Consider the following 115,343-nt stretch of genomic DNA (forward strand, 5'->3'; position numbering starts at 1 on the left):
ACTTGGCTAGGCAAGCCATATCATGGAAAAGGATATAATAAACTGGCTAAAGATGTCTTTTTTCAGGAAATTTTCTATGAACTAGGAATTGAAACCGTCTTTATGCGAATTCGCACGGAAAATACCCGCTCCCAAAAAGCCGCTGAAAAACTCCCTTATATAATAGATGCGAGTGAATCACGAAGCTCCCTTTTTGCAGCTTTAAATGCCTCTGGTGATATGTTTAAACTATATGAGATACCAAAAGATTTATATACTTTGCATACATTAAGAGCTGGAATTACAACCGAGACGAATCAACCATTAGAAGCATAATAGACAGCGGCTGACTAGAATAGGTCAGTCGCTTTTTAATTTCCTAGATAATGAAGTACCCATTCATTATTAGTTTGCATAAGATAGATGAGATTAGAGCTACATGTATTTAAGTATTCGGAAAGGATGAACTTTCAATGTTTCCATGGAATTTCTTTCCCTTCACAAAGGAAATGCAAGCAAAATTTCAAAATATGAAACCTGATGAGATTAATCATTTTGTCCAAAATATGATGGGCAAAGTATTCCAATCGCCTTTTCCTAATGATCGAAATATGAATCAACAAGATTTTATGGCCAATTTTCATCCATTTCAATCCCAAAATGAGTCTGGAACTTCTAATGAGAGTCTTCAATATTCTGTTTTTGAGACACATGAGGATATTTTTATTCGAATCGTAATCGAATCAGAAGAATGGCTGAGAGCTCTAAGGCTAACTCACACTTCCAATTTACTCATTCTTGAACATATTCCTGAATATCAGGATACCCACAAAATACTCTTACCCGCCCTAGTAAAGAGGAAAGGAACGACTGCACGCTTCAAAGATGGAGTGTTAGAGATAAAAATACCTAAAAATATTGACTTTCAGTTCTCGGAAGTCGATATTACCGATCTAAAATAACTTTTTAATCGCCGCCCGCTTACCCCAAATTTATTACATTTTTACTAATTAATTATAATTAATATACAAAAAGGCATATACACGATGAGTCTATTGTAATATCATAATAGGGGTAATATTCAAATTCTTCATACGAAGGGCGGAAATTGGATGGGAGTACGTTTTCTAAAAGTGGCAGGAATATACTTTGTGATTGCAGTTTTATTAGGACTTATTATGGGGATTATTCACAATTTTGCTTTCACATCGATTCATGCACACTTAAATTTACTTGGTTGGGTTTCCATGGCTCTGTTTGGACTTATCTATTTACACTTTCCAACTGCCAGCACATCAAAACTAGCCAACACTCACTTTTGGCTTCACAATTTGGGACTTCCCATTATGCAAGCGTCTCTATTCCTGCAAATTTTAACAGGGAATACTGCTTTAACTCTAGGGATTGTCATCGGGTCCATCTTAGTAGTCGTAGGTGTGTTGCTTTTTGTTATTAATCTTTTTAGAGGGGTTAGCTCGAATCAACCGATTGAATCTACTAAAGATTTAACGATTTAAAAAACAAGGAGAATGGGATGCCATTCTCCTTGTTTTTTTCTGTCTTGTCCGCATTTACTTTTCAGGTTCACTAGGTTGTCCAATGACAAATTCCTTTTTCGGCATATTATGCATATCTTCAGCAGTCACATGGGCAACAATATAATATGTTCCTTCTTCGTTAAAACTTTTCTTTAATTGATATATTCCACTTTTTGTATGTTCTACCTCAATTTTTTCATGGTTGTCGTCTTTGGAACGCCAAATTTCAAACACTACTGAATCTGCATCTGTAACCTCCTTCTCCCCATAAGTTACTTTAGCCTCAAAAGTGACAGGCTCATTAACCTGCCCTTGTTCTGGTTGTATTGAAATTTGCACATCTAAGAAAGCAGGTGCTTTGTCTACTACCTCCTTTTGTTCTGAACAAGCTACTAAAAATCCTGTTAAAATAAAGATTAATAAATAAAACCTTTTCCTGCGATTCATGTCTTCCCCCTTTTTAATTTTATGAATTTTCACTTTTACTAGATAATATAGTTAATATCATTCTTACATAATTACTGACACTCTTGCAAAACATATACTTTAAAACATGGAAAGAGGGAATGAGATGACAACACCCTATCGTTGTCCTAACTGTAGGACGAATAAATCACGTTTTAACTTAATCAAACAAGTTCCACATTCTGTAAAATTGGATCCGAATTCAGGAAATATTCTTGAGGAATATTCAGAAGATACGTTAAGTCCTTTTCACTTAGCTTATAAAGGACCTGAACTAAAAGTTCAATGCGCAGCCTGTGGTTTAATTGAAGAGGAAAAAACTTTTATTAAGTTTGGTGAAATGAAATAAAGAAAAATGAAAGAGTCAAACCTCCGCTTAATCGATCATTATCGTTTAAACGAGAAGTTTGACTCTATGGATTAGCTAATTAATTTGACATTTGATCTTTCAAGACCTCAACTGCTTTTTGTAGCTGTGTATCATTTTTTTCAATATGCTTTCGTAAACTTTCCATTAAGCCGATGGTAGATTCCCCTGTTAAAATACCAGTCACCTCTAAGTTTTTCTGCTCTTGGAATTCCTTAACGGCTTGTTCAGTTTTCTCATCAAAGAATCCATCTTCTCGACCAGGGTTAAACCCTAATGCAGTTAACATTTTTTGAGCCGTTTGTACCTCATTGGATGAAGAAGAAAGCTTTAACTCGGAATCCGGATTAATCATCGTAAGTGAAGCATAATCAGGCAATGTTACTTCCACATCTGGTGCTATGCCTTTCTCATGGATCCAATTCCCTTTTGGTGTTAACCATTTTTCCGTTGTAAATTTCAAGTTTGATCCATCTTTAAAGTTTTGAGCTTTTTGAACGGTTCCTTTCCCGAACGTTTTTTCACCAACTAGTGTAATGTTGGCTGACTCTTTAAACGCCCCTGCTAATATTTCTGATGCACTGGCACTTCCTTTATCTACAACCACAACTAGTGGTACATTTGGATTCTTCTTGCTGCTAGCTGACTTAATTTCTTGTCTATTTCCTTCGCGATCTTCAATTTGTAGAATCATTTCATTATTTGGCAAGAATAGGTTTGCAATCGAAATAGCCTCTTCAAGTAATCCGCCTGGATTTTGACGTAAGTCTAAGATAAGACCTTTCATCCCTTGCGCTTTTAAATCATTTAATGTCTCTATTAATTCATCTGTTGTATTTTCAGAGAATGACGTAATCTGTACTTTTGCAATACCGTCCTCTCCTTCAATCAATTCACCATAAACGGTTTCAATTGGAATCGTATCTCGAACAATCGAAACATCCATTGAATCAGGAATGCCTGGGCGCTCAATTGTAAGTGTGACGGTCGTTCCCTTTTCTCCGCGTATTAATAGGACGGCTTCGGTAGCACTCATGCCCTGAATGCTTTTTCCATCAACACTTAGCACTTTATCATTTGGTTTCAATCCCGCTTTTTCAGCCGGTGATTCTTTGATAGGTGAGACAATTTGAATCAGCCCATTTACCTCTTGAATCTCGGCACCGATTCCTTCAAAGGAGGAAGAGATACTTTCATGGAAGCTTTTTGCCTCCGTTGTGTTCATGTAGTCAGAGTATGGATCATCTAATGCTTGTACCATCCCATTGATCGCACCATTAATTAAGTCTTCACCGTCGACTTCTTCATAATAACCTTTAATTAACGTATCGTACGCTGTATATAACTTAGAAAATTCACTTCGATCGGTTCCGACTGTTACGGCCTTCTCATCTCCAAATGCAAGCGCAAACGTTGTAATACCTGCCGATAAAAAGACAACTAAAAATAACAGCATGATAAAGTGAAATTTTTTCATTCGAACAAACCCTGGTTTATTTTCCTGAGTTTCTCCATTAACCTGTTGTTCATTATCCAAGCATTTTCACCACTTTCAAACAAAAACTGAATATTTCCTAATGATTAGAATACCATTTTAGCCTCTAATTCACAAAGAAAATAACAACATCGGATGGCCAAATTCTAAATTTTCTCCACAATGTTAAAATATTCCTCTAATGTCAATTGACGCTCATAAATTTCTGTTGCTATTTCAACTCCAACATAACGATAATGCCAAGGTTCATATTGATATCCGGTAATAGCTTCCATCCCTTTTGGATAACGGAGAATAAACCCATATTTATGAGCATTTTCCATTAACCATTTGCCTTCAAGGGTATCACCAAATTGCTCTGTTAATAAGAAGTTAGCACTTTGACTCGAAATATCCATCGCAAGTCCTGTTTGATGTTCACTATTTCCAGGGTATGCGGCCACTTTTACTGCCTCATCTTCTCCAAGACGATTAACATGGTTTTGAAAATTGATATTTTGTCGTTCGTACGAACGGTAACCTGATACGGCAAACAACTCAATTCCATCGATTGCTGCAGCCACAAACATTCTTTCTAAAGCCATAGCCGCTTCACGGCGCATATAGCTTTTTTCCACATCTTGATCTCCAAAAGAAAAAACAACATTCGGACGTATAAGATCATCAGGAGAATAATCTTGTGGCAAAGAGAACATCTTATTCACAAGAATTAACATATTATCAGGATTTTGAATCAAACTTTTACCATCTACTTCCATAACTTCATTAAAGAAATGAGACGCTAATGATAGCTCAGACTCAGATTTGCCTTTTTTTCCTTCAATAGGTGTGGTCCTTTCTTCTGTAATTGAACTCTGATCGTTTGAAGCATTGGGATTGATATCACAACCAGAGATTAAGAACATGATGCTTATTGCTAACAATGCTTTCTTCATAAATTACTGTTCCACCCACCATTAAATACTTGTCTTTACTTTAGTTAGTCATAAAAAAAGAGAGCCTTTTGCGCTCTCTTTATTTTGTTACTCTTTTATAGATGAGTCAAGGGCCACAGTAATCATATCATTAAATGTCGTCTGTCTTTCTTCTGCTGACGTAATTTCTCCAGTTAAAATATGATCACTTACCGTTAAAATGGATAGGGCTTTTCGGCCAAATTTTGCTGCTAAAGTAAATAAAGCAGCCGTTTCCATTTCAATCGCCAGAATTCCATATTGCGCCCATTTTTCTAATTCTTGGTTTTCATCGTAAAAAAGATCGGCTGTTAGAACATTTCCGACTTTTAAATTTAACCCTTTTTCAATACCGGTATCATAAGCCTTTTTCAATAAATCGAAGTTTGCTGTAGGTGCATAATCAAAGTTTCCAAAGATTCTTCTGTTCATTTGCGAGTCGGTTGAAGCACTCATGGCTATAATCACATCACGAACCTTTACATCCTTTTGGATTGCCCCACATGTACCCACTCTAATTAAATTTTGAACCCCATAGCTTTCCATCAATTCTGTAATATAAATAGATATCGATGGAACTCCCATTCCTGTGCCTTGAACTGAAATTCGCTTACCTTTGTATGTACCTGTATAACCGAACATATTTCTTACTTCATTATAACATTCAACGTTTTCTAGAAAGGTTTCTGCGATATATTTGGCACGAAGCGGATCCCCTGGCAATAACACCGTTTCAGCAATTTGTCCTTCTTTTGCTCCAATATGGATACTCATTTTAAGTATAGCCTCCTTTTATTTCATGTAAACAATATACCATAATTTTAAAAATAACTTAAAGTCGTATGAAGAGATTTCAACAAGGCAAACTATATATGCCAGTAACCACAGTCATTGGCTGCAAAAAAGCTTTAAGGAGGAGACTAACGATGGGTAAAAAGAATCGTGCTCGAGTCAATTCACCTAAGAAAAATAATCATGTTCCTAAAGAGGCTATTATCGCTGAACAGGAAGCGCACGGGAAAGAGTTTAGCGCAACAGGCGGCAGAAAGAACAATTAATTTAATAAAGGTGTCTGACCTATTAGTCAATGATTCGTTCGATTGACTAAATAGGTCAGACACCCTCTGAATGGTCTAAATAACATGTATTCGATTGATTTTCTTCCAGCCCCCTGGTTTTAATTGATAGTAATATTGCCCTTTACGACCTTCATCAATAAATAAAATATCGCCCGTACCGATGAAACGTCCTGCAAAATCACTTGGTATCCGTTCTTTTATATTAAATTTGGAGAATACTTCATCAAGGCAGTCACGATGTGTCATTCCTTCAACTTCAAGTCGGTACACTTGTTGATACCCCTTTTTCTGTCTAAAAATCGGAGTCTGAAAAATAGTCACATCATATGACTTTTTTCGCGTTTTCATAAATTCTAACAACAATTAGGCTTCCTCCCTCATAATTTTCATCTATATTACTATTAGAGATGGAGCCCTCTAATTCCTTTAAATAAATGAATCTATTTTTTTCCAATTCATTGTTAAAACGGCACAAGCAGCTCCCAAATGGAATTAGCCTGCGCCCTTATAATGTTAGCAATACTTTGTGATTAAGGATTCCAATTGGTTTGTTAATGTCGGCAGATCATTTTGTGTGATGGAAATTCGAACATTTGTCTCATCCATTTCCAATGCTTCTGCCAAAAATCCTCCAAGCCCTCTCGCTTTCCGATCAATTTGGAACCAAAGATCAGCAGTTGTTGCAGAACTAGGGATGAAAACAAGCTCTAGTTCATCTAATCGTCCCCTAAAACTACCTGAAATTGGAACAAACTCAAATTCTTGAATAAACGGCAAGCGTTTGCGCATACGATAGGATGCCTGTTCACACTCTACCTCACGCAAACGGAAACCTAAATCTGAAATACTAGTCAAAACACCATTTAATAAGGCATTGGGTAAAACCTTAATATAATCTTTATCTGTTGGATCAATTGCATTTTTTATATCTAGCCCTGTTGCTACCCAAATCTTTGTTCTTCCGAATGTCACAGGTGTATCAAGTGGCAGTGTGAAGGAGAACGGAATCTCACGACGTTCATTAGCCTTCATCGAAAAAGCAGCTGCCAATCGAAACCTTTCGATGGGAGTTGTCACATAAACTTTTTTATCATCGCTTTCTTTTATATATTGCGTATTAATTGAAATGTAAATATCATCAATTCTTTGGTCTGTTTTACCGCCACGGATCTCAACAATCCCCTTCATCTCTTCCCCTGGCACCATTTGTTCTTGTTCCAGTCTCGTATCAACCGTTGCCGATCCAATCCCCACGCTTGCTAATACTTTATTAAAAAAAGACATCTCCTTTTTCCTCCCTACTCATATATGATGATATGGAAATCTTTTTGAATTTCATCGATTTGTCGATATGGTTCATCAATGGCCAACAGTTTTCGAATGACTTTATGGGCTGTCGCAGATAGACTCAATTCTTCCTCCCAGCTCTTTTCTCTTTTTCCTTGTTCCGGATCATAAGAGGAATATAATAAAAACAGGATAAAATGACCTAATGCATAATAATCACTTATTGGTGCTACTGCTCTTTTTATATGATTAACATGTATCGGTTTAGTCAGATGATTAGAAAATCGGCGTGCAAGTCCAAAGTCAATCAACCGGATTTGCTCCCCGTCCAATAAAACATTCGGGATACGTATATCCCGATGAACGATCCCCTTTGCATGAAGCCACTTAATAATCTGTAGTAATTCATTCCCTATTTGAAATGATTGCTTCTCAGAATAAACTTGTTCTTCGTCGAAGATTAATTGTTCAAACGTTTTTCCCTTTACATACTCCATAGTAAAATAAGGAATTTGATTATGTGCTCCATTGTCAAAAAAGGCGGGAAAATAAGGGTGATGCAACCTCTTTAATAAGGACTGTTCCGCTTGAAAGGACAATCTCCCAGATTGAAATATCCGTTTATGTATTCTCAGACTTTTCAATACGACATATTGTTGTATTTTCCGATCAAGCACAAGATAGCTATTTCCATAGCTACCTCTGCCAAGAAATTCAATGACCTCAAAACGATGATCAATTAAACTCCCATTTTGAAAAGGTTTTTCTATGATATTTGCTGTAGTGTAGAGTATCTCTTTTATAATCATGATAACACCATTATTTAACTACTAAAAAAACTGCTCCTGCTTGAGAAAAAGCCACTGCTTTTACGTCTTTTTTTATAATAACCATGTCCCATATGCGAATGTTTCTTATGGCTATAACGTTTGTAATCACTTGAACTTCTTTTTCCGTAATAAGGTTTTTTGGATGATTGATTCATCAAAGACTTAATGATTTTCTTGAACATACAGTACCTCCCAAAATCAATTTATCCTTTATACGAATGAAGTTTGGATTTCGTTTCACATTTTTATAAAGAATAAAAAAAATAAAAAATGACGGGATGCTCCGTCATTTTGTGTAAATCTATTTTAGAGATCGCGAAATAGTGCCTTTTGCAGCTGCTTCTCGACCTAAATCCTTTTCCTTTTAAATTATTCTTCAGATATTTCTTCATCAATAATACATTTTTCTAATAAATAATCAAATGTAATATCTGCGAGGTCATCCACTTCGTCCTCTGATGGAATATAGCCTCTCTTTAACAACTCTTGAAAGAAAAACTCTGCAATTTCATCGGTATCAATTATGACCTCAATTTCTCTCACAGCGTCGCCCCCTTTTACTAGAAAGTGTATGAGCTCTAGATCACGAATATTCCGAAAATTATTTTTATTAAGAGTCATGTTTATAGGGGACGAGCATACATTGGAATATCAATACTTATTGGAGGGGAAAATACAGATGACAAAGGGATTATATATACTTGAGAGAATTAAAAATGACGTAAACAATGATGATAGTTTAATCCTTTCCTATTTTGATAAGCTTCTACAAACCCATTTTAAATTAGCAATTCTAATTGGAGTTCCTTTATTCATCTATTTGGTTATGGCAAGCCATACTTTGGGGTAATCGATATTAAGAGGATTTCTTATCGTTTTCGGTTAACTTCTTCAACTCTTGAATGACGGCCTTCATAACCTGTACATATTCTTCATCATTAAACCATTCATAAAGGTAACGATAATCATTATAAATGTCTAAGAGACGGTTGATTTTTTCCTGTTTTTTATGACCATCATCAGTGCCATTTGGGTCTTTTTTCTCTAATGAAAGGGGTAGCTCTTTCGTTTCTTGCCCATGATTTTTAATCATATAAAGAAGACCCAATTTCTTCATAAAGGCTTCTGCATGATCAACATCCGCTACTAGGCTCAAATCTCCCTCGCTGGCTTCCATCCATTCCCCATCACCAATTCGGGCTAGTTCATAAACAATATCTTCCCAAGAGCTTTCTTTATAACGCCATATTTCAGTGCGAAAACCGATAATTTTAAAAAAATCATTTTTATGTCCTGTTACTTGCACGATATCGCCAATCAGATATTTATATTCAATATCAATATGTTCCTTTTCTAAAATTTCTCCTTCAAACTCTGACATTAACATTAAACTTTCCTCTTTATATAACTCTTCGCTGCGATTAATTTCGTATACGTAGGTGCCATCGAGCCATTGTACTTTTGTTACCTTTCCAACGGTCCCATAAATGGTGACGACCACAGTATCGCCTATTTGAAATTTTGCTTTTCTTCTTCTTCCCATATCATTCCTCTCCTTATAAATCAAGCCGTAGAGTGTGGTTAAAATAGTATATGCACCTTAACCGCGATATGGAAATATTCTTGAACATTTTCTAAAAAAAATGAGGCATGTGGTTAAATGTTCACCCCATTCCTCCAATAGTGTTACTCGTATGCTATGATTTATGGATCAAATAAAGTTCCCAAGCCTCATCAAAAATTCTCATATTATTTAAGTACGTTCCATTTAACTCTAAATAGGAGCTGATTTGATGATAATCAGATGATGTTTTTGGAAAACTATGGTCATGATAAGCCTCGTTGGCAAATACATGAATTTCATCATTTGGCTTTGGATGACGGTACCTCATTAAAAAATGATAAAAGGATTCAGCCATAAAAAAAACGCTCCTTTCAATTAACCTCATAATTTTTTTACTATAAAGCAAATCCCTCCCTTCGTCCACTGCTTGTGTTTAAAAAATTAATGGGAAAAGAAGCCATTCAATCTCTTGATGGTGATTGTGCTTTATAATCAAGGTAATTTTCTCTAAGCAGATTGAATATTTTCATCAAATCTACTTAAGTGATCGTTGAGGCAAATATCTTCATACCAATTAAACCAGTTTCCTTTAAACCCGTAACACTTTAAATTGCCCGTCTCCCAATAAAGTTTTAACAAAATCTATTTTGACTTGATTAAAATAAACTTTGTCTTTTTCATTAACTAAAAACCAAATTCCATCATGTTCTGTAATCTCATCATTTTCTAAAGCCGACTCTACCAGAGTAAGGCGAAGTTGCGGCCCTCCTCAACCAATCCTCATTGATAAACGGATTAGAGGTTTTTCGTCTTGATCAATAAGGTCTTGTATTTCTGTAGCAATCTTATCCATTGCAGCCTGTGTAATTTTTATCATAACTTATTCCCCCAGAATTTTGTTAACTTTTTTGTTTATTAATTGTTGATTTTATATGAAATATTTATCGACTTTTTACTAATAAGTTAACAGCTTCCTTTACTAACTCTTCTGCACTCTGATCCCCTTGTTCAGTTGCTTTTTGAACACACTCTACTAAATTAGAACTAACAATTACACCGATTGTCCGATCAATGGCTGTTCTAGTTGCAGATAACTGGGTAATCACTTCCTTACAATCTTTATTTTCCTCCATCATTTTTAAAATTCCTCTTAACTGACCTTCAATTCGTTTTACTCTATTTTTCATTTGATTGTTATATTCCACTAGGCATCCTCCATTACATAAATTTCTATTAAAAAAGAAAATATACGAATTATAATATACCCTTGCAGGTATAAAGTCAATAAATCAAAAACATGATTCACGACAAAAAATAGAATATCCAATTTAGGAGTAACTTGGGTGCATTTGAGTTTAGGCATACTTACAAATTAACTCATAAATTAGGATACTCCCTCTTGCCTCCATTGCTAAATCGGCAGTTATAGCCCATTTATTTTCTGGTCTGACTCCTAATAAAGAATCGCCATTTCGGCTCTTTCTCATTTCCATCTGAGAGAACCTCTTTCCTTTCTTGAGAGGCATAGAATTATTCCCCTTTTTTCATGGATACTCCTTTTTCTTTTAATTGGAGTCTAAAAATGATAGCCATTTCAAAATCAATTGGAGCCACTATTTGATTAGCCATTAATGCATACCATAGAGCTCGATACAACGAATACGTATGATTAATATATCTAGAAGGAAAGAGGACTCTCTAAAAAAGAGCAAAGCCAGGGTCACATTATGTGCCTGGCTCTGTGCAGAAGATTATTCTACTGCTTATAAATAAAAGTCAAAGTAATTCCTTTTCAATAGTTTCGGGATCTTCATTAACTCTCGATACGTTATTGACTTTGTTACAATTTTGGTATCAATTAAAAAAAGTTGGTTTTCAATCTCTTTTACAATTGAATCAGTTTGGTAATTAATATTGCAGTCTTGACATATGAATGTAGGTGTTTCTTTTATTTCAATTGCCCGTGTTCCATCCGGCAATTCCCAGTACACAGTGTCTGTACTTAAGACAACATTTTCACTGTTACACCACTGGCATCTCATTGTTGTCCCTCCTTTTGATCATCGTTGGACACATTGGATTCTAGTGCTGTTTCTTTTTTTACTTGTGCTTGAAATTTTTTCTCTTTTAATTGGTCTCGTTTTTCTCGTTTATTTTTTAATGTTTGATGGTCTGGATTTTCTTGGTATGATTTTCGCCGATTAAGCCGTGTTAATCCTTCTGGAATAAGATTGAAATGATGATCGTTCATTAAACCTGCTACTCCGGCCGTGGATTGTTTTTCTCCCATATTCTGATAAACTTGTTTGAAATAGTCTTCTGCACGTCCTGGAATATAATTTTCTGGTTCCGGATAAGTTGTGATGACTCCTTCGAAATTGCGCAACACAACTTTACCTGGACTTTGTGAAATAAGGTAATTTGGCTGGAGTGCAATTTTTCCGCCGCCGCCTGGAGCATCGACGACAAAGGTTGGCACCGCATATCCACTTGTATGCCCGCGCAATCCTTCGATTATTTCAAGACCTTTTGAAACAGGCGCTCTAAAATGGCTAATACCTTCAGACAAATCGCATTGATAAATATAATAAGGTCGGACGCGAATTTTAACGAGGTCATGCATTAATTTTTTCATAATCGGAACGCTGTCATTGATTCCCGCTAAAATCACGGATTGATTCCCAACTGGTACGCCTGCATTTGCCAGCATTTCACACGCCCTTTTTGAATCCTCGGTAATTTCAATCGACGTATTAAAATGAGTGTTTAGCCACACAGGATGATATTTTTTTAATATATTACAGAGGTTTTCGGTAATTCTTTGTGGAAATACAACTGGGGCCCTCGTTCCAATTCGGATAATTTCAACATGGTCAATCGCTCGAAGATTTTTTAAAATGTATTCTAAGATTTGGTCGTTAATCAACAGTCCATCCCCTCCTGAAATAAGGACATCACGGACGACAGGGGTTTGGCGAATATAATCAATAGCAGCATCTAATTGTTTCTTCGGAACCCCCATGCCAATTTGACCGGAGAAACGCCGTCTCGTACAATAGCGGCAATACATCGAACATTGATTGGTGACTAACAAAAGGACCCGGTCCGGATAACGATGAGTGAGACCTAGAACAGGTGAATCCTCATCTTCATAAAGCGGATCCTCCAGATCATATTTTGTTTTATAGATTTCTTTTGAAATGGGAACCGATTGCATACGAATCGGACAGCGTGGATCATCAGAATTCATAAGTGAAGCATAGTACGGAGTAATATTTAATGGAATTGTTTTCGTTGAAATACGTACTCCTTCCTCTTCGTCTGAAGTTAAGTTAATGACCTTTTTTAAGTCCTCTAATGTTCTAATTGTATTTGTTAACTGCCAAATCCAGTCATTCCACTGCTCTTCTGTTACATCCTTCCATAGTTCAATATCTTTCCAGTGTCTATTTGGTTTATATAAAAATGGTTTCACCATGATTCCCCCTCATTTTACATTGGCATCTCTAATGATATACATGCAATTTTCATGCCATAGCAACAAAAAGAAGGAATCACGTCTTTCATATGGGATAAACGCCATTTTTGAGGTTGAATGTCATTTTCATGGAGATATGCGCCATTTTCGAAGACTAATTCACCATTTTTCATTACCTGCCATACCCTTCCCCTGCCATTTTTTCGGCATCTTGTTTCTTTAATTTGTATTGTAGGGTTTGACGAGGGACCTGCAATAGTTTAGCTGCTTGGCGGATATTTCCATTCGCCCGTTCCATCGCTTTTTCAATTAATTGATGTTCGAAATTCGTGAGATATTCTCGAAGCGATAAATCCTTTTGTAAAAAATCGGTAGACTTCTCCACCTTTTTTAATAACATAATAGGCAAGTGATTCTCTCTTAAAACTTCTTCTTCACAAATATTCATCATATATTCAATTGTATTCTTTAATTCTCTTACGTTTCCAGGCCATGAATAAGAGTGGAAAATGCCCTGTACATGAGAATCGACCCCTTTAATCGTTTTATGAAGTTTAATATTAAAACCCTCAATAAAGTAATCAGTCAAATATTGAATGTCCTCCCTTCGTTCACGAAGCGGCGGCAATTCAAACGTGAGTACATTTAATCGATAAAAAAGATCCGACCGCATCTTTTTTTCTTCTAATGCTCTCGTAGGAGAAATATTCATCGCACCGATCACCCGAACATTGGTTGATACTGTTTTTGTACTACCTACTCTCCTCACAAGACCATCTTCTAAAACGCGAAGAAGTTTAGCTTGAAGCTCAATCGGCATCGCATGAATTTCATCTAAAAACAGAGTCCCTTCATCTGCTAATTCAAATAACCCCGGACGATCAACAGCTCCAGTAAAACTGCCTTTAACGGTACCAAATAATAAACTTTCCAAAAGCGATTCAGGAATCGCCGCACAATTCTGAGCGATAAATGGTCCTTCAGAACGGATTGAGGCATGATGAACCCCTTGTACAAATAATTCTTTCCCTGTGCCACTTTCACCAATTACAAGCATCGGTGAGTCTGACTTAGCTAACTTCTCAGCATTTCTTTTAAGCTTAATAAAGGTAGGGTCAATTGTTTTTAAGTCTGAAAATCGGTATGATATCGTATTTAGTATAGAAGGTTTCGGATTCTCTTTTGAAAGTTTAATTTTCCGCTGTACATCAACCAATTTTTCAGACAACATTTTTAAGCGGGTATAATCCTTTGCGATCTCGACTGCTCCGACCAATTCTTTATCAATGAATATTGGAAGGGTTGTATTGATTGTGTCTACTTTGTCTCCATGAAGATTCACATAGGTTTGAGGTTGATTATAAATTGGTTTTTGGGACTTAATTACTTTTAATAATGTGCTAGATTGACTTGTAAGTGAAGGAAAAATGTCCAAAATAGACTTGCCTAACACCTCTTCAACCGTCAACCCATCATGTTCAGCCGCAATCGAATTGTAGAAAATGGTTTCTCCGGCTAGATTTACTGCATGAATCCCTTCATCAATACTTTGTAAGATCGCAGCTAACACTTCATTAGAAATCGATCCATTCTTTGACAATTCGTTCACCTCCAATGCACACCTGCCAAAAAACTGGCAGGGTAGACAAATATTTGGCATGTTAGTTATCTTTAGATAAGTCTTTCACCCACATGTTCATGTTTTCTAGCTTGTCAAATATATAACAATTGTTCATTAAACGGCCACGGTATTGATAGCCAAGTCTATGCAAGACTGCATTCATTCCAAAAGACTGAGCTCGTGCAATTGAAAACGCACAGTAAATCCCTTGTTGTCTTAAATCGGTTTCCAGTTTTTGTATGATTCTCTTCATTAACCCATATTTTCGGTGTTGAGGGAGTGTGGCACAATCTGTCAGCTCTGCATGATGATATAGTAAATTCTTTTCTGTCGAAGCGCAGCTTACTAGCTCTCCATCACATAAAAAGCCGTAATATCTTGTTCCTTCATCCATTGTTTTCTTTATATATTCTGGATCATGTAGTGGGGTTGGATAAATTTTAAATACTTTTTGATACAATTGTGAAAGGTGCTTGGCATCGTTCTTTTCCATTCCTAATAATTGATAGTGACTTGGAATCTTTATCTCTGATTCACTCGTATTTTTAACAGCATGAAGAATCTTATCTTCCATTAGCCAATTTTTACTCTGTCTCCGATCATCGTGATAATACTTAGAAAAATAATACGCATCAGACCCTCTAAAGTAACCTTCTACAAGGGCTTCACATTGAAAACCATGCTGCAATAGAATGGGGAAATGTTCTTTTCTTGCGATAAAGATCAGCTTTTCCTTTTTTAAAAAAGAGATGATTTCCTCAGCTTTGCTTACAACTGCCTTTACATTCCCTCGATAATCGTCAATTCGTATTCGCTTATTGATCGGATCGATATAGACCTCCAATTCATAAGAATTTCCGTTTACTAGCTGAACATAAGCGAGTTCAGACATCCTATCCCTCCCCTTCTAAACCTGTTTGTTGAAAAGATAGACTGACATTTCCCCTTTAGTCAGTCTATCCCACTTATTAATCAATTAAGATTCTCCGCTGCACCACTCTAAAATGGTCAAGGCAATAATTTCTGCTGCTTGGAATACATGATCCAAGATAATATATTCATTGCTGTCATGGGCAACTTCTGTTGTACCTGGACCAAACACAACAACAGGGGTATCCCCGATATTCGATAAAATCCCTCCATCTGTTCCCCATGGTGATGCTTCAATGATCGGCGGATCTCCTTTAATTTTTTGATAAGATCTCGAGATCGTTTGGATAAGTGGGTGACTTTCATCAATCGCTCCAGGCAACCAGTTTCCACCAAACCATTCGATTTTTACCGGATAATGTTGGAACCATTCGTCCTTCTCTCTTAATCTAGCTAAACATGTCTCCATTTCATCCCTGGCCTTCATGAGTGTTTCATTCGGGGCGACCCCCATTCTTCCTTCAATCACAGCCAAGTCGGGGACAGAGGATGGCCACTCTCCACTTTGAATTTTACCAATATTAATGGGTATCGGTATCGGAATTTTGGCATATAAAGGATCCGTAATTTTTTCATTCCGAACTTTCTCTAACTGTAGAATCTCGGAGATGACAACCATCATTTTTTCAATCGCACTTGTGCCTTCATAACGGGTCCCCCCATGGGCAGATTTCCCTTTTACCGTCATACGGAACCACATCGAGCCTTGTTGCTTAGGAAAAACTTTCATGCTGGACGGCTCAGGGATAATGGCTCCATCCGCACGATACCCTCGAAGTACTGCTGCAAGAGTCCCTGCTCCACCGCTTTCCTCTTCAATTACACTTTGAAAAATAACATCCCCTTTAAGCTTAATCCTACTACTTTTAATCGCTTCTATTGCTAATAGGAGAGAAACAGTTCCCCCTTTCATATCAGTTGAACCGCGCCCAAAAAGCCGCCCATCTTGGACAACACCACCATACGGATCCTCTTTCCAATCGTTTAGATCCCCCTCAGGCACAACATCAATATGACCATTTAAAATGATGGAGCGGCCACCACCTGTTCCCTTCCAAACTCCTACCACATTTGGATTCCCATAAAAATGTTTTCGATCACTTGAAAAAATCGGGTGATTAATCAATTCCGAACCACCAATTTCCCATATGTCAAGTGTAAGTCCCATTCGTCGCAACTTTTCAATAATAAGCGCTTGGGCCTTGCTTTCTTCACTACGCACACTTTTTTCTTGAACAAGACGCTGTAATAGTTGGATCCCTTTTAATCGATTTTCTATAAGCCAAGTTTTAATTGCTGCTTCTTGTTGTTCCACACTTGTTTCCCCCTTATAAAGCTAACCGTCTATTTTTTTGATATGATGGTGGAGTTGAAAAGAGCATGCCGTTTTTTCCCTTATTTCTTCAATCGAGGTATTTGAGAAATACTCAAGTAAAGTTAGTCCCTTTTGATTCACTTGAAAAACTGCCAATTCAGTCATGATCAGATCGACAATACCTGCAGAAGTGAGTGGAAGAGTACACTTTTTTACTATTTTGGAATTCCCTTTTTTATCGGTATGATTCATTAAAACAATGACCTTTTTCGCTTTTTGTGCCAGCTCCATGGCTCCCCCCATTCCGGGAATCTTTTTCCCTGGAACAATCCAATTAGCCAAATCACCTTTTTCACTCACTTGGAGACCACCAAGGATCGTTATATCAATAAGCCCTCGACGAATCATGCCAAATGCGGTAGAACTGTCGCAGTAAGAGGCACCAGGTATGACAGTAACAGGGAGTCCTCCAGCATTACAGACATTCTCATCTTCTTCTCCTTTTACTGGGCTCGGTCCCATCCCAACGATTCCATTTTCAGCATGAAACATGACCAATTGATCTTTTTTAATAAAATTAGGTACGAGCGAAGGGATTCCAATTCCTAAGTTAACGACCATTCCATTTTGAATTTCAGCAGCTGCCCTTTTTGCGATTGTATTACGTACCTCTACTCCCACACCCATTTCCAGTTCACTCCTTGTGATGGAACAATATAATCAATAAATACGCCTGAGGTGATGATTTCATCTGGATCTAACTGTCCGATCGGGACAATTTCTTCTACTTCAGCAATGGTTACATCACCTGCCATCGCGACAAGTGGATTTGTATTACGGGCGCTTTTATCATAAATAAGATTTCCAAACGAATCGGCTTTTTTGGCAAAAACAATCGACACATCTGCCGTTAAAGCGCTTTCAATAAGGTAGGTCTTTCCGTTCAAGATATAGGTTGGTTTATTTCGGATTACCATTTCATTATCAATGCCAATATCTGTTAATATCGCAGGAATACCGACTCCACCAGCACGAATTCTTTCCACTAATATACCTTGTGGACAGAATTCAACTTGTAATTTTTCCTCTGTCATCAATTGACCAGCCTTTGGGTTTGAGCCAATATGAGAAACAATGACGCGAGATGCCTGGCCGGCACTAATAATTTTGCCAATTCCTATCGTGGGAAAGCCAGTATCGTTTCCAATTAATGTTAAATTCTTAAGTTTTTTCTCAATCATTCCTTCAATAATTGTTGGTGGGGAGCCAACACCCCCAAATCCCCCAAACATGATGGACATCCCATCATGAAAAAAATTCATGACTGTGTCTATGTTTGAAACTTTACCAAAAGGGTTTTCCATTAAGTCATGTTCCCCCTCTTATCTAGCTCTAATTTCATCTCTTTACAAGTTCTACTCAGTCTATTGATTAGGTCGTTTATCTCTTGTTCAGTAATCGTTAATGGCGGTGAAAGAATAATCGCGTCCCCATGAATGCCATCTAATCCTGATCCAGCAGGATACAACAATAGACCGTTAGTCAAAGCCTTTTTAATAAACATTTGGGTGAATGCTGTCTTGCGAGGAAACGGTTCTTTCGTTTGACGATCTTGAACAAATTCAACTCCGATTAAAAGCCCTCTTCCTCGTATATCTCCAATAAAGGAGTATTGACTTTGTAATTTTTGAAGAGCTGATAGTAAAAGTTGCCCCTTCCGAAAAACGGTTGGAATAATGTTATTTTGTTCGAGATAATTGAGAACAGCCAAAGAGGTGGCACAACTTTGAGGATTTGCACTAAGTGTATGACCACTCATGACTAATTTAGACCCCTTTAAAATTGGGTCCATTACACGATCACTAACAAGCGTTGCAGCGATGGCTGTATACCCAGCGCCCATTCCTTTCCCGAGGGCAACAATATCAGGAACTATATTCCACTGTTCAAAAGCAAACCAAGTTCCTGTTCGGCCGAACCCTGTCATCACTTCATCAGCGATAAAAAGAATGTTATGACGTTCGCAAATCTCTTGAATAATTTTGTAGTAATAAGGCGGTGGTGTAATGGCACCACCTGCTGCACCAATGATAGGTTCTGCGATAAATGCTGCAATCTGGTCTGCACCTATTCTCTTAATGGCCATTTCTAACTCATGTGCACAAGCATATCCGCAGCTTTCAACTGTTTTATTATACGGACAACGGTAACAATAAGGAGGATGAATGGTTGGGAAGTCATGTAAAAGTGGGATAAGTCGCTCTCTTCGACTTGAATGTCCTGACATCGATAAAGCTCCTAGCGTAATTCCGTGATAGCTGACCCATCGCGACAACACTTTAGTTTTCTTGTTCATCCCCTTTTCTTGCCAATGTTGAATCGCGATTTTCATTGCGGTTTCAGTCGCTTCAGAACCACTATTTACAAAAAAGCTCCAATTTAAATCATCTGGTGCAAGTTCGGCGACTTTTTGAGCCAAGCTTTCTGCGGGTACATTCGTAAATTGTGAGCGATAAACGAACGAAACGTCATTGGCCTGTTTTTTCATAGCTTCAATGACCTCAACAACACCATGGCCAATATTCGCTGTAACCGCCCCTGAACTGGCATCTAAATATGATTTTCCATTCACATCGTATAAATAAACCCCTTTACCATACTGGACAGTTGGATAATGTTCACTTAATAACGGTTTGATTAAATAAGAATTTTTCATCCTCTCACTCCATTAATTAGAGATACAATAAGAGCTCATTTTCAGTAACCAAATCATTGGTTATTAATCATTGTATGAGGATTGTAAAGATTTCTTTCATAAAATAAAGGTGCCAGGCTACCATCCGATTGGATGATGCCTGGCACCTCAGGGTTGCTAATTAAAGTTTAAATTTATTTACAGTAGCAAGTTGCGCCAATAATAATTAACAGAATAAACAATACGACAATTAAAGCAAATCCACCGTAATTGCGTCCGCAGGCTACTGGGGATACTGGGGAAAATGCTGGATAGCTATAGTAGCATGTATCATAACTCATTGGACTAGCCACAGGTTCCATATAAGGCATATTCTCCATATAAGGCATATTTGCCACGTGAGGCATGTTTGCCATGTGCGGCATGTTTGCCATATTTTCTCCGTAATGCATATGCATACACTCCTTATTTATTAGGTACTTCCCTAACAACATATGTCCCGAGTCTTGTCCTTGTCTGTGCATCTGCCCATTTCGTTAAAAGTAGTACTTATATTCAAGAAGTTGAAACGGCATCCTAACATTAAGGTCGTGAAAATATCAGGAGGCTACTTACGTTGAGCAAGAAAAAAAGAAATTTTTCCGTTTGGCTTTTGATTATTTCTTTAACTATTGCCATCTTATATTTTTTTTACAGTGAAAACGAAGCAAAAAGTACATATGTTAATGTTTACGAAAAATTATCATCAAAGGAAGATATTCATTACCTTATCGTTGGGGATAGTATCGGACGTGGGGCAGGTGTCGAAAAACGGTCTTTAACATGGTTTAATCAATGGGAAAAGTTAATGAACGAAAAATTTGGTGTTACGTTCAAACGAAATTCAATTGTTCAGAGTGGGGCAACAGCATTTGAAGGGTTATATTTATTCAATCATGCCTCTAATAAGCCTCAGGCTGATTTCATCTTTATCCTATTTGGAGAAAATGATCGGAAATATATGAATGCGAATCAATTTGCTTATTTTTATGAATCCCTATTGAGAGAAATTAAAGGCATTTATCCAGATGCCGAAATGATGACAATTACCGAAAGCTGTTTAACAGATGAGACTTTTGCTCGTGAAATCAAAAAACTTTCAACACAATATCAAACTACCCATATTGATATGCGAATCGCTTTTCAACAATCTCCTTATACAAAAGAACAATTATCAGATGACCTTGTACATCCAAATTATAAAGGTTATCAACTTTATGCAGAGGCTATTTTCAAAACGATAGAAACGAGAAGCGACCACTATAAAAAAGGACAGGAAAGAGTCATTGACAAGCCGGCAACCACAAGATCATTCACAGAAATCAATCAATACAGCAAAATGAACGGTAATTTTATCAGAAAGGCTTCTGATTATTGTACAAATAAAGCTGGCGCTTCGATTTCGTATAAATTCATTGGCGAACATGTTGGTGCTAAAGTACTTGTTGGTCAAGAACAGGGGTATATCGATGTATTTATTGATCAACAGTATATTCGTACTTTGTCTACGAAATGGCCTGTTCAAAAACACCGTGTTTTATATATTGAAAGTCAATTACCAGCCGGTGAACATGAAGTTACTTTTGTTTATTCTAATAAGAATTCAACGCTAAAGAAAAAACAACCTAAGATCCAAATATCATCAATTCTTCTTTATAAATAAAAGGGCATATTGAAAGAGCTTGTTCTCTTTTCAATATACCCTTCTTAAATTTAATTGATTTGCGGGACACCCAATGAAAATATGATCTGATCTTCCTTTAAATTTATTTCCTTTGCTGCAACCGTATAACCACTTTTTAATTTTAGTTGTTGTAGTGACACATATACCTTTTCTTCATCCGGTTGAACTTTAATCCAATCAGGCAATGAACGATTATTTCCAATAAACTGAAGGATAACGGCTGGAGGCAGACTAAGTTTGCCGATCGTCATACCTGTTTGATATAATTCTATATCACCATTTTCGAGTACAACAGGATCAAATGTTAATTTAACCTCTACTTCATTTTGTAAAACAGGAACCCTCCCTGAAAATTCTACTTGATCAGTTAACACAACATTATAGGTTAGATTAGTGCTTTGCTCTTTTTCCAAATAATGTCGTATCACCTTATTAAGATCCTCTTTGTTTGTCTTTATTTGAAACGATACCACTTCTTCCTGTGGCAGTGGTTCAGGAATTTGAGACGTATCTTGTCCCTCGCTTGTCAATAGTTGAAAAATTATAAACAAACTTGCTGCTATCGCTATATTTAACCCTAGTAACAAATAAAATAACCTTTTCCAATTATGTGTTTTCACTTACATTCCCCCAGTATAAACAAGAAAAAGGTCTTTTTTCAAAGACCTACTGTAGTAATTTTATATCGTTTATTATATCATCAGTCGGCATATCAAGTCCCGAATAATCCTTCATTACTTTTCCTTTGGCATCAACTAAATAAAAGCTTGTTCCATGGATGACTTGATCACCAGATTGAGGCTTTTTTACAATCGCTTTAAAAGAATCTATGGCAAATTGTTCAATCTCTTCTTGGGAATAGCCCGTTAGAAAATCCCAATTCGAGTAATCGACTCCAAACATGTTGCCAAATTCAATTAATGCTTCACCTGTGTCAACCGTCGGATCCACACTGAATGAAACAAAATGAACATTTTCTATTCCTTCTTCTTTTACTTGATCTTGCAAAATTTTCATATTAGCTGTCATTGGAAGACAGACATCATCACAATTCGTGAAAATGAAACTGGCCATCCAAACCTTTCCCTCTAAATCTTGCAGACCAAACGATTCCCCTTTGTGATTAGTAAAGTTGAATTTTTCAACTTGATAATTCAAAGGATTTTTAATCGTTGATGAACTACATGCTGTTAATAGGAAAGTGAGCATGACTATATATATGAAAGGAATGCGAAATTTCACAATATTCACCTCTTATCATGTATTCTACTAAATGGATTCGCTATTTTCAAATATTATCACCTAGTTTAAACTAGAATACTAGTGATTATCTGATATATATAGGCACATAAATTTTAAAGGTAGTACCAACCCTTTTTTCACTGCTTACCTGAATTTTCCCACGCATTCTTTCAATGATTTGATAACATACCGTTAATCCCATTCCTGTTCCTTTTTCCTTTAAGGAATAAAATGCGGTACCCAATCGATGCAATTCCTCTTGTGTCATTCCAATCCCTGTATCTGAAATTTCAAAGACACCATAAACTCCTTCTTTATAAAGCTTTATCGAAAGTTCCCCGCCATCTTTTAAAGCTTCAATTCCATTCTTCAATATATTAATTAAGACTTGTTGCAATTCATTGCTGTTTCCTTTAATTGTTACGTTTTCTAAAAGAGGAGTGATCATAATTATATTTTTCGACATTTTTGCATAAGAATTCATTAAGTCTAGAGCTTTTTCGGCTAATTCTTTTCCATTAATCTTTTCCGTCTTTTCCATATCTGGTTTGGCTAATGACAGGTAGTCATTGATAATGGTTTCAGCTCGATTCATCTCTTCTATCATTAAGTGAATATACATGCGTTCTTCTTCACTCATATGCTCCTTAGCGAGAAAGATTTGTAAGAAACCTTTTACAACCGTCATCGGATTTCTGATCTCGTGAGCTACAGATGCAGCCAACTGACCGATGGCATTCATCTTTTCCGCACGTTGCAGCTCTCGAAATACCATTGATTTCTCCATTAATAGATCTAATTGTTTAAATACATCCCTTAAACTATGTAATTCCACTCTCTCCCCATGAACATCGATTCTTTCATTTGTAGTAATGATCTTATCAACTAGATTAGTGAGTTGTTCAGTTATACAATTGAATTGATTTGATAGTTCTGCCAGTTCCGAGTGTTGAGAAACCCGTAGCTTTACATCAAAATTGCCTCGACCAATCTCTTTAAAACCGTGAGTTAATTGTTCGATTGGTTGAATAAACCAAATAAATAACCTTCGAAAGATTAGAAAAAGAACAAAATTAATGATCAGAAATATAACACCAGACATTAAAAGATAGTTTTGTTTAATGGATGTGACTGTTTCTCCTTCGATTTGACCCTCTAAAAAAACAGTCATAAAGACATAAGTACAGATCATTACGAGTAAAGTCGTCAAACACGAAATCATGAGTGTAAGCGAGAGTACCTTTCTAGTTAGAGAGGCATTTGATTGAAAACACTTCATACTTTAATCTCCAATTCATTAAACATTTTCATCAGCGTCCTAGGGCAGCTAGTTTCTGCCTAATTCATTCTTTTCCTTCGACAAACTTTGATAGAACTCCTTCTTTTCTATATTATTTTTACAACTTTTAACTAGTAAGCGGTTACAATATTTACTTTTAAGATTATAATATTAATTAATATATAATAAAGGGAGAGTCAAATTGAGCAAACTATTAATTCAAGAAAGTCCTCTTTTAATTTTACCTTCTTTAGCAAAACAAATTGGATTAAATCAAGCGATAATTCTACAACAAGTTCATTATTGGCTTACGTCTAGCCGTCATAAGTATGAAGGCAGAATATGGATTTATAATTCCTATAGAGAATGGCAATTGCAGTTTCCTTTCTGGTCAGAACAAACCATCGCAAGGGGCATCCGTTCTTTAGAAGAACAGGGCTATTTGCTTTCATCAAATTTTAATCGTATGAAACAAGATAAAACAAAATGGTACACGATTAATTATGAGAAACTAGAACAGTTTACATAAAAAACGCAATGGACAGTTTGATGTCTTCAGTTACACAAATTGGTATTCTGAAAATGTCAAATTGTGGTGATTGTACTATCAATTTGATACTTGGCATACGTCTATTTGTCTTAACCCATGCTATCAATTTGATACAAGCAATACCATAGATTACTTCAGAGATTACTACAGAGAATACTACAGAGAATATATCCACTTACCTGCATTCTAAAATGATAATTAAAAATAAATGAAGACGATTGGCAATCCAAACGTCTTTTTATATTTCGCTAAATTTTTATGGATCATTATCATCTGAACATTTAATAGTTTAAATTCTTTTCATTCATTTGAAATCTATGCTCTTAGGTGCTCGACTGACTCTAATTAACTCTTGCCTATTTTTCCGAGAGTATCAATTCCCTTAGTTGACCTGTAGCCTTTGGCGAAGTAAGGTAAGTTTCGCCTTCACCCACCATATACATAAGAGTACTTTTTTCCCCTTTCTCTCCTAACCATAAATGAATGGCATGGGCAGGAAGTCCTCCTACATATTCTACCATGACGTCGTAATCAGGTTTTGGTTCATCAACATTTGATTGCTGTTTAACTGCGGTTCTTATCGATTTCTCAATCACTCGGATTGATTCTTTATCATTAAAAGAATGATTAATATCTAAATTCATATCACCAATTCCATTTGATTTAGATATGTTGATTTCTTTCACTCTTTCATCTAAAAGAACCATCCTATTTTCTTGATTATTTTGACAACCAACAATAAAAGAAAAACCTACAAGTAAAAGTAAAGAATATAAAACTTTCATGGTCATCTCCTCTAATAATATGCCTTACTAATTATCTGCGAATATTCTAATATCTCATCTCACTTTTTAACTATTACATAATTGACTGTTACACTATTAGTAGAAACTTCTCCCCTCTCGATTTCATTTTAAAAGTGCCAGACCATTATTTCTCATGGATGCTGGCACTTCTATCTAACATTTTTCGTTTGCTTTTTTAGCTATTTAGCTCACAGAGTTACTAAGTTATTGGTGAACTAACTATATTAGGATACACATCATTTAATAATATTAGTAAACTTCTATTCGGCATAATACATAAATCCAACAGCACCTGGGCCTGTATGAGTGCTGATTACTGGCGTCGTTTCTTCAATTCTATCTAATTCATAGCCTGTTTTCTCTTTAATTGCCTGTTGAATCATCAGCGCAAGATCATTTCCATCAGCATGCACTAAACCAACACATTTTATTGCTTTATCTTTAACATCTTCAGCAAAAACCTTTGCAATATATTTGGCTGCTTGAGCATGGCTTCGTACTTTTGCGACAGGTGTATATTCGCCATTTTCTAATGACGCAATCGGTTTTATATTTAATAGGGATCCTAGCATTGCCTTCCCTTTTCCAATCCTTCCTCCTTTTGAAAGGTTTTCTAATGTATCCACAACGATAAATAATCGAGAATTTTGACAAACGTTTTTTAACTTTCCAACAACACTCTCCACTTGATGCCCTTCATTCACCATTTTAGCGGCTTCTAACACTTGAAATGATAACGCTTTAGAAATAAACAATGAATCAACTACCGTTACCTTCGTTTTTGTCATCGCAGCTGCACTTTCTGCTGCTTGAACCGTTCCACTCATTTTACCAGATAAATGAATCGAAATGACTTCATATCCCTCTTCCCCTAAGCGATCGTAAACCTCAAGGAATGAGCCTGCAGATGGTTGAGATGTTTTTGGTAACTCGATTGATTCTAGCATTTTTTTCATAAATTCGGTTGGTGTTATATCAATTCGGTCTCTATATATTTCACCAGCAACACTTATTGTTAAAGGGACAACCTCAATTTGATGTCTGTCAATTTCTTCATTCGTTAAATCACTTGTTGAATCAGTTACAATTTTTATTTTGACCAAATACTACACATCCTTACTAATTACAGTTATATAATGACGATAATCGTTTTACAATGATTAATCAATGGGAATTTATTGAGTGCTTGCAAAAAAATGAGTGAAAAACACCAAGGCGAATTTGATTACATAAAAAAAACGGAAATAGGTTGATTGGAGTTGCTCTCAACCTATTTCCATTATTCCATTACTCTTTAACTAAGTCATCATCAAATCCGTATTTTTTCTCCCATTCTTTTTGCTTTTTCATTTTACGCTTAAAGACAATTTTCGATAAACTCACACTGATTTCATACAAAAGGAGAAGTGGTACTGCTACTAAAAAGTCTGACATAAAATCAGGCGGTGAAATAAATATAGCTATAATAATCAATACAAAGTAAGCATATTTACGAACTTTTGATAGTACATAAGGATTGATTACACCTAAAGATGTTAAGAACATCATGACAACCGGTAATTCAAATAGTACACCAAAAGGAATGGTTGTATTAAAAATAAATCGGAAATATTTTTCAGCAGTAAAGTTTGTTACCATCATTTCTCCGCCAAGTTCTATTAGAAAGCCCATGACAGTTGGGAAAATAACAAAATAACCAAAACTTAATCCTACAATAAAAAGAATGAATAGTGCCGGAACGTAGGATAAAGATATTTTTCTTTCGATTGGTTTTAATGCAGGTTTAATAAAAAGCCAAACTTGTAAAGCCAAAACAGGAATCGTACCTGCGATTCCTATCACGGCTGCAAGCATAAAATAAACCCATAAAATATCACTTGGACCCAATACAATAAGCTTTACTTCAAGATCCTTAACAAACCAATTATAGATTTCTTCCACAAACATAAAGCCGACGATAAAAAACACGATGAAGGCTGCAAGAGTAATAATAAGTCTCGTTCTCAATTCGTCTAAATGATCAATGACATTTAATTCTTTATCTTCCATGCATTTCCCCTGCCAATGTATTCAGTGAATATAATATTAGGTAGAATCTTACATCCATATTTCAACTATCAATTAAAAAAGGTGTAAGAGAAAATCTCACACCTTATTTAGTAACTTCTTTGACTTCTTTTTTGACATCGTCTACTTCGTCCATTACATCACTTGTAAGCTCACGTGTCGATTTTTTAAATTCCTTTAATGTTTGTCCAAATGCACGTCCAATTTCAGGTAGTTTTTTTGGTCCAAATATGATAAGTGCCAATACAAGGATTAGAATTAATCCCGGAATCCCGATATTTGATAACATGTAGAACTTCCCCCTTTGAAGTTAAATCTTACTTATCTTTCTAATTTGATTATATTATAAAAGATCAATAATGGGGAGAAATCAATGAAATCTTCATATAAACTTCATAATTTAAACCTTATTTTAACATGTGTGAGAATTGTCATTTATTTCGACTAAATTGTAGCTTAATAATGTATTTTTAAATTAATAGATTGAACAATTGACTATCATTATTTACCTCTGTATATTTAAAGCCCTTATTCGTCAATCTAGCGATTAAATCACCATAATCTTCTTTATGCTTTAATTCAATCCCGATTAAAACTGGACCACTTTCTTTATTATTTTTCTTTGTGTATTCAAATCTCGTAATATCATCGTTTGGTCCTAACGCATCTAAGAATTCTCTAAGAGCACCGGCACGCTGTGGAAAATCCACGATAAAGTAATGAAGAAGTCCTTCATACAGCATCGAGCGATCTTTCATATCTTGCATCCGACCGATATCATTATTACCCCCACTAATGATCAGGACAACTGTTTTCCCTTTAATTTGCTCTTTATAAAAGTCTAGAGCCGCAACTGTAAGTGCACCCGCTGGTTCTGCAACAATTGCATGTTCATTATATAATTCAAGAATAGAAGAACAAACCTTGCCTTCTGGTACAACAATAATATCCTCTAGTGACTGATCTAGTACGGCTAAGGTTTTTTCACCCACACAAGCTACCGCCGCCCCGTCTACAAAGCTATCAATATGTTGGAGTGGTGTTACTGTATGGTTCTCAATTGATGCTTTCATGGATGGCGCTCCAGCTGGTTCAACTCCAACCATTTTTGTATGTGGAGAAACACTCTTCATATACGTGCTAACCCCTGACATAAGTCCGCCCCCACCAATACTGCCAAAGACGAAATCAATACTATCTTCACAATCTTGTAGAATTTCTACTGCAATCGTACCTTGTCCTGCCATCACCTTTTCATCGTCAAACGGATGGATAAAGGTTCTACCTTCTACTTCAGCACATTGTACAGCTTGATTATAAGATTCATCAAAAGAATCACCGCTTAATACAATCTCAACATATTCACGGCCATGCATTTCCACCGATTGGATTTTCTGTCTTGGCGTTGTTGTAGGCATATAGATTTTTCCGTGAATTTTCAATTTTCGACATGAATACGCAACACCTTGTGCATGATTCCCAGCACTTGCACAAATAACCCCATTGTTCAACTGATCTTCATGCAACATTTTCATTGCATAAAAGGCTCCACGTAATTTAAATGACCGAACTACTTGCAAGTCCTCTCTCTTTAAATAAACATTACAATCATACTTTTCCGATAGCCGTTCGTTTTTTTGCAATGGCGTGTGGGTAACGATATCTTTCAGATGTTGGTATGCAATGAGAATATCCTCCACTTGCAACCATTTCTTTTTTGTTATTTCTTGTTCCATATCTTCACCCTCAATTCATTCAATTCAAGTTTTTAATCATTAAATTATATCATGAAAAGATATAATTTCAATGAAGCCTATTAGAAAGATTAAAAATTTTCATTACACCATTCAAATTGAATGAAAACTTACCATTTTTCAACGATTTTGTGGTATGATAATAATTAAAATAAGTAAAATTTTTTATATATTTAAACGTTATCTTGATTGAATATAATCAACAAGATAAATACTACAGGGGAGGACAGCTTAAATGAGTAAAGTAGAAGAATTAGAATTGGTAGCAGATATGGTCGGTTTGGAGCCAGGGTATGTTATGCAAGAAGCAAACTATTTTTCAACAATTGAAGAAGCGTTTCATTGGCTTTATCTATCAGAAGAAAACCCTCTTCGTCCATACAATAAAGAGGAATTAATCAACGTAATGGCTTCAATTACTATCGAACAAATGCAGGAGTTAGATGCTAATACAGTTGTAGAATACATGGTTCTAAATGATGACCATACCTATTTAACCAAAACAGGTGTAGCTTATTTACGTATCGTAAGGTAAAGAAAAAGCAGCCAGAGCGAATTCTGGCTGCTTTTTCTTATTACGCCTGCTTACGATCATAAATCGTAAAGTAATAGTCATACGGATTTTTTTCGTTTTTAATCCCTTTTTCTTTTGAGGTAAGGGTCCATTCTGATTCAGGGAATTCCGGAAAAAAGGTATCTCCTTCAAATTCATGATCGATTTCAGTAATATAAAGTCGGTCCGCAATTGGGAACGTTTCTTTAAAAAGCTGGGCACCACCAATAATTGATACATCTTTATTTTTCTCATCAATATACTTTTTTAACTCGTCTATTGAGTGAACGACTGTACACCCTTCCGCTTTGTAATCCTTATTTCTTGTGACAATAATATTTTCTCTTCCAGGAAGCGGTTTTCCAATTGACTCATACGTTTTTCTTCCCATCACCATTAATGGATGTTCCATTGTCACTTTTTTAAAAAATTTCATGTCCTCTGGTAAATGCCATGGCAATGCATTATCTTTTCCGATTACGCGATTTTTGTCCATCGCAACAACAAATGATATCATTCTATCTCTCCTATCTTCTTTTAGACGGCTATAATGCTTTATTCATTATGTGGATTTATAGCCTAAACTGATACAACGAACCCAAAATCAATTTACCCCGTGTATAATAAAATCAAACCTAATAATCAAACAGCAATAGGTGCTTTTATAGTTGGATGAGGGTCATACCCCTCGATCTTAATGTCTTCCATCGTAAAATCAAAGACAGACTTTACGCTAGGATTTAATTTTAATTGAGGTAAAGTTTTTGGCTTACGACTAAGCTGGGTTTTAATTTGTTCTAAATGATTTAAATAAATATGTGCATCTCCAAAGCTATGTACAAAATCCCCAACCTCTAACCCACATTCATGTGCGATAAGATGTGTTAGAAGTGAATAACTTGAAATGTTGAATGGAACGCCTAAAAAAATATCAGCCGACATGTACATTCAATTAAGTTCGCTACACTTAATCCGCTCTTACCTCGAGCAGCTACATGTTTCCATGTAGATTAGACCATATCACCATCCCAATAGGATGCTCCCCGTTTCGGATATCAACCGCTTATACCCTACGAACAATCACGTTCTGGTCGTTGCACCTTCCTACTTCTTTATTTAGGCTTGGCTCAGGATTGTCCATCTCCACTTAATGAATAAGTTGGTTTGGATTTTCCCTGAATTAGAGGAGTTTTCATTACGGATTACTCCGTAAAGGCGCTCTATTTAACGCTGATATAATTGACAACTTAATTTTCCATTCGCAACATAAAATTGAAAAAGAGTATGACACGGTGGTAATAACGCTTCTCCTTGCGCGAATTGATTTGCATTCCAGCTAACTACTAAATGTCTACGACTATTTGGGTTTGATTTAATTTGTTCAATGACATCCTTTAATTGGTCTGTTGAACCATAGGGACCTTGGAAACTCCTCCATTGCGCACCATATGCTGCAGGACCAATAGAACCCCACTTTTCCGAGAATTCATCGTCCTCTAATATTTGTTTGCAAAATTTATCCATCTCTATTTTGTAAACTTTAGCAAACTCTTCATCTTCTTGGGCACGATGAGCAAAATTTGTCATATCTGGACCATGATATTCCTCAGATTTCACATATCTCTCAAACGGCCATTCATCCCATATGTGATTATCATGTTGTAGCAAAAATCGGATATTTGTATCACCTTTAATAAACCATAATAATTCACTGGCAACTAAGCGAAACGGTACTCTTTTTGTCGTTAATAAGGGAAATCCCTTTTGAAGATCAAATCTCATTTGATAACCAAAGACTGATAGCGTCCCCGTACCTGTTCGGTCCCCTTTTTGATTTCCGTTTTCGAGGACATGTTGACACATGTTTAAGTATTCATACTCAGGATGCTGCAAATTGTTACACTCCTTTAAAAACAATTAAGCTGTTTCATAATAATATCGCATCGCACATCATTGTAGCATAAAAAGGAAATGATTTACCTAGTAATTCGCATACATCTATCCTATTATTTTAAGTTTTTAATAAAATCATACGTTAAAGGTGCATCTTTTCTTAATTTTTCTCGATACGAATCGTTTATATAATAGTAGACAAACGCTTCAGCAAAATATTCTTCAGGATAGGTTAATAAATAGCGGTTATAAGGGAAAAGTCTATCTTTTTCTAAGTTCCAAATCATTAAGAAGTCTTTTTGTTTTCGAATTTCATCAAACACTTGTCGATCAATCGAGTGGGCAAGCTCATGAAGTTCTAGGTTTACAGAGCCATGTCCACTCCCTTTCTCGCTCGATCCAATTTTAACTAGAACCGTGTGTCCACCACCAACTCCCGGAATGTCGTCCCATGTCGTATCTTTTTCATATCCACGTGGGACTTTCCCAGAAAGGTGAGCAGCGGTTGGATTATCAGTCAATTTATTAGTGAATAATTTAACGATGATTCCATTTTTGCGTACTTTTGATAATAAGGAGTTTGGAAGTCTGTCAATATTAGCTATTATTTTAGCGGCCTCCGCCTCATTAAAGCTTGAATTCGGTAACACAATAATATGATTTAATTCATCGATAGAAGTTAATTGTAATCGACTTTTAAATGGAGAGTGGGTTGGATAGTTAACTAATTTAATTCCGTCTTTTTCTGCTTGAGAATTCCCCATGAGAATGAGTAAAAGTAGAATGAGAAAAAGCAAGGAGCGTTGTTTATTTTGCATAAGATTGACTCCTTTTTAATAATAAAAAATAAGAGAGGTCTTTATAATGGATAACAATATCTATGAATCTATTAATCCTAAACATACACTTTATTGTATATATTTGAAGCTTGAGGAGGATCAACTCATAAAAGTTGGAAAACTAGGTGAGTATTTTTTCCACAAAGGAACATATATCTATGTCGGAAGTGCAAGGAAAAATATGATTAAGCGTATCGAACGACACAAAAAGGTTCAGAAAAAATTTCATTGGCATTTTGATTATCTTCGGCCCTATGGAATAGTTACTAAAATTATAACATATGATGAAAGATTAGGAGAGTGTGCTCTCGCTGAGAAAATTAGGAAAAAGAACAATGGCATGCTGCCGATTAAAGGGTTTGGTTCTTCTGATTGTCGATGCCTTTCCCACCTAATCTATATTCAGTAAATACCATTTAAGGCTAATTTAAAAAATAGGCCTCATTAATGGTAACCATTTGATGCTTATATACATATAAATAAAATAAGCTTATTCCTACGTACTATTTTCAGCTTTTCTTTGCTATGGTTTTCCCAGTATTCGGGTAAAGGGTGAGCAGCTTGAGATTTAAATTCCATAGAGGAATAGAGAATGATTTGCAGACCGATTTAAATACGGTTTCAGATATATTGCAATCAGGTTACTTTTTATTGATTGATCTGTTGTTTTGGGCATTCTTATTAACGTTCTTTACAAAACCCGTCCACCATTCAATCCCATTAATCGTAATTGTTTATTTTGCTTACTATTTTATAGGAGTCTGTCTATTTTTGTTACTCCGAATAATCACATGGAACTTAATCCCTAAAAAAAAGAGAGCAGGATAGCCTGCTCTCTTTTCATTCACTCGACTCATGTCTGACCGAACACGTGACGAGTTACGTCATCCATTGGGGGGGTGTATTTTTATCCCAATAGATGACACCTAACTCATGATGAAGCTGAAAGCCATCATTCGCTAAGTGATAATGAAAGTTAAATACATACCCTTCCATAGGCGGATGGTCTCTTCGAACATGGAAGCGAATGACATCTTTGTTAGTTCCTATATTTTTAATATGAAAGATTCGTTCAGAAGTTCCGCCGCTAGGCATTTCACTAATGACTAATTGACTTAAATCTTCCTCGGGATACTGTTCGGCCATTTTTGAAATTACTTTTTCGATATTTGGTAAAATGAGTTCTTTAAATTCATCCTCAATGACTGGCTTAATTCTACTACCAAACTTCATAAATGAAGTTTCTTCTGCATACTTAACCATTTCTTGCACAAATCGAGCTTTTTCAGATATTAGATCATTATCAGATATGGGACCACTTTCAAAAATGGTTTGTTCTTCAACAGGTGATGGTTTCGATTGATAGAGGTCTCTTTTTGGCTGTTTCTCTTCATCTGGAAAATGAGCCGATAAATCTTGCGGTGTTACTAATCCAAATGTGAGAACGGAAACAAGCACAAGCAGCGACTTGCGAATCCATTTAGGCATACTTCATCATCTCTTTTCTATGTAAAAATCGACAAACCTACTTATTATATCTTCTCTCGAATCAGTTTACTTATTGAAGCAGGTTAATAATTAAAATTCATTCTCATTCAATATAGGTTTTTCTAAAAAAGTATAATCTAATTGTACTATAAAATACTAATATACTACGAATAAAACATCTGTTGGTTTCATGTTTTTAATTTTTTTTATAAAATCGAGGAGGATTCAGATTGGACTTTTTAATTATGCTATTAGGTTTGTTCATGCTCGGATATTTTGTATGGCTTGCTGTTTCCGATTAAAAATGAAGCGACATGCAATAAAATATGATCTGAAAAAAAAATAAAAGAGTGCACGGATGCACTCTTTTGTTATTTAGCAGTATTGGGAGAAAGCCTTTTGTAGATTCATTACAATTGCTTCCATTGATTGACCTTCAATATCATGGCGATGAATAAAGTGAACAACTTCTTTACCTTTTAATAAAGCCATAGAAGGTGAGGATGGTGGAATTTCACCAAAATATTCACGCATTTTCGCTGTTGCTTCTTTCTCTTGTCCGGCAAAAACGGTAACAAGGTGATCTGGCTTCTTCTCACTGTGTACAGCCGCATGATTAGCAGCTGGACGAGCTAAACCAGCAGCACAACCACATACAGAGTTAACGACGACTAATGTCGTCCCTTCCGCTTTTTCCATATATTGTTCTACGTCTTCAACAGTAAGTAATTCTTGAAATCCTGTTTGAACCAATTCCTCACGCATTGGTTTTACCATTTGTCTCATATATTCTTCATATGCCATTGACATAATCTATACCTCCTAAAGGGTCTTTTTAACTGTTAGCATACTATAAACCATCATAAAATATCAATGTTTATCTCCTATTAATTGATAAACACTCATATTCCTTCTATATTTATACCGTTTGTTTTCTCATCGCTTCTGGGATATATACACAGAAAGGTTCGCTCTCCATATAATCCCCTGTTACGGCATATGCCCTTGACCTTGATCCGCCACAGATTCCATTAAATTCACAAACTCCACATTTCCCTTTATATAAATGAGGCTGTCTTAAATCTGTAAACACTTTTGCTTCACGGTATATTTTTGCCAGAGGGGTTTCTCGGACATTTCCAGCAACAATTGGTAACATTCCGCTTGGCATGACATCACCGGTATGAGAAATAAAACAAAATCCATTCCCGTCATTAACCCCTTTAGGTGCCCGTTTAAGTCCATCTCTTTTGGAAGCGATATCTGAAGTAATACTGTCTTGATAATGAATTTCTCCCTTTTCAATGACATGCTCTCGCATTTTTTCTTGTAAAACAACACGTCGATAATGCTGTGCTGCCGTAGTTTTAATATCGAACGGAGCCGTTTTGCTTAATTGATATAACCACTTGAATACCTTTTCATGTTCTGCAGGAGTGATGCAGGCATCTAATTGACCTCTTCCTGTAGGTACAAGTAAAAACACATACCACATTTTCACTTTTAAATCCGCTACTAATTGAGCCATGTCCTCTAAATACTCATAATTATATCGTGAGATAACGGTGTTGATTTGAAGTGGCATATCGAGTTCAATTAAATCTTTAATTTTTTCAACAGTTAAATTAAAGGAACCCGATGTTCCACGGAATGCATCGTGGATTTCCGCCCGAGGTGCATCCAAACTAAAAGCCCAACGCGAAAGACCTACTTCTTTTGCCTTAATCATTTTTTCTTTCGTTACATGAGAGGTGGCACTTGGAGTCATTGAAACCCGCATACCTTTGGACACAGCATATTGAGCTAGATCAAATAAATCTTCTCTCAACATACAATCCCCACCAGTAAAAACAAGCATCGGATTATTCATGTCGTGTATTTCAACAATTAGTTTCATTCCTTCTTCATGGCTTAATTCTCTCGGGTCAGGCAAGAATTGTGCATCTGCTCGACAATGTACACATTTCAATTCACATGCCCTCGTAACCTCCCAAATGACAATAAAGGGATTCTGATTATAATCAATTATTTTTCTATGAGGATGTGTAATAGGTTGCATAATATCACCAAACTTTTCTATTATTCTATTTGCTCTATTAAATGTACTTGCTGTTTTGGAAGTTAGCTATTTATAAACAGAAGGTTACGTTGTTCATCGATTAAGAATTTAAATGCATACATACATGGACTAATTTTCTCAACACCAAATTTAACAGAGTTTTTCCATTCTTCTTATCTTAAAAGTATAAAGTACGAGTAATGGCTTTAATATGAGAATTATCACATGTTAGCACGCGAAACATATTCTAAATATTCAATCCTTCATTATGCTTTCTTAGCGACTTTTTTACACTAGGTCAAGAAAAGTATCCATTTATACTAATACAATAAGGGTGAGGGATATAAAGGAGGGGACGATTATGCAAATTACTGTGGCAGGACTGGTTATGTTGGATTAGTTACAGGCGTATGCTTTGCACAAATGGGGCATCTCGTAACTTGTATCGATGTTGATGGAAATAAAATAAAGGCGTTGCAACATGGCCAATCTCCCATTAATGAAGATGAAATGGTGGAAATAGTTTAGCGGAAACATACAGTGCTTCCGACATATTTGTCTTTCCATCTCGAACAGTAACCTTTGGAAATGTCGTTCTTGAGTCTTTTGCAAGTGGTACTCCTGTATTTGGAGCTAACTCTGGTGGGGGTAAGCATATTATCCAGTCTGATATTACTGGAATCTTATATGAACCAGGGAATGTCGAACAATTTACATCTGCAATCTCCCAACTTTATCCCGTGACGGTCTTAGAAAACAGATGGGGATAGAGGCTAGGGAATATGCCCGATCGCACCGTTGGGATCAAATTTTTGACGCTTTACTTCTATCCTATCAAGAAGTGACTGCAGAACAAGAGAATAAAAAATAAGCCTAACGAATCAGACTGAACACCTGTTCATTCTTTTTATGAAACCTTTCTACCCTCTTTTCGTATAACAAGTATTATTTTATAAAAGAGGAGTTAAGGCAGTGATTGAGTCAAATAAATGGTTACAACAAGAATTAAAGAAAATACAATCATGGGAAACAGATCAAAGTGACCTTTGGTTTTGGGAGAAGCTTGGCCGCTTACCGTTTAAATTAATTGATAAAGTAACCCCATCTTTTATCCAAAATAAACTGGGAAGTATTCTCGATGAGCTTGGTCAATACATTCAAACTGGTGGTAATTATTTGAGTCCGGCTTCCTCCCTTTCTTCCTACTATCCAGAAGATAGTATTCACACCATTGAAGAAGCATCCGTATTACCGATTGAAAAAATGGACAAGGCAGTCGAAAAGTTAACAAAAATGAGAAAAAAAGTTGCAACAGTCCAAGGGGCTAGCACTGGGATTGGCGGCCTTTTTACTATCTCCATTGATATTCCAATCCTACTAGGGTTACAACTAAAAACGTTACAGGATATTGCCTTATGCTACGGTTATGATCCACAAGATAAAAAGGAACGAATATTTATCGTAAAGTGCTTACAATTTGTTTCTGCAGATATTGTCGGAAAACAGGCGATTCTAAAGCAATTAAGTGGGATTGATAATAACCAAAACACTAAACGAGAAGTTCTTTCAGAAATTCAAGGATGGCGTGAGGTTGTCTTTTCCTACCGTGATCAATTTGGCTGGAAAAAGCTATTTCAAATGGTTCCAATCGCGGGGTTTATTTTTGGTGCTTTTACAAATCGATCTGCTGTCAATGATATTGCTGAAGCAGGAATGATGCTCTATCGAAAAAGAAGAATCACTGAAAGACTTTCTAAAGATATCTTAGACGGAACGAATAAAGTTTGAGGTCCATTATGTGGATCTCAAGCTTTTTTTATCTGCTAATTCTCCCTCCTCCTTCCTAAGCCTTGTCTACATACACTTTCCTTAATTATTTAAATCCATTATTTCCCATTTGAAATGACAATTTATGAATTAAATTTAGCCAAATAACCGCCTGAGCCATCATTTTCCAGCTTTATCGCTGATTTTTTCCACCTGACCCCCCGTCTCTTCCCTGATCCTCACTATTTTGGCTGAATACACATAAATTTCAAAATTGTTCTTGTATAAATTTTTTATCATTGTTAGTATAGGGACTATGAAAAACAGAACAACATACGAACAAAGGGAGAGGTTGCATGTTAACGGATAAAAAAGTTTTATTTTTGGGAGCCGGTTCGATGGCTGAAGCTATGATTGCCGGAATGATTAAAGCTAATAAAATACCAATTACTAACATTACAGTATCAAACCACAGCAATAAAGAACGATTAGTACAATTAAAAACCACTTATGGAATTAATACAGCACATAGGGAACAACTAAATCTAGAACAAGCTGATATAATCGTCCTCGCAATGAAACCAAAGGATGTTGAAAAAGCACTGTACTCCTTTCAACATACCCTGCAACCACACCAAATTGTTCTATCTGTATTAGCTGGAATTTCAACCTCTTTTATTGAACAACATACAGCTAAGGGGCAACAGGTCATTCGCGTCATGCCGAATACATCGAGTGCGATTGGAGAATCTGCCACCGCAATTTCCTCAGGAAAGTATACGTCCCAACAAAATATGGAAATAGCTAAAGAATTACTTGCATGCATTGGAGAAGTCTATGTCATTGAAGAAAAGCATATGGATGGTTTTACCGGATTAGCTGGTAGTGGCCCTGCTTATATTTATTACTTGATGGAACATATGGAGAAAGCCGGGACCCAATTAGGAATCCCCCAACCTATTTCTCGCGAAATCATAGCACAAACCATACTAGGAGCAGCGAGAATGGTTCAAAAACAAGGTGAGGATCCAGCATCTTTAAGACAAAAGGTCACTTCCCCAAATGGAACAACTGCTGCTGGACTCCAAGCCCTTGAAGACAATGGCGGTGGAGTTGCAATAACCGAAGCCGTTATCCAAGCATCCGGGCGTTCAAAAAATATGAGTGAACAGCTGCTAAAAACAATCGTCTCATAAACCATTAGGGTTATACATTACCCTTTTTACTCTTTAAATAAACTTTGGGCTTTATAGCAAACAGAAATATACAGGAGTGATAAAATGAGCTCGGACATAGAGCAAAAACGCATTGTCATTAAAATTGGAAGCAGTTCTTTAACAAGTCGGCATGGAGAAATTAGCCATCGTAAACTTGAGAAATTAGCATGTGAAGTTGTTACCCTAAAAGATGCCGGGCATGAAGTCGTCCTTGTTTCGTCCGGAGCCGTTGCTGCAGGGTATCGGAAGCTTGGTTGCTTGGAAAGACCAACAACATTAACTGAAAAACAAGCAGCTGCCTCAATCGGCCAAGGCTTATTAATGGAAACTTATTCAAAGCTCTTTATGTCAAACGGTTATGTTGCATCCCAAATCTTAATTACAAGAAGTGACTTCTTAGATGAAATTCGCTATAAGAATGTCCGTAATACGTTAAATGTATTATTAAAAAGGGGCATTATCCCAATTGTCAACGAAAATGATACTGTAACAATTGACCGTCTGAAATTCGGGGATAATGATACCCTATCTGCCAAAGTGGCCAGCATTGTCGATGCCGATCAATTGATCATTCTATCTGATATTGATGGTTTGTTTGATGGTCATCCAGGATTAAACAAAAACGCTAAATTAATCCCACAAGTTAATCAAATCACTCCTGAAATTGAAGCAGTGGCAGGTGATTCTGATAGTTCAGTTGGTACAGGTGGAATGAGATCGAAAATTGAAGCAGTCAAAATTGCTTTGGCCTCTGGAATTCCCACTTTTTTGGGGAATGCAAGTAAAGATCAAATTGCTGTTAATGCTCTCTCTGGAAAGGCAAGAGGTACTTATTTTACGATTGAAAAACCACAGATCCAGTTAAACCAGAAGAAAAAATGGATTGCCTTCCATTCCCATCCTGAAGGAGAAATTATCATCGATCAAAATGCAAAAGAACGGATGGTAGATGATCATGTTGATTTGACTCTATCAGGAATTCACGATGTGAAAGGCCCGTTTAATAAAGGTTCAGTCATTCGAATTCTCGATAAATCTGGAAGAAAAATTGGCTGTGGGGTGGTTAAAGTTTCTTCAAAGGAATTACAGACATTAAAGAAAAAAGTGGATACCCCTTCTGTTAACAAAACCATCATCGATAGCACAGATTTTGTTTGTCACGAGAAAGTTCTTATTACCGTTTAACATAATAGTCTCTCATTCTATAAGTGGTGAGATTAAAAACAAGGTAATGATGAAGAAACCATACGATTAAATGGGGGCGGGATAGTGACAACCATTCATTATTCATTTCCGCCGCCCCTTCTTCTAAATAAATATCGGAATTTTTTGAAGAATTAACAAATCCATGTATCATATTATTCATAAAAATTTTAAAAGGAGAGATTAGATGGGTATAGGAGTTTATATTTCTTTAGCAATCTATTTTATTGGGATGTTGTTGATTGGGTATTACGCCTATAAGAAATCAACCGACAATATTGAAGGGTACATGTTAGGTGGACGTGGTTTAGGACCTGCTGTAACCGCTCTTTCCGCTGGAGCATCAGATATGAGTGGCTGGATGCTTATGGGCTTGCCAGGAGCGATGTATATAACCGGTATGTCGAGTATATGGCTTGCTGTTGGATTAACTTTGGGGGCTTATTTAAACTATATCCTTGTCGCACCGCGATTAAGAACGTATACAAAAGTAGCAAACAATTCCATTACGATCCCCGATTTCTTCGAAAACCGTTTTAAAAATAACGCTAAAATCCTTCGGTTTGTTTCTGCTATTGTCATTATTATCTTTTTTACACTTTACACATCAGCAGGTATGGTCTCAGGCGGTGTACTTTTTGATTCTGCCTTTGGCTTAGATTATAAATTAGGTTTATTTATTACAGGTGGTGTTGTTGTAGCCTATACGCTATTCGGTGGATTTTTAGCCGTTAGTTTAACGGATTTTGTTCAAGGAATTATAATGTTTGTAGCTCTCGTCTTGGTACCCATTGTCGGTTTTACCGATTTAGGTGGGATACAACCTACCTTTGATGTGATTCGTGCAATCGATCCTACTTTGCTCGACTTCTTCAAAGGTACAACGGTAATTGGGATTATCTCATTATTGGCATGGGGCTTGGGCTATTTTGGACAGCCACATATCATCGTTCGTTTTATGGCTATTACCTCAGTAAGAGAGTTAAAGCCAGCACGTCGTATTGGTATGGGCTGGATGATCATTTCAATCATTGGTGCCATGTCTGTCGGGCTTGTTGGAATTGCCTATGTTAATCAAACAGGTGTTACACTCGAGGATCCAGAAACAGTGTTTATTATGTTCTCAAATATATTATTCCACCCGTTAATTACCGGCTTCTTACTTTCAGCGATATTAGCCGCGATTATGAGTACGATTTCTTCTCAACTTCTCGTAACCTCTAGTGCATTAACAGAAGATATTTATAAAACTTTCTTTAAACGGGATGCTACAGATAAACAACTTGTTCGAATTGGTCGTTTAACGGTACTGCTAGTTTCGATCGTAGCTATTCTCTTATCCTTAACTCCAAATAATACGATTCTTAATTTAGTTGGGTACGCATGGGCAGGATTTGGTTCAGCATTTGGTCCAGCGATTCTATTAAGCTTATATTGGAAACGTATGAACGTCTGGGGGGCGCTTTCAGGAATTATTATCGGTGCAGTCACGGTGATCATTTGGATCAGTAATGAAGCTCTTAAAGGGTTTATGTATGAAATGATTCCTGGCTTTATCTTGTCATTCTTAGCGATTATCATAGTTAGTAAATTAACGGCTAAACCTTCAACAGAGATCGAGACAGAGTTTAATAAAATGAAAGAAACTTTGAAGGCGGAGCTAAAATAATATTTATATCTGTAAAAAAACGGATTTATCTCCTCTTCTGGATTTAAATCCGTTTTTCTTATGCACAAATTTTATCAGGCTTAACAGGTAATAAGACCCCCTAAAATCGTGAGTTCAATTATAGAAGATAGGGGCGGAATTAATTGCCCGTTAAACTCCTCGAGAGTTGAACACAGATTAAATATGCCTATGGCAACGCCCTCGTGACCAGCAAGATGCGGCTTCGAACTTTCCATCAGCGGAGGATATAGGAACTCCCCCGCTGATGGAAGTACCACTTATTCTAAAACCTTATAAACCCTTTCAAGTGCCCAATCTAATTCAGCTTTTGTAATAATCAATGGAGGTGCAAACCGAATAACGTTTTCATGGGTTTCTTTGCATAATATCCCTTCTTCTTTTAAGGCTTCACAATAAGGTCTTGCAGCTTCTGTTAATTCGATACCAATTAATAACCCTTTCCCTCTCACTTCTTTTATGATCGGACTCTTTATTGCTTGAAGCTTCTCTAATAAATAGCTTCCTAGATCAAAAGAACGCTGAACTAAGTTTTCCTCTGACACGACTTTTAAGGCTGCAATCGAAACGGCACAAGCCAGCGGATTCCCTCCAAATGTCGAGCCGTGGGAACCAGGATTAAAGACACCTAAAATAGTAGAATTAGCGGCCACACAGGAGATCGGAAATACTCCTCCACCAAGTGCTTTTCCTAAAATATACATATCTGGTTCAACCTTTTCCCATTGACAGGCAAACATCTTTCCTGTCCGTCCGAGTCCAACCTGAATTTCATCGGCAATCATTAACACATTGTTATCTTTGCATAATTTAGAAGCAGCTTTGAGATAGCCTTCAGGTGGTATGATGATTCCTGCTTCCCCTTGGATCGGCTCAAGAATGAAAGCCGCTGTATTTTTAGTAATCGCAGATTGTAATGCAGGTATATCTCCGTATGGGACTAATTTGATCCCTGGAAGCAACGGACCAAATCCTCGTTTATATTCGTTATCAGAGGACATAGAAACAGCCCCCATTGTCCGGCCATGGAAGTTGCCATTACAAACAACGATCTCAGCATGACCGCCTTTAATTCCTTTCATATCGTATCCCCAACGCCGTGCAGCTTTAAGGGCAGTTTCAACTGCTTCAGCACCTGTATTCATCGGGAGAACCATATTTTTCTTCGTTAATTGACATATTTTCTCATACCATACCCCTAATTGATCATTATAAAAGGCCCTAGATGTTAAAGTTACTTTTTCAGCTTGTTCTTTTAAGGCTTTTACGATCTTTGGATGCCGATGTCCTTGGTTGAGTGCTGAATAAGCACTTAACATGTCCAAATAACGGTTGCCTTCTGGATCTTCCACCCATACACCTTCCGCTTTTTCAATGACAATTGGCAGCGGATTATAGTTTCTGGCGCCATATTGCTCGGTTTTAGCGATTATTTCTTGTGACTTAGAAATTTTATTTGTATTCACAAACATTCCCCTCTACATGTTTTCTCAATGAAAAGAAAAGGCGCCAGCCACCGTGTACAGTAACTAGACACCGTTTCACTTTATAATTTTTCTGATGTGGTTTTCGCCTGCATATGCAAAATTAAATAATCAGGGCCTCCGGCTTTAGAGTCTGTGCCTGACATATTAAAGCCGCCAAATGGCTGATAGCCCACAACTGCACCCGTACATTTACTATTAAAATAAAGATTCCCGACATGAAACTCCTCACGTACCCGTTCAATATGTTCGCGGTTATTCGATATAAACGCACCTGTTAAACCATATTCGGTATTATTGGCAATAGATAACATGTGGTCAAGGTTTCTTGCTTTACATAAAGCCAAAACAGGACCGAAGATCTCTTCTTGCATAATCCGTGCATTCTCATCCACGTGGGCAAACACAGTTGGTTGGATAAAATAACCTAGAGATTGATCCCCTTTTCCCCCTGTCATAAGGCGCCCCTCTTTTTTACCAATTTCAATATAATTCATAATTTTATTGAAAGCGGCTTTATTAATAACAGGTCCCATATAGTTGTTTGGATCAGCAGGATCTCCTATTGTTAACTCTTTCGTTTTAGCAATTACTTTTTCTAATACTTCATCGTAGATATCCTCATGTATTACAGCTCGCGATCCAGCAGAGCATTTTTGACCGGAAAATCCAAATGCTGATAAAACAATCGATTTTACAGCGGTTTCAATATCTGCACAACGATCTACTAAAACCGTATCCTTCCCTCCCATTTCAGCAATGACACGCTTTAACCACTTCTGTCCCTTTTGTACTCTTGCAGCCCGCTCATAGATTCGACAGCCGATTTCACGAGAACCTGTAAAGGAAATAAATCTTGTCTGAGGATGTTCAACAAGATAATCGCCAATTTCAGCGCCACTGCCTGGAACAAAATTAATCACCCCCTCCGGCAATCCTGCTTCTTTCATCAGTTGAACAAATTTTGCAGCTACAACAGGAGTTGAGTTTGCGGGCTTTAATAATACAGTATTTCCTGTGATAATTGCCGCGATGGTTGTACCTGCCATAATGGCTAGCGGAAAGTTGAATGGAGAAATAATAATTCCGACACCCAGGGGAATATAGTGAAATTGATTAAATTCACCGTCATGTTGTTCCAATGGAACTCCATCTTTTAAACGGTACATTTGTCTGGCATAGTATTCTAAGAAGTCAATAGCCTCTGCCGTGTCTGCATCTGCTTCCCCCCACGGTTTCCCGGCTTCTTTTACTAAATAAGCAGAAAATTCATGTTTACGTCTGCGTAGCATGGCTGCGGCACGCAAAACAATATTGATCCGATGCTCAGGTTTCCATCTCTTCCAACTTTCGAACGTAGATTGTGCTGTTCTCATCGCTTTTTCCGCTAGTTCTTGATTGGCAAGTGATACCGTACCGATAACTTCTGTTTTATTTGCCGGATTAATTACAGTTACTCTTTTCTCTGTTGTAATTTCCTCGTTGCCAATGATTAAAGGGTATCCCCTCCCTAACTGTGCTTCAACAAATCTTAAGGCTTCTTGAAATGCCCTCTGATGATGATGATTAGTAAAGTCTGTTAACGGTTCAGTAATATAAGGTTTCAATATCAAATTCCTCCCTAACTTTTTTAAGCATCATTTTTTTATCGCATTTAAATTAATGGTTACGACAAAAAAAGATATACTATTTCATCTATATGAGAGGAATGTACCTGTGTATTCTTGATGAATAGATGTTAGTGTTTTTTATGCAAATAGAAGATAGAAACCAATTTAATCAAAGGATTAGTCAATTTCTCTACGAAAATAAGGGACAACCTAGATTGAAATAGGTTGTCCCGGTTTACAAATTACTCATACAATTCCTTTACTTTTCTCTCCGTTTTATAAATTTTATGCGTTAATCTTAAGCGTTCTTCTTTCAAAGCATTTATTTTTCCAAATAAATCTTCGTCTGTTGTTGAACTCTTTAATCGATCATATAGTTTAAGAATTTGAGTATTTAAATCTTTATATTCTGCCCAAAGATTGCGTATTTTTTGTAAATAATCCTCTTCAGTTTCTTGTTTCGGTTCCCCTAATTTTTGAATGATTTCTTTTTGCCAATCATGATCCCCTAATTTACCCGCTAGTAAATATAAGTCTAATAAATCATTCACCTTTGCGTTCATTTGTTTTTCTACCATTATCCGTTCCCCTTTCTCTTCACTTTTGCTATTCGGAAAATTCTCCTATTAATTTTATCTATTAATTTACACTATTTAGTTTGAGAAAACATTAAACTATCAAAAATTTTTATATTAATATTATAACCATCTGAGATATATTTTCAATTGATTTTCTAAAATTTTTAAAATATTTAGATTATAAGACATATATCGACATTTATTAGGAATTATTCAACAAATTTCGCATATACTATATCAAGGAGGGATTTTTATGACACAAAGAAATCGAAATAAGTTACTTGTTCCCCTAGCTAGGGAAGGATTAGACCAATTAAAATCAAAAGTAGTCGGAGCTAATCATCCAGATGAAGCGAAGTTTGAAGCAGCCAATGAAGTTGGAGTTCCACTAAAAAAAGGATATAATGGAAAATTAACTTCAGAGCAAGCAGGCAAAGTTGGAGGGCGTTTAGGTGGCAGAATGGTTCAAGAACTGATCAAGATGGCTAAGGAAGATTTAAGTAAAAAGCAGTAGTGTTCAATAGTTTGAACACTGCTGCTTTTTATTTTGTTCCTATTGGATACATATGAATGTTCATTAATCAAATCTCTTTTCCTCCATGTAAATGCGGCGATATAATGTAGTACGTTTGTGTTTTAAAATATGAAGTTGGCTTTTCGCTTTCTCATCAGTGGGATTCGTTTTTAATAAGCGATAAAGATCGATTATCTTACTGTTAATCTGACGATACTCTTTCCAAAGGTTTTGAATTTCTTCCGCTAGTTCTGCCTTCGCTATATCACCATAACATTTGTGTAATCTGTTTATTATTTCCTTTTGCCATTCTTTGTCACCCAGAGAGCCTGCAAGTAGATATAGGTCCAAATAATCATTAGCATTCCGACAAATTAATCCCGTATTCATAATAATCTCCTTTTATTTTTTTGAAATGCCCTGGTTAATAAGATAAACAATACTAGGATAATAATTTTACTTTTCTTTATCGTATCTGATGTTAGTTAATTCTGTCAATTAGTTTGCCCATTAACAGGTACTCTCTAGGGTTAGAAAATACTGAGTGGTGTTGTAGATATTTTGACTATTAATAGAATTGTTGTAAATTATTGTAGAAATTTTTAGAATATTTATTGCAGGAAAATGAAAGTTTTTCCTTAATTAATACTAGAGAGTTCTAAATGAGAAAGGTGGTTGTAATATGAGTTCAGAGATAACATTACAACAAATGGCTGAAAGTGTAACAAAATCTGTTTTAAATGCATCGGACAGGGATTTAGAGGGTTTTCAAAAAATCATCGAGGAATCTATAAAGGTAAGGGAAAGCCACAAAAATTTGCAAAAATTAGTAAAAAGCTATACGAATTCAATGATTCAACGATCATAAATAAAAAAAGCTGTTGCCGTCAACAGCTTTTTTTATGTTTTACATTGCAATCTACCCCATTCTTAATGAAAAAAATCTTTGACGTTCTCTCTATCTCACCAGTAAACTTTTCCTTCCAAATTTAAATCATGTCTGTTTTGTTACATTCACTCTTTCTTCAAAAAAATCATGTAAAATGAATCATGGGACCATCCATATGTAAATGGAAATAAAAACCTCACTCATTTAACTATACAATATTAGAGACAGAGACCCATTTTTTGGAGGATATATATGTTTGGCATTCGTTTTAAACACAGACACAGGTATCATGAAATTACTAATGCCTTTTTGCGAAACGGATTTAGTTATTTTGTTTATCGGATCGGGTTATCAAATCAGGTCTTTCCAAAGGTACATGATGCTAAAGAACGGATGAGTATAAATACCATTGGAATTAAGCTACGGCAAGTACTACAGGAGTTAGGCCCTACTTTTATTAAAATTGGGCAAATTGCCAGTACTAGGCGAGACTTAGTTCCCTCAGAAATAGCAGAGGAACTAGAAAAACTTCAAGATCAAGTTGCAGGGTTTCCCTTTCAAAAGGTTCGAGAAATTGTTGAGATGGAGTTAGGAGAAAGTCTAGAAAACTTATTTCTTGAATTTGACAAGACCCCTATTGCCGCAGCATCGATTGGCCAGGTCCATCACGCTGTACTAAGAACAGGTGAGCATGTAGCAATTAAAGTGCAGAGACCTGATATTAGAACAACGATTGAAACGGATTTAGAAATCCTTGATGATGTTGCACGATTAATGGAGGCAAATTTGGCTTGGGCTAAAACCATTAGAATTAGAAAAATGATTACAGAGTTCGCCAATTCTTTACGTGCCGAACTAGACTATGGCACAGAAGGAAGAAATGGTGAGCGAATTGCAAAACAATTTTCCGATTTTCCTGAAGTGGTTATTCCTAAAATTTATTGGGATTATACTACCAATAAAGTTTTGACCATGGATTTCATCGATGGGATTAAAGTTAGTCATGTTTCCAAGTTACAAAATGAAGGGTACAACCTTAAATCAATTGCAAATAGGGTCGTAAATTCCATGCTACATCAAATTTTAATGGAAGGATTTTTCCATGGGGATCCACATCCTGGAAATGTTTATATTTTACCAGGAAACAAGATCGCGTATATTGATTTTGGAATGGTTGGACGTTTAAGTGAGGATACTAAATTTCATTTTGCTTCTTTGGTGATCCACTTACAAAACGGAAATACAAAAGGCCTAATGAAAACGATAACTGCCATGGGACTTCACTCCAGTGGATCAGACACGAATCTATTATATAATGATGTAGACATGTTCGTCATGAAGTATTCTGATGTTCCATTAAGTCAAATCAGCATAGGAGATGCTTTAAAAGAGCTCCTTGATCTCATTTATCGGCATCAAATTCAAGTTCCAGCTGATTTATCAAATCTAGGTAAGACTCTATTCCTCGTAGAGTCAATCGTAAGTGAACTAGATCCGGAGCTTAGTATAGTAGTTACCATTAAACCATTCGGTGAAAAACTACTACGGAAACGTTATGAGCCAAAAAATATGTTAAAAAATTCCTGGAGTGACATCATTGAAACGGCTGGAGTAATAGCGAAAATCCCAAAAAACCTTAAGGACTTAACTGATACGATTGGGAACGGTAAATTACATTTTGAAATGAGTATTACCGAAATGAAGGATTTCCTACAGCGAATGGATCGAATTAGCAATCGACTGGCTTTTAGCATCATTCTTTTATCTTTTAGTATATTAATGGTCGGGCTTATAATCGGAACATCTATTATCGGACAAAAAAACTTACTCTGGGAATTCCCAGCCGTTGAAATCGGTTCTATTGTAGCTACTTCGATGTTCCTATTTATTTTATTCGCAATTATTAAATCAGGACGAATGTAATTCTAAAGATGATTAAGCCAGCAAAAAAGCCTAGGAGGATATATTTCCTGGGCTTTTGCTACTTCTATTCATTAATTTGTTACCACCCACGACTAGCGCCACCACCCCCAGAAGACCCTCCGCCTCCACCGCGTGGTCCACCACCTCCACCTCCTCCTTTTCCTCCTCTAGAGAGGATAGAGAGAAGAACATGTGTGAGAAATCCACCAAAAAATTTAAAATCAAGAAATAAAACAATAATTACGATAATTAAGAGCAACCATGGAGGGATTCCAATTCCTTCATCCGTATCCTGTACGATAGGTGGCTGCTGGATCGAAAGCTGACCTTCCTCCACTCCATATTCTGCTAAAACTTCGTTTGTTAAAATTTTATATGTTTCTACTACAGCTAAGTTTGGTTCATTATTTTTTAAATAAGGAATCGCAAAGTCATCTAGAATTCGCCCTGCTTTCCCATCAGGAATCCTTCCTTCTAAACCGTAGCCCACTTCAATTCTTACTTTTCTCTCTTGCATAGCCAAGACAAGTAACACGCCATTATCAGCCTCTATACTTCCAATTCCGTATTGTCGAAACGCTTCAAGAGCAAATTCTTCAATGCTCTGTTCTCCAATGGTTTCCACAGTGAGAACAGCTATTTGAGCCGTCGTTTGATCCTCTACTTCTCTGCCTATAGCTCTTAGTTCTGCTTTTTCCTGATCCGATAAAATTGCAGCAAAATCTTGTACGTAAATATCACCTGTTGGAGCTGGGATTTGGCGATCCTCAGCAAATGTAGAACTGCTTATAATAAAAAAACTTATAATCAGTAAAACAATGCTGAGAATTCGTTTTCTTGACATTATTCACTGCCTCCAAAGTCAACCTCTGGTGCATTTTGCGCACTCGGATCTGCCTGATAATATTCTTTTTCATCAAATCCAGTCATGTTAGCGACAATGACGCCTGGAAACGTTTTGACCTTTTTATTATAGGTTGCAACTTGATCATTATAATCTTTTCGTGCCACTGCAATTCTGTTTTCAGTTCCGGCTAATTCATCCATCAACTGTGTAAATTGCTGATCCGCTTTTAAATTAGGGTAATTTTCTACAACTACTAATAGACGACTTAATGCGCTAGATAGCTCTGCATCGGCAGTTGCTGTTTCTTCTGGTGAGTTAGCACCTGCCAACTTTGCACGTGCATTTGCAATTTCTGTTAATACTTCTTCCTCATGTGAAGCATACCCTTTGACTGTATTGACAAGGTTTGGAATTAAATCTAACCTTCTTTGCAATTGAGTTTCGATTTGGGAATACGATTGGTCTACATTTTCTTCGGCATTAACGAATCCATTGTAGCTTGACATAATCATCACAATGAAAACAACCATAACGGCTACAATCAATCCGATTCCTAAATAACTTTTTCTCATTGGACACACTCCTTCTAGTATAGCTCTATATACGTACCTTATAGAACAATTATTTCCCTTTTTCCAATTAAATTAACAAGACATCATCTATAAAGTGAAACTTCCACTGTGGGAAGTTCTAACATCCCCACTGATGGTTAGTCCTGTAGAGCCTGATTGATTTACCTAAGGGCTAATGCCCAAAGATAGCCCTTGTTTCACCATCAGAGCTTTCTAGACAGTCGATCCCCCACCTATCTGCTATATTAATTAAGATCTTGGACCAGGGTTCTGCTTGTAAAGCCTGATAAAGCAGAAATAAGAAAAGTCCATCTTGCGCTAGGATCGGCTTGATGGACTTTTTGCTTATGATGCTTGTGCTGCCCTTAAGATCGTATGAATTTGGCCCGCATGTGTGAGTTCATGGTATGCCGTAAAATATACTAATTCTCCATATGTACGATTCCCTAATATAGGTTCTGGCAATTGATTTTCAAATGAGTCTACTGATATTGCCTTAATTCGGTCTAGTTGACTTTTTAATTGTTCAAGGATGGTTTCAACACTTGGGATACCTTCCTTCCATTCAGATGGTCTTGAACCGTAACCAAAGTAGTCATTGTACTCTGCTGGCAGTTGACCATTTTGACCAAATAAAAACAACTCAGTAACAACTAAAATATGTCCTAACTGCCAATGAACAGTATTAGACAATCCTTTTGGCTGGATGTCAAAAATTTCTGGAGATACTCCTTCTAAGTCTTTCAAAATACCTCCCCTAGCTAGTTCAAATTGCTTTAACACTAATTCACTCATCGTAAAACCTCCTCTATTTTTCACATAAATTATCATCTAGAATGACAGATTTTGCAAATTTTAGCCTTTCATTGCAAATATATTTCAACAATTATAGTTTCTGTTCATGATCTGTCCAACTGGAGCATAAAATCTACTGTTGAATAAAAGTAAGAGGTGACGAATATGGAACATAGGAGTTTGCTTCGTCTTTTTGGTTTATGCTCATTTATTGGTGGAGTAATGATTGTTTTCTTACAGGCTTGGTTTTATGTTGACCCTATCTCCTTTGTAGCCACCTACTTTGATCAAGTAGGCTGGGCCTTTATTACAATTGGAATCATCGGCCTGTATCTTCTTCAGTATCGCCACACAGGCGGAGTTGGTGTTTTTAGTTTTTTAATCCTCTTACTGGCAATGTTCCAATGGCTCGGCTACAAATGGTTTTTAACATTTGCTGCCCCAGATTTAAGAAGAAATGTACCGGAGTTGTTAGATTCAGGACTTCAATCGGTTGTATACGGTGCTGAAGTGTCCGATTACTTTCTACAAATAAGCTTTTTTCTTTTTGCTGTTATCACTCTTTTTAAAGGAACCTTGTCTAGAGGAGCATCTTCTCTTCTTTTAATTGGTTCGGCAATCGCTTTCAATGCTCAAATGGAAGAAGTCATTTTATACAACCCGCTTATTCCTCAAGTATTGATTGGCCTTGCCTTTGCTTGGTTCGGTATCTCCTTATTTAAAATACTAGAAAAAGATACATATGAAGATTTAAATTTGGAGGATTTTGAACAAGGGAGTTGTGGAATAGCAAAGAGTGAATATGATGGTTCGCATGAAAAACAAGAATCTTCATCGAAGACAAAGGTAGACTCAGTTAAATTAGATGAAGATCCACACTCAGCTGAAACAAATTCAGAAGAGTATAAACAAGAGGTTAGAACATCTTCATAATAAAAAGGCTGAAAACCTGTACAAGGATTTCAGCCTTTTTATTATTGGCCTTTAAATTTTAACAACAAACATACGAAAACAGCCTTAACCAATAATATATTTATTTATTTAAAATATCCTCTTTCAGCGTAGCAACTTTTGTTAAGGCTGTATCAATATCTCCTTCTGATATTCCAAAATGTGCAAGTGCGTCATGTAAATGATTAACAATTGCTTGGAAATGTACTTCTTGTAACTTCATTCCTTCATGAGCTTTAGCCATCGATTTCCCGCTATATTGGTTCGGGCCCCCTAAAGCAAAGCTAATAAACTTCGTTTGATGTCTACGTTGCTGCTCCATATCTGTATCTTTAAAAAATTGATTGACCGTGTCATCTTTCAATACTAATTCATAAAAATAATCAACCACTTTAGAAATTGCTGCTTCTCCACCCAACTTCTCATATAAAGAATCTGCCATTTTTTTCATCCTCCTAAAATGTTCATATTGTTTTATTTTTCCCTAAAATTAGATTATTATTCAACGATTGGGTGACGATAGTCAGCCAGCTAGAACTGGTAATTGTTTACAACTTAAAAAAACTCCCTTGATCAATATTCAAGGGAGATTTATTCGTTTTTTTATTCATTCTGATTTTGTTTATCTGCTGTAACATCATTTAAGTCAATTCCAAGTGCTTTTGCGACACCTTTACCATAAGCAGGATCTGCTTTATAGCAGTTATTAATATGTCTTAATTGGACCTCTTTTGTGGTGCCTTGCATGTTACGTGCCGTATTATCAAATAATCGTTGTTGTTCATCAGCAGTCATCAATCTATAAAGCTTACCTGGTTGTTCATAATAGTTATCATCATCATCACGGAAGTTATAGAAATCAGTACCACCAGTCAATTCTAAAGCGGGCTCTTGATGTTCTTTTGAATCCTGCCATTCACCGTAGCTGTTCGGAGAATATGATACTCTTCCTTCAGAAGGATTCAAAATTCTCATCGCCCCATCACGGTGATAAGGATGGATATTTTTAACCGCTTTAGGATAGTTAACTGGAATTTGCCAATAGTTGACACCTAAACGATAACGCTGCGCATCACTATAAGAAAATAAGCGACCTTGCAACATTCTGTCGGGTGAGAAGCCAATACCAGGTACATGATTTGTTGGAGCAAATGCCGCTTGCTCAACTTCTGCAAAATAATTATCTGGATTGCGATTTAATTCCACTTCTCCCACTTCAATTAAAGGGAAATCTTTTTTATACCAAACTTTTGTTAAGTCAAAAGGATTGTAAGGATGGTTAGCTGCTTGTTCTTCAGTCATTACTTGAATATGCATTTTCCATTTAGGGAAATCACCATTTTCAATGGATTGGAATAGGTCTCTTTGATGACTTTCACGGTCACGACCAATCAGTTCTGTTGCTTCTTGATCGGTTAATTTCTTAATCCCTTGCTGTGTAATAAAGTGGAACTTGACCCATACACGTTCATTATTAGCATTGATCAGGCTGTAAGTATGGCTGCCAAACATATGCATATGACGGTAACTTGCTGGAATTCCACGGTCACTCATCGTAATCGTTACTTGTTGCAGACCTTCTGGTAGTGAAGTCCAGAAATCCCAGTTCGCTTGTGGATTATGCATGTTGGTTCTTGGGTCACGTTTTACAACATGGTTTAAATCCGGAAATCTCTTCGGATCTCTAAAGAAGAAAACAGGCGTATTATTCCCTACTAAATCCCAGTTCCCTTCTTCTGTATAAAACTTCATAGCTGCTCCACGAATATCACGTTCTGCATCTGCCGCACCGCGTTCCCCAGCAACGGTTGAAAATCGGATAAACATCTCGGTTTTCTTCCCTACCTCAGAGAATAATTTTGCTTTTGTATATTTTGTAATATCATTTGTAACGGTAAACGTACCATATGCACCAGAACCTTTTGCATGCATCCGTCTTTCAGGAATTACTTCCCGATCAAAATGAGCCATCTTTTCAAGAAACCAAACATCTTCCATTACTAATGGGCCACGTTTACCTGCTGTTCTACTATCATCTTCATTTCCAACTGGAGCTCCGAAAGCAGTTGTCACTTTATTTGATTGTTGAGATTGAGAATTACTATCACTTGAGTTCGGTGTTTTATGATCCATTATTTTTACCATCCTTTCCCTTTAGGAATCCTTAACTTGTAATCTATAATGGTTACAATATAATAAATATTTTCTAGTTACAAATATATGACTCTGTTTATTGAATAAAAAAACATTAAGAATAAAACGGCTTGTCTCCAATGTTTATTCCTTTTTCCTTAAATTTAGGTAGAGTATAAATTTGTTTATATTGAACTTAATTATTATCATTTACAACATGTAAATGATAATAATTAAGAAATTGTATATAAACTTATCTCTACCTTTTGCAAAAAAAATAGAACGGCTGATTATAAAGACCGTTCAATCTGTTAGAAATCTCTTTCGTATATGTTCAGGGTATAACTTACATTTATTTTTTTCACCAAACCATTTGTAACGATTCCGAGCAATAAAGTCGTACACAGGATCTAATACCCACTTTGGAATAACTTTAAAAGTGTAAAATATTTTCCATAATCCTTTAAGGTGACGGCATATTCTTAATACAGCGGAAGACTTAATAAAGGCTTGATCATTCTCAATCACGACAATACTATTCACACTTATGGGAAGTTGATACTTCTCTAACAAAGCTTTTCCCAGTCTACTTTGCAATGGTGCAAAATAAAAAGTTCCGTTCCGATCATGTTGAATGATGAATTGCACACTCCAATCACAAAAGTGACAATCACCATCAAAAAGGACAATTGCCAACACGATGTCCCCCTTTCCCTTTAACGGGTTTATTATACTTAATTTTTGTAAAGCATTTCATCACTTCCTTTTATTATAATACTTTTACAAATATAAAAAATGCGCCTCGAAAAAGTAGAGGCGCATGACCATTCAACAACTTTAGTTATTTTTCAATTGGCTCTCTAGGACCAGGTAATTCTAATTGATAAAAAACAAGATCGAGCCATCTATTAAACTTATACCCAGCATGATGAATAGTACCCGCATGTCGAAATCCTAACCTTTGATGTAAATGGATACTAACCTCGTTTGCTGCATCAATCCCAGCTATTAGCGTCTTATATTCTCTATCCTTAGCCATTTGTATAATTTCTTTTAATAGGATCGTCCCAATCCCTTTTCCTTTTTCATCACTTTTTACATAAATAGAGTGTTCAGCACTGTACTTATACGCTGCCCAATCCCTAAAAGGTCCATAAGTAGCATAACCAATTAATTTTCCGTCTTCTTCAAAAACCAATACCGGAAAGTTCCCTTCGACTTTCTTCTGATACCATGCCATTAAATCCTCTATTGTATGGGGATTATAATCATAAACCGCCGTTGTATTTACAATTGCATCATTGTATATAGCTAATATTTCTTCCATATCTTGTACTGTTGCTTCTCTAATCATCCTGTCATTACCTTTCTTTCTAATCATATATTTTCAAGTCTCTATGGATAACTCTATGTATGAATAAAGGTGTCATCAACCACAATAATCTTAACGATTCATGCGAAAATGACACCTTTCTACGTATAATTAATCTTTCTAATCATATTTTAAACCGCAACCATTTACTCAATGAGAAACGGTTCTTATCAATAATTTTTAATTCTTCCATGACTAACTTTTCTTGGCGGTCTGTTATCCAGTTTGTTAATTCTTGCTTATCATCAAATTGAGTATAATACGTTTCTCCACCTTTTCCGACAGCATTGACAACATACCTACATTGTTTCGCCATTGTTTAATTAATCCACCTTTACGTGTGTGTTATCTACTTACAAATGGATTATAACAGGTTTATAGAAAACGTAAAGTCCTTTTTGTCACATTTCACGTTAAAAGATAATATTTAATTTTAGATCATTTAAATTTACTTTACAGTTGTTTTTGCTAAAATACCAATGAAGGGAGTCGATTTAATGGAAGCAAACATCAAATGGACAGAAAATATTTCATTCTCAGGAACTACAATCTCAGGACAAGAAATTAGGATGGACGCAGCTGAAGAAGTTGGTGGTAATAATTCCGGTGCCAGACCAACAGAATTACTTTTATATGGACTCGCTGGCTGTACAGGTATCGATATTGTACAAATACTTAAGAAAATGCGCTTAGAGTTTACTTCCTTTAATATGAATGTTAAAGGTGACCGCGCCGAAGAACATCCAAAACGGTTTACCCATATACATATTCATTACGCATTTGAAGGCGAGGAATTGCCTAGCGAGAAGATAGCGCGCGCGATTCAACTCTCTAAAGAAAAATACTGTTCTGTTTCACATTCTTTAAATGCAGAAATTACAACTAGTTACTCAATTAATGGAGTGAATGGCAACCATAATCTATAAATTGAAACTATCCATCGAAGGGGGTTTTCACCCCCATCGATGAAATAGCATTAGCCAACACCTTCTAGGTCACGTAAATGTTGCCATATGTATATTTAGTCTGCGTTCAACTTTCAGAGCTTTACTGGCAGTTATCTCAGTTCTCGTTTAGCCTTCTGAAATCATCATTTAACTAATTTATAGGAAGAGCGCACCAAACAATAGTCCACCTAAAATGACAAATGCGGGATGTACTTTCCATTTTTCCAATAAGAAATAAGTTAATATTGCGATAAATACTGTTTCCCAAAAACCGTTTAACTCATAGGATTCATAAAAAAAGTCAACGGTCAGAGTCCCCATTAATATTACCACAGCGGGTAAAACAACTTTTGATAATCGTTTAATTTTTGGTGAATCTTTATATCGATAAAGAATACTTAATAAGACAATCATTAAAATTAATGATGGAGCCACAGTAGCAAACAACGCTACTAGTAATCCCCAGATCCCACCCACTTCAAATCCAATATAGCCTGCCATTTTGGTTGCGATTGGCCCTGGTAAGCTATTCCCTAACGCCAATACTTCACTAAATTGACTCGTAGTCATCCATCCATAGCGTCTTACCACTTCATGTTCGATTAATGGAATGGATGCTGGCCCTCCCCCATAGCCCACAATGCCGGGAATTAAAAACGCTAAAAATAATTGAAAGTAGATCATTCGCTCTCACTTACCCCTGATTTCTTTACTGGCCATACAATCGCCCCAATTAGCAACACACCTATCACTATACCTGGATGTATTTGAACGAAAACGATGGCAATTAAACTACCTGCCAAAAGAAGGATGGCATTTTTAAAGCCTAACCCTTTCTTTGCACTTTTGAAAAAACCCCAAGTTAATACCCCCATCATCACCCCAACAATGGGAACAACCGCATGGGTCATCCCTTGTACACTTGGTTGATCTTTAAATTGATTAAAAGAAGTGAGTAAAGCTAACATTAAAAGCACAGTTGGAAAGATCGAAGCAATTAATGCTACAATGAGACCTCTTACACCTCCAACCCTATAGCCAATATAGCCTGCCATTTTCGTATTAATCGGCCCTGGCAAAGTATTACCTAATGCCAAAATATTGCTAAATTGTTCATCGTCCATCCATTTATACGTCCCGACCACTTCCTTATGAACGAGGGGAATGGCAGAGGGGCCACCGCCAAAACCTAATAAACCTGATCGCAAAAAAGCGATGAATATGTCCCTGTATAGCTTCATTTAAAAACCACCTTAAAAGTTCATCACTATTATAAGTGTAATATCCTCTATTCTAACATTCATCACTTACAAAATTAATATATGGATTTAATCCTTTACATTTTTATATGTAAACTAAAAAAAATAACCGTTGACATATTCCTTTGTGCTCTTTATGATTAATTGTAAACTGTTTGAAAAATTAGTTAACCTTTTGGAGAGGTGAGAGGATGAGTAAAGAACAGGTTAAATTAAGATCAATGATTATGATTGCCTTATTTGCTGCCATAATTGGAGTTTTGGCTCAAGTAACGATCCCGCTTCCACTCGTACCGATAACAGGCCAAACTCTAGCAATCGGTCTAGCTGCAACCATTTTAGGAGCTAGGAATGGAACATTTTCTGTTATTTTATATTTATTTATTGGTTGCGCAGGGGTCCCAGTGTTTGCCGAATTCTCAGCAGGAGTTTCTAAATTGGTTGGACCAACAGGCGGTTTTTTGGTGGGGTTTGTTCCACAAACATTCTTAATGGGGTTATATATGGAGAAATTTGGATTTAATCTTAAAAATGCACTTATCGCAAATTCTTTCGGAATGTTTATTACTCTGTTTTTTGGTACAGCATGGTTAAAAATATCCGCTGATCTTTCTTGGACAGCGGCATTTGCAAGTGGTTTTACTCCATTTATCCTTGTTGGGTTCATTAAAGCATTCATTGCTGCCTGGGTCGGCATGCTAGTAAGGAAACGCTTGATTTCATCTAAATTATTAATGACCGAACAAGTGAATATAGCTAAATAAGGACAGTACTGAACTGTCCTTATTTTCATGTCTTATTTTTTGCGGTATCGCGCAAAAATTGAATATAATCTGTTGAAGTCCCCTTATATCCACATTCTCTAATCATTGCTGCGATATTGCCCCGGTGATAGGTCCCATGATTAGCTAGATGAAAAATAATCTCGTGAAACTGATTTTGAAAAGTATTTCCCTTTGGACTCTGATAAACAATGACATCTAGATTTTCATAATGGTCATGAACAGCCTCAATTAGGATGTTATGTAATTTGACAAAACTTTCTTTTGCATGGGGAATATTATGAAAATCTGTGATACTCTCATCCATTACTAAATGAGGCAATGATCTTTTAAACCAAATGCGCTTCCCTCTAAAAATATGATAAAATGTCTCGGCAATTGTAGGAAAAACGCTGTTCATCGGTTTATCAAAAACATCCTCAGGTAACTGTTCAATATGGTCTAATAGTTTTAAATTTGCCCATTGATCATATTGAAGTGAATAAATACATTGATCTTTCACGTTAAAACTCCCCCCTCATCTTCATTAGAAATAAAAGTGAATAACAACTACTTCCGAACGACTACCAATCCTTAGCGGTGGACCCCATGTTCCAAATCCGGAAGAAACCAATGTGTGCAACGTTTCCTTTTTCATATACCCACCATCATTTTCAAATATCATATTGGTAATAAGATTTGCGGGTGCTAGTTGACCTTTATGGGTGTGACCTGACAATAATAAATCCACTCCTGCTTGTTCCGCTTCATCCATTTCGGTTGGTTGATGATCAACAGTCACAATTGGTTTTGAACGATCTAGACCTGTCAATAGAGTGTCATATGCTTTACGTTCCCCTTCCGCAAGGTCCCTTCTCCCGACTATATAGAGTAAATCGTTAATAAGAACCGCTTCATCACGTAAAAATCGGATCCCAACCTGCTCCAATTCCTTTTCTAACTCTATTAGATCCTTCCCATAAACATCATGGTTTCCTGAAACAGCATAAACTCCCAATCGAGCCTGCAGTTTTTCTAATACATCCCTCATTTTTTCTTCTTGAAAAGGTTCAATATCGTCATCAATGACATCACCAGCAATTACAATCATATCCGGGTTTTCCTTTGCTGAAATATCAATTAACTTTTCCAAATGAGATTTCCCGACGATTTCACCTAAATGAAGATCAGATGCCATCATAATCTTCACTTTATTCGTTTGTTCATTCGGTTGAGCTATAGATATTTCAACGTTTTGAACTACCGGGTTCCAGGCATTATACGAACCTATTATAAAGATAAAGACAAAACATGAAAGTACACTCATTCCTCCCCAAAAAATGCCTCTTTTCTTCAATAGAAACACGATCATATTAGCAAGGGGTAATAAAATGAGACTATACCCAACGACAGCCATCCAATACCCACCTAGCCATGTTAATAACGTCGATGGAGCCATCTGACCTAAAAAAGTGGATATCGCTAAAAAGGCAATGAACAGGATATAGAACTTCTTCCCTTTCCCTCTAAAACGTGTGGATTGAAGCCAAACCCACCCATTGTAACCAATATAAAAACAGAGAAGTAAATAAACAGAAATCAATAAAGCAGCAAAAACGATTGTTGAAAAAGTCATTTATTGGCATAACCTCGTTCTGTTCGAATGAAGATCTATCTTTCATTCTTGATAAGTAATGTTAAATATTTATCGTAATCATATAGTTATATACTAATCTGTATGAAAATACCTGTCCAATGATTCGTTTTTTGATTCAGTCATTTTATATTACAAACATCACTAGTAAAGGTCTTTTGTTGAGACTATAATAAGAACAATTCTCCACACTATGTATTTAATTGAATTTGAATATACTATTAGATAGAAAGAAGGGAATCTATTGGCAAACACACATGTGTTTTCAAAAGAAGAAGAACTATCCAACTCGATTACCCACGGTATTGGGGTACTCTTAAGCATTGCAGCATTAGTAATTTTGATTGTATTTGCTGCCCTTTATGGCAACGTCTGGCATGTTATAAGTTTCACTTTGTTTGGGGTAACCATGCTACTGTTATATACTTCATCAACCCTTTTACACTCATTACCTCCTGGGCGAGCAAAAGATTTTTTTGAAATCATGGATCATTCCTCGATTTATTTCTTTATTGCAGGCTCATACACGCCTTACTTATTAGTGACCATTCAAGGAAAAGCTGGCTGGACTTTATTTGGGATCGTATGGGGACTTGCTATTGGAGGGACCATTTTTAAAACATTTTTCGTCAAAAAATATCTTTTTACCTCTACCCTCCTTTATGTTGTAATGGGCTGGCTTATCGTTTTTGTATGGAATGATTTAAGCGCCAACTTGCCTTCAATCAGCTTACTTCTTTTGATTATTGGTGGATTATTATATACTTTCGGAGCCGTATTTTATATATGGAAGTTATTCAAACACCATCACGCAGTATGGCATGTTTTTGTATTAGGCGGAACAGTCTGCCACTTTTTCTCGATCCTTTATTTGTTGCCGTAATTGAAAATAAAAATTCGAAAAGACTTGTATTATCCACAAATTAGGTTAGAAAGAAGTTGAGTATTTACTATTCAACTTCTTTTTTGTTTTGAATTTATATTAAGTTTATATTAGATAAACTCTTGTTTTAATAAAAATAATTATCAACTGATAATATTGTGAAAGTTCATTTAATGCCTTACTATAAATATAATCATTGTGCAAAACTTATTATTTTAGTTCATTTATAAACATCGTCGTTTGTAAGCGATTTAATTATTGGAGGGGTTTCATAGTGACAAATCCAACGGTTTGGTTTTGTGAAATCAATTTGGAAAACGGGGCACGTCCAGCCAGGGAAACTCTTGAACAGGATTCTAATTTAGATGTGATTGGATATGGATGTTTAAAGAGGTGCAGGAAATGTGACCGCAAATTATATGCGGTTGTCGATGGGAATATTGTAGAAGCTGAGTCATCTCAAGATCTTGTCCAAAATATTTATGAATTCATAGGTGCTAGGTAACTTCCAATTGGAAGGTGCTTAGCACCTATGTTTTTTTATTGAACTAATACAATGATGAATGGCAATAAGAAAAACGATATTAGTGTCGTCCAAAGAATGCATTTCGTTACAACTTTAACTGAAGCATCAAATTTTTGAGCTAAAATTCCAGCATTTACAGCAACTGGCATACATGCTAATACGAACAGAACGGAGTGTAAAATGCCATTAATATTTAATAACGATAGTGTAGCAAGTGCAACTAAAGGAGCAATGAGCAATCTCATCCCCATGCCTGTCCAAAAGGCCTTTTGTGAACCTCTATCTAATTGATCTGTTTTCACATTCATCATTTGTATTCCTAAAATTGCCAAGACAATTGGCGAATAAGAATCAGCAATCATTGAAATACCACTGACAATCCCAATTGGCAATGAAGTATCTAGGGACCTTAATATTAAAGCGATCATAGCCGCATAGATCGCAGGTAACGAAAATACAGATTTAATCGCTCCCTTTATGGAAAAATGAGAACGTGCCGCAAAATATACCCCAATTGTATTAACAATCACCATTTGAAGCACAACATAAACGGAGGCTTTATCGAGTCCCAATTGTCCAAATGCAAGTAAAATCAATGGAATTCCATAATTGACACTATTTGTAAATGCAGAAATAAGCGTTAACCCTGCAATATCATTAGCTGGTAATTTCATAAGCCTTCCAAGTATATTTGCTGCTGCCCAAAGCAAAATCAGATTTGAAATCGAAAATCCCAATGTTAAATAAACATCTTGACTTGATACTTCTGCATTCATTAACGTATCAAAGATTAGAGCTGGTGTTAAATAATATAGGACAATCGTTAAGAGTGGCTTAATTTCTAATTGTTTATAACGACTAAGAAGTGCCCCTGCCACAACCGGTAAAGCTAACGGTACAATAACCCCTAATAGGGTTGAAAATAAACTTTGAATCATTTATATAGTTCCCCTTATAAAATAATTAAATCGCTTTATTAGAATAGTCATAATTATTCATACATTTTTTAATTATACTATATTTTATTTTACATTTTAAAAGGTTAAGTAAATTTCTAAAATCTACCTTCTAAACCTTTGTTAAAAAGAGAAATACTATCTAAGAATCACGAAAAAAGTTTTTAGGAGGCAGATAAAATGGCAAGGGAAAAGTTTACACCTTCACCAGAGGTCGATCAAAAGAAACTATTAAATGATAAAGTGAATAAAAGTAGGGCCAATAATTTTGAGGACAATCATACACGTAGAGTAACCTCAAATGGAGCTGACGGACAGTAAACGATTAAGTATGCCTATAGAGCAAAAGTTCTGGGTAGCCTGTTTAATATGCAGGATGCCCCGAACTTTTCAAACTGCCTTTTGGAGGAAAAGTTATGAAAAAGTTTATTTCATCTCTTACGATCACATCATGCTTTTTTTTATTTAATAGTTTGTTACAGCCCTCTGCGGGACTAGCCGTATACGAAAAATCCAAGCAGCCTGCTACTGAATATTTTGATACAGAAACTTCTAATTACATTTTCACTAACGATTGGTCCTATGAAGGCAACACAGGACCTGAATACTGGGGAAAAATAAATCCAAACTATGCATCCTGTTCAAAAGGGGCCAAACAATCTCCTGTTAACATTGACCTTTCTAAAATAAACAAGTCAACAAGTTCAACGATGGATTTAGATATAACCATTCAATACCGTCCCAGTATTGTAAATACCATTAACACCGGCTTTACGATCCAAGCCAATCCAACTACAAAGAATAATCGCTTAGTGTTAAATGGAAATGAATACACTCTGCAACAATTCCATTTTCATACACCTAGTGAACATACCATAAACGGTCAACACGGAAAGATGGAGTTGCATCTCGTTCACCAAGATAAAAGCGGAAAAATAGCCGTGATTGGGATCTTGATCAAAGAAGGTACTGTACATCAAACTTTAAATCAAATTTGGAACGATCTACCAAAGCGGAAATCGAAAGAAGCTATTACAAGCCTTCGTCCATTACACTTAAATCAATTATTGCCTAAAAATCAAACCTTTTTTTATTATGAAGGCTCATTAACAACTCCTCCCTGTACAGAAGGTGTCCAATGGATTGTGTTTAAAAGCCCTATAGAAATGTCGAAATCACAAATTCAAACCTTTCAAGAGATATTCCCAGATAACCATCGACCTACTCAACCGATAAATGATCGTGAAATTTTAATGAAAAAGCTAGACTAAGATAACATACTTGCTCAGCATCTCCTTTATCGTAAATGAGATGCCTAGTTTTTTTATTATATTAACAATTAATAGAACTTTTCGACATTTAGTCCGAATCATGTTATAAATATAGTAGGGATTATGACTTTATTAAAATAATTTAGTCAATTCAAAATTCCTTTTAACCTTACACATCTTTTTTAAAAAATAAAAATAAAATAATGAGGGATTTCGATGCGAAAAAATTTATTAAAAACAAAGTTGCTTCAAAATCAAACGGTGTTTGGAACATGGATTATGACTAATAGCCTGGATAATGCGGAGGTCATTTCTCATACGGGTATAGATTTTATCATGATTGACGCCGAACACGGATCAATGGACTTACAGACAGCCGGTAATATGGTTTCAATCATTAGGGGAACAAAAACAACTCCGTTAATTCGAATATCCGGGCACGAGATGTCCCAAATCAAAAGAGGATTAGACACAGGGGTTGCCGGTGTAATGATTCCGATGATTAACACAAAAGAAGAAGCAGAACAAGCAGTGAGCTTCTGTAAATACCCACCAGTCGGTGTTCGTGGTACAGGAGCCGGCAGAGCGGTACTTTTTGGGGCAGACGCTGAAGAATTTGAAGATTACTATTCACAAGCTAATGATGAAACCTTAGTTATTGTACAAATTGAGCATCATACTGCGGTAGAAAATATAGAGGAAATCCTTTCCGTTCCATATATTGATATAGCATTTATCGGTCCATATGATTTAAGCACTTCAATGGGTCTTCAAGGACAGTTAAACCATCCAGAGGTGCAAAACAGCTGTAAAAAGGTCATCGAAGCATGTAAAAAACATCATGTCATTCCTGGGATCATGACATGGGAAGATGGGATGAAGCAGCATCTTGAGATGGGTTTCAAATTTCTCATTGGAGGTATTGATGGCGCCATCCTTTATAAAGGTGTCAAAAACCTCGTTAATGATTTTAGAAGCTTGGAAATAGTAAAATAAAGGGAGCTACTACTGTTTTATTTTTAATCATTTAAAACAGTAGCGCTCCCTCTTTATATTGTATTATTTACTTGTGAACATCAACCTTACCTTATTCAATTGATGTGGCAACCTCATTAGCTGAAGCTGCATTTCCATTTTTAGATGAAATCATTTGTCTTGCGGAGTATTTATCTCCAATTAATGATAATGAAATAGCTGCAATGATTCCAGCAAGCGCAAACACCATAAAGTTTACATAGTTTGGAAGAGTTAAAGTTAGTAAGAATCCACCTATGATCGGCCCAAGCATTCCCCCTAAACGCCCCACACCAGAGGCAACTCCGATTCCTGTTGATCTCATGTCGGCAGGGTAGAATCCCGTAACATAAGCTTGAATTAATACTTGCGCACCCGTTGTAGCAGCACCAGCAATAGCCACTAATAAAAAGACCACGATTTGATTTCCGCCAAACCCAAGTAATGTTAATGCAATTGTGCCAGCAATATAAGTTGGAACCAATACCTTTTTAGAACCGAATTTTTCACAAAGATTACTTAAGGCAAGAATTCCAATGACAGCTCCACCTTGAAGAGCAATTAAGAACGTTAAACTAGAATTAAGACCATAACCAGCTTGAATCATTAACTTAGGCAACCAAGTATTTAACCCGTATACCATTAATAAAGCACAGAAGAAGGCAACCCAGAACATAATTGTACTTAAAGCACGATTCTCTTTAAACAATCCTACTAAAGGAGCTTTTGTTTGTGTAACCTTAACTTCTTCGATTTCGTCATCCGCGTCAAACTCAAATTCAGGGTTCACTTTAGCAAGTGTTTTAAATAATTGTTCTTTCTTCCCTGTCCGAATAAGATAGCTCGTTGACTCTGGGAGTTGTTTCATCATAAGTGGTAGCGCTAAAAGAGGAAGACCTGCTACCCAGAAAACGGATTGCCAACCAACACTTTCAATGATCATGACTCCAACCGTTGGCGCTAGAGCTCCCCCAATCGCAAAACTTACAAGTGTTAAAGATACCAATCTGATTTTCATAGAATTTGGCGCATAATCCATGACTAAAGCAGCTATATTTGGCATGATTCCGCCTAGTCCTAGACCAGCGATGAAACGATAAATGGAAAAGGCCGTTGCAGATTCTGCAAACCCACATAAAAGAGTAAATAGACTAAATAATAGTACGTTAATTAAAATAACTTTCTTTCGTCCAATCCGGTCTGCTAGAATTCCAAAGATAATGGCTCCAAACATCATTCCAAATAATCCATAACTTCCCATCGTACCTGCTACAACTGAATCCAATCCCCATTCTTCCATAATTAGCGGAAGAGCTGTCCCATATACTGATAGATCATAACCATCAAATAAAATAATCATAAAACTCCATATGAATAGCACCAAGTGAAACTTATTAAACTTACTCTCACCAATCACCTTTGTTGGATTGACCTTTTTCATTTTTTACATCCCCCACCCTTTGTTTTTAGAAAATTGAGAAAATTATTAGCATAACTATAGCTCTGACTTTATATACACCCCTCCGAAAATTTCTTTTATATAGAAATAAAAGTTTTTTTAAATTTTATAATCTTTCTGACAATTTGATTATAGTCTACTGAATGGTTATTTAACAATAGTTTTGTAATTGAAATATTTTTGATAATAGTCACTCTATTGAATAAATTTTTTATAAGTAAGATTCCCTTTTATTCTGCAACCATTGAAACCTCAATGTTTAAACATGAATAGTAAATACTTAAGAGAAAATGAAATTTTTTCTATATTATGATAAAATCAACTTATTTGAAAGGAGTGAAATTATGAGCAATCATATTCCTGAAATCACGTTAAATGATGGATTAACTTTACCTGTTGTTGGTCTAGGTACCTATTTGTTAAAAGGAAGTGCGGGGGTACAGTCCATTTTAAGTGCCATTAATATGGGTTATCGTCTAATTGATTCAGCTTATAATTATGAAAATGAAGGAACAGTTGGTGAAGCAATACGACGAGCTTCAATTCCAAGAGAACAATTAAGAATTACTTCTAAATTACCTGGACGTTATCAAACCTATGATAAAGCTGTGACCACGATTCAAGAGTCATTATACCGGGCAAATCTCGAATACTTTGATTTATATCTTATTCACTGGCCCCTTCCAAGACAAGATACATATGTAGAAGCATGGCAGGCTTTAATTGATGCAAAAAAATGGGGGCTCATCCGTTCTATTGGTGTTTGTAACTTCCTACCCGAACATATCGAGCGTCTTAAAAAGGAAACAGGAGTTCTTCCAAGTGTCAATCAAATTGAACTGCACCCCTTCTTTAATCAAGCCGAACAAAGAAAATGGCATGAAGAAAATGGAATTACTACACAGTCTTGGAGTCCATTAGCTCGAGCTAACCAGCTTTTACAAAATGAGACAATTGGACAGATTGCTAAACGCCATAAGAAATCAATTTCTCAAGTTATTTTACGTTGGCACTACCAACTTGGGGCAATATCGATTCCTAAATCAGCTTCTGCTGTTAGACAACTCGAGAATATTTCCATTTTCGATTTCTCCCTAGATGAGACGGAGATGAAGCTAATTTACACACTAACTCGTCCAGATGGCCGCATTAATAATCAAAACCCAGCTATATACGAAGAGTTTTAAAGGTCTTCTATTGGGCTGAGTTATTATACCCTAGCTTTAAATTTAGCGAAGCAAATTTATTTTAAATAAAAAAAGGGTTCTCGCTGTCAATTAGAGAACCCCCCTTTCTGTTAGTTTCCTTGAAATTGTATTTCCTCTTCATACGAATTCAAAATTAATCTAAGTACATAAAGTCTAGCAGAAAAAATAAATAGATCATGCTCATTAAGATCAATATATTCTCCAATAATATCGATCGCTATTTTAAAATCATGTACAAGTAAGCTCGTATATTTATGATCATACTCAAAGCGATTAATTCTAAAAAGTTCATCTGCTATAATAGAAAGCTTATATTCTTCAACTATAAGTTTTAATCGGAACAATTTATCAGGATTGGATAGGTATTTGTTATTTTCACGGTAACTATTCCTTACATATTGTACAAAATCATTAATATTTTTAGCCAATAATTTTGCCTTTTCCATCTCGATCATCCTATTGGTACCCCTTAGTCTATTTGATGTAGCAGTGCGTGCACCCTGCTCCCTATTACTTTTGATTATCCGTATTAAATAGATCTTTAGATACTTCATTGAGTTTATTCACAAATCGATTAAAACCAAATCCAACAAAAAAAGCTAAACTGATAGGAGCATATGGGGTGTTTTCATATTCAGTGAATTGAATGGATAATATTCCACTATCAATGATCGTAACTGCAGCAATCGCAGTTCCAGTTGCAAAGATCGGATAAAAAATGTACATGATCCAAACCCGGTAATTCGTTAATTCATCTCTTATATAATGAACACAAAACATATACAGATGTCTTAGTGAGCCTCCGATCGCTCCAGCAAAAAAGTAATACAAAAACATCTTAATATCTGAAATGAACGGCAAAGCCCGCTCCATTGCACCTGTTGATAAAGCGCCAACAGCAAAAAAACTACCAAAAAACAAAACGGAAAGATACATCAAGATGAAAAACTTTACCCAAGTTCTCACTTTATCACTCCCGCCCAAAGATAGTTTATCCTATGTATATGGTAAGAACAACGTTCCTTTATAAATTAACAGTTATTTTTCAGAACATTTGTTATCTGTAATAAAAATAGGACGAACATCTGTTTTTCATACAGATGTTCGTCCTATTTTTAAAAAAGTGAAACTAACTTTCTTAAGGGGGGTGCTTTCGTCCCTCCCTGATGACTAGCTTTAGGTCACAGCTTGCTGGTAACGCAGACGTTACCAGCATAGCGTCCTTAATTGTGTTCATTATTTCAGAGCTATAAAGGCAGTTGAACCCCATCCACCTTTAAAGGTACGGTAATTTTTTTCTTCCCGTTAAACCTAATAAAGATATGGATTGATATAAAAATTATTCCGTCTGTAAGTTGTTTGTTCGTTGTTGTTCCTTTTGAACAACGGCTGCCTTCTTTCCATGTACGAAATAGTAAATAAGAACACCTACTAATGAAATCACGGCCATTAAAACATACATGCCCCTAAATCCAGTTAACGGTAAGACAAACCCGAGAATAAATGGACCGACCCCTATACCAAAATCATAAAAAACAAAGTAGGTTGAAGTTGCTAAACCAATCCGATGACTCGGTGCTAAGTTTATAGCAACCGTCTGGGCACTTGATTGAAATGTACCGAAACCAACCCCGATAATTGCACCAGCAATTAACAAACTCATACCATGTTGGGCTTGACTTAAAATAAATAAACCAACCGCAAATAGAATTAAAGAAGGATAGATCACCTTATTTTCACCTTTTAAATCAAATAACTTCCCTGTAAATGGTCGAGAAATTAATAGAAAAGCTGCATACATGACAAAGAAAAAGCTCGCTGCAGTTACTAAATTAATTACTTCCGCATAACTGCTAATAAACGATAAAATACTTGAATAAACAAAGCCAAAAATCGCTACAAGAATCGCAATGGGCATCGTCGTTTTTTCAAAATAGTCACTTAACCGAAAGCCGCTCTTAACTGATATTGGGTGACTCACAACTTCTAACTTAGTTACCTTTAAAAATAATGTCGCAACAATAGCAATAATAGATAGAATCGTTGTCACAATAAATATCACCTTATGATCAAAGTGTTGTATAATCCATAATCCGATAAAAGGACCAACTGCCATTGCCAAGTTCGTACTGGTGGCAAAATACCCCATTCCTTCACCACGTCGTGAGGATGGAATGATATCTGCTGCAATTGTCCCAGTTGCGGTTGTCCCGATACCAAAGGCAAATCCATGAATAAAACGAACAAGTAATAATACGGACAAATGATTGATTGGAAAGTACAATAACATAAAAACAAAAAACAGACTGAGTCCAATCAATAATAATTTCTTCTTATCGACTCGACCAATCATTTTTCCTGCGATGGGTCGAACAAGCACAGCTCCAAGTACAAATATACTTGATGCCAAACCTGCCATACTTTGCGAAGCGTCAAATTTTTCAATTGAATATACCGCTAATGTTACCATTAACATATAAAATGAAATAAACAATAAAAAGTTAGATAATGAAACCATTAGAAAGTCATTCGTCCATAGTTTTGGTTTCTGGTTCATACTTGTGCTCCTTTACACTAATTTATCCTTTAATGTTTTGAATGCTCGTAAAATCATCTCTCTCTCGGTTTCGGTAATTCCCTCGATCAACTCTCCTTCAAATGTCTCCACAACCTTTATTGCCTCTTGATAAACCTCATTCCCTTTTACTGTAAGCTTAATTTTCCGTTCCCGTTTATCATTACTAGAAATCCTTTCAACGAGCTGACTTTGTTCTAATCGATCAACCGTGCGTGAAATCGTCGGTTTTTCAACATTCAAATATCGACTAATCTCAACAAGTGTAGAAGCCTCATAATGTTTTAAATAATAAACAATAAGCCATTGTGAATGATACAGTCCTACCTCTCTTAGTTGTTCATTCAATTTTTTCGTAAACGATCTTGAAAATTGTAATTGATAATGGAAAAAAGATAGTTCCATTTAGAAACCTCCGAACTTTAATAGTTACTTAGGTAACTATATTTTTAAAAAATATAAATAAAATGTTACATATCTATATATATTTAGTTAGCTAGGTAACTAAATATATAAAAGTTTTTAATTTAATTATCTAATTAAGTATACATGATATTTCACAAAACGTACATATTTAAATCACAACGCTGTTTAAATGTAACAAACATTATTCAGTTTCTTAGGATAAATGGAAGGAAAGTTATCGTTGTTTATCGAATATTATATTAACTATAAAAAAGAGGTGTATATGCATGGCGAGTTATTGGACTAAATATGAGGACACTCATTTAATGAAAGCGATTCCACTGTATCGTCAAAGGTTAATGCACGCCAATTCCACTGATAAAGTAACACTAGAGGTAGCGATATATATTCAGAAAACTATCCCTGAACTTCAGGACCGTACCATCGATTCTATTGAAAAACGTCTCCCCTATTTTGAAAACTTATTAGCCGGTGTTTTTGAAAAAAGTGACTATGCTAAAAAAGACCAATACCTTTATTCATTTTTACCTCGTGACAACGAAGGAAGGATACCTAACCCCTGCTTTACTCGACACAAATATAACGGTGCCTTATCCCAGTATCTTAAAAAAGAGAATCAAGACATCGCTTAATTTAGTAAATAAAAATATAATAGGATAATAATTTATTACACTTATTAAACTCAAAAAAACTTCAATTAAAGCTAGTATAATCAAAGATAATCAAATGTAAAATTGGCTAGATTGATTCCAGTAGAATACCACTCAATCTAGCCAATAAGCTCTACAATAAAGTGAAGCTCCCCCATTGGTTTTCTGCCATCCCCACCCTTTCAGCCTGATAAAAAACTAACTATTGAAGGTAACCTCCTTAGTTAAGCTTTTTATTACGGTCCATCACAGCCAACCGGTTCTACACCTGCTGCAATCGCATTTTCAGTACAAACTTCAGCAGTCGTCGTTAAAGTCGATCTTCCACCACTGAAAGCTAAAAAGGAGAGAGCTACGGCAATAATGAGAAATAAAACTGTTTTTACAATCAGTTTCCCAGTAATCTTGATTTCAAAACCCATTACTTCAAATGACATCAAAATCCCCCTCTTATGTAAAATAAAAAAGTACTATTCTACTATATTATAAGCTTTTCTTAGATCTAAAGGGACATTTCATAAAACTATTCATAAATTAGCAACAAATCCTAAATAAAAAAACAGTATTCCTGTCGATTATTAATAACAGACAGAAATACTGTTCATGAGATTAATACTTTTTAATAAGACTCCTTTAAAAGCGGATCTTCCCTAAGTTTTAACTGACTTTCGTACATGCTATAATAAAACCCCTTCTGTCTTAAGAGTTCTTCATGTGTTCCTTTTTCAATCAATTCCCCACTATGGATTACAAAAATTTGATCCGCATTTTCAATTGTTTTAAGACGATGAGCGATCAAAAAGCTAGTCCGTCCTTCCATTAAATGGTTTAGACCACGTTGAATTTCTATTTCCGTTCTTGTATCAATACTTGATGTAGCTTCATCTAAAATAAGGATATCCGAATCGGCAAGGATGACTCTTGCAATAGCTAATAGCTGTCTTTGACCTTGACTTAAGTTCATTCCACCTGACGTAACCTGAGTGTCATATCCATTTGGTAAATGTTTGATAAATTGATGGGCCGAGGCCATCTTAGCAGCTTCAATTACCTCTTCATCTGTTGCATCAAGTCGACCATAACGGATATTTTCCATAATATTTCCTGAAAATAAAAATGTATCCTGCAGGACAATTCCCATTTTCTTTCGTAAATCCTTTACTTTATAATCCGTAATATTGATGCCGTCAATTTTAACCGCTCCACTAGTTACATCATAAAACCTTGATAAAAGATTGATAGTGGTTGTTTTCCCTGAACCTGTTGGACCAACAAGAGCAATTTTCTCTCCGGCTTTCACTTTAAAATTAATATTTTTCAAGACTGGTTTATTTATCTCATACTCAAAGGAAACAGAAGTAAACTCAACATTTCCTCTAAAGGACTCAACTGTAATCGCATTTGCTTTATCAACAATATCAGGAGTCTCATCCATGACCTCAAAGACACGTTCTGCACCTGCTATTGCAGATTGGAACATATTCAAAAGACTGGATAGTTGATTAATGGGCCGGAAAAATTGACGTGAGTAAGTTACAAACGCAGCAATCACACCAATTGTTGTCATCTCTTTAACGACCATGACAGCACCGGTCCCAATCACCAATCCTAGACCTAAGTTGTTGATAAAGTTATTCGTTGGTCCGACAAAACCAGAGACCATATCTGCACTCATCGCTGAATATCGTAGTCTTTCGTTCACTTCAGAGAACTTCCGAACAGTTTCTTCTTCTTTTCCGAAAAGTGTAATGACATCATTCCCAGAAATGGACTCTTCTACAAAACCATTTAATTCCCCTAAGTCTCTTTGCCTTTTAATAAAATAACTGCTGCTATACTTTATGATTTTTTTCGTTGTGTATGCCATTAAAGGAATCATTAACAGTGCCACAATTGCTAAAATCCAGTTAAGTGAGAACATTGCAATTGAAACTCCCGTTGCCATTAAAACGGTTGATAAAATTCCTACAACACTTTGACTTAACGCGCTGTTAAGACTATCAATATCATTTGTAACACGACTCATCAAATCACCATGGCTATGCTTATCAAAAAATCGTAATGATAGAGATTGAAATTTATCAAATAAGTCTTGACGTAAATGTTGAATCGTTCGCAAAGAGACTCGGACCATCATAAAGGTTTGTAACCATGTAAATATAGCAACTGCAGTATAAACAATAGCTAGAACAACAACGAGACGAAACGTCCCGTGTAAATCTTTCGGAATAATATAATTGTCAATAATGACTCCAATTAAATAAGGTCCTACAAGTCCCAATAGAGTAGAAATAATGACAAATATAACAGAGGCGATTAAGGCCGACTTATGGTTTTCCATGTAGCGCCAAATTCTCTTCAATGTTCCCTTTCGATCTTTTGCCTTTTCAACCGGCCCGCCCATCCTTGGTCCTCTAGCACGACTCATAATGTTGGAGGAGGATTTACTCATCTGAATACACCTTCCTTCCAGATTGGGTCGAATAAATTTCCCGGTATAATTGACTCGTTCGCAACAATTCTTGATGCGTACCAATTGACTCGATTTTACCATCCTCCATAACTATTATTTGATCACAATCGATAATGGAGGAAGTTTTAGATGAAATAATAAATTTTGTGATTGTTGAATTGGTTCTTTTTAACGCTTTTTGAACAGAAGCCTCTGAAATCGCATCAATCGCAGAAGTAGAATCATCAAGAATAAGAATACTTGGGTTTTTAACAAAAGCACGGGCCATTGATAACCTTTGTTTCTGCCCCCCAGATAAATTTGTTGCCCCCTGCATAAGCTTATAAGTGAAGCCACCTTCTAAGCGATCGATAAACTCACGTGCAGTTGCCGCTTCTGAGGCTCGTTGTAATTCACTTGTTGAAGCATCAGCTTTGCCATAACGTAAATTTTCTTCGATACTCCCTGAAAATAAAGTTGCTTTTTGTGGAACAAAACCGATTCTTGAGCGAAGCTGTTGGAGAGAATAATCTTACATATTCTTACCATCAATCAAAATTTGTCCAGAATCGGGATCATAAAGTCTTGGGATCAATTTCATTAATGTTGATTTCCCGCTACCAGTTGGACCGATAATTCCAATCATTTCTCCCGCTTTCACCTTAAAGTTTATCTTTTTTAGAACATATTCCCCATTTTTACTATAACTAAAATCTACATCTTGAAATTCAAGATGCCCATGAATATCACTGACATTCGGTTGTAAAGACTCAGTAATATCAAGCTTTGTTTCAAATATATCTACAATCCTTCCTGCAGATGGAAACGCTCGAGCAATTTGCATGAGAACATGACTGCTTGAAATGAGTCCATTCATCATAATGTTTAAATAATTGATAAACGCTAATATTACACCGACTCCAAGAGTCCCTTCATTAACTTTAATTGCCCCCATCCAAAGGCCTGCCACAATACCAACATTTACAACAAACATCATAATCGGCATTAGTGTAAAAATAACCTGTTCAGCAGACAAATTTCGGTTTGTCAGCTGATGATTAAGCTTCTTAAACTGCTTCATTTCATAGTCCTGACGATCAAATGCTTTAATGACTCGTATTCCTGACAGTGTTTCCTGGAGCTTTGTATTTACCGCATCCATTGCTTTTTGCACTAATGAAAATAAATCCCCCGTTTTTTTAGAAAAAAAGTAGATCAACGATACTAAAATCGGGATTGAAATGAGCAAGATTGGAAATAACTCACGAGCTGTAACCCATACAATAATAACCGATCCGATAAATAAGAGTGGGCCACGTACAAAAACCCTTAAAGTCAAAATTAATGCTGATTGTATTGCTGAAATATCATTTGTCACAATCGTGATGAGTTTCCCATTCCCAAATGCATCTGTATTACGACTGGAAAACTGGGTAATTTTTTTAAAAAGGTCCTGTCGTATATCAGAAGAAAAATGAACAGCGGCTTTTGAAGCATATATCGAACTTCCTGCCCCTGCAATTAAACCGATAAATGCTGAGAGGAGCATGAATAAACCATACTTAATGACATAGGCGTTATCTCCGTTGACAATCCCTGTATCAATAATCCTCTGCATCATGGTCGGCTGAATTAAATCCATTGCCACTTCGATGCACATAAGTAATGGGCCTAAGAGAGCAAACCACGTATATGGTTTAATATAATGTAATAATTTTTTCATGGAGTTCATGAAATTTTCCCCTTTTTTCTATCTAGTTCATTTCTATTTTTCACGCTTTTAAAGTGTAATCATTTTAATCGATCTCTTCTAAAATAACAACGAATTAAACCTTTTGAGGCATATACTTATTACACTCAACACTAGGTTAAATTTGTAACATTTTGACTAATTTTGCAGAATGTATTTCTTTTTATCTAAAAATTGAGCATAATACCAATATTAACACTTTAGAAATGAGGGATTAAAAGAACAAATACGTAATAGTTCATGTCCAAAAAAACTTTGTCGCTATCTTTACTATTTTAAATATTTAAAATATTCCATTTTTCATAAAATTGTTGTAATATTAAATAGACAACAATACAGATTAAAAAGAGGAGAGAATTTAATTACATGTCAACATTACGAGAAGAAGCATTGAAAATGCATAAAGAAAACCGTGGTAAATTAGGGGTCTATTCAAAAGTACCTGTCCAAAATTCACAAGATTTAAGTCTAGCTTATTCCCCAGGTGTTGCAGAGCCTTGTAAAGATATTTATCAAGAAGAGCAAAAAGTCTATGATTATACGATGAAAGGGAATCTTGTAGCAGTTGTTTCCAATGGTACAGCAGTGCTTGGACTAGGAAATATCGGTCCTAAAGCAGCCATGCCAGTTATGGAAGGGAAAGCCTTATTATTTAAATCATTTGCTGATGTAGACGCCTTCCCAATTTGCCTAGATACGACCGATCCTGATAAAGTGGTTGAAACAGTTAGACTATTAGAGCCAACATTTGGAGGCGTAAACTTAGAAGATATTGCAGCACCACAATGCTTTGAAATTGAGGATCGTCTAAAGAAGATTTGTAATATTCCGATTTTTCATGATGATCAACATGGAACGGCGATTGTTACGGCTGCTGGACTTCTCAATGCTTTAAAAATTGTTGACAAAAAAATTGAAGATATTACCGTTGTAGCAAATGGCGCTGGTTCAGCGGGTGTAGCCATTACAAAATTATTGCTGCAAATGGGAGTAAAAGATGTCCTTTTATGTGATACAAAAGGAATTATTTATGAAGGTCGTCCAAAGGGAATGAATCCATTTAAAGAAGAAATGGCAAAAATAACAAACAAAGCACAAAAGCAAGGCTCATTAGCAGATGCATTAACTGGAGCTGATGTATTTGTAGGAGTGTCAGCTGCAGGTGCAGTTACCCAAGACATGGTCCGTTCAATGAACCGAGATGCCATCATTTTTGCAATGGCAAATCCTACACCTGAAATAATGCCTACAGAAGCGAAAGAAGCAGGTGCAGTCGTCATTGGTACGGGTCGCTCTGACTTCCCAAATCAGGTGAACAATGTTCTAGCATTTCCTGGAATTTTCCGCGGAGCATTAGATGTCCATGCAACAGAAATTAATGAAGAAATGAAGCTTGCCGCTGTCCATGCAATTGCCGGCCTTGTTTCAGATCAAGAGTTGAACCCGGATTATGTCATCCCAAATCCATTTGATCCAAGAGTTGCTGCGCATGTAGCTGCTGCAGTTGCAACCACTGCTATGGAAACGAATGTTGCCCAAAAACAAATAAATCCTAATGAAATAAAAGAAAGGCTTTTATCGTTAGCGACAACAAAAGCATAAATGATCTATCCGAACAAAACCTGAACCTCTAACGGTTCAGGTTTTATTTTACCAAGATTGCTACGGTTGCAAAAGCTGTTATTTGCTCTATATTAAACACCTTTACAAATCGTGCCATTTCTTCTAACAGTCTTAAAAGAGGAATCAGACAAGTTGGTCTTTAAATAATAAAAACCTCGCTTCTTAGATTGCCCAGTCTCCATTACGGAAGATCGGAACCACTTCGCCATCTTGTTTGATGCCATCAATATTCATCTGATTCGAACCAATCATAAAGTCAACATGTACAGTTCCTGTGTTCATGCCATGTTGCTGTAACTCTTCCTCACTCATTTCTGTTCCACCTTGAATGGTCGAATGGTCGTCGGGTAACTGGATCCAATCGCCAAATGATTAGAGGCGTTTTCATCAAATAAAGTGTTAAAGAAAATAATCCCCGATTGAGAGATGGGTGAAGGGTCTGGGACTAGGGCAACTTCTCCCAAGCCGGTTCCACCTTCATTATCAAACACCAATTTTTTAATCGCTTCGTCCCCTTTTTCGGCGGAGATATCTGTAATTTTTCCATTATTAAAGTGTACTTCAATTCCCTCGATTAACGTTCCAGCATAACTAAGTGGTTTTGTGCTGCGGACTACTCCCTCCATCCGACGGGTATCAGGTGCAGTAAAAACCTCTTCCGTTGGCATATTGGCCACGAACTCTTCCCCTTTTGGATTAAAACTTTGCGCAGCTGCCCAAATATGGTTCTTTGGCAAACCAAGAGTTAAATCCGTACCCGGTGCCGTATATCGAAGTGCATCAAATTGAATTTCATTTAATTTCGTTGCTTTTTCCTTCAATGTTTGGATATGTTGATCCCATGCTGCAATTGGGTCTTCTTCATAAACACGGCAAGTTGTGAAAATTTGATCCCATAAAGCATCTACTTGTTCTTCCGAACTGCTTAAATGAGGGAATACTTTTGCTGCCCAATCCGCTCCGGCTGCTGCCGCAACCGTCCATTTCAAATCATCATTTTGCGTTGCCACACGCTGTGCTTTAAACGCCTTCCCTGCCACTTTTTGATAGGCTGCCACTTTTCCTGGATCCACTTCATTTAATAGACCGGGATCACTAGAAATAATCGACAGTCGACTTACACGACGATTTAAAACATGGTCCTCTGATTCTTGAATTTCATAATCCTGTATATCCGTTAACACTTCTGTAGGCTGATGTAAGTAATTTAATTTCGTAATTTCATCATCCGACCATTTTACAATGACCTTTTCTGCTCCTAAAGTATACGCCTCTTTTGTGATCAATCGTGCTAGCGGCGCTTGGTCCACACTAATCGTCATCTTAACCCAATCGCCCTTTTGAACATTAATTCCTTTTGCTATTAAAAGTTTCGCGTACTTATGTAAATTTTTCTCAAAGTTAGGTAATGTCATCTCTTTTTCCTCCTGTTTCATTTATAGTTAATATTTTATCATATGCAAAACATATGATAAAACGGCTTCATCCATTACTCAAACAATGGACTTATGGCCTTATCATGGTGAATTCTGTCAATGGCTTCAACTAGTAATGGAGCAATCGATAGGGTTTTTACTTTATTAATATGTTTATGGACTGGCAGTTGAATCGTATTTGTAATGACTAACTCTTTAATCGGTGACAATTCAATGCTCTTTCTATAATCCCCAGTGAAAACAGGATGCGTACAAGCTGCATAGATGGTTTTTGCACCATTCTCTTCTAATGCTTTTGCTGCTAGAGAAATTGTCGTACCTGTATCAATTAAGTCGTCGATCAAAATCGCATTCTTTCCATGTACATCACCTATTACATTAATGGTTTCACTTTCTTCTTCTAATCTTTTGTCAACAAGGGCAAGTGGAGCATGTAACAGGTTAGCCATTTTTCTAGCTCTACCGATACTTCCATTATGTGGTGCTACGACAACAACATCTCTAAGTTCTTTTTTCTGATAATATTCGGCAATAATCGGAATGCCTGTTAGATGTTCAAGTGAAATATCAAAAAAACCTTGTACTTGCGCTGTATGAAGGTCCATCGTTATTACACGATTAGCCCCTGCTTTTTCTAGAAGATTTGCTACTAATTTAGCTGTAATCGGTTCTCGTGAACGGGCTTTACGGTCTTGTCTGGCATAGCCAAAATAAGGGACAATTACATTTATTGTGCCGGACGAAGCTCTTTTCAACGCATCAATCATAATGAGCAGTTCAAATAAATGCTCGTTTACAGGGTCTGACGTTGATTGAATAAGAAATACTTCTTTTCCTCTAACATTTTCACCTATATGTATTTGAATTTCTCCATCACTGAAACGGGACACTGTACATCTACCTAATTCACACCCCATGAGCCCTGACATCTCCAATGCCAGTTCTTGGTTTGAATTAAGCATGAAAATTTTTGTATCTAATAATCCATTTGGATCCACCATCTCGTAACCCCCATAATCATCCAAGATCTGTACTTCCATTCCTCTCCTCAATTATAGCGATACAAGATGTGAAAAGAAATAAAATTTGTTTGAATTAATTTGATAATATCTACAAATATTAGGAATTATGTAATAAAATTGTACACGTTTTCACTTTCCTATGTTATCCTATATTTATATAAATTTTTGAGGTGAAATTTGATGCAAAAGACTGTGGAACTAGAAAATAGTAGAAATGCAACAAGTTATTCAAGAACAAATCCTTTCAAAGCAAAAGTTCTTAAAAATATCAACTTAAATGGGACTGGCTCTAGTAAAGAAACAAGACATCTTGAATTATCCTTAAAAGATTCCGGTCTTTCCTATGTTCCTGGTGATGCTTTAGGACTTGTTCCTGAGAATAAACTTGAACTAGTGGAATCCATTTTAAACGAAATGAAATGGGATGAAGAAACACCTGTAACAATCAACAAACAGGGGGATACCCTTCCACTCAAGGAAGCGCTAACAATTTTTTTCGAAATTACTCTCTTAAATAAAAAATTGATGAAGCAGGCTGCTGATCTAACTGATAATCAAGACATTCAAAAACTTGTAGCAGTCGAAAACGCTGATCAATTAAAAGAATACATGTATGGTCGTGATTTACTTGACTTGCTACGTGATTTTGGACCATGGAATGCAAGTGCTGATGAGATCGTTGCACTTCTTAGAAAAATGCCGCCACGCCTCTATTCAATCGCCAGCAGCATGGCTGCTCATCCAGATGAAGTCCACCTAACCATTGGCGCTGTCAGATATCATGCCCATGGACGTGACCGAGAAGGTGTTGCATCCGTTCAAGTTGCTGAACGAATTCATGAAGGCGATACGATTCCTGTATTTATTCAACCAAATAAGCACTTCCATCTCCCAGAATCTACGGATACTGATATTATCATGGTGGGTCCTGGAACTGGAATTGCTCCATTCCGCTCTTTCATCGAGGAACGTGCTGTAAATAAAGGAACAGGCAGAACATGGTTATTTTTTGGAGATCAACATGCTGCTACCGACTTCCTTTATCAGGACGAATTGGAACAATATCAAAAAGACGGCATACTTACTAAATTAGATACTGCTTTCTCTCGTGATACGGACAAGAAAGTATATGTCCAACATAAAATGGCTGAGAATAGCAAAGTATTGTACGAATGGTTGTCAAATGGAGCGTACTTCTACGTTTGTGGAGACAAAGAAAGAATGGCCAAAGACGTTCATGAAGCTCTTATTGATTTAATTGAAAAAGAAGGAAATATGAGTCGCGAAGATGCTGAAGCACATCTAAACGACTTGAAAAAACAAGGCCGCTACCTACGAGATGTATATTAATTAGATTAGCAAGATGCCAGGCAGTCTCCACAATGGAAGCTGCCTGGCATCTCTTAGATTTCCCTGAACCCTTCACCAATGATACTTGAGTCCCCTCTTTTTACAGCAGATAATAAAGCTTGCTTAGAAATATTTTCCTTTTGCTCTACTAATGACGCACGTCCTTTATACACATATTTCTTTTTGAGGATTCTTTTTTTCTGATTATAGTACAACACAAAGCGTTTCAAAGGCAAATCGGAATTGGTATTAAACCAACGCAATTTAAAGGATGGTACGTCCTCCCATTCCTCAACAGACAGTATAACTCCTAGAGCTCTCAGTTGTTTATAATAAAACTCAGGAGTAAGTCGTACTTCTCTCTCCAATAAAAGTGATGGATCATCTATAATCGGCTGCTGCTTCAAAGTAATCCCTTCATTTTGTATCGTCTCTTCTAATTGTGAAAAACTTATCGTTGGTAACAATTTAAAATAACAACTCCTCACTATTATGCGTTTGCATTTCGTTCGTGTTGGCTTCTCTTTATCCGAGATTGATCTAAAAATTTTCTATAAATGTTTTCAATCTCTATTCATTATAATAATGAAATACAGACCGCTATTCAAGAAATAATCACTTTTTCACCCAATCGGTTATGTAAATTTTGAGATCGCCTTCTTTTATTATATTAATAAAATAATTCTTCATGGTAAATAAAAATGACTTTAAGCGGATTTAAGCCATATATTACTTAATGGATGAACTTTGTAATGGAAATAAAATGTTAATACCATTATAATGTTAGTAAAGATGTAAACTATTTATATAGTAATCAGAAAGTACTTAACTAGTTTTTAGCAGAGGAGACTAGAAATGAATAAACAGACAACTGTTTCTTATAGTGAACAAGTAAGTGGGAATTTATATGTCGAAAATAAAAAAAACATAAAAACATTCATCTTTGATTTTATTTATTTATTAAAAGGCTTTGTACTAGTAGCCAATGTATTTCCCGTGTTGGTAGGGTTTTGGTTGGCATTATCTTTCACTGGTACTACCTTGGTAAACGAACTGAGTTTATTCTTAAATACGATGATTGGAAGCACACTTGTGATTTCCGGAGCATTGATTCTAAATAATTGGTATGAAGTTGATTTAGATCAAGCGATGGAGCGGACAAAGAAGCGTCCAACTGTGACAGGCAGCTTTTCATTAAGATCCGTTCTGTTGATGGGAATTATTTTTACTCTTATCGGCTTTGTTTTTTTATTACAGACAACGAGTGAAGCAGTTATTTATTCATTAATCGGCTGGTTTACTTATGTTGTCCTTTATACGTTTTGGTCCAAACGGAAGTATGCAATGAATACAATTATTGGAGCTGTATCTGGAGCGGTTACTCCCTTAATTGGCTGGTCAGCACTAGTTCCAGGTAATCACGTCATTCCAATCACAGTAGCAATTGTTCTTTTTATTTGGCAAATGCCTCACACCTACTCCATTGCTATGCGAAGGTTTAATGATTATAAGCGGGCCGGGGTTGCTATGCTTCCAGTGTTATATGGCTTTGAAGTAACGAAGCGTCAAATTCTCGTCTATGTTGCTTGTTTACTTCCATTGCCTTTCTTCCTTTGGTCTCTTGGACCTGTTTTTTTAATAATTTCTACACTAATGAATCTTGGTTGGTTAGTACTCTCTATCCAAGGTCTTTATACAAAAAATGATGTAAAGTGGGCTAATGCAACCTTCATCTATTCAGTTAACTATATGATGATTCTTCTAGCCTTAATGATGATTGTTACTTGGTAAAGCTTAAGAGGTGCCAGGCACCATCCAAACCGGATGACGCCTGGCACCTCTTCCATTATAGAGCCCAACTTTTTAAGCGATTTATTCGTGTCACACAATCACGAATTCCTTTAATACTGATTTGTTCGTGGCTGAAAAATGGAGATGAAAGTAAGAGGACGTTTCGTTCTTTAGACAGTTTTATTTGGTAGAGTACATACTTTTCATTGTTTAATTGCCATAGGCTTATTTTTTTGATGTGATCTGTAAAACAGTTAAGTAATTTGTCTGTTATGTCACTTTCATATGTAATCAATAACTGCACATTGGGATGGTTTATTAGATTTTCTTTTATGAGGGAGATTCGTTCAGACCCAATTTCTTCTTCGTAGATTTTTGTCGAATCCCAAATTGCCTGATATGGCTCCATACTCATGATCGCTTTTTTGGGAAGCGGTCTAAACTTTCCGATAAAATGACTTGAATCTAGTTTACCTAATTTTTTTTCATGATATAAATATTGTTGTATGTTCTGATCAGTCGCCTTTTCCCCTGAAAATTCCTTTAAAAAGGCTGCCATATACATCCAAATATTTGAATTTCTACGAGATTCTAATGGGATTTCATATAACTCTTCCAGAACGAATTGAAAATCCATTTGTAAATTAAAATTTGAACGAAGCTTAAGACTTTCTTCCAAAGTTTTCGTTCGATTCTCCCATATTTCAGGTCCATCGTCTTCCATCTCTATAAACCAAATCGGTGCATTCAAATTACCATATCCGAGCCAGTTATACAAACAGGAATGGATAAGGTTTTCAGATATGGGACGAGTAATGATTTTTTGTGATTTATGTTTTTTAGTAATAAGGATTTTCTTTCGGATTGGTGAATTTAATGGATTCATAGAATTCATTGTTAATTGTATAATTTCATGTAATTCACTTTCAGTAAAATTTTTAATATTAATCCAGCCCCGAGAATCTAGTTTGTATCCATTCTTAATGATCGCTTGGGGATTGATGTATTTTCCGATCACATAGCCGTTCCCACTGGGGTGCAATTGGGTTGCGAGAATTTTGCCCCTCTGTTGACTCTTAGGATATTCATAATTCACCCTTTGATTGCTAATGGGCTTTTCTACTAAATCTTCATACGAATGAAAAACAGCCTTTTTTTGCTCAAAGCTCAGCACTATTCCACCTCCATCGTTCAGAATTGTCTATAAATTCATTGTAACATACGAAAGGTGCCAGGCACCACCCATTTTGACACCTAGCATTCGCTCCACTCACTTGTACTATATCTATAATCACTTCCTGTTTTGCTCCTTTGAAGAAGATCATGATATGAAAGCTTCTTGACACGATGTACCACACTCGCCTGAAACTACTTGTCACGACATAATTAATATTTGATTTATCATGTACGTTTTTATGTGCTACACACCATTTAGATATAAGAGACTGCCTGCCACTCCATTAATTAAAAGGGTTTATGAATGTAATTGAGGTTCAGAATTTAAAGCGTATTTGAGTCGCTCGGGATAAGCTAGGACGTTTCGAGGTTTATTTAAAATTCATGCAGCGTTTGATGATATTACTTTGAACATTAAGCCAAGAATTAAATGTAAGGTTCTAGGCACCTTACATTTAATTTAATTTATAGAAGTTTTTTGTGTTAGTATGAATTTCCTCCGCTGTGTCAATGATTGATAGACCTTTAATTTTGGAGATTTCAGCAATGGAATGACTCATCATATGAGGATGAGTCATTTTTCCTTTAAATGGGCCTTTAAATTCCCATGGTCCATCTGTTTCAACCATGATTTGTTCTAAAGGGTAGTTTTTTATTAACTGTTGAATTTTTTTCTTATAAACAATCTCAGGTGTAACTGATATGAAATATCCATTTTCCGCCATTCTTGTAATCGTCTTGTCATCCCCTTTAAACCAATGAAAGTGAGCTTTTGATACAGAATTCTTTTCTAAAAGGTCACATACTACCGGAGCATCCTCATAGACCGCATGCAGAACAATAGGTTTATTCCAGCTTTTTGCTAATTTGATAAACACCTCAAGGCATTCAAGGTATTGATTATACTGATACTTAGAAATTTTTCCGTTTTGCCTTAAATAGTATGGCAAACCTACTTCTCCGACTGCAATCATTTCTGCTTGATGCTGTTCCATCCATTGAATCAGAGTATTCTTCTCCTGCTCTGTCGGCAAGCTTTGCTCAGGGTGAAAGCCAAATGCTGATCGTATCTTATCGAATTTATTTGATAATTGGAGATTACGTTTACATGATTCTAAATTACTGGAAACCGTAATGAACTCTGTGATTTCTTCATCGCTTGCCATCATCCACTCGATTTCACTATCTTTATATTGATCCAGGTGAATATGAGCATCTATCATTCTCAACTTCTATTTCCTCCTAAGTAACAACTTCATCCATTCACTGAATTACTTGACTTGAAATTCAAAACTTCTCGAACTCAGCTTCTAAGCGACTATAGAAGTCTTCAGCTGCGCTGTATCCTTGTTGCCTTAAAAACCAGTTGTTTGCAGCCGCTTCAATTAGTCCGGCTACATCTCGTCCAGGCTGAAGTTGAATTTCCATTGAAGGAATTTTAATGCCTAAATAATCGGTATATTTCGGCTCCTGCTCTAAATCATTATACAAGGCATTTTTTTCCCATTTAGTTAAAAGGATTTCAAGCGCTATTCGAGTTTCGTTTTGAAATGCCTTTTGTCCATAAGAGCGAACGACATTAAGTAAACCGATACTTCGTAATGCTAGAAATTCTTTCGTTTTCTCGTCATGTGTCCCAAGGAGCGTTTGAGCACTAAGCTTTTTTAACACTACAATATCATCGGCTACTAGGCGATGACCACGGCCAATCAATGTGTGAGCGGTTTCACTTTTCCCTACACCAGAATCCCCCCGAATCAAAATACCTATTCCATAAACATTGACACAAACGCCATGTACAGCAATTTGAGGAGCTAACTCCTTAACCATGAATGCATCCAATTTAGCCATGAAGTTTGTCGTATTAGTCGGTTCATTTGTTAACAGCAAAGGAATATTATGTTCTCTACAATGATGCGTCAAATAAGTCAGTCCTTCTTCACCTGCTGTGACAATAAAACACGGTGGATGATATCCGACAATATTGCCAATTCGAGTTTTTCGTTCCTCATGACTTAATTTATGCAAATACGTCACTTCTTTAGTTCCTAATATTTGAACCCGTTCAGTTGGAAAGAAATCAAAATGTCCGACAAATTCCAATCCTGGACGATGAGATCTCGGCTGCGTAATTTCCCTATATAGTTGGTTTTCCCCTACTAACACCTTTAATGAGAATCTATTAACTAATTGTTCTATTGTTAACCTTTTCATTATTATTTTCTCCATTCCTCGTTATCTAATGAAATTTATTTAATTATACTTAATAATTGTAAGAACATCATTAAAAAAGTGCTCGGCACCTGTAAATTTGGAAAATACCTAGCACATAATCAAAGATTTAAAGCACTGCCTCTATTATATTTGAAATAGGTGCCTTACACCATCCTAATTGTTGAAGTCCAGAACCTTTACTCAAGCAGGAATAAGCACCCACATTAAGTTATAATTGATCTAGGAATCACTATAAAGAAAGGAGTACAGACTATGTTTAAAATTGAGGAAGCATGTTTAGTAGTTATAGATATTCAAGGGAAGTTAGCTAACATTGTTGAAGAAAGCGAAAAAATGATTGATAATACAACAAAACTGGTACAAGCAATGAATGCCCTTAATGTACCCATTATTTGGATTGAACAAAATCCGACTCGCTTAGGAAGCACTACAGAACAAATTGCCCAATATATGAAGGGTCAACCGATTAGAAAAATGACTTTTAATGGATGTCTTGATAAAGAAGTTCTAGATGCGATTAAAGCAAGCGGCAGAAAACAATTTATTCTTACAGGAATTGAAACCCATATATGCGTATATCAAACAGGCCGTTCGCTCAAAGAACAAGGTTATGAAGTTGAAATTGTAGTTGATGCAGTAGCCTCACGTACTAAAGCAAATAAAGAAATCGGTCTAACTAAAATGCAAGCCCTTAATATCTTGCCAACTAGCACAGAAATGATCATATATGAACTACTTCAAACGGGTGAGCATGATCAGTTTAAAACGCTTTTGAAATTGATAAAGTGAAACTTCCATCAATAGGAGTTTCTTTCATACCCCACTGATGGAAAGCTTAAGACCAGAGCTTACAGGTTTTCTAGACGTTGCCCAAGCGTAGTTAGTCTGTGTTCATTATTTCGTCGCTAAGCGTGTAGTTGAATCCCCACTCCCCTTACTTTTCTTATACCAAAACTTGAGGTGTAGGTCTTACTGACAGTTGAGCCTGATTAAATAAGGTATGGTGCCAGTCACCTTCTATATGATAAAAGGCGTCTGGCACTCTCTATTGCTTAAAAATAATCGGAAAAATAAGGGGTCTCCCTGCCAATTAAGTTCTCTAACCGATCAATTATATCACTGTCCCCTTGTAATCGCCCAATCTCTGCTAAATAGGTAGGCCTTTTATAACTTAGTAACATTGTGGTCAAAGTCTGGATATCTAATGAGGCTTGCGGAATTCCTTCACTCGGCCACAGTTTACCTTCACCTGATTCAGAGACATACAAAGTAAAATTACCACTGTTCCAGTCTGCCATAGGATCTTCTAGTTGGAATGTAATTTTTGTTTCAGTACCTATTTTTTGAAAAGGATATTGAGCTATAAATTGCTCAACATCTATAATCCTGGCCATATAATAAGGCGCGATCGTTTCTTTAATATCTCCGTCATCTAACCAGAAAGCTAGCGGTTCGTCCGTAAAGGTATTTCCTACTACTCTTGACACCATCGAAAAGTGTGCACTGACAAAGTTCCAAAGGCCATTTCTAGCCTCTTGATTCAAATAAACCATATCTTTAATATGTAGTACATCTTTAGAAATCCAGTATAATAAGTACCCTTGAGGGTCAGGGGATTTATCATAATACACAGCAGCTGTTAGTTCTTCCAAATCCCATCTCCAATATTCATCCCATGCTAACTCATTGCGAATCATAGCTGCATGCTTTTTGATGGAAAAACGCTTATAAACAAATCGTATATCCTGGTGTTCCGTATGTAATCTTTCAACATAGCCAGAAACTGGCTTCGAATGAGGCAACTGAAAATCTCTTATTTCGAACGTCATTTTATCCGAAATAATTTCCCAGCCCTTTCGACGGTAAAACGGAAGAGAATAAGGAAATAAATATGAAATAGACTGCTTTTTCGCACGCATATCTTCTAAAGCACGTTTCAATAGCTTTTTCATAAGTCCCATATTGGCAAATTCAGGATAGGTTCCAACTCCTGTCAGTCCACCCATGTCAAAAATCTGCCCAAAAATATTGACTTGAAATGGATAAACGGCTAACTGTGAAATTAATTTTTCTTCATCAAACCAGCCCAATACATCCGCCTCTTGCAGTACAGGTAGCTTAGCTAAGGCAATTTCCCTCTCTTCCCATCCAACCCGCTGCAGATCTTTATTTGTTACTTGAAAAACATAACGTAACAGTTCATTAAATTGCTTTAAATGTTTCGGTTCAACCCTTTTCATTTCGAGCCTTTCCAATCGACTCATACAAATAACCTCCAAAAGGGAATTTTCTCACTAAAATTTTATATTAGTTTTTGCGTACAATTCATTTTTATACAATGATACAACCGTTATCTAACAACTAACCGATGGTGCATGAACCTCCCCCACCTAACCATTCGGTTTGAGGAGGGGGTTTCTTGTCCTAAGGAATAGACGAGTCGAAACGAAGCAATGCTTCTAGTGTCAGCAACACCTCCAACCTAACTACCCTCTGACAGATAAGAGTGTTCACCCTTATCTAGTGGTGCTTTCGTTAGATGTTTCGAAGGCAGCCAACTCCCACCGTAAGCAACATGCACGTTTCCCAACGCACAAGGGGCGGTTCTGCCCGTCTACTAACGTCCTTTTGGTCAACTACCCCAAAGTTACAGGTCGTAGATACGTTGCACGCTTAATAGGGAAATAGATCATTTTCCCTATTAAGCGTGCAACTCTTTTGTTAAGATATTACTTGCACCATGAATATCACGATGCTCCTTGTATCCGCATTTACATGTATAGTTTCTCGCTTTTGCTTTTTTGCGGTTTCCGCAGACAGGACATGTCTGGGATGTATAGGATTCATCCACCTTTTCAATCATGATCCCTTTTGCCTTTAATTTGTATGTCAATATATCGTGTACTTTTCCAAAAGACCAATTGGATAATTTTTGATTTGTTTCTTTTCGCTTCTTCTTTTTCGTCTTTCGTTGAACACCTTCGGGGTTTCCTAGTACAACGTGTTTAACGTCATGCTCCATACACCAATTAACGAAGTCTTTAGTAGTTTTATGCAGAGCATCTTCTAATTGAGATTGGCTTTTGGATAATACGTAACGTTTAGCACGATTGTATTTTTTCCATTGACGACTTCCTTTTTTACAGCGACTCATGAGAATTTGCAGTTCCTTTAATTTCTTGCTTCTTAACTGATGGATGCTTCTCATATATCTTCCTGTAATGATACAATTATCCCCTTTTTCTGTTACACTAGCGATCGTATGAATTTCACCAGGATCAATACTTGCTGTAACGCCATCCTCTATTTGTTTCGGTTCGACCCCATCATCGTAGGAAAGACAGGCATACCACTTTCGATTATAGACTAACTCGACTTCTTTAATCGATTCCGCAGGAACCTGATTCAACTGAATACGCAGAGGTTTTTGTCTTTTCCCCTTCCAATTCCCCAGCGAAAGAATCAGTGTTTTTCCCTTAATCGAGAATGAATTATCTACCCATTTAGGATTGAACACAAATTTAAGTTTCCAAGGATATCGGATGTTTTTGTGGCCCTTTTTCCTTGCCTCTCTTGTCCCTTCTCTTGCGGCTAAAAATTTATGGGCTACAGCTTGTATCGTTTGACTGTGAAGGGGGTACAGACGTTTTAATTCTTTTTGCAGTTCGGTTTGTGTAATCCACTTATTCCCCAATCGATAATAATAACGGGCCAGTTCGACACAATCATTCCATATGGTGCCACTTAATCTACGAATATCGAATAATTGCTGAATCGTTGTATGACTAGCCCGAAACGGAGTTTTTAAGGTTCGATACATGTTCCCACCTCCCAACATTTGGTATATATCCATTATAACAAACAGAACATGTGTTTGTCTAAAGTTTCAAATATTTATAGGGAAAAAGATTGCCGGGATATGAAGTAGGAAAGGTCGAAAAATGAAAAATACGGAGAGCAGGCTTTACAGGGACAAGCATGGCAATTACATCACGTATCCTGGTAAGTCATACAAACAGATCAATCTGAAGGATTGCGAGCTTCCCTATCACAGAAATAATTGGCAATATGTTGAGAATCTTTTGGCTATGGCCTAACCGAAATTCATCTCCCACCTACTCACTGTCGCTCCTTGAGGATGGCAGACTTCTTTTGGAAATCCGTTAAATCTCAAAGGTTTACATTTCTTTATTTAATAATATAATAGAAATGGAGAAAATGTTTCGAAGTTTAAAAGCTGCGATTTACGTAGCAGGTGGATTTTTAAGTTAGGTTAACTTTTTCGCCACTCACCTCTATTAGAGATGAGTGGTTTTATTTCGTCCTATAAAGGAGGGTTTATATGGGACTTTGGAAATATGCTCTTCTTGTTTTTATTGGTGGATGTTCCTATGGTGTGGTTTCAACCTTTGTTAAATTGGCGTATGATCTTGGGTTTAGTGTAAATAATGTCACAGGTTCTCAATATTTTTTTGGGGCTGTTATGCTCTGGATAACTACATTAACTTTGCGAAAATGGAATCGATTATCTCTTAAACAATGGCTCATTTTGCTTGTCAGTGGAATTCCTATGGGAGCAACAGGGATTTTTTATAACCAATCTCTTCAGTATGTTGATGCTTCATTAGCTATTATTCTATTATTACAGCTTACTTGGATCGGCATCGTTTTACAGTATGTTTTCGAGCGAAAGAAACCATCAAAAAAGAACTTAATTGCAACAGTGATTATTCTTATCGGATCTGTACTAGCTTCTAATATACTAATGAATACAATTACAATCTCATGGATAGGTGTTGGTTGGGGGCTTTTATCTGGATTATCCTTTGCCACTTTTATTTATGTGAGTGGAAAAGCCACGATCCCCGTTCATCCGATCAAAAAGAGTGCTATTATGTGTACAGGTGGCGCCCTTTTCATTTTTATTTTCATGCCGCCAACATTCCTGACAAATGGATCTCTAATAAACGGACTGCTTCCATACGCCCTATATTTTGCTTTGTTTGGATCTCTCCTTCCTCCATTGTTGTTTAATATTGGAATGCCGAAAATTGGTAGCGCATTGGGGAATATTTTGAGCGCATCTGAACTTCCAACAGCTGTCTTTATGTCAACATTCGTTCTAAAAGAGCAAGTAACACCATTTCAATGGATCGGCGTTATCACCATTTTAATCGGAATCGCCTACCCGACTCTTCGAAAATCTGTTCTTGTTCAACTAAAAGAATTAAAAAATAATGAGTAAATGATACAAGGCCAAACTCCCTCCTAAAGCTATTAGGAGTCTATTGACTATTGCTTTTTCCTTTGCTATTATAACTTCATTATTTAATTGTATATTCCTTGTATAAGTTTAAGAATATGGCTTAAACGTTTCTACCAGCCACCATAAATGGCTTGTCTACAAGGTTATTAAAATAGTGTACTATTTTTATATCCTTGTAGAAACTTTGGCTGTTATCGTAGTCAAAGTTTTTTTCATTTCTTTCAAACATCATAAAGTCAAAAAGAACGTGGGAACATAAATAGAGCTATTCTCCGTTTGATTTTGCAAAAGGAGAGATAAACACCATGAAAAACTTTTTTCAATTTACAGCAAGAGGTACATCTTATAAACAAGAAACCCTTGCAGGGATCACAACCTTTCTTTCTGTTGCTTATATTTTAATCGTAAACCCTCTTATCCTTAGCCAATCAGGAATGGATCAAGGGGCTGTTTTTACAGCAACAGCTTTAACAGCTATTATAGGTTCCTTATTAATTGGACTGCTTGCAAATTATCCGATTGCGATTGCTCCAAGTATGGGGTTGAATTCATTTTTTACTTTTTCTGTGTGTATTGGAATGGGAATCGCATGGGAAGTAGCATTAACAGGTGTTTTTATTGCCGGTATTATTTTTATGCTTTTAAGTGTAATGAAAATTAGGGAAAAAATTATCAATGCAATTCCTGAAGACATCAAGCATGCGATTGCTGCTGGTATTGGTTTTTTTATTGCTTTTATTGGATTTAAAAATGCTGGTATTATTGTTGGTAACCCAGATACATTTGTCTCTATTGGTGATTTGACTTCAACTGGGACTGCATTAGCTGTTGTGGGGCTGATCATTACAATTGCAATGTTAGTCCGGGGGATAAATGGTGCTATTTTTTATGGCATGGTTATCACCACTATCATTGGGATGATCATCGGATTTATTCAAATACCAACTTCCATTGTAGGATCCATTCCGAGTCTTGAACCAACTTTTGGTGTTGTATTTATGAACTTAGACCAAATATTTTCACCACAGGTACTTGCTGTTATTTTTACATTTTTATTTGTGGCATTTTTTGATACAGCAGGTTCTTTAATTGCTCTTACCAGTCAAGCAGGGATTATGAAAAATAATGAAATACCGAAAATTGGACGGGCCCTCCTAGCTGATTCTGCTGCTGGTGCTATCGGTGCGATTCTAGGAACGTCAACACCAGCTACTAGTGTTGAATCCTCTTCAGGCATCGCTGTTGGAGGTAGAACTGGTTTTACATCAATTATTATTGCCCTTTGTTTTGCGGTTGCTTTATTCTTTTCTCCAATTCTTTCTGTTATTACAACAGAAGTAACTGCCCCAGCTTTAATTATTGTTGGTGCTTTAATGGCGATGGATTTGAAAAATATTAACTGGAATAAGATTGAAATAGTCATTCCTGCCTTTTTAACCATTATTATGATGCCTTTGACATCAAGTGTAGCCATGGGATTAGCGTTTGGCTTTATCCTGTATCCATTATCACTCATTGCACAAAAACGTTTTAAAGAAATACATCCAATTATGTACATTCTTGGATTGTTGTTTATTATATATTTCATTTTTATTGTATAAAAACAGTGCCAGTCACTTCTTTCGAATTGAAAGTAACTGGCACTTTTATTTATTTTTTCGGTATTTCACAACCGTCATCATCACAGTTCAGACCATCTTGATTGTTTAAGACGACAAGCTTATCCTCTGCAATTACTTTTTGTAATGCTTGTACAAATGTCTCTGTTGGTTGAGCACCTGTTAAAGCATATTTTTTATTAATAAGAAAGAATGGAACACTAGAAATACCATACTGTCGTGCAGTTTGTTGATCATTACGTACAGCATCTGCCATTTCATCGCTTGCTAACATACTTTTAACTTCTTCCTGATCAAGACCAATCTCAACAGCCAATTCAGTTAGTGTCTCATGATCTCCGATGTGCTTGGATTCCGTAAAATACGCTTGCAAGATTCGCTCAGTCATTTCTTTCATTAAACCTTTTGTTTTGGCATACATAGTTAAACGATGGGCATCAAAAGTGTTCGTTAATATTAACGTATCCATTTGATAATCTAAACCCACCTCTTTTGCCATATTTACGACGTTTTGAATATTTGCTTTTGCTTGCGCAATACTCATCCCATATTTATTAGCTAAACTTTCATACATGTTTTCTTTAACATCTTTTCCCATTGTTGGATCCAATTCATAGCATCGATACGTTACCTCGATTGGATGATCAATTTGTTTTAACGCGTCTTCCAGACGTCGCTTGCCAATATAGCAAAATGGTCAAGCAAAGTCAGTCCACATTTCAATATGCATTTATAATACCTCCTAGTGAATCAATCATTCATTATTATACGAGACAAAGCTTCATTTTACACATATTATGCTCTAACACTAGTCATAAAACAAAAGATAATAGATATTATTCTAGAAATCTTGAAATAATTAACGACAGCCACTTGGACTGTCGTTAATTGATTTCTTATAAATAAGTATCGTTTTCTAATAACGATAAAAAGTATGTTAAAATTCTTGCTGTCAATCCCCAAATTACTTTGTCATTATATTGATAAAAATATTGATCCATGAAGCGTTCGCTCCATTTATAATCCTTTCCACCAATTAAATCATAAGGAAAGTCTTCTTCAGGTACAGTTTTATAATAAACTCGTGATATTTTCGGGGAAGTTTCTCTTAAAAAGTCAAGAGGAACAGTAAATACAGATTCTACTTCATCCTCATTCGGTATAATTGAGTTAATATCCTTGATTTTTCCAATATTTAAATAAAGAATCTGATTTTGTGGGGTAGTAATCGTATCTAATGGAAGAACATCTTCAATGTCTTCTTCTTGAATTCCCAATTCCTCAACTGTTTCTCGAATCGCACTGTGTTGCGGATTGAGATCTTCTTTTTCAATTTTACCACCTGGAAAACAAATTTGTCCTGGATTTCTACGTAAGTTCATCGAACGTATTTCAAATAAAATATGAGTTTCATTATCTACTTCTACGAGCGGCAATAGTATGGAATACTTTGTAGAATTAATATTATTACTTTGTTTTAATTTTTCATACACCCTTGCGATTTTCAACCCCACCATCTCCTTTACTAGAATATAGGGTGTTAAGCCATCATTCAATTTGGTAAGTAATAAGACTAAAAAATCAATTGATGGCTCCTGAATCTTTTCCTAATTCTTCCTCAAGCCTTTTGGAAAATTATGTACTCTTTAATGAATCTCTCTTAATGGCTGATTTATAGGATTATAACTTACACAAATTAAAAGATTCACTTTATGTATTATTAAACAAGCCCTATAAAAATACCTTTTTGTTGGAGATATTTTTACTATTGCTAATGGATGAATCATGTAAAATAAAAATTTATTGACTCTTTAACAAGCCGTGATTATAATAATTATATTGATAAAATAAAAAAGCCCCGATTTAATATTTATGTCGGGACTGTTGAAAAACTTATTTCACTGAATACATTTTATTTATAATACTTACACAAATGTAGACTTTTATTATTGTGCTGTATATCCGCCATCCACTAATAAGCTGGCACCTGTAACAAATGACGATTCATCACTTGCAAGGAATAGTACGCAATTTGCAATCTCATCTGGTTCCCCAAGGCGTCTAGCTGGTACCAAGGATACTAATTGGTCAATGATTTCTTTTGGCGTATTATCTAAGATTGGAGTATTAACATATCCTGGACATACTGAGTTGATTCTAATACCTCTGTTTGCGTAAGTAACGGCAGCTGCACGAGTCATATTCACTACTCCACCCTTAGCTGCAGCATAGGCAGAAACAGACATTTGACCAACATGACCTAGGATGGATGCACAGTTTATGATAGAACCATTACCAGTTTTTTCCATCTCCGGAATTGCGTATTTGTTGCAAAGGAATACACCAGTAAGATCGACACTAATCGTCTGGTTCCATTCATCAAGTGTACAACAATCAAGATCTTGCATGTCACCAACACCCGCATTAGCAAATAAAACATCTAGCTTTCCATACGTGTCAACGGTTTCCTTAACTAGGTTTTTAACATCTTCCTCTTTAGAAACGTCTGTACGAACAAAGTGGGCTTCTCCGCCTTCTGCTTTAATGTCTTCTACTAGTTTGATTCCCTTTTCTGCATTACGAGCAGCAATAACAACTTTAGCACCTTCCTTCGCAAATAAACGAACTGTGCTTTCCCCAATTCCAAATGTTCCACCAGTAATAATGGCCACTTTTCCATCTAAACGCATCGTACATTCCTCCATTTATAAAATATAGTGAAGTAATTGTCTTTCACAAACCCAAAAAATCAAGATCTTATTAAAAAACATTCATGTTTATATCTTCTAGACTATTAATCAATTATTAAATAGCAATTTTTTTTAATAATAGAACCCGCTAGATTAGAGTAAAATATGCGGGTTCTTATGTACACGATTAACTACCCTTATTTTGTAAGAGTTTGTTCAACTTGCTTATAGATCTCATCAGCCTTTGTTAATCCTATTTTTTCAATCTCAAATAACTCATTTTCTACTTTAGTTTTTAATTCTTGATCTTTTAACATGTTTGTGTTAATTAATACGTTTAATTTGGCTCCTTGTAAAGCAGCTTTACAGAAGATGACCCCCACACCAACATCACTAATGACTAGACGAGAGCCTTTTTTTGCATATTCCTCATGTAAATTAATCGCCTCTAAACACAATTTAGCAATTTCTAAAGGTACATATGTCGCATCTACAAGAACTTCTTGTAAAACCTCATCTTTTTTTCGCTTCTCTTCCTCAGTCGATGAAGGTAAACCATATGCTTGTGATAGCGGATAGAAAACTTCTGCGTCTTTACTTACTAGACTTTTGAATTTTTCAATAATGTCTTCTCCCTTTTTGAGAAGCTCAATGATATCCTCTTCAACATCTTTATATTTCTTTTTTCCTACAGTTAAGTTTCCAACCATACTTCCAAGTGCCATACCAAGGGCTCCAACATATGCGCTAGCGCCTCCACCACCTGGTACTGGTGCTTTAGATGCAAGTTCATCTATAAATTGATTGCTGCTTTTATTAAGCATCATACTACCTCCTAAAAAAATATATCGAATAAAGGAGGAAGGTATCCAATTAAAATCGAATACCTTCCAAATGTGTTTATAATTTCTCGTTAAGCTAAAACAGGATCTTTTTAATTTTAGATGGAATTTTCACAAGCTTTTACAACATGTTCTAATAAAATAGTTGTTGTGATAAGTCCAACCCCACCTGTAGGAGGTGTCAGAGCTTTGACATGATCAATGACTTCATCATAATCAACATCACCACAAATTTTACCATTTCCATCATCATTGATGCCGACATCAATAACAACTTGATCAGCACTAAAATACTCTTTACCCATAAACTTTGCTTTACCAATTGCTGCAACAACAATGTCAGCTTTTGATGTAACTGCTGGCATATCTTTCGTTCTTGAATGGCAAATCGTTACGGTTGCATTTTCATCTAAAAGCAACATGGATAGTGGTTTACCAACAACAAGACTACGACCTGCTACTGCAATATTTGCTCCATTTAATGGAATGTCATAATGTTTTAGTACTTCGATTACTGCTTTTGGTGTACATGGTGCAAATCCAGTGCTGTTTCCTTCAAAAACTTTTTCTAGATTGATCGGAGACATACAATCAATATCTTTCGCCGGATCAATTAAGTTGCGAACAACTTCTGGATCAAGATGGTCTGGTAAAGGTCTGAAAATCATAATACCATGAACATCTTTATCACTGTTTCCTTTTTCAAAAACTTCTTTTAACTCATCCATTGTAACAGTCACTGGAAGTTCCAATACATTAGTTTTAATGTTTAGGCGTTCACAGTTCTTTAAGATGCTTCTTTCATAAGAAAGATCATCTTCACGGGCTCCAACCCGAATTAATTGAAGGGTTGGAGTCACACCGTTTCCGTTTAATTTTTCTACTCTTGATAAAATATTTTCTCTAAGCGATTCAACGACTGGTTTTCCAGCTAATCTTTCACCCATGTTGTAAAATCCTCCTAATTATGAAAGTCCGACGATTTCTCCACTATCAGTAATATCCATACCGTTAGCAGCAGGAACTTTCGGAAGACCTGGCATTGTCATGATAGATCCCGTTAATGCTACGATGAAACCAGCACCAGCATTTACTCTAACTTCTCTTACAGTAACGTTAAAACCAGTTGGTGCACCTAGTAATTTTGGATCATCAGAGAATGAGTATTGAGTTTTTGCCATACAAATTGGCATTTTATCTAAACCAAGGTCAGCAATTTGTTTGATTTGCTTCTTAGCTGCAGCTGTAAAGTCTACACCATCTGCACGGTAAATTTCAGTAGCAATTGTTGAGATTTTCTCTTCAATTGTTGCATCCACATCATATAATGGTGCAAAATTAGATGGTTTCGTTTCACAGATTTCAACTACTTTTTGTGCTAATTCAACTGCACCTTCTCCACCTTTAGCGAATACATCAGAAAGTACGATATCAATGCCTTTAGCTGATAATTTTTCTGTTAATAAGTTAATTTCCGCTTCAGTATCAGTTGGGAATTTATTAATTGCAACAACTGCAGGAACACCGAATTTATTAAGGTTTTCAATATGTCTTTCAATGTTTGCAATACCATCTTCAAGGGCTTGAAGGTTTTCAGCAGCAAGTTCAGTTTTAGCTACTCCACCGTTCATTTTAAGTGCTCTAATTGTTGCAACAATTACAGCTGCATCTGGATTTAATCCTGCAAAACGAGCTTTAATATCAAAGAATTTTTCAGCTCCAAGGTCTGCACCAAATCCTGCTTCTGTTACAACATAGTCAGCTAGTTTTAGTCCAACTCTTGTAGCCATAACTGAGTTACAGCCGTGAGCAATGTTAGCAAATGGTCCACCGTGAATAAATGCAGGTGTATTTTCAAGTGTTTGAACAAGGTTCGGCTTAATCGCATCTTTTAATAGTAGAGCCATTGCACCAGTTGCTTCTAAGTCTCCAGCTGTTACAGCCTCTCCTGATTTGTTATAAGCTACAACCATTCTAGATAATCTATCTTTAAGGTCGCTCATGCTTGTTGCAAGACATAGAATTGCCATGATTTCAGAAGCAACTGTAATATCGAAACCAGTTTGACGTACAAAACCATCTGGCTTTCCACCTAGACCAACAATTGTATTTCTTAATGAACGATCGTTCATGTCAAGTACGCGTCTCCAAACAATATTCTTTGGATCAATGTCTAGAGCATTCCCTTGATGTAAGTGGTTATCTAACATTGCAGCAAGTAAGTTATGTGCAGATGTAATTGCATGGAAATCACCTGTAAAGTGAAGGTTAATATCTTCCATTGGTACTACTTGAGCATAACCGCCACCTGCTGCTCCACCTTTAACTCCGAAAACAGGTCCTAATGATGGCTCACGAAGAGCTGTGATTGTTTTCTTACCAATTTTATTAAGTCCCATTGATAATCCAACGTTTGTTGTAGTTTTTCCTTCACCAGCTGGTGTTGGGTTAATCGCAGTGACAAGAATTAACTTGCCATCTGGCTTATCTTCTAAACGTTCTAATACATCTAATGATACTTTCGCTTTATATTTACCATATAATTCTAATTCATTATCTGTAATTCCAAGAGAATCAGCGATCTCACTAATTGGTTTTAATTCTGCTTCTTGCGCAATTTGTACATCAGTTTTCATGTTGTTTCCTCCAATTTCATTTCATACATTTTATTTTATCTTATAAATAGAAGTCATGTTTCTCAATAAACTTACATGATTCGGAATGAAGCGACAGAATAAAGAATAATTCTCTGTTCGGCTTCATTCCTTTTCAAAAAATATTTAAGCTTTTACAGTTTCTTTGCCTTGCTCTTCTTTTGTATAGCGTAATACAGGATTTCTTGCAGCCAACACTTCGTCTAAACGGCCAATTACCGTTGTATGAGGCGCTTCTAGAACAACTTCTGGATTTTCTTCTACTTCTTTTGCAATTTGAATCATTGCATCTGCAAAAGCATCCATTGTTTCTTTTGACTCAGTTTCAGTCGGTTCAATCATTAAACACTCTTCCACGTTTAATGGGAAGTAGATTGTTGGTGGATGGTAACCAAAGTCAAGCAGACGTTTTGCCATATCAAGCGTACGAACGCCTAGTTTCTTTTGTCTTGAACCAGACAAGACAAATTCGTGTTTACAAAGTTGTCCTTGATATGGTGAATCAAAGTATGGCTCAAGTCGTTTACGTAAGTAGTTCGCATGAAGAACAGCACCTTCAGAAACTTCACGTAAACCAACATTTCCTAATGTGCGAATATAAGTATAAGCACGAACATTAATTCCAAAGTTTCCAAAATACCCTTTTACTCGGCCAATCGATAATGGATAATCTGAATTTAGAACAAATTTATCGCCATCTTTTTCAACACGTGGTATTGGTAAGTAAGGAAGTAAAACCTTCTTAACTCCTACTGGACCTGAACCTGGACCACCACCACCGTGTGGGCCTGTGAATGTTTTATGAAGGTTTAAATGCACAACATCAAAGCCCATGTCGCCTGGTGTTGTTTTCCCTAAAATCGCATTGGAGTTTGCTCCATCATAGTAAAGTAATCCGCCTGCTTCATGAACTACTTCAGCGATTTCTTTAATTTCTTTTTCAAACAATCCAAGTGTATTAGGATTTGTCAACATTAAAGCAGCTACATCACTGTTTACATGTTTCTTCAACTCGTCTAAGTCAACTAATCCATTTTCATTAGATGGAATCGTAACGGTTTCATAGCCTGCTACAGTCGCACTTGCTGGGTTCGTACCGTGTGCAGAGTCTGGAACTAGTACTTTTGTACGGTTTTCACCTTTTTGCTCATGATAGGCTCTAACCATCATTAAGCCAGTCCATTCCCCTTGTGCACCTGCAGAAGGTTGTAGAGTTACTGCATCCATACCTGTAATCACAGCTAGCTCTTCTTGTAAGTTGTACATAAGCTCAAGTGCACCTTGAACCGTTTCAGTTGGCTGATCTGGGTGAATGCGGCTAAAACCAGCTAAACGAGCCACATCTTCATTAATTTTAGGATTGTATTTCATCGTACAAGAACCGAGTGGGTAAAAACCGTTATCGATTCCATGGTTTTTATTAGAAAGTGCTGTATAGTGACGAACAAGGTCTAGCTCAGCTACTTCCGGAAGTTCAGCTTCTTCATCACGAATCAAGTGTTTAGGGAACTTATCTTCTAAGTTTACACTGTCAACATCACTTTTCGGAAGGCTGTATCCAACGCGACCTGATCGACTGATTTCAAAAATTAGATCGTTATACTCAAGCATTTACAACCGCCTCCAATGCTTCTACAAATTGGTCAATTTCTTCTTTTGTACGTTGTTCAGTTACTGCAATTAGCATTTGTTTCTCTTGACCATAGTCATTACCTAAGTCAAAACCACCAATGAATCCTTTTGCAAGAAGCTTTTCATTAACTTCCTTAACAGGACGTGGAAGTTCTACAACAAACTCATTGAAGAATGGTGATTGGTTCAAAACAGTAAAGCCTTTGTTTTGAAGAGTTTTCGCCATATAGTCTGCCTTCTCAATGTTTTGCTGTGCCATTTCACGAATTCCATTCTTTCCAAGAGCTGACATAGCAATAGAAGAAGCAAGGGCATTCAATGCTTGGTTTGAACAAATATTAGATGTAGCTTTATCACGACGGATGTGCTGTTCACGTGCTTGTAGTGTTAATACAAATCCACGTTTGCCATTATCATCATGAGTTTGACCAACGATACGTCCAGGGATTTTACGCATGTATTTTTTCTTTACTGCGAAATATCCGCAATGTGGGCCTCCAAAGTTCATAGGGATGCCAAGTGGTTGCATATCACCGACCACAATGTCAGCACCTAATTTCCCTGGAGATTGTAAAAGTCCTAATGCTAGCGGGTTTGAACTAACAATTAAAAGAGCACCATTTTCATCAGCAATTTTCTTAATTTCAGCTAAATCTTCAATAGAACCAAAGAAGTTTGGATATTGAACAAGGACAGCTGCTGTATCTTTGTCGATTTGTGATTTTAATTGATCTAAATCCGTTACATCTGCAGAAAGACTTACTTCTTCTACTCCGTAGTTTTGTCCTCTAGCAACCGTTTTTAAAATCGAGCGTGATTGCGGATGAACTGCCTTTGAGATCAACACTTTAGAACGTCTTGCTGACGCAACCGCTAGAGAAGCAGCTTCTGCTAGAGATGTGAAACCGTCATACATAGATGAGTTCGCTAAATCCATTCCAGTTAATTCAGCAACCATGGTTTGGAATTCAAACATTGCTTGTAATTCCCCTTGGCTGATTTCTGGTTGGTATGGTGTATAGGCTGTATAAAATTCAGAACGTGAAATCATATGATCGACTACACTTGGGATGTAATGATCGTACGTACCTGCTCCCAAAAACATCGGATATTGATCTGCGTTCACATTACGTGCAGCCAGTCTATTCATTTTCTTCATTAAAATAGGTTCTGGATCTGCTTCAGGAATGTTTAATTCGCCTTTTAAACGAAGTTCGGATGGGATGTCTTCAAATAACTCTTCAATAGAAGACATACCTAAGAATTCGAGCATTTCTTTTTTATCTTGTTCTGTATCAGGAAGGTATCTAAAAGTATTGGTCATCTTATTCTTCTCCTTCGTTAACGAATGCTAAGTATTCTTCCTCGCTCATTAATGATTTCAATTCTTCTGTATTTGACAATTCAACTTCGACTAACCAACCAGCTTCAAGAGGTTGTTCGTTAACTGTTTGTGGAGCATCTTCTAATTCCTCATTAACAAGAACAACAGAACCTGAAACAGGTGAAACTAAATCAGAAACAGCTTTTACTGACTCAATAGAACCCATTGCTTCATTTGCTGTTACATCGTCGCCTTCTTCTGGGTTTTCAACGAACACGATATCTCCTAATGAATTTTGTGCATAATCAGAGATTCCGATTCTTACGCGATTTCCTTCTAATTGTTGTACCCACTCATGATCCTTGCTATATAGTAAATTTGACATTAAATATCTTCCTTTCAATAGTAAATTAATATTAATATATAAAATTGTTGGTAGAACACTTCAATTAGATCTGCTTACACAAAACTAAAGTGCTAACCTTCAATTAATTACCCTCATTTTTAGATCAATAACGTCTTATTGCAAATAATTATCCTCTTTTATAGAACGGAGTTTTTACCACAACAGCGTCTACTAATTTATTACGAACTTCGACTTTGATTTCAGTTCCCACTTTGGCATGATCAACTGATAATAAAGCAAGTCCAATACTTTTCTTTAATGTTGGTGATTGAGTACCAGATGTAATAACACCGATTTCCTCGTCCCCTGATGCTGAGAATACTTTATAGCCGTTACGAGGAATTCCTCTGCCTGTTATTTCAATTCCAGCAATACGACGTTTTACGCCTTCTTCTTTTTGTTTTGCAAGTGCTTCTTTTCCAATAAAGTCGCTTTCCTTGTTTACTTTAACAGCAAAACCAATTCCAGCTTCAAGTGGAGTAATGTCTTTTGAAAGCTCTTGACCGTATAGAGCAAGTTTTGCTTCAAGACGAAGCGTATCGCGCGCTCCTAGTCCACATGGTTTTAATCCATCTTCACTACCAGCTTCTAAAAGCTTATCCCATAGTTCAGCAACCTTATCAGCTGCTAAGTATAGCTCAAATCCATCTTCTCCTGTATAACCTGTACGGGATACAAGAACATCTGGAATCCCAGCAACCGTAACATTTTGCGCGAATTGATAAAACGCAATTCCAGTTAAGTCAATATCGGTTAGCTTTTGTAGAATGCTTTCTGCTTTTGGACCTTGGATTGCAAGTTGTCCTACTTGACTTGAAATATTTTCAAATTTTACGTCACCTTTAAGGTGTTCGTTAATCCAATCATAATCTTTGTCTACATTGGCTGCATTAGGTACAAGTAAATACTTTTCATCTTCTAACTTGTAAACAATCAAGTCATCTATTGTGCCGCCATCTGGGTAACATAGAACAGTATATTGCGCCTGGTTAATATGTATAGTGCTGATATCATTTGTTCCAATACTATTAATGAAGTTTTCAGCATCTTTTCCTTCAATAATAAACTCTCCCATATGGGATACATCAAAAAGTCCTGCAGCGTTACGAACAGCTTCATGCTCTTCTAAAATGCTAGAGAACTGCACTGGAAGTTCCCAACCACCAAAATCAATTACTTTTGCTCCATGTTTCTTATATGTTTCAAAAAGCGGTGTTCGCTTCAACTCTGTTTCTGTACTCATTATTACAACCTCCAGTTAGGATTTAATAGACAAAATCTCTTTATCAATTATTGTTAGTGTTTATGTTGACGCATTGCTCTAGTTGTTAACCTCACCCCTAAACATTCCAATAGTCACGAATATCAGCGTCTTTTCAGATATTCGTTCTATATTTTGCTACATAACTGCTTTTTTATGATAGTTAGTTCGAATTCCCTTTTTTTCCACCTTTTTGCACACAAAAAGGACAGAAAAAGGGGCAACTGTAGCTTTGATTCCCTTCTCTGTCCTTTTACCTGAGAGATTTACTCTATTTTAATTAGAGGTTTCCCCTTTGGTGTCGTTGTTACATATATACGCGCTCTCCAGAGTTGCGTCCTATTGTGGTTCTATTTACCTGAGAGTTTTGTTCCAAGGGTCTTTTTTGGAACTTGCTCCTTCGGTGGCTTCGTTGCTCTGCACTCTCCCACAATATTCATCCGCTATTATTCTATTGATTTTGTCTATATTCTTAGAATAATTAACATTCGACAAAAAGTCAAATACTTTTTAGAAGCGCTTACATTTTTTGAAAAATATCAATATTGTAAAATGTCGATAAAATTAATTAAATGTATAAGTTTGTCGCAATTTGTTTTAAAATGATGTTTAGTTGCTTAATGGTTTATCCGGATATCCACAATAAATCATTACTAGATCTATAAAAAAAATTTATAAATAAACCATCATCTTCTATTATTAAAATAACCCCAGATAAATACATTCATAAGTTTATGGAAGGAATAACAATATTTGTCATTATTTTTTTAGCTTGGTCATATCATACTAGTAACCACAATAAGTTTTTTGTATCACATGGAACTTAAGCGATCTACCTATATTTAGGAGGTCAGCAGATCACAGCGATCGTTCTGTCGTGACACTTAAACTTTCTTTGTGGTTTTTTTGATTTTAAATATTCACTGTATTTTACCTTCAATGTAACTTTTCTAAACCTCATGGTTAAAGCTTATATTAGTAGTCTTTTTAATTGTTTAACCCATTTATTAGAGCTATAATGAGGTGTCTTAGAATAATAAATTAAGTGAAAAGAGATATGTGTATGAAGTTTTCAAAAAAATTAGCTTTATTTATATTAATCGTCGACATGTTCCTCACTTTTAGTGGAGTTGGCCTAGTCGTTCCGATAATGCCGCATTATTTAAAGTCCTTTGGAGCTGCCGGCCAGGCGCTAGGCTTTATCATTGCGATTATGTCTTTGGGGCAGTTCATTTTTTCACCTGTTGCCGGGAATTTATCTGATCGACATGGACGTAAAAATCTAATCGTTTTTGGTCTATTGATAAATGGCCTCTCGCAAATCACTATGGGTCTATCAACAGAACTTTGGATGCTATATCTCAGTCGGTTTTTTACAGGAGTTGGTTCTGCCTTTATTATTCCTCCTGTTATGGCCTACGCTGCAGATATTTCATCAAAAGAGGAACGCGGAAAGGTGATGGGCTGGATTGGCGCAGCTATTTCATTAGGTTTTATGATTGGGCCAGGAATTGGTGGTTTTTTATCTAATGTAAGTATCCACTTTCCCTTCTATTTTGCAGGTAGTGTAACAATTGCAGCTGGAATTCTTTCTTTCCTCATTCTTCCAGCCGTCAAACCAGTAATCACTGAAATTTCTACTAAAGGCGATAACCTTATTAAACAGATGACCCGCTCTTTTAAAACTAGTTATTTTGTGTTACTAATTGTCGTATTTGTATTCTCATTTGGGATTGCAAATTACCAGTCCACTTTAACGATGTATTTAACGTATCATTTTAATTACACGCCAAGTGATATTGCGATTGTTATGACCTTCGCTGGTTTTATCGGTGTAATTGTACAAGGTTTTGTTATTAATAAATTGTTTACAATGTTCGGTGAGATGAAGATCATATTGTTTAGTCTACTCGTTGCCGCCATTAGTCTTTATGGGCTTTTATTTGTCAGCAACTATTTTCTTATCATATTTGTTACTACCGTATTCTCAACGGCTACTACATTAATTCGTCCAGCGGTTAATACATTGATTTCAAAAACAGCAGGTCGTGAACAAGGATTTGCCGCTGGTATGAATAATGCCTACATGAGTCTAGGTAGTATGATTGGACCTGCATTAGCAGGTACTTTATTTGATTGGCATATGAGTTTGCCTTTTACATTTGGTGCTATTATTCTGCTGAGTTGTTTCTTCTTAGCTTATAGATGGGCAAAAAAGGCCGCTGCCAATCAACAGCTACCCTCTTCATAAATAATGATAGATTTACACAAATAGGCGTGTCTCTTTTGGAGATACGCCTATTTGCTTCTTATGTGGATGAGATTGTTCACGAAATAAGTTATTATGCGTTTCAAATCAACATCCTTTTCGATCTTTATTTCATAATATTATGAACCACCTTGGAGAAAATAAACGAAGTTAGGTGTCAGGACTCATTGATAATTTGAGGGTATCCAACAAGGGTTAAAATAACGAACATTTTTATCTGTAACTCTTTTAAATATTCGTGTATAATAAAGTATAACTTTCATCAAGGGGTTTTTTCATTCCATTGATGAAAGGGTTAAGGCCACATGAAGCTGGTCACACAGACGTTGCCGCAGACGTATTTAGTCTGTGTTCAACTTACAGAGCTTTACGGGCAGTTGACTTCCACTATCTTTTATAATTGTACTCGGATTTTGAGGTGAGGGTCTTACTGCCTTTTAAGCCTGATAAAAATACATTACATAAGGAGGGCACGTCATGGAATTACTTTATAAAGGAAAAACTAAAGATGTATATAAACGAGAAGATGGCCACTATTTACTTAAATTTAAAGATGATGTTACAGGAGAAAATGGAGTATTTGATCCTGGTGCGAACACAGTAGGTTTAACAATTGAAGGAGCTGGACTTGCTGGGTTACGTCTAACCTCCTATTTCTATTCTAAACTAAACGAACAAGGTGTTCCAACTCACTATGTGGATGCTAACTTTAAAGATGCAACGATGACAGTCAAACCTGCCTCAGTGTTCGGGAATGGGTTAGAAGTGATTTGTCGCTTTAAAGCAGTTGGAAGCTTTTTACGACGCTATGGTGCCTATGCTAAAGAAGGACAAGACTTAGACGCATTCGTCGAGGTAACCATTAAAGATGACGAGCGCCAAGACCCTCCAATCTCTGCAGATGCTCTAGATATGCTCGGAATTTTGTCATTAGAAGAATATGACGTGTTAAAGCAACGTACGATTGAAATTTCTAAATTTGTTGAATCAGAGCTTGCAAAAAGAGGGTTAACTCTATATGACATTAAATTAGAATTTGGCCGTGACGCTAACACAAATGAGATCATCTTAATTGACGAAATTTCCGGTGGAAATATGCGTACATATAAAGGCGATACTTATATTGAACCACTAGAACTTGAGAAAATTATGCTCGCTGAATAAGAAAATTTAAAAAGCCATGGGAGTTCCCTTGGCTTTTTTACAACCTAATTCGCTATACACCATTCATTTATTAAAAATAAGCTATTCATTTGGTCCAACAAGGCGATTACGATTATTTTCTTCTTCTTCACCCCGTATTCTTTTATTTAATGTACTTCGCCAACTTTGCGCGAGAAGTTCACATTGAGCTAGTCTAGCGGATCGTTCTAAATTCTGCTTTTGATTATGCATAATATCATTACAGATAGAGAGGCTCCATTCAGGATATGGCCTTTCTAAGAGCTGAAAATGATCTCCTGCCTGTATATACCCTTCTTTCAAAACGCGAAAATACCAACCTGTTCTCCCTTGTTGTTGGACTTTAAGGCTTAATTCTTTTATTTTCCAGCGGCGCGCGGGCTTCCAACACGGTTGTCTTGGCTGTGACATTTGGACAATCACTTCTCCTAGTTGAAAAACATCCCCAATACATACATCCGCTTCAGTTAAATGAAGAACTGCTAAATTTTCACCAAATGCACCAATCGTAAAGTCGGGCCTTTGTAATGTTTTTTGCCAGAATGGATAATGAGAAACTGGATAAACAAATAGTGCCTTTTCCAGGCCATCGTGATGTTTTAAATCAGCTTGACCATACCCTTCAAGTTTCGTTTTACCTGCCCAGATTTTTCCTTTTACAGGATGCTTCACAATTCCACTATTCCATTAACGGTTCATTGGCTCATCGGCATCTTGTACTCCATGTGTGCGCGGCATACCGACCCTAATTTGTTGGATCATTGGCTGACTCATTGTTTCAACTCCTTAAAACCCTCTAATCACTTATTTGTAATTTAAGAAAAAAGAGAAATTTGAATTTCTTTTTCAAGGATTTTTTTGAAAACTTCAATTAAAATACTATCATTAGTATTACTTAATCGTTTACAATGGAGTAGAAGGTTTACTTATATTATTTTAATATAGAAGAAAGAACTATGTTAATTGTTACATGATAACCGTTTTCTGTACGACTAAATAAAGCCAATAAAAAATTACATTTAACTTAATCAGAGAGAGCGTGCACTAATTAGATTGAATTAATTAGAATCTTTTCTTTGTTTTAAGAATCAAAAATTTCTCCATTGACATAATGTTTATTAATTAATTCTACCAATTATACTAGCGTAATAGTTTATAACTTGATATTATCTTACTATCATATTATTTCAAATATAAGGACATGACACAAACATGGATATTGTTACAAAAGATTTATTGATCAGCTTTTTATTTATTTTACTCGCTCTATGTATATTGCAAATTATATACATGGCCATCTATGTTTACCGAGCAAAAGAGTTAAAGGGTTGGTTAATAGCTTTATTCCCTATATTAACTCTAGTAATATGTATGGCATTTCCGTTATATGCTAACGGAGAAAACATCTGGGATTTACGGTATATCCCATTTATTGTAGGGGGGTTATACGGTGGTTATAAATTAGGAACCATTCAAATAGCTACTGCCCTTTTTATTCGCTACATATTAGGTGGTAGTGGCTTTTATGCAGGCTCAGCCGTCATTATTATTGTCGGCATTGCCGTTTGTATTCTTTCTAAACAATATTTAAAAATGACTTTGAAGCGAAAACTATTCTTATCAGTATCAATATTAGTTATTGGGATCACCATATCTCAAATATTGGAATCCACTTTTTACGCGGATCATTTAACAGGTCTTCTTCTCTTTGAATTTTATAGTATTAATATTTTAGGTATTATCATTTCAATCATTCTATGGGAAGGCATTCGGACATACTCTAAATTATTGCAAAACTTAATAAAAGCTGAAAAGTTACAAATGGTTAACCATTTAGCAGCCAGTATTTCTCATGAAGTCCGTAACCCTTTAACAGTAAGTAGAGGATTTTTGCAATTATTATCCGAAGATATTTCCCCGGACAAAAGAAAGGAATTTGTTGGTATTGCTATAAAAGAATTAGATCGCGCTACTGATATCATCAATGATTATTTAACCTTTGCTAAACCAGCAATAGAAAAAAATGAAAAAATTCATATCGTTGATGAAATAGAACAGGCCATTAATGTTATTTCTCCTTTAGCCACTATGAATGGAGTGGAAATAAAGCAAACCTTGAATAATCAAAAGGAAGATCCATTGATTATTTTGGGTGAAAGAAAAAAATTCCAACAATGTCTAATCAACATTATGAAAAATGGAATTGAGTCCATGGAGTTAAATGGCGGTGAACTCCATATTCACTTAACTACTTTCAAAGATACCGTCAATATTAATATAAGTGATCAAGGTGTGGGGATGTCACAAGAACAAATCACCCGCCTCGGTGAACCTTATTTTACAACAAAAGAAAAAGGTACTGGCCTTGGAATGATGGTCTCTTTTAGCATTATTAAAGGAATGAATGGCACCATTGATGTAAACAGTGAAATTGGAAAAGGTACAAATTTTAAGATCAACCTCCCTATCTTTCAGGTGCCAGACACCATTGAAAATTTGAAAAATTAAATTCAAATAAATTAAGGGTATCCAAGAAGTTATGAATATAAAGTTTTGGATACCCCTTTTTGATTTTTATACACTTATTTGTACTTTAAATAATAACATTAGATTATGCACTTTTACTTTAATCTTGAGATCATTTGAACATGAATTTAGCATTTTTATTTCCAATAATAAAGAAGCCTTACCTACTGATATTTAAAAATCTATGATTAAAATTGATTGATTATTTTAATTACAATGTATATTATAGTAGGAATAGTAACAAACCTATTATTGTGAAATACATAATAAGCTATAAATAGAAAGGAAGATACAGCCATGGAGAATAATATTAAAATTTTAGATTGCACCATACGTGATGGAGGATTAGTAAATAATTGGGATTTTAGCGTAGAATTTGTACAAGACTTATATAATGGCCTGAGTGCTGCAGGCGTAGAATATATGGAAATTGGATATAAAAATTCCGCGAAGCTTCTCAATGCAACTGAACCAAATCCATGGAGATTTCTTGATGACAACTTCCTAAAAGAAATAATTCCTGAGAAAAAGTTCACTAAACTTTCAGCACTTGTTGACATTGGACGAGTAGATCCTAATGATATTTTGCCTCGTGAGCAAAGTGTTCTTGATATGATTCGTGTGGCATGCTATGTAAGAGAAGTCGACAAAGGCTTAGAACTTGTGCAAATGTTCCATGATTTAGGCTATGAGACTACACTTAATATCATGGCTTTATCTAGTGTCCCAGAACACCAACTGATTAAAGCTTTTGAAATGGTAAGAGAAAGCCCTGTTGATGTGGTTTATATTGTAGATTCCTTTGGAAGTTTAGATCCATCTGATATCGCACACCAAGTCAAAAAGTTCAAAGAAATGCTTCCAAACAAACAGCTTGGGATTCATACACATAATAATTTGCAGCTAGCCTTTGCAAATACATTATCTGCGATGCAAAATGGGGTTACATTCCTTGATTCATCTGTTTATGGAATGGGACGTGCTGCAGGGAACTGTCACACAGAACTCCTTGTAAGCTACATCCAAAAAACAAGCTATGAAATGAAGCCGCTACTTGGTGTTATTGAAAAGCATATGTTAGATATGCGTCAAAAATGGGAGTGGGGCTATATCATCCCCTACATGATTTCAGGTGTCTTAAATGAACATCCACGAGTTGCAATGGCTTATCGAAATAGCGAAGATCGAGATAAATTTGTTGATTTTTATGATAAAGTAACATCACCTGAATCTTCAACATCACCGAATTCAAAATAAATTTACTTTATAGAGTGCCAGGTACCTTCCTAACCGAAAGATGCCTGGCATTTTTCAAGTTTTCTTATTACTAAATTCTATTTCTTGCGATCGGTCTTCTTGTATTATTAATACCCCAATTAAACCAACTACCGAAAAAATCACAGGAATAATAAAGCCCCTTTCATAGCCAACAGTCATACTACCTGTAGCTAAGTAAGCTCGCTCCAATACGAACCCAAAAACACTTGGCAGCAAAACAGCACTCAAGAAACCACCCGTATTTGCAAACCCTGTTACCAAACCAACTTCCTTTAATGGAAATGTTTTTCGAACAACGGCAAACGTTAAAGTACTTGCCCCATAACATAGGCCAATTATAAAAAAAAGGAAAAACAACAAGATAAGTGAAGGATTTCCCTTAAATAAAAGAAAACAAGCCCAGCTCAGTAAAATGATGATATGAACAGTCATATAAAGCTTTTTTACTTTTCCTAGCAAACTAGAAATCCAGCTTGAAAGAGGAGCACCAATCAGTGCCCCAATGATTCCAATCATATTCAATTTGCTTGCTTCACTTCTAGACATATCATACATATCCATTCCATAGGACACGGCCCACGAACCGACGAATCCGACAAATGCCCCTACTAGCCCAAAATGACAAAAAAATAAGGCCCATGCCTGCCGTTTAAAAACCATTCTAATAAGAGTTTTCCCAATTTTTTCACGACCGCTTTCTGTTTTTACGGAAATAAGAGAGTGCTTAGGAACTTTTATAAGTACAAAATAAAGAAGTAGGCCACATAAACACAAACTCCATCCTGTAAAGAAAAACATCGTTCTCCAACCTAGGAAATCAATCCCTTTCGAAAAAGGAACTGTCGCCAAAAGAAATCCTAGACTGCCAGTCATTCCCGCAAAGCCTATTAATCGTACAAACTCCTTTGCTTTGAACCATTGGCCCAAAATAATCACCATATTCACCCAAATCGTCGCATCTCCAAGTCCTGTTAAAGATCTGGCGATAAACAAGACTCCTTCATAGGTACTCAAACTATAAATGATCGTACCAAGCCCCGTTAAGGTTGCTCCAAAGATTAGGAAAAAATTAGGTCCATACCGATCTGCCAATATTCCCATCGGTATCTGTAAACCTGTATAAACCAAAAATTGAATACTTGCCAATAATCCAATGGTTGAAGCAGTGACATGAAGTTCCCCCATCAATTGGTTTGTGATTAATCCCGGTGCCGTTCTCTGACTCGACATCAATAAGTATGTGAGCATAACAGAAACAAAGACAATCCAACGAAATTTGCTCTTCCGATTGTCCATTGGCAACCTCTCCTGTTAGAGTTTATCCCCTTTATTCATATATATATATACAGAACTAATCTGATAAATTAATAGGAATTAAAATTTATGTCATCAAGCATCTTGCATGAATTAATAGCATTGTTTCCCTAATTACGATAGTAACTCTCCCTTCTCTCCCAATACAAACAATCATTTAATTGGTCGAACAAAGTTAAGTTTTAAGTCAACTATAATGATTTCAACTATTCATTCTTTTCCACTTTTCTTAAACACAAGTAAATGATTCAATTTCACGAAGACTTACTCCAAAATATACCCAAGAGAAGCCATTCCAACGCCATCCGGAGACAGAGTTTCTACCAACAAAAATAGGATAAAGCCAGTATTGTTGGCGATTTCTTTGCCATACATACGTATATCTAAATAAACATCTTCTAATGCTGCCTGGATCTACCGCAAACGTACTTACTTGTTGATGTGTTTGCGCCGGTACAAAAGCCGGTGGCGGAGAGCTTGGCGGTCCTGATTGTGGCCCTTGCCCTTGTGGCCCCATTGGCCCCTGTGATCCTGGTAGTCCTGATGGCGGTCCTCCCGGGGATGGAAACGGCAATGGTTGGCCAAATGTCCTCTCCTCATTGTAATAATTATCTGATTGATAAGGAATTGATTGGTCGTAATTCAATTGTTCATTTGGATATTGATTATAAGGATAGAATTGATATGGAAACATAAAAGGCACTCCTTTTTCTTTTGTCTCCATCATCCTATTCACTCTTTACTTATAATCAACTTGTACGTTGTGAAGTGTGTATTCGCCTACACTCTATTTAAAACAAAAAAAATCTCTCAGCAAACAAACCGAGAGATGTTAATAATGAATCTTATTATTAATCTTTAACGGGCGTACACGATATTCCTCCACCTTGTTATACTTATCTTGTAACCACTCAACGACATTTGGCGAATCTAATGCAATCTGCAAAAGTTGTTCGGTCAGCTCTGATTTACTCATCTCGCATGACATTGACAACTTCGTTAACTTTTGATCATATTCATCGTAAATTAAGTTACTGAGCACACCAATTCGCTTATTTCCTAAAATTCTTTTTCGGTTTTTTAATAGTTTCATTTAAATAGCCCTCCTATTAATTACATTAGACCTTTTAATATACAATATGTACGTCCTATTAAAATTAGAACACTTTTACTAGATTTTATCATTGAATATATTAAAGACATTCATTGACATGAAAATAGGGCAGATCCTCTGATCTGCCCTATTAACATACCTAATCACTTATTTGAAAGCCATTCCCATCGGTTAATTTACCAAGTCTAGTTATTCCCTGTATTGATTAAAGTCCACTATCAAAAGGATCTTTTTCAACTGTATCTTGAATTTTCTGACCACTGTGTTTTTGAGAATTTACATAACCATCTTTCCAGAAGTCAGCGTTTTTAATTCCATGTTTAGAAGAATTAAATTCAGGGTCTTTTCCTTGCTTCAACTGCTCTTCGTAATCTAATAGAGCTGTGTAGGCTAGTTTGAATAGTAATAATATAGCAATTAAGTTAAGCCAAACCATAATTCCAAGTCCAATATCCCCCATAGCCCATGCTGTTGTTGCAGTTTTGATTGCTCCATAGAAAATGGCTCCTAACAGGACAATTTTTAATGCAATAAATGCCTTGGCTCTATGTTTACCACGAACAAGATAGGCTAAATTTGTCTCAGCAATATAGTAGTAGGCATAAATGGTAGTGAAAGCAAAGAAGAATAGGGCAATAGCAACAAATTCTGGACCAAAGCCTGGCAGAATAGTATCAACTGCTGCTTGTGTGTAACCAGGTCCTGGTTCAACTCCGGGAGATTTTCGGTAATAAGAGCCCCCCTCTTTTCGTTGATTACATTGTATTGGTTCGTGAATAAAATCATCATAGCGGTTGACGTCACTACTAAAAATTAGATAGAATACGCCTGTACTAGCCCTTGTTTTGCTGGATGAGATACTTCAGCAGCTCCCGCTGGGTGAGCACCTGTACCTTGACCTGCTTCATTTGCATAAAGACCGCGTTTTACTCCCCACATGACAGCTGAACCAATAATGCCGCCAAATAACTCTTCAGCCCCGAAAGCACTTTTAAAAATTAAACCAAATACTTCTGGGATTCTTTCAAAATTTACAACTATAATCGCAGAGCAATTAAAAGATAACCTGCTGCCATATGACAGGCTTTAACAAAATTAGAAATATAACAAATCTATTCGCTCGGCTGTGCTCACTCTTTATTTTTTGTTTGGGCATATACGCAAATAGTTAACGTTAAAATTTCACTATCTTACATTCACTTTAATTTGAACACATTTAACTGTATAATTATTTAAACTAATCGTAAAACTATAAATGAACAGAGGATGAAAATTAGTGGAAAAAGTAGGTAGAAATGACTTGTGTCCATGTGGGAGCGGAAAAAAATATAAGAAATGTTGTGGGGAAAGCAATGTTATTTCCATAGAATCCTTACTGGATAAAGAATTAAGAGATTTGCAGGTTGATATAATTGATTTTGCCGTAAATACTTATGAAGAGGAGATGAATAATTTCCTAGCCCAACGGCTATCAGAATTGTTCATTCCCGAAGAAGCTCTTGAAATGTTTCACTTTTTTACCGTATCCTGGTATATCACTTCGATTGAAATAGAAGGAAAAACAATCTTAGAACAGTACATTGATAAAAATAGTTATAAGTGGACTCGTAGAAGAATAAAGGATATTTTACTATCATGGAAAAAAACAAAACCTATCATTGCCATCGTGCAAGATCAAAATGAAAGCAAGCTTTTAACACTAGAAGACATCTTCACTAATGATATATATAAGGTAAAAGTGCTCGATGATGACCATCCAGTAGAAACGGATGGAATTGTAATTGGCACCATCCTTCCCGTAAATGAATTTTTCGTTTTCTTTACCTCTTTTATTGATTTACCTGCTAACTTAACTAATCGTGTTAAAGAAGCGGTCTTTCAATTACTTGAGGATAATGAGGAGACTAATCCTACTCATTATTTAAACAAAAATTATCCAGAAGCCCTTAACCTTTTTGTTTTTGGTCCTGAACCTACGATGGAGGACCTTGAGTGGATCTCACCAAAACATTATGATGTAGCACATGGGTTTAAAGACTATATGGCAAATTCGCATGATGAAATTATTATTAAGCTGGGAACTTACCTTTGGCATCAGTATTGTTCAAAAAGAAATCCAAAGATTGTTAAAACGGGCATTTATATCGCTGC

Annotated in this window: 119 protein-coding genes, 5 pseudogenes and 2 riboswitches (2 of these 126 cut by a window edge); of the genes and pseudogenes, 39 read left to right on the forward strand and 85 right to left on the reverse strand. The window is 36.1% G+C overall.

From position 1 onward, the window contains the following. The 3 genes from R4Z10_RS11925 to R4Z10_RS11935 all read left to right on the forward strand — a co-directional run. On the forward strand, positions 1 to 315 hold the 3' portion of the coding sequence (locus R4Z10_RS11925; protein WP_338469528.1) for a GNAT family N-acetyltransferase. The gene continues 243 nt to the left of window position 1, outside the view; the window shows 315 of its 558 coding nt (coding positions 244-558); the start codon falls outside the window, past its left edge; the stop codon is at positions 313 to 315. A 137-nt stretch (positions 316 to 452) separates the two neighbouring features. After that, a complete protein-coding gene (locus tag R4Z10_RS11930; RefSeq protein WP_338469529.1) occupies positions 453 to 941 on the forward strand; it encodes an Hsp20/alpha crystallin family protein in 489 nt (162 codons plus the stop codon). Between the two features lie 150 nt (positions 942 to 1,091). Continuing rightward, positions 1,092 to 1,496, forward strand: a complete 405-nt coding sequence (locus tag R4Z10_RS11935) for a cytochrome-c oxidase (protein ID WP_338469530.1) — start codon at positions 1,092 to 1,094, stop codon at positions 1,494 to 1,496. 54 nt (positions 1,497 to 1,550) lie between these two features. Here R4Z10_RS11935 and R4Z10_RS11940 read toward each other — a convergent pair whose 3' ends face one another. Beyond that, positions 1,551 to 1,964, reverse strand: coding sequence for a FixH family protein (locus R4Z10_RS11940; protein WP_338469531.1), 414 nt, complete (start codon positions 1,962 to 1,964; stop codon positions 1,551 to 1,553). Between the two features lie 124 nt (positions 1,965 to 2,088). Between R4Z10_RS11940 and R4Z10_RS11945 the strand changes: the two genes are divergently transcribed. After that, on the forward strand, positions 2,089 to 2,331 hold the full coding sequence (locus R4Z10_RS11945) for a DNA alkylation repair protein (RefSeq protein ID WP_338469532.1): 243 nt from the start codon (positions 2,089 to 2,091) through the stop codon (positions 2,329 to 2,331). 79 nt (positions 2,332 to 2,410) lie between these two features. Here R4Z10_RS11945 and R4Z10_RS11950 read toward each other — a convergent pair whose 3' ends face one another. The 3 genes from R4Z10_RS11950 to deoD form a co-directional block, all read right to left on the reverse strand. After that, on the reverse strand, positions 2,411 to 3,826 hold the full coding sequence (locus R4Z10_RS11950) for a S41 family peptidase (protein ID WP_338473229.1): 1,416 nt from the start codon (positions 3,824 to 3,826) through the stop codon (positions 2,411 to 2,413). Positions 3,827 to 3,990: 164 nt separating this feature from the next. Continuing rightward, on the reverse strand, positions 3,991 to 4,779 hold the full coding sequence (locus R4Z10_RS11955; RefSeq protein WP_338469533.1) for a M15 family metallopeptidase: 789 nt from the start codon (positions 4,777 to 4,779) through the stop codon (positions 3,991 to 3,993). An 87-nt stretch (positions 4,780 to 4,866) separates the two neighbouring features. Next, positions 4,867 to 5,571 carry a purine-nucleoside phosphorylase gene (gene deoD, locus R4Z10_RS11960; protein WP_338469534.1) on the reverse strand — a complete coding sequence of 235 codons (705 nt, stop codon included), beginning with the start codon at positions 5,569 to 5,571 and terminating at the stop codon, positions 4,867 to 4,869. Between the two features lie 152 nt (positions 5,572 to 5,723). On the opposite strand from deoD, the gene R4Z10_RS11965 reads away from it, so the two are divergent. Beyond that, a complete protein-coding gene (locus tag R4Z10_RS11965) occupies positions 5,724 to 5,855 on the forward strand; it encodes a hypothetical protein (protein ID WP_338469535.1) in 132 nt (43 codons plus the stop codon). 75 nt (positions 5,856 to 5,930) lie between these two features. Here R4Z10_RS11965 and R4Z10_RS11970 read toward each other — a convergent pair whose 3' ends face one another. The 5 genes from R4Z10_RS11970 to R4Z10_RS11990 form a co-directional block, all read right to left on the reverse strand. Next, a complete protein-coding gene (locus R4Z10_RS11970) occupies positions 5,931 to 6,239 on the reverse strand; it encodes a YodL domain-containing protein (RefSeq protein WP_338469536.1) in 309 nt (102 codons plus the stop codon). Positions 6,240 to 6,389: 150 nt separating this feature from the next. After that, the gene (locus R4Z10_RS11975; protein WP_338469537.1) at positions 6,390 to 7,160 is read right to left on the reverse strand and encodes a sporulation protein; all 771 of its coding nucleotides are present in this window, start codon (positions 7,158 to 7,160) and stop codon (positions 6,390 to 6,392) included. Positions 7,161 to 7,174: 14 nt separating this feature from the next. After that, positions 7,175 to 7,972, reverse strand: a complete 798-nt coding sequence (locus R4Z10_RS11980; protein ID WP_338469538.1) for a protein kinase — start codon at positions 7,970 to 7,972, stop codon at positions 7,175 to 7,177. Between the two features lie 14 nt (positions 7,973 to 7,986). After that, positions 7,987 to 8,175: a hypothetical protein gene (locus R4Z10_RS11985; protein ID WP_338469539.1), complete on the reverse strand. Its 189-nt coding sequence runs from the start codon at positions 8,173 to 8,175 to the stop codon at positions 7,987 to 7,989. Between the two features lie 187 nt (positions 8,176 to 8,362). After that, positions 8,363 to 8,536 (reverse strand): YozD family protein, encoded by a 174-nt coding sequence (locus tag R4Z10_RS11990; protein WP_338469540.1) that lies wholly within the window; start codon positions 8,534 to 8,536, stop codon positions 8,363 to 8,365. 136 nt (positions 8,537 to 8,672) lie between these two features. Between R4Z10_RS11990 and R4Z10_RS11995 the strand changes: the two genes are divergently transcribed. Beyond that, the gene (locus R4Z10_RS11995; protein WP_338469541.1) at positions 8,673 to 8,843 is read left to right on the forward strand and encodes a hypothetical protein; all 171 of its coding nucleotides are present in this window, start codon (positions 8,673 to 8,675) and stop codon (positions 8,841 to 8,843) included. Between the two features lie 6 nt (positions 8,844 to 8,849). On the opposite strand, the gene R4Z10_RS12000 is transcribed toward R4Z10_RS11995, so the two are convergent. From R4Z10_RS12000 to R4Z10_RS12060, 13 genes are all read right to left on the reverse strand, one after another. Next, the gene (locus tag R4Z10_RS12000) at positions 8,850 to 9,536 is read right to left on the reverse strand and encodes a hypothetical protein (RefSeq protein ID WP_338469542.1); all 687 of its coding nucleotides are present in this window, start codon (positions 9,534 to 9,536) and stop codon (positions 8,850 to 8,852) included. Between the two features lie 154 nt (positions 9,537 to 9,690). Continuing rightward, positions 9,691 to 9,912 carry a YozE family protein gene (locus R4Z10_RS12005; RefSeq protein WP_338469543.1) on the reverse strand — a complete coding sequence of 74 codons (222 nt, stop codon included), beginning with the start codon at positions 9,910 to 9,912 and terminating at the stop codon, positions 9,691 to 9,693. Between the two features lie 586 nt (positions 9,913 to 10,498). Next, on the reverse strand, positions 10,499 to 10,762 hold the full coding sequence (locus R4Z10_RS12010) for a metal-sensitive transcriptional regulator (protein WP_338469544.1): 264 nt from the start codon (positions 10,760 to 10,762) through the stop codon (positions 10,499 to 10,501). 150 nt (positions 10,763 to 10,912) lie between these two features. Beyond that, on the reverse strand, positions 10,913 to 11,050 hold the full coding sequence (locus R4Z10_RS12015) for a hypothetical protein (protein ID WP_338469545.1): 138 nt from the start codon (positions 11,048 to 11,050) through the stop codon (positions 10,913 to 10,915). A gap of 270 nt (positions 11,051 to 11,320) precedes the next feature. Next, a complete protein-coding gene (locus R4Z10_RS12020) occupies positions 11,321 to 11,599 on the reverse strand; it encodes a YokU family protein (RefSeq protein WP_338469546.1) in 279 nt (92 codons plus the stop codon). After that, positions 11,596 to 13,032: a lysine 2,3-aminomutase gene (gene ablA, locus R4Z10_RS12025; RefSeq protein ID WP_338469547.1), complete on the reverse strand. Its 1,437-nt coding sequence runs from the start codon at positions 13,030 to 13,032 to the stop codon at positions 11,596 to 11,598. The genes R4Z10_RS12020 and ablA overlap by 4 nt, the downstream gene beginning before the upstream one ends. A 175-nt stretch (positions 13,033 to 13,207) precedes the next feature. Then, entirely contained in the window at positions 13,208 to 14,635 is a 1,428-nt protein-coding gene (locus tag R4Z10_RS12030; protein ID WP_338469548.1) for a sigma 54-interacting transcriptional regulator, read from the reverse strand. A gap of 61 nt (positions 14,636 to 14,696) precedes the next feature. Next, positions 14,697 to 15,548 carry a putative beta-lysine N-acetyltransferase gene (gene ablB, locus R4Z10_RS12035; protein WP_338469549.1) on the reverse strand — a complete coding sequence of 284 codons (852 nt, stop codon included), beginning with the start codon at positions 15,546 to 15,548 and terminating at the stop codon, positions 14,697 to 14,699. Between the two features lie 84 nt (positions 15,549 to 15,632). After that, positions 15,633 to 16,901, reverse strand: a complete 1,269-nt coding sequence (locus R4Z10_RS12040; protein WP_338469550.1) for a peptidase — start codon at positions 16,899 to 16,901, stop codon at positions 15,633 to 15,635. Positions 16,902 to 16,922: 21 nt separating this feature from the next. Continuing rightward, positions 16,923 to 17,588: a 3-oxoacid CoA-transferase subunit B gene (locus R4Z10_RS12045; protein ID WP_338469551.1), complete on the reverse strand. Its 666-nt coding sequence runs from the start codon at positions 17,586 to 17,588 to the stop codon at positions 16,923 to 16,925. Continuing rightward, on the reverse strand, positions 17,573 to 18,265 hold the full coding sequence (locus tag R4Z10_RS12050) for a CoA transferase subunit A (protein WP_338469552.1): 693 nt from the start codon (positions 18,263 to 18,265) through the stop codon (positions 17,573 to 17,575). Before R4Z10_RS12050 ends, R4Z10_RS12045 begins: the two co-directional genes overlap by 16 nt. Next, positions 18,265 to 19,617 carry an aspartate aminotransferase family protein gene (locus R4Z10_RS12055; protein ID WP_338469553.1) on the reverse strand — a complete coding sequence of 451 codons (1,353 nt, stop codon included), beginning with the start codon at positions 19,615 to 19,617 and terminating at the stop codon, positions 18,265 to 18,267. Before R4Z10_RS12055 ends, R4Z10_RS12050 begins: the two co-directional genes overlap by 1 nt. 173 nt (positions 19,618 to 19,790) lie before the next feature. Next, a complete protein-coding gene (locus R4Z10_RS12060) occupies positions 19,791 to 19,958 on the reverse strand; it encodes a YjcZ family sporulation protein (RefSeq protein ID WP_338473230.1) in 168 nt (55 codons plus the stop codon). A 254-nt stretch (positions 19,959 to 20,212) separates the two neighbouring features. On the opposite strand from R4Z10_RS12060, the gene R4Z10_RS12065 reads away from it, so the two are divergent. Further along, positions 20,213 to 21,298 (forward strand): GDSL-type esterase/lipase family protein, encoded by a 1,086-nt coding sequence (locus R4Z10_RS12065; RefSeq protein WP_338469554.1) that lies wholly within the window; start codon positions 20,213 to 20,215, stop codon positions 21,296 to 21,298. Positions 21,299 to 21,348: 50 nt separating this feature from the next. Here the strand turns inward: R4Z10_RS12065 and R4Z10_RS12070 are convergent, their stop codons facing one another. From R4Z10_RS12070 to R4Z10_RS12080, 3 genes are all read right to left on the reverse strand, one after another. Continuing rightward, the gene (locus tag R4Z10_RS12070; protein WP_338469555.1) at positions 21,349 to 21,939 is read right to left on the reverse strand and encodes a YpmS family protein; all 591 of its coding nucleotides are present in this window, start codon (positions 21,937 to 21,939) and stop codon (positions 21,349 to 21,351) included. A 46-nt stretch (positions 21,940 to 21,985) separates the two neighbouring features. Further along, complete coding sequence (locus R4Z10_RS12075; RefSeq protein ID WP_338469556.1) at positions 21,986 to 22,561, reverse strand: SCO family protein; 576 nt, start codon at positions 22,559 to 22,561, stop codon at positions 21,986 to 21,988. Positions 22,562 to 22,646: 85 nt separating this feature from the next. Next, positions 22,647 to 23,840, reverse strand: a complete 1,194-nt coding sequence (locus R4Z10_RS12080; protein ID WP_338469557.1) for an ATP-binding protein — start codon at positions 23,838 to 23,840, stop codon at positions 22,647 to 22,649. Between the two features lie 202 nt (positions 23,841 to 24,042). Between R4Z10_RS12080 and R4Z10_RS12085 the strand changes: the two genes are divergently transcribed. Further along, complete coding sequence (locus R4Z10_RS12085; protein ID WP_338469558.1) at positions 24,043 to 24,369, forward strand: hypothetical protein; 327 nt, start codon at positions 24,043 to 24,045, stop codon at positions 24,367 to 24,369. A 377-nt stretch (positions 24,370 to 24,746) separates the two neighbouring features. Here R4Z10_RS12085 and R4Z10_RS12090 read toward each other — a convergent pair whose 3' ends face one another. The 5 genes from R4Z10_RS12090 to ilvA all read right to left on the reverse strand — a co-directional run bounded on the left by R4Z10_RS12090 (position 24,747) and on the right by ilvA (position 28,999). After that, positions 24,747 to 25,175 carry a hypothetical protein gene (locus tag R4Z10_RS12090; RefSeq protein ID WP_338469559.1) on the reverse strand — a complete coding sequence of 143 codons (429 nt, stop codon included), beginning with the start codon at positions 25,173 to 25,175 and terminating at the stop codon, positions 24,747 to 24,749. 281 nt (positions 25,176 to 25,456) lie between these two features. Then, positions 25,457 to 26,299, reverse strand: coding sequence for a DegV family protein (locus R4Z10_RS12095; RefSeq protein WP_338469560.1), 843 nt, complete (start codon positions 26,297 to 26,299; stop codon positions 25,457 to 25,459). A 184-nt stretch (positions 26,300 to 26,483) separates the two neighbouring features. After that, on the reverse strand, positions 26,484 to 27,245 hold the full coding sequence (tatC, locus tag R4Z10_RS12100; protein WP_338469561.1) for a twin-arginine translocase subunit TatC: 762 nt from the start codon (positions 27,243 to 27,245) through the stop codon (positions 26,484 to 26,486). A gap of 103 nt (positions 27,246 to 27,348) precedes the next feature. Beyond that, positions 27,349 to 27,552, reverse strand: coding sequence for a twin-arginine translocase TatA/TatE family subunit (gene tatA, locus R4Z10_RS12105; protein WP_338469562.1), 204 nt, complete (start codon positions 27,550 to 27,552; stop codon positions 27,349 to 27,351). Between the two features lie 181 nt (positions 27,553 to 27,733). Further along, on the reverse strand, positions 27,734 to 28,999 hold the full coding sequence (ilvA, locus tag R4Z10_RS12110; RefSeq protein ID WP_338469563.1) for a threonine ammonia-lyase IlvA: 1,266 nt from the start codon (positions 28,997 to 28,999) through the stop codon (positions 27,734 to 27,736). A 253-nt stretch (positions 29,000 to 29,252) separates the two neighbouring features. On the opposite strand from ilvA, the gene R4Z10_RS12115 reads away from it, so the two are divergent. Beyond that, positions 29,253 to 29,552 carry a hypothetical protein gene (locus R4Z10_RS12115; RefSeq protein WP_338469564.1) on the forward strand — a complete coding sequence of 100 codons (300 nt, stop codon included), beginning with the start codon at positions 29,253 to 29,255 and terminating at the stop codon, positions 29,550 to 29,552. Positions 29,553 to 29,592: 40 nt separating this feature from the next. Here R4Z10_RS12115 and R4Z10_RS12120 read toward each other — a convergent pair whose 3' ends face one another. The 4 genes and pseudogenes from R4Z10_RS12120 to R4Z10_RS12135 form a co-directional block, all read right to left on the reverse strand. Continuing rightward, positions 29,593 to 30,087: a dihydrofolate reductase gene (locus R4Z10_RS12120; protein ID WP_338469565.1), complete on the reverse strand. Its 495-nt coding sequence runs from the start codon at positions 30,085 to 30,087 to the stop codon at positions 29,593 to 29,595. Positions 30,088 to 30,212: 125 nt separating this feature from the next. Further along, positions 30,213 to 30,503: pseudogene (gene thyA, locus R4Z10_RS12125) on the reverse strand (thymidylate synthase); the annotation flags it as partial. Positions 30,504 to 30,797: 294 nt separating this feature from the next. Then, positions 30,798 to 31,463: pseudogene (locus R4Z10_RS12130) on the reverse strand (thymidylate synthase); the annotation flags it as partial. A 113-nt stretch (positions 31,464 to 31,576) separates the two neighbouring features. Beyond that, positions 31,577 to 32,281: a toxin gene (locus R4Z10_RS12135; RefSeq protein WP_338469566.1), complete on the reverse strand. Its 705-nt coding sequence runs from the start codon at positions 32,279 to 32,281 to the stop codon at positions 31,577 to 31,579. A 46-nt stretch (positions 32,282 to 32,327) separates the two neighbouring features. Here R4Z10_RS12135 and R4Z10_RS12140 point away from each other — a divergent pair, with 46 nt between their 5' ends. Further along, complete coding sequence (locus R4Z10_RS12140) at positions 32,328 to 32,711, forward strand: GIY-YIG nuclease family protein (RefSeq protein WP_338469567.1); 384 nt, start codon at positions 32,328 to 32,330, stop codon at positions 32,709 to 32,711. A 470-nt stretch (positions 32,712 to 33,181) separates the two neighbouring features. On the opposite strand, the gene R4Z10_RS12145 is transcribed toward R4Z10_RS12140, so the two are convergent. From R4Z10_RS12145 to R4Z10_RS12155, 3 genes are all read right to left on the reverse strand, one after another. After that, on the reverse strand, positions 33,182 to 33,790 hold the full coding sequence (locus R4Z10_RS12145) for a YpjP family protein (protein ID WP_338469568.1): 609 nt from the start codon (positions 33,788 to 33,790) through the stop codon (positions 33,182 to 33,184). Positions 33,791 to 34,165: 375 nt separating this feature from the next. Next, positions 34,166 to 34,600, reverse strand: coding sequence for a BrxA/BrxB family bacilliredoxin (locus R4Z10_RS12150; RefSeq protein WP_338469569.1), 435 nt, complete (start codon positions 34,598 to 34,600; stop codon positions 34,166 to 34,168). Positions 34,601 to 34,709: 109 nt separating this feature from the next. Continuing rightward, complete coding sequence (locus R4Z10_RS12155) at positions 34,710 to 35,849, reverse strand: TIGR04053 family radical SAM/SPASM domain-containing protein (RefSeq protein WP_338469570.1); 1,140 nt, start codon at positions 35,847 to 35,849, stop codon at positions 34,710 to 34,712. Positions 35,850 to 36,272: 423 nt separating this feature from the next. On the opposite strand from R4Z10_RS12155, the gene R4Z10_RS12160 reads away from it, so the two are divergent. The 5 genes from R4Z10_RS12160 to putP all read left to right on the forward strand — a co-directional run bounded on the left by R4Z10_RS12160 (position 36,273) and on the right by putP (position 41,705). Beyond that, the gene (locus R4Z10_RS12160) at positions 36,273 to 36,377 is read left to right on the forward strand and encodes a hypothetical protein (protein WP_338469571.1); all 105 of its coding nucleotides are present in this window, start codon (positions 36,273 to 36,275) and stop codon (positions 36,375 to 36,377) included. A 444-nt stretch (positions 36,378 to 36,821) separates the two neighbouring features. Beyond that, a complete protein-coding gene (locus R4Z10_RS12165; protein WP_338469572.1) occupies positions 36,822 to 37,637 on the forward strand; it encodes an EcsC family protein in 816 nt (271 codons plus the stop codon). A 335-nt stretch (positions 37,638 to 37,972) separates the two neighbouring features. Further along, the gene (gene proC / locus R4Z10_RS12170; protein ID WP_338469573.1) at positions 37,973 to 38,812 is read left to right on the forward strand and encodes a pyrroline-5-carboxylate reductase; all 840 of its coding nucleotides are present in this window, start codon (positions 37,973 to 37,975) and stop codon (positions 38,810 to 38,812) included. An 84-nt stretch (positions 38,813 to 38,896) separates the two neighbouring features. Further along, complete coding sequence (gene proB / locus R4Z10_RS12175) at positions 38,897 to 40,018, forward strand: glutamate 5-kinase (RefSeq protein ID WP_338469574.1); 1,122 nt, start codon at positions 38,897 to 38,899, stop codon at positions 40,016 to 40,018. A gap of 205 nt (positions 40,019 to 40,223) precedes the next feature. Next, positions 40,224 to 41,705, forward strand: a complete 1,482-nt coding sequence (gene putP / locus R4Z10_RS12180; RefSeq protein ID WP_338469575.1) for a sodium/proline symporter PutP — start codon at positions 40,224 to 40,226, stop codon at positions 41,703 to 41,705. Between the two features lie 278 nt (positions 41,706 to 41,983). On the opposite strand, the gene R4Z10_RS12185 is transcribed toward putP, so the two are convergent. The 3 genes from R4Z10_RS12185 to R4Z10_RS12195 all read right to left on the reverse strand — a co-directional run bounded on the left by R4Z10_RS12185 (position 41,984) and on the right by R4Z10_RS12195 (position 45,395). Beyond that, positions 41,984 to 43,174 (reverse strand): ornithine--oxo-acid transaminase, encoded by a 1,191-nt coding sequence (locus R4Z10_RS12185; RefSeq protein WP_338473231.1) that lies wholly within the window; start codon positions 43,172 to 43,174, stop codon positions 41,984 to 41,986. 95 nt (positions 43,175 to 43,269) lie between these two features. Continuing rightward, positions 43,270 to 44,817 carry an L-glutamate gamma-semialdehyde dehydrogenase gene (gene pruA, locus R4Z10_RS12190; protein ID WP_338473232.1) on the reverse strand — a complete coding sequence of 516 codons (1,548 nt, stop codon included), beginning with the start codon at positions 44,815 to 44,817 and terminating at the stop codon, positions 43,270 to 43,272. Positions 44,818 to 45,059: 242 nt separating this feature from the next. Continuing rightward, positions 45,060 to 45,395, reverse strand: a complete 336-nt coding sequence (locus R4Z10_RS12195; RefSeq protein WP_338469576.1) for a hypothetical protein — start codon at positions 45,393 to 45,395, stop codon at positions 45,060 to 45,062. A gap of 253 nt (positions 45,396 to 45,648) precedes the next feature. Here R4Z10_RS12195 and R4Z10_RS12200 point away from each other — a divergent pair, with 253 nt between their 5' ends. Further along, on the forward strand, positions 45,649 to 45,909 hold the full coding sequence (locus R4Z10_RS12200; RefSeq protein ID WP_338469577.1) for an alpha/beta-type small acid-soluble spore protein: 261 nt from the start codon (positions 45,649 to 45,651) through the stop codon (positions 45,907 to 45,909). 63 nt (positions 45,910 to 45,972) lie between these two features. On the opposite strand, the gene R4Z10_RS12205 is transcribed toward R4Z10_RS12200, so the two are convergent. Then, positions 45,973 to 46,299, reverse strand: a complete 327-nt coding sequence (locus R4Z10_RS12205) for a hypothetical protein (RefSeq protein WP_338469578.1) — start codon at positions 46,297 to 46,299, stop codon at positions 45,973 to 45,975. 292 nt (positions 46,300 to 46,591) lie between these two features. Between R4Z10_RS12205 and R4Z10_RS12210 the strand changes: the two genes are divergently transcribed. Both R4Z10_RS12210 and R4Z10_RS12215 read left to right on the forward strand, forming a co-directional pair. Beyond that, positions 46,592 to 46,777 carry a hypothetical protein gene (locus R4Z10_RS12210; protein WP_338469579.1) on the forward strand — a complete coding sequence of 62 codons (186 nt, stop codon included), beginning with the start codon at positions 46,592 to 46,594 and terminating at the stop codon, positions 46,775 to 46,777. A 273-nt stretch (positions 46,778 to 47,050) separates the two neighbouring features. After that, the gene (locus R4Z10_RS12215) at positions 47,051 to 48,721 is read left to right on the forward strand and encodes an AarF/ABC1/UbiB kinase family protein (protein WP_338469580.1); all 1,671 of its coding nucleotides are present in this window, start codon (positions 47,051 to 47,053) and stop codon (positions 48,719 to 48,721) included. Between the two features lie 79 nt (positions 48,722 to 48,800). On the opposite strand, the gene R4Z10_RS12220 is transcribed toward R4Z10_RS12215, so the two are convergent. The 3 genes from R4Z10_RS12220 to R4Z10_RS12230 form a co-directional block, all read right to left on the reverse strand. Further along, the gene (locus R4Z10_RS12220) at positions 48,801 to 49,565 is read right to left on the reverse strand and encodes a TPM domain-containing protein (RefSeq protein WP_338469581.1); all 765 of its coding nucleotides are present in this window, start codon (positions 49,563 to 49,565) and stop codon (positions 48,801 to 48,803) included. After that, a complete protein-coding gene (locus tag R4Z10_RS12225; protein WP_338469582.1) occupies positions 49,565 to 50,140 on the reverse strand; it encodes a LemA family protein in 576 nt (191 codons plus the stop codon). Before R4Z10_RS12225 ends, R4Z10_RS12220 begins: the two co-directional genes overlap by 1 nt. A gap of 345 nt (positions 50,141 to 50,485) precedes the next feature. Continuing rightward, complete coding sequence (locus tag R4Z10_RS12230) at positions 50,486 to 50,935, reverse strand: DinB family protein (RefSeq protein ID WP_338469583.1); 450 nt, start codon at positions 50,933 to 50,935, stop codon at positions 50,486 to 50,488. A gap of 165 nt (positions 50,936 to 51,100) precedes the next feature. On the opposite strand from R4Z10_RS12230, the gene R4Z10_RS12235 reads away from it, so the two are divergent. Continuing rightward, positions 51,101 to 51,868: a hypothetical protein gene (locus R4Z10_RS12235; protein ID WP_338469584.1), complete on the forward strand. Its 768-nt coding sequence runs from the start codon at positions 51,101 to 51,103 to the stop codon at positions 51,866 to 51,868. A gap of 100 nt (positions 51,869 to 51,968) precedes the next feature. On the opposite strand, the gene R4Z10_RS12240 is transcribed toward R4Z10_RS12235, so the two are convergent. The 5 genes from R4Z10_RS12240 to R4Z10_RS12260 form a co-directional block, all read right to left on the reverse strand. Continuing rightward, positions 51,969 to 52,328 carry a group 1 truncated hemoglobin gene (locus tag R4Z10_RS12240; protein WP_338469585.1) on the reverse strand — a complete coding sequence of 120 codons (360 nt, stop codon included), beginning with the start codon at positions 52,326 to 52,328 and terminating at the stop codon, positions 51,969 to 51,971. 161 nt (positions 52,329 to 52,489) lie between these two features. Continuing rightward, complete coding sequence (locus R4Z10_RS12245) at positions 52,490 to 54,019, reverse strand: catalase (protein ID WP_338469586.1); 1,530 nt, start codon at positions 54,017 to 54,019, stop codon at positions 52,490 to 52,492. Between the two features lie 303 nt (positions 54,020 to 54,322). After that, on the reverse strand, positions 54,323 to 54,718 hold the full coding sequence (locus R4Z10_RS12250) for a DCC1-like thiol-disulfide oxidoreductase family protein (RefSeq protein ID WP_338469587.1): 396 nt from the start codon (positions 54,716 to 54,718) through the stop codon (positions 54,323 to 54,325). A gap of 142 nt (positions 54,719 to 54,860) precedes the next feature. Then, positions 54,861 to 55,373 carry an N-acetyltransferase family protein gene (locus R4Z10_RS12255; RefSeq protein ID WP_338473233.1) on the reverse strand — a complete coding sequence of 171 codons (513 nt, stop codon included), beginning with the start codon at positions 55,371 to 55,373 and terminating at the stop codon, positions 54,861 to 54,863. A gap of 142 nt (positions 55,374 to 55,515) precedes the next feature. Beyond that, positions 55,516 to 55,707, reverse strand: a complete 192-nt coding sequence (locus R4Z10_RS12260) for a hypothetical protein (protein ID WP_338469588.1) — start codon at positions 55,705 to 55,707, stop codon at positions 55,516 to 55,518. 181 nt (positions 55,708 to 55,888) lie between these two features. Between R4Z10_RS12260 and R4Z10_RS12265 the strand changes: the two genes are divergently transcribed. Further along, entirely contained in the window at positions 55,889 to 56,317 is a 429-nt protein-coding gene (locus R4Z10_RS12265; protein ID WP_338469589.1) for an OsmC family protein, read from the forward strand. A 177-nt stretch (positions 56,318 to 56,494) separates the two neighbouring features. Here R4Z10_RS12265 and R4Z10_RS12270 read toward each other — a convergent pair whose 3' ends face one another. Together R4Z10_RS12270 and R4Z10_RS12275 are read right to left on the reverse strand one after the other, a co-directional pair. Beyond that, complete coding sequence (locus tag R4Z10_RS12270) at positions 56,495 to 57,022, reverse strand: chromate transporter (RefSeq protein ID WP_338469590.1); 528 nt, start codon at positions 57,020 to 57,022, stop codon at positions 56,495 to 56,497. Continuing rightward, positions 57,019 to 57,579 (reverse strand): chromate transporter, encoded by a 561-nt coding sequence (locus R4Z10_RS12275; RefSeq protein WP_338469591.1) that lies wholly within the window; start codon positions 57,577 to 57,579, stop codon positions 57,019 to 57,021. Before R4Z10_RS12275 ends, R4Z10_RS12270 begins: the two co-directional genes overlap by 4 nt. A gap of 209 nt (positions 57,580 to 57,788) precedes the next feature. Between R4Z10_RS12275 and R4Z10_RS12280 the strand changes: the two genes are divergently transcribed. Further along, entirely contained in the window at positions 57,789 to 58,361 is a 573-nt protein-coding gene (locus R4Z10_RS12280) for a biotin transporter BioY (RefSeq protein ID WP_338469592.1), read from the forward strand. Between the two features lie 25 nt (positions 58,362 to 58,386). Here the strand turns inward: R4Z10_RS12280 and R4Z10_RS12285 are convergent, their stop codons facing one another. After that, the gene (locus tag R4Z10_RS12285) at positions 58,387 to 58,881 is read right to left on the reverse strand and encodes a DinB family protein (RefSeq protein ID WP_338469593.1); all 495 of its coding nucleotides are present in this window, start codon (positions 58,879 to 58,881) and stop codon (positions 58,387 to 58,389) included. Between the two features lie 24 nt (positions 58,882 to 58,905). Beyond that, a complete protein-coding gene (locus tag R4Z10_RS12290) occupies positions 58,906 to 59,994 on the reverse strand; it encodes a metallophosphoesterase (protein WP_338469594.1) in 1,089 nt (362 codons plus the stop codon). Positions 59,995 to 60,256: 262 nt separating this feature from the next. On the opposite strand from R4Z10_RS12290, the gene R4Z10_RS12295 reads away from it, so the two are divergent. Both R4Z10_RS12295 and R4Z10_RS12300 read left to right on the forward strand, forming a co-directional pair. After that, positions 60,257 to 60,895 carry a hemolysin III family protein gene (locus R4Z10_RS12295; protein ID WP_338469595.1) on the forward strand — a complete coding sequence of 213 codons (639 nt, stop codon included), beginning with the start codon at positions 60,257 to 60,259 and terminating at the stop codon, positions 60,893 to 60,895. A gap of 274 nt (positions 60,896 to 61,169) precedes the next feature. Beyond that, positions 61,170 to 61,400: a DUF1450 domain-containing protein gene (locus R4Z10_RS12300; RefSeq protein WP_338469596.1), complete on the forward strand. Its 231-nt coding sequence runs from the start codon at positions 61,170 to 61,172 to the stop codon at positions 61,398 to 61,400. A 35-nt stretch (positions 61,401 to 61,435) separates the two neighbouring features. Here the strand turns inward: R4Z10_RS12300 and R4Z10_RS12305 are convergent, their stop codons facing one another. Beyond that, positions 61,436 to 62,359, reverse strand: a complete 924-nt coding sequence (locus tag R4Z10_RS12305; RefSeq protein WP_338469597.1) for an AEC family transporter — start codon at positions 62,357 to 62,359, stop codon at positions 61,436 to 61,438. A 198-nt stretch (positions 62,360 to 62,557) separates the two neighbouring features. Between R4Z10_RS12305 and R4Z10_RS12310 the strand changes: the two genes are divergently transcribed. The 3 genes from R4Z10_RS12310 to R4Z10_RS12320 all read left to right on the forward strand — a co-directional run bounded on the left by R4Z10_RS12310 (position 62,558) and on the right by R4Z10_RS12320 (position 64,644). Beyond that, the gene (locus tag R4Z10_RS12310) at positions 62,558 to 62,698 is read left to right on the forward strand and encodes a hypothetical protein (protein ID WP_338469598.1); all 141 of its coding nucleotides are present in this window, start codon (positions 62,558 to 62,560) and stop codon (positions 62,696 to 62,698) included. A gap of 95 nt (positions 62,699 to 62,793) precedes the next feature. Further along, the gene (locus R4Z10_RS12315) at positions 62,794 to 63,648 is read left to right on the forward strand and encodes a carbonic anhydrase family protein (protein ID WP_338469599.1); all 855 of its coding nucleotides are present in this window, start codon (positions 62,794 to 62,796) and stop codon (positions 63,646 to 63,648) included. A gap of 216 nt (positions 63,649 to 63,864) precedes the next feature. Next, entirely contained in the window at positions 63,865 to 64,644 is a 780-nt protein-coding gene (locus R4Z10_RS12320) for an aldolase/citrate lyase family protein (protein WP_338469600.1), read from the forward strand. Between the two features lie 91 nt (positions 64,645 to 64,735). Here the strand turns inward: R4Z10_RS12320 and R4Z10_RS12325 are convergent, their stop codons facing one another. Next, positions 64,736 to 66,103 carry an MFS transporter gene (locus tag R4Z10_RS12325; RefSeq protein WP_338469601.1) on the reverse strand — a complete coding sequence of 456 codons (1,368 nt, stop codon included), beginning with the start codon at positions 66,101 to 66,103 and terminating at the stop codon, positions 64,736 to 64,738. Between the two features lie 362 nt (positions 66,104 to 66,465). Between R4Z10_RS12325 and R4Z10_RS12330 the strand changes: the two genes are divergently transcribed. Then, positions 66,466 to 67,308: an aldo/keto reductase gene (locus tag R4Z10_RS12330; protein WP_338469602.1), complete on the forward strand. Its 843-nt coding sequence runs from the start codon at positions 66,466 to 66,468 to the stop codon at positions 67,306 to 67,308. A gap of 110 nt (positions 67,309 to 67,418) precedes the next feature. Here R4Z10_RS12330 and R4Z10_RS12335 read toward each other — a convergent pair whose 3' ends face one another. The 4 genes from R4Z10_RS12335 to R4Z10_RS12350 all read right to left on the reverse strand — a co-directional run bounded on the left by R4Z10_RS12335 (position 67,419) and on the right by R4Z10_RS12350 (position 70,309). Further along, entirely contained in the window at positions 67,419 to 67,775 is a 357-nt protein-coding gene (locus tag R4Z10_RS12335) for a hypothetical protein (protein ID WP_338469603.1), read from the reverse strand. 64 nt (positions 67,776 to 67,839) lie between these two features. Beyond that, positions 67,840 to 68,295: a hypothetical protein gene (locus R4Z10_RS12340; RefSeq protein WP_338469604.1), complete on the reverse strand. Its 456-nt coding sequence runs from the start codon at positions 68,293 to 68,295 to the stop codon at positions 67,840 to 67,842. Positions 68,296 to 68,668: 373 nt separating this feature from the next. Continuing rightward, the gene (locus R4Z10_RS12345; RefSeq protein ID WP_338469605.1) at positions 68,669 to 69,886 is read right to left on the reverse strand and encodes an MFS transporter; all 1,218 of its coding nucleotides are present in this window, start codon (positions 69,884 to 69,886) and stop codon (positions 68,669 to 68,671) included. A gap of 12 nt (positions 69,887 to 69,898) precedes the next feature. Continuing rightward, entirely contained in the window at positions 69,899 to 70,309 is a 411-nt protein-coding gene (locus R4Z10_RS12350; protein ID WP_338469606.1) for a MarR family transcriptional regulator, read from the reverse strand. A 287-nt stretch (positions 70,310 to 70,596) separates the two neighbouring features. On the opposite strand from R4Z10_RS12350, the gene R4Z10_RS12355 reads away from it, so the two are divergent. Next, on the forward strand, positions 70,597 to 70,962 hold the full coding sequence (locus R4Z10_RS12355; protein WP_338469607.1) for a hypothetical protein: 366 nt from the start codon (positions 70,597 to 70,599) through the stop codon (positions 70,960 to 70,962). Between the two features lie 254 nt (positions 70,963 to 71,216). On the opposite strand, the gene R4Z10_RS12360 is transcribed toward R4Z10_RS12355, so the two are convergent. The 3 genes and pseudogenes from R4Z10_RS12360 to R4Z10_RS12370 all read right to left on the reverse strand — a co-directional run bounded on the left by R4Z10_RS12360 (position 71,217) and on the right by R4Z10_RS12370 (position 75,164). Beyond that, positions 71,217 to 71,417, reverse strand: a complete 201-nt coding sequence (locus R4Z10_RS12360; protein WP_338469608.1) for a hypothetical protein — start codon at positions 71,415 to 71,417, stop codon at positions 71,217 to 71,219. A gap of 182 nt (positions 71,418 to 71,599) precedes the next feature. Beyond that, positions 71,600 to 73,432, reverse strand: a complete 1,833-nt coding sequence (locus R4Z10_RS12365; RefSeq protein ID WP_338469609.1) for an ABC transporter ATP-binding protein — start codon at positions 73,430 to 73,432, stop codon at positions 71,600 to 71,602. Next, a pseudogene (locus R4Z10_RS12370) lies at positions 73,425 to 75,164 on the reverse strand (ABC transporter ATP-binding protein). Before R4Z10_RS12370 ends, R4Z10_RS12365 begins: the two are co-directional and overlap by 8 nt. A 384-nt stretch (positions 75,165 to 75,548) precedes the next feature. Here R4Z10_RS12370 and R4Z10_RS12375 point away from each other — a divergent pair. Further along, positions 75,549 to 76,784: a malic enzyme-like NAD(P)-binding protein gene (locus R4Z10_RS12375; RefSeq protein ID WP_338469610.1), complete on the forward strand. Its 1,236-nt coding sequence runs from the start codon at positions 75,549 to 75,551 to the stop codon at positions 76,782 to 76,784. Positions 76,785 to 76,967: 183 nt separating this feature from the next. Here R4Z10_RS12375 and R4Z10_RS12380 read toward each other — a convergent pair. Both R4Z10_RS12380 and R4Z10_RS12385 read right to left on the reverse strand, forming a co-directional pair. Further along, positions 76,968 to 78,220, reverse strand: a pseudogene (locus R4Z10_RS12380) (aminopeptidase). A gap of 74 nt (positions 78,221 to 78,294) precedes the next feature. Beyond that, a complete protein-coding gene (locus R4Z10_RS12385) occupies positions 78,295 to 79,242 on the reverse strand; it encodes a ribose-phosphate pyrophosphokinase (RefSeq protein ID WP_338473234.1) in 948 nt (315 codons plus the stop codon). 201 nt (positions 79,243 to 79,443) lie between these two features. Here R4Z10_RS12385 and R4Z10_RS12390 point away from each other — a divergent pair, with 201 nt between their 5' ends. Then, a complete protein-coding gene (locus tag R4Z10_RS12390; RefSeq protein WP_338469611.1) occupies positions 79,444 to 80,613 on the forward strand; it encodes a sulfite reductase subunit alpha in 1,170 nt (389 codons plus the stop codon). A 53-nt stretch (positions 80,614 to 80,666) separates the two neighbouring features. Here R4Z10_RS12390 and R4Z10_RS12395 read toward each other — a convergent pair whose 3' ends face one another. Further along, positions 80,667 to 81,080, reverse strand: a complete 414-nt coding sequence (locus R4Z10_RS12395) for a hypothetical protein (protein WP_338469612.1) — start codon at positions 81,078 to 81,080, stop codon at positions 80,667 to 80,669. 388 nt (positions 81,081 to 81,468) lie between these two features. On the opposite strand from R4Z10_RS12395, the gene cyoE reads away from it, so the two are divergent. Beyond that, positions 81,469 to 82,404, forward strand: a complete 936-nt coding sequence (gene cyoE / locus R4Z10_RS12400; protein WP_338469613.1) for a heme o synthase — start codon at positions 81,469 to 81,471, stop codon at positions 82,402 to 82,404. A 55-nt stretch (positions 82,405 to 82,459) separates the two neighbouring features. Here cyoE and R4Z10_RS12405 read toward each other — a convergent pair whose 3' ends face one another. From R4Z10_RS12405 to hprK, 3 genes are all read right to left on the reverse strand, one after another. Continuing rightward, positions 82,460 to 83,578: a hypothetical protein gene (locus R4Z10_RS12405; RefSeq protein ID WP_338469614.1), complete on the reverse strand. Its 1,119-nt coding sequence runs from the start codon at positions 83,576 to 83,578 to the stop codon at positions 82,460 to 82,462. A 457-nt stretch (positions 83,579 to 84,035) separates the two neighbouring features. Further along, on the reverse strand, positions 84,036 to 84,803 hold the full coding sequence (locus R4Z10_RS12410; protein ID WP_338473235.1) for a TatD family hydrolase: 768 nt from the start codon (positions 84,801 to 84,803) through the stop codon (positions 84,036 to 84,038). Between the two features lie 64 nt (positions 84,804 to 84,867). Then, positions 84,868 to 85,794 (reverse strand): HPr(Ser) kinase/phosphatase, encoded by a 927-nt coding sequence (gene hprK / locus R4Z10_RS12415; RefSeq protein WP_338469615.1) that lies wholly within the window; start codon positions 85,792 to 85,794, stop codon positions 84,868 to 84,870. 273 nt (positions 85,795 to 86,067) lie between these two features. Here hprK and R4Z10_RS12420 point away from each other — a divergent pair, with 273 nt between their 5' ends. Next, positions 86,068 to 86,604, forward strand: a complete 537-nt coding sequence (locus tag R4Z10_RS12420; RefSeq protein ID WP_338469616.1) for a hydrolase — start codon at positions 86,068 to 86,070, stop codon at positions 86,602 to 86,604. A 263-nt stretch (positions 86,605 to 86,867) separates the two neighbouring features. On the opposite strand, the gene R4Z10_RS12425 is transcribed toward R4Z10_RS12420, so the two are convergent. Together R4Z10_RS12425 and R4Z10_RS12430 are read right to left on the reverse strand one after the other, a co-directional pair. Continuing rightward, the gene (locus R4Z10_RS12425) at positions 86,868 to 88,079 is read right to left on the reverse strand and encodes a GNAT family N-acetyltransferase (RefSeq protein WP_338469617.1); all 1,212 of its coding nucleotides are present in this window, start codon (positions 88,077 to 88,079) and stop codon (positions 86,868 to 86,870) included. Positions 88,080 to 88,516: 437 nt separating this feature from the next. Then, positions 88,517 to 89,635: a transposase gene (locus R4Z10_RS12430; protein WP_338469618.1), complete on the reverse strand. Its 1,119-nt coding sequence runs from the start codon at positions 89,633 to 89,635 to the stop codon at positions 88,517 to 88,519. Between the two features lie 522 nt (positions 89,636 to 90,157). On the opposite strand from R4Z10_RS12430, the gene R4Z10_RS12435 reads away from it, so the two are divergent. After that, positions 90,158 to 91,060, forward strand: coding sequence for a DMT family transporter (locus R4Z10_RS12435; RefSeq protein ID WP_338469619.1), 903 nt, complete (start codon positions 90,158 to 90,160; stop codon positions 91,058 to 91,060). 78 nt (positions 91,061 to 91,138) lie between these two features. Then, positions 91,139 to 91,239: riboswitch (purine riboswitch) on the forward strand. A gap of 147 nt (positions 91,240 to 91,386) precedes the next feature. Continuing rightward, positions 91,387 to 92,682 carry an NCS2 family permease gene (locus R4Z10_RS12440; protein ID WP_338469620.1) on the forward strand — a complete coding sequence of 432 codons (1,296 nt, stop codon included), beginning with the start codon at positions 91,387 to 91,389 and terminating at the stop codon, positions 92,680 to 92,682. A gap of 49 nt (positions 92,683 to 92,731) precedes the next feature. On the opposite strand, the gene R4Z10_RS12445 is transcribed toward R4Z10_RS12440, so the two are convergent. The 10 genes from R4Z10_RS12445 to gcvT all read right to left on the reverse strand — a co-directional run bounded on the left by R4Z10_RS12445 (position 92,732) and on the right by gcvT (position 103,491). After that, a complete protein-coding gene (locus tag R4Z10_RS12445) occupies positions 92,732 to 93,385 on the reverse strand; it encodes a DsbA family oxidoreductase (RefSeq protein WP_338473236.1) in 654 nt (217 codons plus the stop codon). 211 nt (positions 93,386 to 93,596) lie between these two features. Beyond that, positions 93,597 to 94,208 carry a CoA pyrophosphatase gene (locus R4Z10_RS12450; RefSeq protein WP_338469621.1) on the reverse strand — a complete coding sequence of 204 codons (612 nt, stop codon included), beginning with the start codon at positions 94,206 to 94,208 and terminating at the stop codon, positions 93,597 to 93,599. A gap of 438 nt (positions 94,209 to 94,646) precedes the next feature. Further along, complete coding sequence (locus R4Z10_RS12455) at positions 94,647 to 95,390, reverse strand: glucose 1-dehydrogenase (RefSeq protein ID WP_338469622.1); 744 nt, start codon at positions 95,388 to 95,390, stop codon at positions 94,647 to 94,649. 197 nt (positions 95,391 to 95,587) lie between these two features. Further along, positions 95,588 to 96,214: a cyclodeaminase/cyclohydrolase family protein gene (locus tag R4Z10_RS12460; RefSeq protein ID WP_338469623.1), complete on the reverse strand. Its 627-nt coding sequence runs from the start codon at positions 96,212 to 96,214 to the stop codon at positions 95,588 to 95,590. A 116-nt stretch (positions 96,215 to 96,330) separates the two neighbouring features. Beyond that, positions 96,331 to 97,179, reverse strand: coding sequence for a bifunctional 5,10-methylenetetrahydrofolate dehydrogenase/5,10-methenyltetrahydrofolate cyclohydrolase (locus tag R4Z10_RS12465; protein WP_338469624.1), 849 nt, complete (start codon positions 97,177 to 97,179; stop codon positions 96,331 to 96,333). A gap of 18 nt (positions 97,180 to 97,197) precedes the next feature. After that, the gene (locus R4Z10_RS12470; RefSeq protein ID WP_338469625.1) at positions 97,198 to 98,868 is read right to left on the reverse strand and encodes a formate--tetrahydrofolate ligase; all 1,671 of its coding nucleotides are present in this window, start codon (positions 98,866 to 98,868) and stop codon (positions 97,198 to 97,200) included. 144 nt (positions 98,869 to 99,012) lie between these two features. Beyond that, the gene (gene gcvPB, locus R4Z10_RS12475; RefSeq protein WP_338469626.1) at positions 99,013 to 100,497 is read right to left on the reverse strand and encodes an aminomethyl-transferring glycine dehydrogenase subunit GcvPB; all 1,485 of its coding nucleotides are present in this window, start codon (positions 100,495 to 100,497) and stop codon (positions 99,013 to 99,015) included. Further along, positions 100,490 to 101,842, reverse strand: coding sequence for an aminomethyl-transferring glycine dehydrogenase subunit GcvPA (gene gcvPA / locus R4Z10_RS12480; RefSeq protein ID WP_338469627.1), 1,353 nt, complete (start codon positions 101,840 to 101,842; stop codon positions 100,490 to 100,492). The genes gcvPB and gcvPA overlap by 8 nt, the downstream gene beginning before the upstream one ends. A 1-nt stretch (position 101,843) precedes the next feature. Next, the gene (gene gcvH, locus R4Z10_RS12485) at positions 101,844 to 102,227 is read right to left on the reverse strand and encodes a glycine cleavage system protein GcvH (protein WP_338469628.1); all 384 of its coding nucleotides are present in this window, start codon (positions 102,225 to 102,227) and stop codon (positions 101,844 to 101,846) included. A gap of 148 nt (positions 102,228 to 102,375) precedes the next feature. Continuing rightward, positions 102,376 to 103,491, reverse strand: a complete 1,116-nt coding sequence (gcvT, locus tag R4Z10_RS12490) for a glycine cleavage system aminomethyltransferase GcvT (RefSeq protein ID WP_338469629.1) — start codon at positions 103,489 to 103,491, stop codon at positions 102,376 to 102,378. Positions 103,492 to 103,844: 353 nt separating this feature from the next. Continuing rightward, a riboswitch (glycine riboswitch) is annotated at positions 103,845 to 103,949 on the reverse strand. A 617-nt stretch (positions 103,950 to 104,566) separates the two neighbouring features. Between gcvT and R4Z10_RS12495 the strand changes: the two genes are divergently transcribed. Both R4Z10_RS12495 and R4Z10_RS12500 read left to right on the forward strand, forming a co-directional pair. Next, complete coding sequence (locus R4Z10_RS12495; RefSeq protein ID WP_338469630.1) at positions 104,567 to 105,760, forward strand: MFS transporter; 1,194 nt, start codon at positions 104,567 to 104,569, stop codon at positions 105,758 to 105,760. 495 nt (positions 105,761 to 106,255) lie between these two features. Then, a complete protein-coding gene (locus tag R4Z10_RS12500; RefSeq protein WP_338469631.1) occupies positions 106,256 to 106,942 on the forward strand; it encodes a phosphoribosylaminoimidazolesuccinocarboxamide synthase in 687 nt (228 codons plus the stop codon). A gap of 81 nt (positions 106,943 to 107,023) precedes the next feature. Here the strand turns inward: R4Z10_RS12500 and R4Z10_RS12505 are convergent, their stop codons facing one another. Next, the gene (locus tag R4Z10_RS12505) at positions 107,024 to 107,632 is read right to left on the reverse strand and encodes an MOSC domain-containing protein (RefSeq protein WP_338469632.1); all 609 of its coding nucleotides are present in this window, start codon (positions 107,630 to 107,632) and stop codon (positions 107,024 to 107,026) included. Between the two features lie 540 nt (positions 107,633 to 108,172). Between R4Z10_RS12505 and R4Z10_RS12510 the strand changes: the two genes are divergently transcribed. Continuing rightward, positions 108,173 to 109,468, forward strand: a complete 1,296-nt coding sequence (locus R4Z10_RS12510; protein WP_338469633.1) for a HAMP domain-containing sensor histidine kinase — start codon at positions 108,173 to 108,175, stop codon at positions 109,466 to 109,468. Between the two features lie 315 nt (positions 109,469 to 109,783). Further along, positions 109,784 to 110,743: an aldolase catalytic domain-containing protein gene (locus tag R4Z10_RS12515; protein WP_338469634.1), complete on the forward strand. Its 960-nt coding sequence runs from the start codon at positions 109,784 to 109,786 to the stop codon at positions 110,741 to 110,743. A 54-nt stretch (positions 110,744 to 110,797) separates the two neighbouring features. Here the strand turns inward: R4Z10_RS12515 and R4Z10_RS12520 are convergent, their stop codons facing one another. The 4 genes and pseudogenes from R4Z10_RS12520 to R4Z10_RS12535 all read right to left on the reverse strand — a co-directional run. Continuing rightward, entirely contained in the window at positions 110,798 to 112,060 is a 1,263-nt protein-coding gene (locus R4Z10_RS12520) for an MFS transporter (RefSeq protein ID WP_338469635.1), read from the reverse strand. A 247-nt stretch (positions 112,061 to 112,307) separates the two neighbouring features. Beyond that, a complete protein-coding gene (locus tag R4Z10_RS12525; protein ID WP_338469636.1) occupies positions 112,308 to 112,772 on the reverse strand; it encodes a hypothetical protein in 465 nt (154 codons plus the stop codon). A gap of 138 nt (positions 112,773 to 112,910) precedes the next feature. Then, positions 112,911 to 113,171, reverse strand: a complete 261-nt coding sequence (locus R4Z10_RS12530) for a hypothetical protein (protein ID WP_338469637.1) — start codon at positions 113,169 to 113,171, stop codon at positions 112,911 to 112,913. Between the two features lie 226 nt (positions 113,172 to 113,397). Continuing rightward, positions 113,398 to 114,268: pseudogene (locus tag R4Z10_RS12535) on the reverse strand (alanine:cation symporter family protein); the annotation flags it as partial. A gap of 200 nt (positions 114,269 to 114,468) precedes the next feature. Here R4Z10_RS12535 and R4Z10_RS12540 point away from each other — a divergent pair. After that, on the forward strand, positions 114,469 to 115,343 hold the 5' end (the start) of the coding sequence (locus tag R4Z10_RS12540; RefSeq protein WP_338469638.1) for an SEC-C metal-binding domain-containing protein. It continues 1,126 nt past the right edge of the window; only the first 875 of its 2,001 coding nucleotides appear in the window; the start codon lies at positions 114,469 to 114,471; its stop codon lies off the right edge, out of view.

The sequence above is a fragment of the Niallia sp. XMNu-256 genome (assembly GCF_036670015.1).
In the GTDB taxonomy this organism is placed as follows: domain Bacteria; phylum Bacillota; class Bacilli; order Bacillales; family Cytobacillaceae; genus Bacillus_BD.

Excerpts from the sequence above, each read along its gene's own strand:
- R4Z10_RS11930 (WP_338469529.1), top strand. The coding sequence starts at position 453 with ATGTTTCCATGGAATTTCTTTCCCTTCACAAAGGAAATGCAAGCAAAA.
- R4Z10_RS11935 (WP_338469530.1), top strand. The coding sequence starts at position 1,092 with ATGGGAGTACGTTTTCTAAAAGTGGCAGGAATATACTTTGTGATTGCA.
- R4Z10_RS11940 (WP_338469531.1), bottom strand. The coding sequence starts at position 1,964 with ATGAATCGCAGGAAAAGGTTTTATTTATTAATCTTTATTTTAACAGGA.
- R4Z10_RS11945 (WP_338469532.1), top strand. The coding sequence starts at position 2,089 with ATGACAACACCCTATCGTTGTCCTAACTGTAGGACGAATAAATCACGT.
- R4Z10_RS11950 (WP_338473229.1), bottom strand. The coding sequence starts at position 3,826 with ATGAAAAAATTTCACTTTATCATGCTGTTATTTTTAGTTGTCTTTTTA.
- R4Z10_RS11955 (WP_338469533.1), bottom strand. The coding sequence starts at position 4,779 with ATGAAGAAAGCATTGTTAGCAATAAGCATCATGTTCTTAATCTCTGGT.
- deoD (WP_338469534.1), bottom strand. The coding sequence starts at position 5,571 with ATGAGTATCCATATTGGAGCAAAAGAAGGACAAATTGCTGAAACGGTG.
- R4Z10_RS11965 (WP_338469535.1), top strand. The coding sequence starts at position 5,724 with ATGGGTAAAAAGAATCGTGCTCGAGTCAATTCACCTAAGAAAAATAAT.
- R4Z10_RS11975 (WP_338469537.1), bottom strand. The coding sequence starts at position 7,160 with ATGTCTTTTTTTAATAAAGTATTAGCAAGCGTGGGGATTGGATCGGCA.
- R4Z10_RS11980 (WP_338469538.1), bottom strand. The coding sequence starts at position 7,972 with ATGATTATAAAAGAGATACTCTACACTACAGCAAATATCATAGAAAAA.
- R4Z10_RS11985 (WP_338469539.1), bottom strand. The coding sequence starts at position 8,175 with ATGTTCAAGAAAATCATTAAGTCTTTGATGAATCAATCATCCAAAAAA.
- R4Z10_RS11995 (WP_338469541.1), top strand. The coding sequence starts at position 8,673 with ATGACAAAGGGATTATATATACTTGAGAGAATTAAAAATGACGTAAAC.
- R4Z10_RS12000 (WP_338469542.1), bottom strand. The coding sequence starts at position 9,536 with ATGGGAAGAAGAAGAAAAGCAAAATTTCAAATAGGCGATACTGTGGTC.
- R4Z10_RS12005 (WP_338469543.1), bottom strand. The coding sequence starts at position 9,912 with ATGGCTGAATCCTTTTATCATTTTTTAATGAGGTACCGTCATCCAAAG.
- R4Z10_RS12015 (WP_338469545.1), bottom strand. The coding sequence starts at position 11,050 with ATGGAAATGAGAAAGAGCCGAAATGGCGATTCTTTATTAGGAGTCAGA.
- R4Z10_RS12020 (WP_338469546.1), bottom strand. The coding sequence starts at position 11,599 with ATGAGATGCCAGTGGTGTAACAGTGAAAATGTTGTCTTAAGTACAGAC.
- ablB (WP_338469549.1), bottom strand. The coding sequence starts at position 15,548 with ATGTCTGAACTCGCTTATGTTCAGCTAGTAAACGGAAATTCTTATGAA.
- R4Z10_RS12045 (WP_338469551.1), bottom strand. The coding sequence starts at position 17,588 with ATGGGTGTGGGAGTAGAGGTACGTAATACAATCGCAAAAAGGGCAGCT.
- R4Z10_RS12050 (WP_338469552.1), bottom strand. The coding sequence starts at position 18,265 with ATGGAAAACCCTTTTGGTAAAGTTTCAAACATAGACACAGTCATGAAT.
- R4Z10_RS12055 (WP_338469553.1), bottom strand. The coding sequence starts at position 19,617 with ATGAAAAATTCTTATTTAATCAAACCGTTATTAAGTGAACATTATCCA.
- R4Z10_RS12060 (WP_338473230.1), bottom strand. The coding sequence starts at position 19,958 with ATGGAACCTGTGGCTAGTCCAATGAGTTATGATACATGCTACTATAGC.
- R4Z10_RS12080 (WP_338469557.1), bottom strand. The coding sequence starts at position 23,840 with ATGAAGTGTTTTCAATCAAATGCCTCTCTAACTAGAAAGGTACTCTCG.
- R4Z10_RS12090 (WP_338469559.1), bottom strand. The coding sequence starts at position 25,175 with ATGAAAGTTTTATATTCTTTACTTTTACTTGTAGGTTTTTCTTTTATT.
- tatC (WP_338469561.1), bottom strand. The coding sequence starts at position 27,245 with ATGGAAGATAAAGAATTAAATGTCATTGATCATTTAGACGAATTGAGA.
- tatA (WP_338469562.1), bottom strand. The coding sequence starts at position 27,552 with ATGTTATCAAATATCGGGATTCCGGGATTAATTCTAATCCTTGTATTG.
- ilvA (WP_338469563.1), bottom strand. The coding sequence starts at position 28,999 with ATGGAACAAGAAATAACAAAAAAGAAATGGTTGCAAGTGGAGGATATT.
- R4Z10_RS12115 (WP_338469564.1), top strand. The coding sequence starts at position 29,253 with ATGAGTAAAGTAGAAGAATTAGAATTGGTAGCAGATATGGTCGGTTTG.
- R4Z10_RS12120 (WP_338469565.1), bottom strand. The coding sequence starts at position 30,087 with ATGATATCATTTGTTGTTGCGATGGACAAAAATCGCGTAATCGGAAAA.
- R4Z10_RS12135 (WP_338469566.1), bottom strand. The coding sequence starts at position 32,281 with ATGCAAAATAAACAACGCTCCTTGCTTTTTCTCATTCTACTTTTACTC.
- R4Z10_RS12140 (WP_338469567.1), top strand. The coding sequence starts at position 32,328 with ATGGATAACAATATCTATGAATCTATTAATCCTAAACATACACTTTAT.
- R4Z10_RS12145 (WP_338469568.1), bottom strand. The coding sequence starts at position 33,790 with ATGCCTAAATGGATTCGCAAGTCGCTGCTTGTGCTTGTTTCCGTTCTC.
- R4Z10_RS12150 (WP_338469569.1), bottom strand. The coding sequence starts at position 34,600 with ATGTCAATGGCATATGAAGAATATATGAGACAAATGGTAAAACCAATG.
- R4Z10_RS12155 (WP_338469570.1), bottom strand. The coding sequence starts at position 35,849 with ATGCAACCTATTACACATCCTCATAGAAAAATAATTGATTATAATCAG.
- R4Z10_RS12160 (WP_338469571.1), top strand. The coding sequence starts at position 36,273 with ATGGGGCATCTCGTAACTTGTATCGATGTTGATGGAAATAAAATAAAG.
- proC (WP_338469573.1), top strand. The coding sequence starts at position 37,973 with ATGTTAACGGATAAAAAAGTTTTATTTTTGGGAGCCGGTTCGATGGCT.
- proB (WP_338469574.1), top strand. The coding sequence starts at position 38,897 with ATGAGCTCGGACATAGAGCAAAAACGCATTGTCATTAAAATTGGAAGC.
- putP (WP_338469575.1), top strand. The coding sequence starts at position 40,224 with ATGGGTATAGGAGTTTATATTTCTTTAGCAATCTATTTTATTGGGATG.
- R4Z10_RS12195 (WP_338469576.1), bottom strand. The coding sequence starts at position 45,395 with ATGGTAGAAAAACAAATGAACGCAAAGGTGAATGATTTATTAGACTTA.
- R4Z10_RS12200 (WP_338469577.1), top strand. The coding sequence starts at position 45,649 with ATGACACAAAGAAATCGAAATAAGTTACTTGTTCCCCTAGCTAGGGAA.
- R4Z10_RS12205 (WP_338469578.1), bottom strand. The coding sequence starts at position 46,299 with ATGAATACGGGATTAATTTGTCGGAATGCTAATGATTATTTGGACCTA.
- R4Z10_RS12210 (WP_338469579.1), top strand. The coding sequence starts at position 46,592 with ATGAGTTCAGAGATAACATTACAACAAATGGCTGAAAGTGTAACAAAA.
- R4Z10_RS12215 (WP_338469580.1), top strand. The coding sequence starts at position 47,051 with ATGTTTGGCATTCGTTTTAAACACAGACACAGGTATCATGAAATTACT.
- R4Z10_RS12220 (WP_338469581.1), bottom strand. The coding sequence starts at position 49,565 with ATGTCAAGAAAACGAATTCTCAGCATTGTTTTACTGATTATAAGTTTT.
- R4Z10_RS12225 (WP_338469582.1), bottom strand. The coding sequence starts at position 50,140 with ATGAGAAAAAGTTATTTAGGAATCGGATTGATTGTAGCCGTTATGGTT.
- R4Z10_RS12230 (WP_338469583.1), bottom strand. The coding sequence starts at position 50,935 with ATGAGTGAATTAGTGTTAAAGCAATTTGAACTAGCTAGGGGAGGTATT.
- R4Z10_RS12235 (WP_338469584.1), top strand. The coding sequence starts at position 51,101 with ATGGAACATAGGAGTTTGCTTCGTCTTTTTGGTTTATGCTCATTTATT.
- R4Z10_RS12240 (WP_338469585.1), bottom strand. The coding sequence starts at position 52,328 with ATGGCAGATTCTTTATATGAGAAGTTGGGTGGAGAAGCAGCAATTTCT.
- R4Z10_RS12245 (WP_338469586.1), bottom strand. The coding sequence starts at position 54,019 with ATGGATCATAAAACACCGAACTCAAGTGATAGTAATTCTCAATCTCAA.
- R4Z10_RS12255 (WP_338473233.1), bottom strand. The coding sequence starts at position 55,373 with ATGATTAGAGAAGCAACAGTACAAGATATGGAAGAAATATTAGCTATA.
- R4Z10_RS12260 (WP_338469588.1), bottom strand. The coding sequence starts at position 55,707 with ATGGCGAAACAATGTAGGTATGTTGTCAATGCTGTCGGAAAAGGTGGA.
- R4Z10_RS12265 (WP_338469589.1), top strand. The coding sequence starts at position 55,889 with ATGGAAGCAAACATCAAATGGACAGAAAATATTTCATTCTCAGGAACT.
- R4Z10_RS12270 (WP_338469590.1), bottom strand. The coding sequence starts at position 57,022 with ATGATCTACTTTCAATTATTTTTAGCGTTTTTAATTCCCGGCATTGTG.
- R4Z10_RS12275 (WP_338469591.1), bottom strand. The coding sequence starts at position 57,579 with ATGAAGCTATACAGGGACATATTCATCGCTTTTTTGCGATCAGGTTTA.
- R4Z10_RS12280 (WP_338469592.1), top strand. The coding sequence starts at position 57,789 with ATGAGTAAAGAACAGGTTAAATTAAGATCAATGATTATGATTGCCTTA.
- R4Z10_RS12290 (WP_338469594.1), bottom strand. The coding sequence starts at position 59,994 with ATGACTTTTTCAACAATCGTTTTTGCTGCTTTATTGATTTCTGTTTAT.
- R4Z10_RS12305 (WP_338469597.1), bottom strand. The coding sequence starts at position 62,359 with ATGATTCAAAGTTTATTTTCAACCCTATTAGGGGTTATTGTACCGTTA.
- R4Z10_RS12310 (WP_338469598.1), top strand. The coding sequence starts at position 62,558 with ATGGCAAGGGAAAAGTTTACACCTTCACCAGAGGTCGATCAAAAGAAA.
- R4Z10_RS12315 (WP_338469599.1), top strand. The coding sequence starts at position 62,794 with ATGAAAAAGTTTATTTCATCTCTTACGATCACATCATGCTTTTTTTTA.
- R4Z10_RS12320 (WP_338469600.1), top strand. The coding sequence starts at position 63,865 with ATGCGAAAAAATTTATTAAAAACAAAGTTGCTTCAAAATCAAACGGTG.
- R4Z10_RS12325 (WP_338469601.1), bottom strand. The coding sequence starts at position 66,103 with ATGAAAAAGGTCAATCCAACAAAGGTGATTGGTGAGAGTAAGTTTAAT.
- R4Z10_RS12330 (WP_338469602.1), top strand. The coding sequence starts at position 66,466 with ATGAGCAATCATATTCCTGAAATCACGTTAAATGATGGATTAACTTTA.
- R4Z10_RS12335 (WP_338469603.1), bottom strand. The coding sequence starts at position 67,775 with ATGGAAAAGGCAAAATTATTGGCTAAAAATATTAATGATTTTGTACAA.
- R4Z10_RS12345 (WP_338469605.1), bottom strand. The coding sequence starts at position 69,886 with ATGAACCAGAAACCAAAACTATGGACGAATGACTTTCTAATGGTTTCA.
- R4Z10_RS12350 (WP_338469606.1), bottom strand. The coding sequence starts at position 70,309 with ATGGAACTATCTTTTTTCCATTATCAATTACAATTTTCAAGATCGTTT.
- R4Z10_RS12355 (WP_338469607.1), top strand. The coding sequence starts at position 70,597 with ATGGCGAGTTATTGGACTAAATATGAGGACACTCATTTAATGAAAGCG.
- R4Z10_RS12360 (WP_338469608.1), bottom strand. The coding sequence starts at position 71,417 with ATGTCATTTGAAGTAATGGGTTTTGAAATCAAGATTACTGGGAAACTG.
- R4Z10_RS12365 (WP_338469609.1), bottom strand. The coding sequence starts at position 73,432 with ATGAGTAAATCCTCCTCCAACATTATGAGTCGTGCTAGAGGACCAAGG.
- R4Z10_RS12375 (WP_338469610.1), top strand. The coding sequence starts at position 75,549 with ATGTCAACATTACGAGAAGAAGCATTGAAAATGCATAAAGAAAACCGT.
- R4Z10_RS12385 (WP_338473234.1), bottom strand. The coding sequence starts at position 79,242 with ATGGTGGATCCAAATGGATTATTAGATACAAAAATTTTCATGCTTAAT.
- R4Z10_RS12390 (WP_338469611.1), top strand. The coding sequence starts at position 79,444 with ATGCAAAAGACTGTGGAACTAGAAAATAGTAGAAATGCAACAAGTTAT.
- cyoE (WP_338469613.1), top strand. The coding sequence starts at position 81,469 with ATGAATAAACAGACAACTGTTTCTTATAGTGAACAAGTAAGTGGGAAT.
- R4Z10_RS12410 (WP_338473235.1), bottom strand. The coding sequence starts at position 84,803 with ATGATAGATGCTCATATTCACCTGGATCAATATAAAGATAGTGAAATC.
- hprK (WP_338469615.1), bottom strand. The coding sequence starts at position 85,794 with ATGAAAAGGTTAACAATAGAACAATTAGTTAATAGATTCTCATTAAAG.
- R4Z10_RS12420 (WP_338469616.1), top strand. The coding sequence starts at position 86,068 with ATGTTTAAAATTGAGGAAGCATGTTTAGTAGTTATAGATATTCAAGGG.
- R4Z10_RS12425 (WP_338469617.1), bottom strand. The coding sequence starts at position 88,079 with ATGAGTCGATTGGAAAGGCTCGAAATGAAAAGGGTTGAACCGAAACAT.
- R4Z10_RS12430 (WP_338469618.1), bottom strand. The coding sequence starts at position 89,635 with ATGTATCGAACCTTAAAAACTCCGTTTCGGGCTAGTCATACAACGATT.
- R4Z10_RS12435 (WP_338469619.1), top strand. The coding sequence starts at position 90,158 with ATGGGACTTTGGAAATATGCTCTTCTTGTTTTTATTGGTGGATGTTCC.
- R4Z10_RS12440 (WP_338469620.1), top strand. The coding sequence starts at position 91,387 with ATGAAAAACTTTTTTCAATTTACAGCAAGAGGTACATCTTATAAACAA.
- R4Z10_RS12455 (WP_338469622.1), bottom strand. The coding sequence starts at position 95,390 with ATGCGTTTAGATGGAAAAGTGGCCATTATTACTGGTGGAACATTTGGA.
- R4Z10_RS12460 (WP_338469623.1), bottom strand. The coding sequence starts at position 96,214 with ATGCTTAATAAAAGCAGCAATCAATTTATAGATGAACTTGCATCTAAA.
- R4Z10_RS12465 (WP_338469624.1), bottom strand. The coding sequence starts at position 97,179 with ATGGGTGAAAGATTAGCTGGAAAACCAGTCGTTGAATCGCTTAGAGAA.
- R4Z10_RS12470 (WP_338469625.1), bottom strand. The coding sequence starts at position 98,868 with ATGAAAACTGATGTACAAATTGCGCAAGAAGCAGAATTAAAACCAATT.
- gcvPB (WP_338469626.1), bottom strand. The coding sequence starts at position 100,497 with ATGCTTGAGTATAACGATCTAATTTTTGAAATCAGTCGATCAGGTCGC.
- gcvPA (WP_338469627.1), bottom strand. The coding sequence starts at position 101,842 with ATGACCAATACTTTTAGATACCTTCCTGATACAGAACAAGATAAAAAA.
- gcvH (WP_338469628.1), bottom strand. The coding sequence starts at position 102,227 with ATGTCAAATTTACTATATAGCAAGGATCATGAGTGGGTACAACAATTA.
- gcvT (WP_338469629.1), bottom strand. The coding sequence starts at position 103,491 with ATGAGTACAGAAACAGAGTTGAAGCGAACACCGCTTTTTGAAACATAT.
- R4Z10_RS12495 (WP_338469630.1), top strand. The coding sequence starts at position 104,567 with ATGTGTATGAAGTTTTCAAAAAAATTAGCTTTATTTATATTAATCGTC.
- R4Z10_RS12500 (WP_338469631.1), top strand. The coding sequence starts at position 106,256 with ATGGAATTACTTTATAAAGGAAAAACTAAAGATGTATATAAACGAGAA.
- R4Z10_RS12510 (WP_338469633.1), top strand. The coding sequence starts at position 108,173 with ATGGATATTGTTACAAAAGATTTATTGATCAGCTTTTTATTTATTTTA.
- R4Z10_RS12515 (WP_338469634.1), top strand. The coding sequence starts at position 109,784 with ATGGAGAATAATATTAAAATTTTAGATTGCACCATACGTGATGGAGGA.
- R4Z10_RS12520 (WP_338469635.1), bottom strand. The coding sequence starts at position 112,060 with ATGGACAATCGGAAGAGCAAATTTCGTTGGATTGTCTTTGTTTCTGTT.
- R4Z10_RS12525 (WP_338469636.1), bottom strand. The coding sequence starts at position 112,772 with ATGTTTCCATATCAATTCTATCCTTATAATCAATATCCAAATGAACAA.
- R4Z10_RS12530 (WP_338469637.1), bottom strand. The coding sequence starts at position 113,171 with ATGAAACTATTAAAAAACCGAAAAAGAATTTTAGGAAATAAGCGAATT.